98 protein-coding genes, 2 pseudogenes and 1 riboswitch (1 of these 101 running past the window's edge) are annotated in these 115,343 nt (G+C 55.4%); of the genes and pseudogenes, 48 read left to right on the top strand and 52 right to left on the bottom strand.

Annotated elements, in window-relative coordinates; translation table 11 throughout:
* The 3 genes in view from hrpA to MWC30_RS06265 are tightly spaced (at most 44 nt apart) and all read left to right on the top strand, a layout consistent with a single transcriptional unit that may run on beyond the window.
* Nucleotides 1-1,898, top strand: the 3' end of a protein-coding gene (hrpA, locus tag MWC30_RS06275) for an ATP-dependent RNA helicase HrpA (protein ID WP_244083302.1). It extends 1,915 nt beyond the left edge of the window; the window shows 1,898 of its 3,813 coding nt (coding positions 1,916-3,813); its start codon lies beyond the left edge, outside the window; the stop codon is at nucleotides 1,896-1,898.
* On the top strand, nucleotides 1,859-2,725 hold the full coding sequence (locus MWC30_RS06270) for a CoA pyrophosphatase (protein WP_244083301.1): 867 nt from the start codon (nucleotides 1,859-1,861) through the stop codon (nucleotides 2,723-2,725). The genes hrpA and MWC30_RS06270 overlap by 40 nt, the downstream gene beginning before the upstream one ends.
* A gap of 44 nt (nucleotides 2,726-2,769) precedes the next feature.
* A complete protein-coding gene (locus tag MWC30_RS06265; RefSeq protein ID WP_244083300.1) occupies nucleotides 2,770-3,171 on the top strand; it encodes a hypothetical protein in 402 nt (133 codons plus the stop codon).
* A gap of 3 nt (nucleotides 3,172-3,174) precedes the next feature.
* Here the strand turns inward: MWC30_RS06265 and MWC30_RS06260 are convergent, their stop codons facing one another.
* From MWC30_RS06260 to ilvN (MWC30_RS06250), 3 genes are read right to left on the bottom strand one after another with little or no spacing between them, the layout of a single operon-like run.
* A complete protein-coding gene (locus MWC30_RS06260) occupies nucleotides 3,175-3,825 on the bottom strand; it encodes an HD family hydrolase (protein WP_244083299.1) in 651 nt (216 codons plus the stop codon).
* Entirely contained in the window at nucleotides 3,806-5,473 is a 1,668-nt protein-coding gene (gene ilvB, locus MWC30_RS06255) for a biosynthetic-type acetolactate synthase large subunit (protein ID WP_368860809.1), read from the bottom strand. The genes MWC30_RS06260 and ilvB (MWC30_RS06255) overlap by 20 nt, the downstream gene beginning before the upstream one ends.
* 39 nt (nucleotides 5,474-5,512) lie before the next feature.
* Nucleotides 5,513-6,037, bottom strand: a complete 525-nt coding sequence (gene ilvN / locus MWC30_RS06250; RefSeq protein ID WP_244083298.1) for an acetolactate synthase small subunit — start codon at nucleotides 6,035-6,037, stop codon at nucleotides 5,513-5,515.
* 390 nt (nucleotides 6,038-6,427) lie between these two features.
* Between ilvN (MWC30_RS06250) and ilvB (MWC30_RS06245) the strand changes: the two genes are divergently transcribed.
* The 11 genes from ilvB (MWC30_RS06245) to coaD all read left to right on the top strand — a co-directional run bounded on the left by ilvB (MWC30_RS06245) (nucleotide 6,428) and on the right by coaD (nucleotide 16,576).
* Nucleotides 6,428-8,146 (top strand): biosynthetic-type acetolactate synthase large subunit, encoded by a 1,719-nt coding sequence (gene ilvB, locus MWC30_RS06245; RefSeq protein ID WP_256461224.1) that lies wholly within the window; start codon nucleotides 6,428-6,430, stop codon nucleotides 8,144-8,146.
* 14 nt (nucleotides 8,147-8,160) lie between these two features.
* A complete protein-coding gene (gene ilvN, locus MWC30_RS06240) occupies nucleotides 8,161-8,658 on the top strand; it encodes an acetolactate synthase small subunit (RefSeq protein WP_244083296.1) in 498 nt (165 codons plus the stop codon).
* A gap of 72 nt (nucleotides 8,659-8,730) precedes the next feature.
* Nucleotides 8,731-9,732, top strand: coding sequence for a ketol-acid reductoisomerase (gene ilvC, locus MWC30_RS06235; RefSeq protein WP_244083295.1), 1,002 nt, complete (start codon nucleotides 8,731-8,733; stop codon nucleotides 9,730-9,732).
* Between the two features lie 59 nt (nucleotides 9,733-9,791).
* Nucleotides 9,792-10,472: a phosphatidylserine decarboxylase family protein gene (locus tag MWC30_RS06230; protein WP_244083294.1), complete on the top strand. Its 681-nt coding sequence runs from the start codon at nucleotides 9,792-9,794 to the stop codon at nucleotides 10,470-10,472.
* Entirely contained in the window at nucleotides 10,457-11,317 is an 861-nt protein-coding gene (pssA, locus tag MWC30_RS06225) for a CDP-diacylglycerol--serine O-phosphatidyltransferase (RefSeq protein WP_244083293.1), read from the top strand. Before MWC30_RS06230 ends, pssA begins: the two co-directional genes overlap by 16 nt.
* A gap of 33 nt (nucleotides 11,318-11,350) precedes the next feature.
* Nucleotides 11,351-12,610, top strand: a complete 1,260-nt coding sequence (leuC, locus tag MWC30_RS06220) for a 3-isopropylmalate dehydratase large subunit (RefSeq protein WP_244083292.1) — start codon at nucleotides 11,351-11,353, stop codon at nucleotides 12,608-12,610.
* 78 nt (nucleotides 12,611-12,688) lie between these two features.
* On the top strand, nucleotides 12,689-13,198 hold the full coding sequence (gene leuD, locus MWC30_RS06215; protein ID WP_244083291.1) for a 3-isopropylmalate dehydratase small subunit: 510 nt from the start codon (nucleotides 12,689-12,691) through the stop codon (nucleotides 13,196-13,198).
* 36 nt (nucleotides 13,199-13,234) lie between these two features.
* Nucleotides 13,235-14,311 (top strand): 3-isopropylmalate dehydrogenase, encoded by a 1,077-nt coding sequence (locus MWC30_RS06210; RefSeq protein WP_244083290.1) that lies wholly within the window; start codon nucleotides 13,235-13,237, stop codon nucleotides 14,309-14,311.
* A 113-nt stretch (nucleotides 14,312-14,424) separates the two neighbouring features.
* On the top strand, nucleotides 14,425-15,444 hold the full coding sequence (locus MWC30_RS06205) for an aspartate-semialdehyde dehydrogenase (protein ID WP_244083289.1): 1,020 nt from the start codon (nucleotides 14,425-14,427) through the stop codon (nucleotides 15,442-15,444).
* Nucleotides 15,445-15,449: 5 nt separating this feature from the next.
* Nucleotides 15,450-16,004, top strand: coding sequence for a 16S rRNA (guanine(966)-N(2))-methyltransferase RsmD (gene rsmD / locus MWC30_RS06200; RefSeq protein WP_244083288.1), 555 nt, complete (start codon nucleotides 15,450-15,452; stop codon nucleotides 16,002-16,004).
* Between the two features lie 41 nt (nucleotides 16,005-16,045).
* Entirely contained in the window at nucleotides 16,046-16,576 is a 531-nt protein-coding gene (coaD, locus tag MWC30_RS06195; protein ID WP_244083287.1) for a pantetheine-phosphate adenylyltransferase, read from the top strand.
* 97 nt (nucleotides 16,577-16,673) lie between these two features.
* On the opposite strand, the gene MWC30_RS06190 is transcribed toward coaD, so the two are convergent.
* Nucleotides 16,674-17,561 carry a lytic murein transglycosylase gene (locus MWC30_RS06190; RefSeq protein ID WP_244083286.1) on the bottom strand — a complete coding sequence of 296 codons (888 nt, stop codon included), beginning with the start codon at nucleotides 17,559-17,561 and terminating at the stop codon, nucleotides 16,674-16,676.
* A gap of 227 nt (nucleotides 17,562-17,788) precedes the next feature.
* Between MWC30_RS06190 and MWC30_RS06185 the strand changes: the two genes are divergently transcribed.
* The 19 genes and pseudogenes from MWC30_RS06185 to MWC30_RS06095 all read left to right on the top strand — a co-directional run bounded on the left by MWC30_RS06185 (nucleotide 17,789) and on the right by MWC30_RS06095 (nucleotide 35,727).
* Nucleotides 17,789-19,639: a dynamin family protein gene (locus MWC30_RS06185; RefSeq protein WP_244083285.1), complete on the top strand. Its 1,851-nt coding sequence runs from the start codon at nucleotides 17,789-17,791 to the stop codon at nucleotides 19,637-19,639.
* A gap of 318 nt (nucleotides 19,640-19,957) precedes the next feature.
* On the top strand, nucleotides 19,958-20,140 hold the full coding sequence (locus tag MWC30_RS06180) for a hypothetical protein (protein ID WP_244083284.1): 183 nt from the start codon (nucleotides 19,958-19,960) through the stop codon (nucleotides 20,138-20,140).
* A complete protein-coding gene (locus tag MWC30_RS06175; protein ID WP_244083283.1) occupies nucleotides 20,137-22,182 on the top strand; it encodes a sodium-translocating pyrophosphatase in 2,046 nt (681 codons plus the stop codon). Before MWC30_RS06180 ends, MWC30_RS06175 begins: the two co-directional genes overlap by 4 nt.
* Nucleotides 22,183-22,477: 295 nt before the next feature.
* Nucleotides 22,478-23,833 carry a signal recognition particle protein gene (gene ffh / locus MWC30_RS06170; RefSeq protein ID WP_244083282.1) on the top strand — a complete coding sequence of 452 codons (1,356 nt, stop codon included), beginning with the start codon at nucleotides 22,478-22,480 and terminating at the stop codon, nucleotides 23,831-23,833.
* Between the two features lie 242 nt (nucleotides 23,834-24,075).
* Entirely contained in the window at nucleotides 24,076-24,336 is a 261-nt protein-coding gene (gene rpsP, locus MWC30_RS06165; protein ID WP_244083327.1) for a 30S ribosomal protein S16, read from the top strand.
* 38 nt (nucleotides 24,337-24,374) lie between these two features.
* Nucleotides 24,375-24,608 carry a KH domain-containing protein gene (locus tag MWC30_RS06160; protein ID WP_244083281.1) on the top strand — a complete coding sequence of 78 codons (234 nt, stop codon included), beginning with the start codon at nucleotides 24,375-24,377 and terminating at the stop codon, nucleotides 24,606-24,608.
* Nucleotides 24,601-25,137 (top strand): ribosome maturation factor RimM, encoded by a 537-nt coding sequence (gene rimM, locus MWC30_RS06155; RefSeq protein WP_244083280.1) that lies wholly within the window; start codon nucleotides 24,601-24,603, stop codon nucleotides 25,135-25,137. The genes MWC30_RS06160 and rimM overlap by 8 nt, the downstream gene beginning before the upstream one ends.
* Nucleotides 25,127-25,810 (top strand): annotated as a pseudogene (gene trmD / locus MWC30_RS06150) (tRNA (guanosine(37)-N1)-methyltransferase TrmD); the annotation flags it as partial. The gene rimM and the pseudogene trmD, both read left to right, overlap by 11 nt.
* Nucleotides 25,811-25,886: 76 nt before the next feature.
* The gene (locus MWC30_RS06145) at nucleotides 25,887-26,462 is read left to right on the top strand and encodes an RNA methyltransferase (protein WP_244083278.1); all 576 of its coding nucleotides are present in this window, start codon (nucleotides 25,887-25,889) and stop codon (nucleotides 26,460-26,462) included.
* 62 nt (nucleotides 26,463-26,524) lie between these two features.
* The gene (gene rplS / locus MWC30_RS06140) at nucleotides 26,525-26,866 is read left to right on the top strand and encodes a 50S ribosomal protein L19 (protein WP_244083326.1); all 342 of its coding nucleotides are present in this window, start codon (nucleotides 26,525-26,527) and stop codon (nucleotides 26,864-26,866) included.
* A gap of 14 nt (nucleotides 26,867-26,880) precedes the next feature.
* Nucleotides 26,881-27,549: a ribonuclease HII gene (locus MWC30_RS06135; protein WP_244083277.1), complete on the top strand. Its 669-nt coding sequence runs from the start codon at nucleotides 26,881-26,883 to the stop codon at nucleotides 27,547-27,549.
* A complete protein-coding gene (locus MWC30_RS06130; protein ID WP_244083276.1) occupies nucleotides 27,515-27,880 on the top strand; it encodes a YraN family protein in 366 nt (121 codons plus the stop codon). Before MWC30_RS06135 ends, MWC30_RS06130 begins: the two co-directional genes overlap by 35 nt.
* A 109-nt stretch (nucleotides 27,881-27,989) precedes the next feature.
* Nucleotides 27,990-28,814, top strand: coding sequence for a 16S rRNA (cytidine(1402)-2'-O)-methyltransferase (rsmI, locus tag MWC30_RS06125; protein ID WP_244083275.1), 825 nt, complete (start codon nucleotides 27,990-27,992; stop codon nucleotides 28,812-28,814).
* Between the two features lie 15 nt (nucleotides 28,815-28,829).
* A complete protein-coding gene (murI, locus tag MWC30_RS06120; RefSeq protein ID WP_244083274.1) occupies nucleotides 28,830-29,636 on the top strand; it encodes a glutamate racemase in 807 nt (268 codons plus the stop codon).
* Nucleotides 29,637-29,896: 260 nt separating this feature from the next.
* On the top strand, nucleotides 29,897-31,675 hold the full coding sequence (locus tag MWC30_RS06115; protein WP_244083273.1) for an AAA family ATPase: 1,779 nt from the start codon (nucleotides 29,897-29,899) through the stop codon (nucleotides 31,673-31,675).
* A gap of 22 nt (nucleotides 31,676-31,697) precedes the next feature.
* Nucleotides 31,698-32,885, top strand: a complete 1,188-nt coding sequence (gene ahbC / locus MWC30_RS06110; protein ID WP_244083272.1) for a 12,18-didecarboxysiroheme deacetylase — start codon at nucleotides 31,698-31,700, stop codon at nucleotides 32,883-32,885.
* Between the two features lie 80 nt (nucleotides 32,886-32,965).
* The gene (gene hemB, locus MWC30_RS06105; protein ID WP_244083271.1) at nucleotides 32,966-33,940 is read left to right on the top strand and encodes a porphobilinogen synthase; all 975 of its coding nucleotides are present in this window, start codon (nucleotides 32,966-32,968) and stop codon (nucleotides 33,938-33,940) included.
* Between the two features lie 201 nt (nucleotides 33,941-34,141).
* A complete protein-coding gene (gene ahbD, locus MWC30_RS06100; RefSeq protein ID WP_244083270.1) occupies nucleotides 34,142-35,194 on the top strand; it encodes a heme b synthase in 1,053 nt (350 codons plus the stop codon).
* Between the two features lie 23 nt (nucleotides 35,195-35,217).
* The gene (locus tag MWC30_RS06095) at nucleotides 35,218-35,727 is read left to right on the top strand and encodes a rhodanese-like domain-containing protein (RefSeq protein ID WP_244083269.1); all 510 of its coding nucleotides are present in this window, start codon (nucleotides 35,218-35,220) and stop codon (nucleotides 35,725-35,727) included.
* Between the two features lie 46 nt (nucleotides 35,728-35,773).
* Here MWC30_RS06095 and MWC30_RS06090 read toward each other — a convergent pair whose 3' ends face one another.
* From MWC30_RS06090 to MWC30_RS06040, 10 genes are all read right to left on the bottom strand, one after another.
* Entirely contained in the window at nucleotides 35,774-36,907 is a 1,134-nt protein-coding gene (locus tag MWC30_RS06090; protein ID WP_268815322.1) for a DUF1573 domain-containing protein, read from the bottom strand.
* Between the two features lie 166 nt (nucleotides 36,908-37,073).
* The gene (locus tag MWC30_RS06080) at nucleotides 37,074-38,168 is read right to left on the bottom strand and encodes a divergent polysaccharide deacetylase family protein (RefSeq protein ID WP_244083266.1); all 1,095 of its coding nucleotides are present in this window, start codon (nucleotides 38,166-38,168) and stop codon (nucleotides 37,074-37,076) included.
* Nucleotides 38,169-38,525: 357 nt separating this feature from the next.
* Nucleotides 38,526-39,845 carry a S41 family peptidase gene (locus MWC30_RS06075; protein WP_244083265.1) on the bottom strand — a complete coding sequence of 440 codons (1,320 nt, stop codon included), beginning with the start codon at nucleotides 39,843-39,845 and terminating at the stop codon, nucleotides 38,526-38,528.
* Between the two features lie 10 nt (nucleotides 39,846-39,855).
* Nucleotides 39,856-40,998: a murein hydrolase activator EnvC gene (locus MWC30_RS06070; RefSeq protein WP_244083264.1), complete on the bottom strand. Its 1,143-nt coding sequence runs from the start codon at nucleotides 40,996-40,998 to the stop codon at nucleotides 39,856-39,858.
* Between the two features lie 28 nt (nucleotides 40,999-41,026).
* Nucleotides 41,027-41,914, bottom strand: a complete 888-nt coding sequence (locus tag MWC30_RS06065; RefSeq protein WP_244083263.1) for an ABC transporter permease — start codon at nucleotides 41,912-41,914, stop codon at nucleotides 41,027-41,029.
* A 3-nt stretch (nucleotides 41,915-41,917) separates the two neighbouring features.
* Nucleotides 41,918-42,598: a cell division ATP-binding protein FtsE gene (locus tag MWC30_RS06060; RefSeq protein ID WP_244083262.1), complete on the bottom strand. Its 681-nt coding sequence runs from the start codon at nucleotides 42,596-42,598 to the stop codon at nucleotides 41,918-41,920.
* Between the two features lie 122 nt (nucleotides 42,599-42,720).
* Nucleotides 42,721-43,608: a hypothetical protein gene (locus tag MWC30_RS06055; RefSeq protein WP_244083261.1), complete on the bottom strand. Its 888-nt coding sequence runs from the start codon at nucleotides 43,606-43,608 to the stop codon at nucleotides 42,721-42,723.
* Between the two features lie 126 nt (nucleotides 43,609-43,734).
* Nucleotides 43,735-45,666: a bifunctional acetyl-CoA hydrolase/transferase family protein/GNAT family N-acetyltransferase gene (locus MWC30_RS06050; protein ID WP_244083260.1), complete on the bottom strand. Its 1,932-nt coding sequence runs from the start codon at nucleotides 45,664-45,666 to the stop codon at nucleotides 43,735-43,737.
* Between the two features lie 183 nt (nucleotides 45,667-45,849).
* Nucleotides 45,850-46,659: a prolipoprotein diacylglyceryl transferase gene (lgt, locus tag MWC30_RS06045; RefSeq protein ID WP_244083259.1), complete on the bottom strand. Its 810-nt coding sequence runs from the start codon at nucleotides 46,657-46,659 to the stop codon at nucleotides 45,850-45,852.
* A gap of 2 nt (nucleotides 46,660-46,661) precedes the next feature.
* The gene (locus MWC30_RS06040) at nucleotides 46,662-47,039 is read right to left on the bottom strand and encodes a hypothetical protein (RefSeq protein WP_244083258.1); all 378 of its coding nucleotides are present in this window, start codon (nucleotides 47,037-47,039) and stop codon (nucleotides 46,662-46,664) included.
* Between the two features lie 294 nt (nucleotides 47,040-47,333).
* On the opposite strand from MWC30_RS06040, the gene MWC30_RS06035 reads away from it, so the two are divergent.
* The 5 genes from MWC30_RS06035 to MWC30_RS06015 are packed head-to-tail and all read left to right on the top strand — an operon-like array spanning nucleotide 47,334 to nucleotide 51,993.
* Nucleotides 47,334-48,776, top strand: a complete 1,443-nt coding sequence (locus MWC30_RS06035) for an aldehyde dehydrogenase (RefSeq protein ID WP_244083257.1) — start codon at nucleotides 47,334-47,336, stop codon at nucleotides 48,774-48,776.
* A 36-nt stretch (nucleotides 48,777-48,812) separates the two neighbouring features.
* Nucleotides 48,813-49,469, top strand: a complete 657-nt coding sequence (gene mobB, locus MWC30_RS06030; protein ID WP_244083256.1) for a molybdopterin-guanine dinucleotide biosynthesis protein B — start codon at nucleotides 48,813-48,815, stop codon at nucleotides 49,467-49,469.
* Nucleotides 49,470-50,036 (top strand): molybdenum cofactor guanylyltransferase, encoded by a 567-nt coding sequence (locus MWC30_RS06025; RefSeq protein ID WP_244083255.1) that lies wholly within the window; start codon nucleotides 49,470-49,472, stop codon nucleotides 50,034-50,036.
* The gene (locus MWC30_RS06020) at nucleotides 50,036-51,316 is read left to right on the top strand and encodes a molybdopterin molybdotransferase MoeA (protein WP_244083254.1); all 1,281 of its coding nucleotides are present in this window, start codon (nucleotides 50,036-50,038) and stop codon (nucleotides 51,314-51,316) included. The genes MWC30_RS06025 and MWC30_RS06020 overlap by 1 nt, the downstream gene beginning before the upstream one ends.
* A gap of 35 nt (nucleotides 51,317-51,351) precedes the next feature.
* Nucleotides 51,352-51,993: a CDP-alcohol phosphatidyltransferase family protein gene (locus MWC30_RS06015; protein WP_244083253.1), complete on the top strand. Its 642-nt coding sequence runs from the start codon at nucleotides 51,352-51,354 to the stop codon at nucleotides 51,991-51,993.
* Between the two features lie 214 nt (nucleotides 51,994-52,207).
* Here MWC30_RS06015 and MWC30_RS06010 read toward each other — a convergent pair whose 3' ends face one another.
* On the bottom strand, nucleotides 52,208-52,684 hold the full coding sequence (locus tag MWC30_RS06010) for an AbrB/MazE/SpoVT family DNA-binding domain-containing protein (RefSeq protein WP_244083252.1): 477 nt from the start codon (nucleotides 52,682-52,684) through the stop codon (nucleotides 52,208-52,210).
* A 458-nt stretch (nucleotides 52,685-53,142) separates the two neighbouring features.
* Nucleotides 53,143-54,213: a hypothetical protein gene (locus MWC30_RS06005; RefSeq protein WP_244083251.1), complete on the bottom strand. Its 1,071-nt coding sequence runs from the start codon at nucleotides 54,211-54,213 to the stop codon at nucleotides 53,143-53,145.
* A gap of 603 nt (nucleotides 54,214-54,816) precedes the next feature.
* On the opposite strand from MWC30_RS06005, the gene MWC30_RS06000 reads away from it, so the two are divergent.
* Entirely contained in the window at nucleotides 54,817-56,103 is a 1,287-nt protein-coding gene (locus tag MWC30_RS06000; RefSeq protein ID WP_244083250.1) for an IMP cyclohydrolase, read from the top strand.
* Nucleotides 56,104-56,247: 144 nt separating this feature from the next.
* Here MWC30_RS06000 and MWC30_RS05995 read toward each other — a convergent pair whose 3' ends face one another.
* From MWC30_RS05995 to MWC30_RS05965, 7 genes are all read right to left on the bottom strand, one after another.
* On the bottom strand, nucleotides 56,248-56,829 hold the full coding sequence (locus MWC30_RS05995; protein ID WP_244083249.1) for a UbiX family flavin prenyltransferase: 582 nt from the start codon (nucleotides 56,827-56,829) through the stop codon (nucleotides 56,248-56,250).
* A gap of 63 nt (nucleotides 56,830-56,892) precedes the next feature.
* A complete protein-coding gene (locus tag MWC30_RS05990; RefSeq protein WP_244083248.1) occupies nucleotides 56,893-57,750 on the bottom strand; it encodes a 2-amino-3,7-dideoxy-D-threo-hept-6-ulosonate synthase in 858 nt (285 codons plus the stop codon).
* A gap of 33 nt (nucleotides 57,751-57,783) precedes the next feature.
* Nucleotides 57,784-58,701: a menaquinone biosynthetic enzyme MqnA/MqnD family protein gene (locus MWC30_RS05985; RefSeq protein WP_244083247.1), complete on the bottom strand. Its 918-nt coding sequence runs from the start codon at nucleotides 58,699-58,701 to the stop codon at nucleotides 57,784-57,786.
* A complete protein-coding gene (locus MWC30_RS05980; protein WP_244083246.1) occupies nucleotides 58,686-59,993 on the bottom strand; it encodes an amidohydrolase family protein in 1,308 nt (435 codons plus the stop codon). Before MWC30_RS05980 ends, MWC30_RS05985 begins: the two co-directional genes overlap by 16 nt.
* Nucleotides 59,971-61,038, bottom strand: a complete 1,068-nt coding sequence (gene mqnC, locus MWC30_RS05975; RefSeq protein WP_244083245.1) for a cyclic dehypoxanthinyl futalosine synthase — start codon at nucleotides 61,036-61,038, stop codon at nucleotides 59,971-59,973. The genes MWC30_RS05980 and mqnC overlap by 23 nt, the downstream gene beginning before the upstream one ends.
* 162 nt (nucleotides 61,039-61,200) lie before the next feature.
* Nucleotides 61,201-62,307 carry an aminofutalosine synthase MqnE gene (gene mqnE / locus MWC30_RS05970; RefSeq protein ID WP_244083244.1) on the bottom strand — a complete coding sequence of 369 codons (1,107 nt, stop codon included), beginning with the start codon at nucleotides 62,305-62,307 and terminating at the stop codon, nucleotides 61,201-61,203.
* A 212-nt stretch (nucleotides 62,308-62,519) separates the two neighbouring features.
* The gene (locus MWC30_RS05965; protein WP_244083325.1) at nucleotides 62,520-63,188 is read right to left on the bottom strand and encodes a TetR/AcrR family transcriptional regulator; all 669 of its coding nucleotides are present in this window, start codon (nucleotides 63,186-63,188) and stop codon (nucleotides 62,520-62,522) included.
* 96 nt (nucleotides 63,189-63,284) lie between these two features.
* Between MWC30_RS05965 and MWC30_RS05960 the strand changes: the two genes are divergently transcribed.
* Nucleotides 63,285-64,067, top strand: a complete 783-nt coding sequence (locus MWC30_RS05960; protein ID WP_244083243.1) for a RimK family alpha-L-glutamate ligase — start codon at nucleotides 63,285-63,287, stop codon at nucleotides 64,065-64,067.
* 13 nt (nucleotides 64,068-64,080) lie between these two features.
* On the opposite strand, the gene recN is transcribed toward MWC30_RS05960, so the two are convergent.
* Complete coding sequence (recN, locus tag MWC30_RS05955; RefSeq protein WP_244083242.1) at nucleotides 64,081-65,784, bottom strand: DNA repair protein RecN; 1,704 nt, start codon at nucleotides 65,782-65,784, stop codon at nucleotides 64,081-64,083.
* 608 nt (nucleotides 65,785-66,392) lie between these two features.
* Here recN and MWC30_RS05950 point away from each other — a divergent pair.
* Together MWC30_RS05950 and MWC30_RS05945 are read left to right on the top strand one after the other, a co-directional pair.
* Nucleotides 66,393-69,059 carry a 1-acyl-sn-glycerol-3-phosphate acyltransferase gene (locus tag MWC30_RS05950; RefSeq protein WP_244083241.1) on the top strand — a complete coding sequence of 889 codons (2,667 nt, stop codon included), beginning with the start codon at nucleotides 66,393-66,395 and terminating at the stop codon, nucleotides 69,057-69,059.
* A gap of 110 nt (nucleotides 69,060-69,169) precedes the next feature.
* Nucleotides 69,170-70,246, top strand: coding sequence for a branched-chain amino acid aminotransferase (locus MWC30_RS05945; RefSeq protein ID WP_244083240.1), 1,077 nt, complete (start codon nucleotides 69,170-69,172; stop codon nucleotides 70,244-70,246).
* 232 nt (nucleotides 70,247-70,478) lie between these two features.
* Here the strand turns inward: MWC30_RS05945 and MWC30_RS05940 are convergent, their stop codons facing one another.
* From MWC30_RS05940 to MWC30_RS05910, 7 genes are all read right to left on the bottom strand, one after another.
* Entirely contained in the window at nucleotides 70,479-70,982 is a 504-nt protein-coding gene (locus tag MWC30_RS05940) for a hypothetical protein (protein ID WP_244083239.1), read from the bottom strand.
* A gap of 20 nt (nucleotides 70,983-71,002) precedes the next feature.
* Entirely contained in the window at nucleotides 71,003-72,583 is a 1,581-nt protein-coding gene (serA, locus tag MWC30_RS05935) for a phosphoglycerate dehydrogenase (protein WP_244083238.1), read from the bottom strand.
* 175 nt (nucleotides 72,584-72,758) lie between these two features.
* Nucleotides 72,759-73,481: an ABC transporter ATP-binding protein gene (locus tag MWC30_RS05930; RefSeq protein ID WP_244083237.1), complete on the bottom strand. Its 723-nt coding sequence runs from the start codon at nucleotides 73,479-73,481 to the stop codon at nucleotides 72,759-72,761.
* On the bottom strand, nucleotides 73,471-74,250 hold the full coding sequence (locus MWC30_RS05925) for an ABC transporter ATP-binding protein (protein ID WP_244083236.1): 780 nt from the start codon (nucleotides 74,248-74,250) through the stop codon (nucleotides 73,471-73,473). The genes MWC30_RS05930 and MWC30_RS05925 overlap by 11 nt, the downstream gene beginning before the upstream one ends.
* Complete coding sequence (locus MWC30_RS05920) at nucleotides 74,251-75,276, bottom strand: branched-chain amino acid ABC transporter permease (RefSeq protein WP_244083235.1); 1,026 nt, start codon at nucleotides 75,274-75,276, stop codon at nucleotides 74,251-74,253.
* Nucleotides 75,277-75,292: 16 nt separating this feature from the next.
* The gene (locus tag MWC30_RS05915) at nucleotides 75,293-76,225 is read right to left on the bottom strand and encodes a branched-chain amino acid ABC transporter permease (RefSeq protein WP_244083234.1); all 933 of its coding nucleotides are present in this window, start codon (nucleotides 76,223-76,225) and stop codon (nucleotides 75,293-75,295) included.
* Nucleotides 76,226-76,550: 325 nt separating this feature from the next.
* A complete protein-coding gene (locus MWC30_RS05910; protein WP_368860810.1) occupies nucleotides 76,551-77,696 on the bottom strand; it encodes an ABC transporter substrate-binding protein in 1,146 nt (381 codons plus the stop codon).
* Between the two features lie 396 nt (nucleotides 77,697-78,092).
* On the opposite strand from MWC30_RS05910, the gene ald reads away from it, so the two are divergent.
* Nucleotides 78,093-79,214: an alanine dehydrogenase gene (ald, locus tag MWC30_RS05905; RefSeq protein WP_244083232.1), complete on the top strand. Its 1,122-nt coding sequence runs from the start codon at nucleotides 78,093-78,095 to the stop codon at nucleotides 79,212-79,214.
* 79 nt (nucleotides 79,215-79,293) lie between these two features.
* Here the strand turns inward: ald and MWC30_RS05900 are convergent, their stop codons facing one another.
* Nucleotides 79,294-80,292 (bottom strand): PAS domain-containing protein, encoded by a 999-nt coding sequence (locus tag MWC30_RS05900; RefSeq protein WP_244083231.1) that lies wholly within the window; start codon nucleotides 80,290-80,292, stop codon nucleotides 79,294-79,296.
* 780 nt (nucleotides 80,293-81,072) lie between these two features.
* On the opposite strand from MWC30_RS05900, the gene MWC30_RS05895 reads away from it, so the two are divergent.
* Complete coding sequence (locus MWC30_RS05895; RefSeq protein WP_244083230.1) at nucleotides 81,073-82,434, top strand: sigma-54 dependent transcriptional regulator; 1,362 nt, start codon at nucleotides 81,073-81,075, stop codon at nucleotides 82,432-82,434.
* Nucleotides 82,435-82,451: 17 nt separating this feature from the next.
* On the opposite strand, the gene MWC30_RS05890 is transcribed toward MWC30_RS05895, so the two are convergent.
* Complete coding sequence (locus tag MWC30_RS05890; RefSeq protein ID WP_244083229.1) at nucleotides 82,452-82,820, bottom strand: hypothetical protein; 369 nt, start codon at nucleotides 82,818-82,820, stop codon at nucleotides 82,452-82,454.
* A 1,000-nt stretch (nucleotides 82,821-83,820) separates the two neighbouring features.
* A riboswitch (cyclic di-GMP riboswitch) is annotated at nucleotides 83,821-83,920 on the top strand.
* A 55-nt stretch (nucleotides 83,921-83,975) separates the two neighbouring features.
* Between MWC30_RS05890 and MWC30_RS05885 the strand changes: the two genes are divergently transcribed.
* From MWC30_RS05885 to MWC30_RS05875, 3 genes and pseudogenes are all read left to right on the top strand, one after another.
* On the top strand, nucleotides 83,976-86,471 hold the full coding sequence (locus tag MWC30_RS05885; protein ID WP_244083228.1) for a PKD domain-containing protein: 2,496 nt from the start codon (nucleotides 83,976-83,978) through the stop codon (nucleotides 86,469-86,471).
* Nucleotides 86,472-87,212: 741 nt separating this feature from the next.
* Complete coding sequence (locus tag MWC30_RS05880; protein ID WP_244083227.1) at nucleotides 87,213-89,084, top strand: Ig-like domain-containing protein; 1,872 nt, start codon at nucleotides 87,213-87,215, stop codon at nucleotides 89,082-89,084.
* Between the two features lie 490 nt (nucleotides 89,085-89,574).
* Nucleotides 89,575-89,766: pseudogene (locus MWC30_RS05875) on the top strand (transposase); the annotation flags it as partial.
* Between the two features lie 355 nt (nucleotides 89,767-90,121).
* Here MWC30_RS05875 and MWC30_RS05870 read toward each other — a convergent pair.
* The 7 genes from MWC30_RS05870 to MWC30_RS05840 all read right to left on the bottom strand — a co-directional run bounded on the left by MWC30_RS05870 (nucleotide 90,122) and on the right by MWC30_RS05840 (nucleotide 98,174).
* Complete coding sequence (locus MWC30_RS05870) at nucleotides 90,122-90,844, bottom strand: PEP-CTERM sorting domain-containing protein (RefSeq protein WP_244083226.1); 723 nt, start codon at nucleotides 90,842-90,844, stop codon at nucleotides 90,122-90,124.
* A gap of 439 nt (nucleotides 90,845-91,283) precedes the next feature.
* Entirely contained in the window at nucleotides 91,284-92,663 is a 1,380-nt protein-coding gene (gene prsR / locus MWC30_RS05865) for a PEP-CTERM-box response regulator transcription factor (protein WP_244083225.1), read from the bottom strand.
* Nucleotides 92,664-92,804: 141 nt separating this feature from the next.
* The gene (locus tag MWC30_RS05860; protein ID WP_244083224.1) at nucleotides 92,805-93,248 is read right to left on the bottom strand and encodes a hypothetical protein; all 444 of its coding nucleotides are present in this window, start codon (nucleotides 93,246-93,248) and stop codon (nucleotides 92,805-92,807) included.
* Between the two features lie 44 nt (nucleotides 93,249-93,292).
* Nucleotides 93,293-95,410 (bottom strand): XrtA/PEP-CTERM system histidine kinase PrsK, encoded by a 2,118-nt coding sequence (gene prsK / locus MWC30_RS05855; protein WP_244083223.1) that lies wholly within the window; start codon nucleotides 95,408-95,410, stop codon nucleotides 93,293-93,295.
* Between the two features lie 168 nt (nucleotides 95,411-95,578).
* Nucleotides 95,579-96,937, bottom strand: coding sequence for an MBL fold metallo-hydrolase (locus tag MWC30_RS05850; protein WP_244083222.1), 1,359 nt, complete (start codon nucleotides 96,935-96,937; stop codon nucleotides 95,579-95,581).
* 230 nt (nucleotides 96,938-97,167) lie between these two features.
* Nucleotides 97,168-97,539: a GxxExxY protein gene (locus tag MWC30_RS05845; protein WP_244083221.1), complete on the bottom strand. Its 372-nt coding sequence runs from the start codon at nucleotides 97,537-97,539 to the stop codon at nucleotides 97,168-97,170.
* 59 nt (nucleotides 97,540-97,598) lie between these two features.
* A complete protein-coding gene (locus tag MWC30_RS05840) occupies nucleotides 97,599-98,174 on the bottom strand; it encodes a Uma2 family endonuclease (protein ID WP_244083220.1) in 576 nt (191 codons plus the stop codon).
* 264 nt (nucleotides 98,175-98,438) lie between these two features.
* Between MWC30_RS05840 and MWC30_RS05835 the strand changes: the two genes are divergently transcribed.
* A complete protein-coding gene (locus tag MWC30_RS05835) occupies nucleotides 98,439-100,013 on the top strand; it encodes a HEAT repeat domain-containing protein (protein WP_244083219.1) in 1,575 nt (524 codons plus the stop codon).
* Nucleotides 100,014-100,246: 233 nt separating this feature from the next.
* Here MWC30_RS05835 and MWC30_RS05830 read toward each other — a convergent pair whose 3' ends face one another.
* The 12 genes from MWC30_RS05830 to MWC30_RS05775 all read right to left on the bottom strand — a co-directional run bounded on the left by MWC30_RS05830 (nucleotide 100,247) and on the right by MWC30_RS05775 (nucleotide 114,776).
* On the bottom strand, nucleotides 100,247-102,421 hold the full coding sequence (locus tag MWC30_RS05830) for a tetratricopeptide repeat protein (RefSeq protein WP_244083218.1): 2,175 nt from the start codon (nucleotides 102,419-102,421) through the stop codon (nucleotides 100,247-100,249).
* A gap of 180 nt (nucleotides 102,422-102,601) precedes the next feature.
* Nucleotides 102,602-103,240 (bottom strand): exosortase C-terminal domain/associated protein EpsI, encoded by a 639-nt coding sequence (locus MWC30_RS05825; protein WP_244083217.1) that lies wholly within the window; start codon nucleotides 103,238-103,240, stop codon nucleotides 102,602-102,604.
* Nucleotides 103,240-104,142, bottom strand: coding sequence for an exosortase A (xrtA, locus tag MWC30_RS05820; protein ID WP_244083216.1), 903 nt, complete (start codon nucleotides 104,140-104,142; stop codon nucleotides 103,240-103,242). Before xrtA ends, MWC30_RS05825 begins: the two co-directional genes overlap by 1 nt.
* 89 nt (nucleotides 104,143-104,231) lie before the next feature.
* Nucleotides 104,232-106,901, bottom strand: coding sequence for a hypothetical protein (locus MWC30_RS05815; RefSeq protein ID WP_244083215.1), 2,670 nt, complete (start codon nucleotides 106,899-106,901; stop codon nucleotides 104,232-104,234).
* Between the two features lie 98 nt (nucleotides 106,902-106,999).
* Nucleotides 107,000-107,602: a DapH/DapD/GlmU-related protein gene (locus MWC30_RS05810; protein WP_244083214.1), complete on the bottom strand. Its 603-nt coding sequence runs from the start codon at nucleotides 107,600-107,602 to the stop codon at nucleotides 107,000-107,002.
* A 2-nt stretch (nucleotides 107,603-107,604) separates the two neighbouring features.
* Nucleotides 107,605-108,648 carry an acyltransferase gene (locus MWC30_RS05805; protein ID WP_244083213.1) on the bottom strand — a complete coding sequence of 348 codons (1,044 nt, stop codon included), beginning with the start codon at nucleotides 108,646-108,648 and terminating at the stop codon, nucleotides 107,605-107,607.
* Between the two features lie 132 nt (nucleotides 108,649-108,780).
* Entirely contained in the window at nucleotides 108,781-109,362 is a 582-nt protein-coding gene (locus MWC30_RS05800) for a DapH/DapD/GlmU-related protein (RefSeq protein ID WP_244083212.1), read from the bottom strand.
* Nucleotides 109,363-109,390: 28 nt separating this feature from the next.
* Nucleotides 109,391-110,878 (bottom strand): fatty acid--CoA ligase family protein, encoded by a 1,488-nt coding sequence (locus MWC30_RS05795; protein WP_244083211.1) that lies wholly within the window; start codon nucleotides 110,876-110,878, stop codon nucleotides 109,391-109,393.
* Nucleotides 110,875-111,579, bottom strand: coding sequence for an SDR family NAD(P)-dependent oxidoreductase (locus tag MWC30_RS05790; RefSeq protein WP_244083210.1), 705 nt, complete (start codon nucleotides 111,577-111,579; stop codon nucleotides 110,875-110,877). The genes MWC30_RS05795 and MWC30_RS05790 overlap by 4 nt, the downstream gene beginning before the upstream one ends.
* Nucleotides 111,576-111,872, bottom strand: coding sequence for a hypothetical protein (locus tag MWC30_RS05785; RefSeq protein ID WP_244083209.1), 297 nt, complete (start codon nucleotides 111,870-111,872; stop codon nucleotides 111,576-111,578). Before MWC30_RS05785 ends, MWC30_RS05790 begins: the two co-directional genes overlap by 4 nt.
* Nucleotides 111,873-111,895: 23 nt before the next feature.
* On the bottom strand, nucleotides 111,896-113,131 hold the full coding sequence (locus tag MWC30_RS05780; RefSeq protein ID WP_244083208.1) for a transglutaminase domain-containing protein: 1,236 nt from the start codon (nucleotides 113,129-113,131) through the stop codon (nucleotides 111,896-111,898).
* Nucleotides 113,132-113,141: 10 nt separating this feature from the next.
* Nucleotides 113,142-114,776 (bottom strand): hypothetical protein, encoded by a 1,635-nt coding sequence (locus MWC30_RS05775; RefSeq protein WP_244083207.1) that lies wholly within the window; start codon nucleotides 114,774-114,776, stop codon nucleotides 113,142-113,144.
* Nucleotides 114,777-115,343: the final 567 nt, after the last annotated feature.

Below are 115,343 nucleotides of genomic sequence, written 5' to 3'. Positions count from 1 at the left end.
CCCGTACGGCGGCCTGCATCGAGCCCGAATGGCTCGAGGAGCTTGGAAAGCACCTCTGCCGATCCAGCTTTTTCGAGCCCCACTGGGAAAAGAAACGGGGACAGGTCGTTGCCTTCGAAAAGGTGACGCTTTACGGGCTCACGGTGGTGGACCGGCGCAAAGTGGACTTTGGCCGTGTGCGTCCGGACGAGGCGAGGGAGATTTTTATCCGGTCGGCCCTGGTGGAGGGAGACGTTTTCGGCAGCTATGGATTCCTGGAGCACAATCGGAAGCTCATTCATGACATCGAAGAGCTGGAAAGCAAGACGCGACGGCGGGACCTCCTGGTGGACGAAGAAACCCTGTTCCGCTTCTACGACGAACGCCTGCCTCGATTGTCGGACATCCGCTCCTTCGATCGGTTACTGAAGGACCAGGGAAGCGACGCGTTCTTGCGCATGACGGAGGCGGACCTCCTGCAGACAGCCCCGGATTTCGAAATCCTGGAGCAGTTTCCCGATGCCCTCGTGTTGGACGACATGGAATTGCCCCTTCGATACACCTTCCATCCGGGGGAGAGTGACGACGGCGTCACCGTAACGGTTCCCGTGCACCTGCTCCCCCGCCTGGAGAAAGACTCTTTTGACTGGCTGGTTCCGGGGATGCTCCTGGAGAAGGTGACCCTGCTCCTCAAATCCCTTCCCAAAAACTTGCGCCGCCAATGTGTGCCCGTGGGAGAGACGGCGCAGCGTTTGGTGGAAGCACTTCCCTTCCGCCAGGGGCATTTGGGCTTCCAATTGAGCCGGTGTGCCAGGGATATGATGGGGGTGCGGGTGCCGCCCGAAGCTTGGGACTTGAAGGATCTTCCGCCTCATTTAAAGATGCGCTTCGAAGTGATGGGGCCTGACGGAACAGTTCTGGGATCGGGTCAGGACCTGCAGGATTTGATGGCCCTGGCGGTGGAACCCCGGGATGACAGCTCATGGGAGCAGGCCAAAAAGCGCTGGGAGCGTCCCGGATTTGTCTCCTGGGAATTCGGAGAGCTCCCCGAGAAAATTGAGCTGGGAAAAGGCACCCCGGGGCAGGTGCGATATGCCTATCCCGGACTGGCAGCGGAAGGGAGGACGGTGGCGCTCCGACTGTTCGACGATCCGCGTGGGGCACTCACAGCCAGCCAGGACGGTTTACTGCTGCTCTACGAACTGGCCTTTACCTCCGAACTGAAGCAATTGACGCGCTCCTGGGTTTTTCCGGAAAACATGGCCCCCATGCTTTTCTTCATGGGCAATCGCACCGAAGCCCTCCATCGGCTCCACAAGCATTTGCTGCGGGAGCTCTTTGGGCTGAGTGCCCCGCGGCAGCCGGATCGGAAGCAATTTATGGAAACCGTGGAGCGTCTGAAAGGCTCCCTGGGAGCTCTCGGCCGTACACTGCTGGACGAAATCCTCCAGGCCATCCAGGAACGCCATGCCGTGCGCTATTCCCTCGACCGTTTTCGCCGCATGGCGGCCGGCAATGGTGCCGTCATCCACCGCCTGGATCTCCTCATGGACGAACTGAATAAGCTTGTGCCCGGGGATTTTCTGGACCATTATGATCAGGAGCGTATCCGGGAGCTGCCCCGCTATCTGAAGGCCCTTCAGTTGCGTGGGGAAAGGGTTTACGTCAACCCTGAGAAAGATCGGATAAAAGGGGAGCCCCTGCTTCTCCACCAGAAGCGCCTGGAAGAGATGGTGCGTACGGTTTCCCTGCAGCAGGGGGCCGAAGGTTTTCGGCTCGCGAACGAATTCCGCTGGATGCTGGAGGAGCTCAAAATCAGCGTGTTCGCTCCGGAGATAAAAACCCGCTTGCGTATATCCCCAAAACGTCTGGATGAAAAATGGCAGGAATGGCTGTCCTGGATGGGACGCATAGGCTAGACGCCGCTTTGATTGACAATCCCGGGCTGCTGCAGTCGCATATTCTTCGGGTGCTGGGAAAGCACTGTGATGGAAATGCCCTGTTTCAGATGGATGACTGCCGTGGGGTGGCTTCATCCAGCGTGATGCTGCTGCTGGGGCGTCAGGCCGTGCGGGACGGAGAGACTCCCGAGGTCTGTATCATTCTCAACAAGCGGTCCTCGAAAGTACCGCAGCCCGGAGATCTATGCTGTCCCGGCGGGACGGTGGAGAAAAGTCTGGATCCCTACCTGGCCAAATTGTTGTGGCTTCCCGGCTCACCCCTCTCTCGCTGGCCCCACTGGGAGCACTACCGGTTGGAGCAGCCTCAGCATGCACGACTCATGTCTCTCCTGCTGGCAGCGGGATTGAGGGAAAGCTGGGAGGAAATGCGCCTCAATCCCTTTTTCACTCGTTTCCTGGGTCCTCTGCCGGCGCAGTGCCTGCTCCTCTTTCAACGCATCATCTATCCCATGGTGGGATGGGTTTCCTACCAGAAGAAATTCATCCCCAGCTGGGAGGTGGAGAAGGTCGTAGCCATTCCCCTCCGTTCCCTGTTGAACCCCTTCCAATATGCACGGTATCGACTCTATGTGCCTGCATCCCTGGAAAAGAAAATCCATTGGGATACCAAAGACTTTCCATGTTTCCTCTATCCCTGCCAGGGCCAGACGGAGATACTCTGGGGGGTCACCTTCAGGATCGTGGAGTATTTCCTGGAACAGCTTTTTGGATTCAACATGCCGCCTTTAAAAAGGCTGCCTCTAGTGCCGGCGGTGCTGGATGAAAATTACATGAACCGGAGATGACCTCCCCTTCTGTATCATCATCATTCGGGAAAGGACAAACGGACATGACCCAGGTAGGAGATCTCGTGCTGGTTTACATGGAAGGCTCTCCGGCCTTTTTTGCGCGCATCGAGGACATCGCGCCCGATATCAAGCCGGAATGGTTCCAGCTGAAGATGCTGGTGCTGCAGGTACCGCTCCTGGTGATCACCTGGATCCTGCGGGAAGCCTATATCAATGGTGAGGAATTCACTATGGGAGGCCGCCCCATGAGGATCGAAAAGGTCGTATCCCCCGAGGGCTCCAGCGGGGAAACCGACCTCGTGGAAGACTTTGCCGGACGGGGAGGGGAAGAGGCGTCCCGGGAGGCCCCGGGGGAAGCCAAGTCCCCGCCGGCTGCCCCGCCGGGAGTGGGAAAGGGAAAGGTCGTCTCCCTGCTGGATCGCAAAAAGAAGGATCCTTCCTGAGGATCAGGCCTCTTCGTGCGGATGCCACCAGTGGTCGTGCCCTTCGAACCACCAGGCGGTGGAATCCGTGCGAAGGATTTCATCGGCCAGTTCCCGTGCGATGTCCGTTCTCAGGCGCTTCTGAGCGAAGTGGATCCATTTGGGGGCATAGGCATTGCCCAGATCGCTCTGCTCCTTGAGCTCCAGGATGAGATCCAGCTGATCGGCGTCGTGCACGAGTCGGGCCTCTTCCGTTTCGTCCTTCCTGTACTCCTCCATGAGGGCTTCGAAATCGGCGCCGAAAGGCAGAGTCTGCGCCAGGTGATGGATGGCCTTCTTCTCGTCGACGTCCACATACCGCTTGTTGACGTAATTCATATCCCCGGTACGCGCTTCGGGGACATCGTGGAACAGGCAGAGGGTGACGATGCGGAAGGGGTCCACGTTCCCGGCCATGCGCGCAAGGGTGTAGCCGATGAGGGCGACGCGGAAAGAATGTTCCGCCACCGATTCCTTCCCCGATCCGAGAAACTGAAACCCGGATCGGGGGGTCTTTTTGAGCATTCCCAGTTCGAAGAAAAAATTCACGATGTTCTTGTAGCCAGGGGGTGGAAGGACCGGGCTCCCATCCTCGGCGGGGATATTTCTTTTTGCTTCAGCATTCAATGGCTTCATGAATTCCTTTGCCCGCCATCACCATGGGGGTGACGTTTTCATCCGCGGGAGTCAGGCAGTTGACGAGTGCCGGGCCGGGAGTCGCGAGAACCTCTGGAAGCACTTTCTGAAGCTCTTCCTCGGTCTGCACGGTGTAGCCGGGGATGCTGTAAGCCCTGGCCAACGCGGCGAAGTCCGGGTGGAATTTGAAATTGACCGCCATGTAGCGCGCCTGGTAGTAAAATTCCTGGATCTGCCGAACCATCCCCAGAACGGAGTTGTTCAAGATAAAGATTTTGATGGGCAAACCCTGCTCCATCATGGTGCCGAGCTCCTGCATGGTCATCTGAAAGCTCCCGTCGCCCGTCACCAGGATGGTCTGCTGCTGAGGACGGCCCATTTGGGAGCCCACGGCCGCGGGGAGCCCGAAGCCCATCGTGCCGAGCCCACCGGAGGAGACCAGGGTTCCCGGCCGTTGGAAGCGGTAATATTGGGCCACCCACATCTGGTGCTGGCCAACATCCGTCACCACCAGAGCTTCTCCGTGGGTTTGGGCGCAGAGCTGTTCGATGACGAACTGAGGTTTGAGCCTCCCATCCCTGATGTAGGTGAGGGGAAACTGCTCCTTCAGATCGGCGATGCGTGCGGCCCACTCGGAGCGGTCGGTGGGCTCGAGAAGGGGGAGCAGGGCCGCCAGGATGGTTTTCACGTCGCCCACCAGGGGAACGTGAGTGGCCACGATTTTACCGATCTCTGCAGGGTCGATATCGATGTGAATGACGGTGGCGTTGGGGGCGAAAGCGTTGATGTTCATGGTCACGCGGTCGTCGAAGCGTGCCCCGATACCGATGAGAAGATCGCATTCCGTCACCGCGAGGTTGGCGTAGCGCGTGCCGTGGAGCCCCAGCATTCCCAGGAAGAGCGGGTGGTTTCCGGGAAAGCTCGCCAGACCCATGAAGGTATTCGTCACGGGGGCCGAAATGGTTTCAGCCAGTTGCAGCAGTTCCTGCTCTGCATTGGAACTGAGGATCCCGCCTCCGGCATAAATCAAAGGCCTTTTGCTTTCCTTGATGAGCCGGGCGATTTCCTGGATCTTGTTGGGATGGCCGCGGTAGGTCGGCTTGTATCCCCTCAGGTGGACCGTTTTCGGGTATTTGAAGTCGATTTTGGCGTCGGCGATATCCCTGGGGATGTCGATGAGCACCGGTCCAGGGCGGCCCGTGGCGGCGATGTGGAAGGCGTTGCGCACGATGGCGGGGAATTTGTGCGGGTCCTTCACGAGGTAGTTGTGCTTGGTGATGGGCATGGTGATGCCCGTGATGTCGACTTCCTGAAAAGCGTCGGTCCCAATGAGGGCCGTGGCGACCTGGCCCGTGAAAATCACCACTGGAATGGAATCCATGTAGGCGTTGGCGATTCCCGTCACGAGATTCGTGGCTCCCGGGCCGGAGGTGGCCATGCAAACGCCGACCCTTTTGGTGACGCGGGCGTACCCGTCGGCGGCGTGGACAGCGCCTTGTTCGTGCCGCACGAGGACATGCTTGATCTTGGTAGAGTGATATAATGCATCATACACTGGAAGCATCGCTCCGCCGGGGTAGCCGAAGACCACTTCCACCTTTTCGTTTTCGAGACAACGGATCAAAGCTTCCGCAACTGTCATTTCCAAGGCAGGTTCCTCCGCTCAGATGGTGGGGTTCCAGAAGGGTCAGCCCTCTTTCGAGTCGGCCGTGTGGGCGCCGTTGGTACTGCTGAACTTCGAGCCGCGCAGCATGGCCACCTTGCCCGTGCGCACCAGCTCCTTGATGCCGTAGGGGCGCAGGGACTCCTCAAAGGCGTTGATTTTTCCTTCGTTGCCGGTGCATTCGAGGGTCATGGTCTTCCGCCCCAGGTCCACCACGCGTGCCCTGAAAACTCCGGCCATCTGCATGATCTCCACGCGCTGACTGGGATCCGCGGTGACCTTGATCATGACGAGGTCCCGATCCACGTATTCATCCTCGCTGATGTCACTGATCTTGATGATATCGATCAGTTTGTGCAACTGTTTGCTCACCTGCTCGATCAGCCGGTCATCTCCTTCTACGACGATGGTCATGCGGGAGACGTCATTGGATTCGGTTCTGCCCACTGTCAGACTCTCAATATTGAAGCCTCGTCGGCTGAAGAGTCCGGCGACACGGGCAAGAACGCCCGGGCTGTTTTCCACCAATACCGCAAGGGTGTGCTTCATCTTTTCACAACCTCCTCAACCGGCGTTTCTGAAAAATGCGATAGAGAGGCTATCGCGCTGAAAAAGGAAATTAGTTTAGCTCATTTGAAGCAAGAATGACAGTATAATTTGTATAAAAAATGATCAACTGGAGACCGGTTGAAAGATTAGGCTATCGGAAACGCTGAAAATGAGATAATGAGAAGCTCGGTTGGGGGCGCTGATTGTTCCGGATGGTTGACAGTTTGAGTTGATTATCTAAAATAAATATTTTATTCAACCATCTAAGGCCAGTTTCCGGCTTGAAGCTCCGCGATTTTCTTCACGGGATGGTGGAGCGGGGGTGCCGGGGACAAGAGCATTATTCATGAAACGCCGACAGGGACAGGGGCCGGCAACTCGAGGGTCGTTATGAAGTTGACAGGAGCACAAATTTTGTTTGAATGCCTCAAGCGGGAGGGCGTCGAAGTCATTTTCGGCTTTCCCGGAGGCTCGGTGCTGGATCTCTACCATGAGATGACCAACCATGACATTCGCCATATATTGGTGCGCCATGAGCAGGGGGCGGCCCATATGGCCGACGGCTATGCCCGCGCCACGGGGCGCGTCGGGGTGTGCCTGGTGACTTCCGGGCCGGGAGCGACCAATACCGTTACCGGCGTGGCCACCGCCTATGCCGATTCCGTCCCCATGGTGATCATCACGGGGCAGGTGCCCACCGCCATGATTGGGGACGACGCCTTCCAGGAAGTGGACATCATCGGCATCACAAGGCCCTGTACCAAGCACAGCTATCTGGTGCGCGATGTCAACGACCTGGCACGTGTCATCAAGGAGGCGTTTTACCTGGCTCGGACAGGCCGGCCAGGTCCTGTCCTGGTGGACCTGCCCAAAGACGTGCAGCAGGCTCAGGCGGATTTTCGCTATCCCAGGCGCATCGACCTGCCCGGATATCATCCCACGGTGGAAGCACACATGGGGCAGATCAAGCGGGCTTACCAGTTCATCAAAAAGGCCAGGCATCCGGTGCTTTACATTGGCGGCGGCGTGGTCCATTCCGGGGCTTATGATGAGCTCGTCCGCTTTGCCGAAATGACCCGGATCCCCGTTACGGGAACCCTCATGGGATTGGGCAGCTTCCCCGCCACGGTTACAGACGCCGCCGGGCGCAAGGAGCCCCACCCCCTGTGGCTGGGAATGCTGGGGATGCACGGTACCTTCCGGGCCAATATGGCTGTTTCCCATTCGGATCTCCTCATCGCCGTAGGGGCGCGGTTCGACGATCGGGTCACGGGAAAAATCAGCGGGTTTGCTCCCAAGGCGAAAATCGTTCACATCGATATCGATCCCACGAGCATCAGCAAGAATGTCGAAGTGGACATTCCCATCGTGGGGGACTGCAAGAATGCTTTGGAAAAATTGATCCAGATGGTGGAAGCGGAGCCCATCGAAGGGCTGGACGAACTGCGTGCCCCCTGGGCCGGACAGATTCATGAATGGCGGGAAACCTACCCCCTCGCATACACCCAGGACAGTGACGTCATCAAGCCTCAGTTCGTCGTGGATACCATCTACAGAGTTTCCAACGGGGATGCCGTCATCACGACGGAAGTCGGGCAAAACCAGATGTGGACCGCCCAGTACTACCTTTTCGATCGTCCCCGCCGGCTCCTTACGTCCGGAGGGTTGGGCACCATGGGTTATGGTCTTCCAGCAGCCATTGGCGCCCAGGTGGGAATGCCGGACCGTCTGGTCGTGGACATCGCAGGCGATGGCAGCATCCAGATGAACATTCAAGAGGTCATCACGGCGGTCTGCAACTGCCTGCCGGTGAAAGTGGCTATTTTGAACAATCGGTACCTGGGAATGGTGCGCCAGTGGCAGGAGCTTTTCTATCAAAAGAACTATTGCGGCACCTGCCTGGATGCTTCTCCGGATTTCGTGAAGCTTGCGGAAGCCTACGGGGCCGTAGGGCTCAGAGCCACAAAACCCGAAGAGGTGGAGCCGGTCCTTCGGGAAGCCTTTTCCATCAATAAACCGGTCCTCATGGATTTTGTCGTGTCTCCCGAGGAAGGGGTTTACCCCATGGTCCCCGCCGGAAAGAGCATCTCGGAAATGTTGCTGGTATGAGTTCTGGAGAAGGCATGGAAAACAACAAGCAAAGGTATACGATCGGGATATTGGTGCAAAACCGGCCGGGGGTTCTCGCCCGGGTGGTGGGGTTGCTGAGCGGCCGAGGCTTCAACATCGAAAACATCACCGCGGCGGAAACCAACGAACCGGGCATCACGCGCATCACGCTGGTGACGAGTGGAGACCGTCGCGTTCTCTCTCAAATCGTGAAGCAGATCAATAAGCTGGTGGATACACTGAAGGTCTTCGATTTCTCGGAAACGGAGTTCGTCGATCGGGAAATGGCCCTGATCAAAGTGCGGGCCGAGGAAGGGACCCGTGCGGAAGTGTTGCGCATTGTAGATATTTTTCGCGCAAAAGTGGTGGATGTGAGCCCCCATTTTTATACCCTCGAAGTCACGGGAAACGACAGCAAGATTGCAGCGGTAATGGAACTTTTGGGCCAGATCGGAATTGTGGAAATTGCGCGGACGGGTAAGGCTGCGCTGGCCCGAAGCAAAAAACACTGATTCCATTCAGGTGCGGCGGACTCCAGAGTGAGGCTCCGTCCATCATGAACCGGAACACAGAAGGAGATTTTGATGCGGATTTTTTATGAAGCGGACGCGGATTTGAACGTTCTTCGTGGGAAGAAAGTGGCGGTGATTGGTTACGGGAGTCAGGGACATGCCCAGGCGCAAAACCTCCGTGACAGCGGCGTGGAAGTGGTTGTGGGACAGCGTCCGGGCTCGGCCAATTACGACAAGGCCGTGGAGGACGGCTTCACGCCCGTTTCCGCAAAAGACGCGGCCGCAGAGTGTGATGTCATCCAGATTTTGACCCCGGATCATGCTCAGGCGGCTTTGTACCGCCAGGATGTGGCTCCCGCCATGAAGGCCGGTAAAACCCTCCTCTTCTCCCATGGGTTCAACATCCACTACGGTCAGATTGTGCCCCCGGCGGATGTGGATGCCGTCATGGTGGCTCCCAAGGGACCGGGCCATCTCGTGCGCAGTGAGTACGTGCGGGGAGCCGGCGTCCCGGCCCTTTATGCCGTTCATCAGGATGCCAGCGGGCAGGCGGTGCAGACGGCGCTGGCCTATGCCAGGGGAATTGGTGCTACCCGTGCGGGCGTTCTGGAGACGACTTTCAAGGAAGAAACGGAAACGGATCTCTTTGGCGAGCAGAGCGTCCTGTGCGGCGGAGTTTCCGAACTGATCAAGGCGGGGTTCGACACCCTTGTGGAAGCGGGATATCAGCCGGAGATCGCCTTTTTTGAATGCATGCATGAATTGAAGCTCATCGTGGACCTCATCTACCGCGGTGGATTGGCCTATATGCGCTATTCCATCAGCGACACGGCGGAATACGGAGACCTCACGCGCGGCAAGCGGGTGATCACCGAGGAAACCCGTAAGGAGATGAAAAAGATCCTGGAAGAAATCCAGTCGGGTCAATTTGCCCGGGATTGGATTCTGGAAAACCAGGCAGGCCGCCCCATGTTCCGGGCTACCCGGGAGAGAGAAAAACGGTTGCTCCTGGAGGAAGTCGGCAGCAGGCTCCGTGCCATGATGCCTTTTCTGGATGCGGTGAAAATGATTTAATTATTTTGGAGTCCACTGCCGGGGGCGTCGCACGGTAGATGAAAAAAGAGGGGGGAGCGTTGGATTCCAGGTCGATTGTTCCGGAAGATTTCAGAAAGAGGGCGACTCATATCCCCGTTGCAAGGGAAGGGGTGCCGTATCTGGCTGCCGCGGCATTCACCACGCTTGTTTCCGCGATCCTGGGCTGCCCATTTCTGACCTGGCCCCTTCTCCTTCTGACCCTGTTGATGGGGCACTTCTTTCGGGATCCGGAGAGGATTCTCACGGCGGAGCCCGGCGATGTGATTGCGCCCGCCGAAGGCAAGGTCATTGCCATCGAAAGATTGCCGTCCACCCGTTTCATGGACCGGCCGTGCTTGAAGATCAGCATCTTCATGAGCGTCTTCGACGTGCATGTGAATCGGATTCCCTGCTCGGGAACGGTCCAGGGAATATACTATCAAAAAGGCAGATTCCTGGCTGCGGGCTTGGAACGGGCCAGCAGGGAAAATGAGCAGAGCTGGGTGTGGATGCGCACGGAGGCCGGCCAGGATGTGGTGATGACTCAGGTGGCGGGGCTCATCGCTCGCCGTATCGTCTGTTGGCCGAAGGTGGGAGACCAGGTCGTTCGGGGTGAACGTTTCGGCATGATCCGTTTCGGTTCCCGCATGGATGTTTATGTGCCTGAAAACAGTGAGGTGCTGGTACCGAAGGGCGCTCATGTTTATGGAGGCGAAACCGCGATATGTCGGCTGAAATAAAAAAACGACGTCCCAGGAAACGCAGATGGCGCCAATTCAGCGATGACAGAGAGATTCATTTGGGGGCATACATTGTCCCCAATTTGTTCACTACGGCGAACCTCTTCAGTGGTTTTTTCGGAATCATAAGCTCCATCAATGGGAAATTCGAGATGGCCGGAGTGGCCATCCTGATTTCCGCCGTTTTCGATATCCTGGATGGAAAGGTCGCCCGTCTCACGCGTGCGACGAGCCGGTTCGGTGTGGAATACGATTCCCAGGCCGATCTGGTGGCCTTCGGTGTGGGACCGGGTATCCTCATGTATCTGTGGGCCCTGAAGCCTTTTGGGAGGCTCGGCTGGCTGGCGGCCTTCCTGTTCGTGGCCTGCGGGGCCCTGCGCCTGGCCCGCTTCAACGTTCAAACAGAGGAGACAGCCACCAAGAAATATTTCACGGGCCTGCCCATCCCGGGGGCTGCCATCATGGTGGGGACGACGGTGCTCTTTTGCTATGAGTGGAATGTTTCCTCATTTTATGCGGTGAATGTTGCATTCTTGCTGATGACCTATTTTCTGGGGTTTTTGATGGTCAGCACAGTCCCCTTCAACAGCTTCAAAGAGGTGGAAATGATGAAGGCAAAACCCCTGCCTGTCCTCTTTGGAGCCGTAACGCTCCTGTCGGTCATCGCGGTGAATCCGCACTCCATGCTTTTTCTGCTCAGTGTGATTTATGTTGCGTCGGGGCCTCTCGGCTATGTCTTTTTGCACCGTAGAATCAAGCGAAACGAGGTAAAGCCTGAAGCTGCCGCCCAGTCGTCCGAGGAGGCGGGCAGCACGGACGAAAATGTCCAAACACCTCAGCAATGAAATGGATAACAGCCTGTCAAGGAAGGTGAAAGAATGGCGATGACCATCAGCGAAAAGATCCTGGCGAAGCATGCGGGCAAACCGCAGGTGCAACCTGACGAGCTTGTGGAAGTCAGGGTGGACTTCGCTCTGGGTAATGATATTACCGCGCCTCTGGCTATCGAAGCGTTTCGGCTTGCTGGAGCGAAGCATGTGTTCGACCGGGAGCGTATTGCCCTCGTTCCCGATCATTTCACGCCGAACAAAGACATCGCTTCGGCGATGCAGGTCCAGGTCCTGAGGGAATTTGCCCGGGAGCAGAACCTCAAGTATTTTTTTGAAGTCGGCCGTGTGGGGGTGGAGCACGCGCTTCTCCCCGAAATGGGGCTTGTGCTGCCTGGGGATGTGATCATTGGGGCGGACAGCCATACGTGCACCTATGGGGCGCTGGGGGCTTTCGCCACCGGCGTCGGCAGCACGGATCTGGCTGCGGCCATGATGTCGGGCAGGGTCTGGTTCCGAGTCCCGCACACCATGAAATTTGTCTACCGGGGAAAGCTCAAGGCCTGGGTGGGGGGCAAGGACCTCATCCTTTACACCATCGGGCAGATCGGTGTCGACGGCGCACGTTATCAGGCCATGGAGCTCACGGGCGAGGTCATCGATGCCCTGCCCATGGCGGACCGCCTGACCATGTCCAACATGGCCATTGAAGCCGGGGCCAAGGTGGGGATCATACCGCCGGACAAGACTACGGAAGAGTACGTCAAAGGCAGAGCCCAGCGGCCCTACGAATTTTATCAGAGCGATGCCGATGCAACCTACGCAGCCGTTTACGATTGGGATGTATCGAGCTTTGAGCCCATGGTGGCTCTGCCTCATTCGCCGGGAAATGTTCGCCCCGTAACGGAGCTGCCCGACATCACCGTCCACCAGGTCGTGATCGGTTCCTGCACCAATGGACGCCTCGAGGATCTTCGGGATGCGGCCAGGGTCCTCAAAGGGAAGAAAGTCGCTCCCCATGTGCGCTGCCTGGTCATCCCGGCGACCCAGGACATCTATCGGAAGGCCATGGACGAAGGACTCTTTCAGATCTTCCTGGATGCCGAAGCCGCCATCAGCACACCCACGTGCGGACCCTGCCTCGGGGGGCACATGGGGATTCTGGCCGCGGGGGAACGGGCCGTGGCGACGACCAATCGAAACTTTGTCGGGCGCATGGGGCATCCCGAGAGCGAAGTGTATCTGAGCAATCCGGCGGTGGCGGCAGCTTCGGCCGTTGCCGGAAAAATAATTCATCCCGGAAACGTTTGAGGATGCTGCCGGTGGGAGGACCCGAAGGGGTATGCCTTCCCGCCGGGCGCCTTTGCCATGGAAGCGAGGTTGAGACACATGCAGATCAGAGGAAAAGCATGGAAATTCGGGGATGATGTCGATACGGATGCCATCATTCCCGCACGTTATCTGAATACATCGGATTCCAAAATCCTGGCGGCCCATTGTATGGAAGACGCCGATCCTGAATTTGCTTCCAAAGTCGGGACGGGGGATATCATCGTCGCCGGGAAAAATTTCGGGTGCGGGTCGTCCCGGGAGCACGCTCCCATCGCCATCAAGGCTGCCGGGGTGGGTTGCGTTATCGCTCAGAGCTTTGCGCGTATCTTTTATCGGAATGCATTCAACATGGGGCTTCCCATCCTGGAATGTTCCGAAGCCGTGGCAGCCATTGCCACTGGGGATGAGGTGGAAGTGAATCTGGATGAGGGACTGATCATCAACGTGACCAGCGGCCGGACCTATCAGGCTCAGGCCGTGCCTCCCTTCATGCAGAAGCTCCTCCAGGCGGGCGGGCTGATGCCCTACGTTCGGGAGCAAATGATACAGGGAGGCCACAAGTTTTAAGATATCCAATTCCCTATAGAAACGAGTGAGAGATCAATGGTTCGGAATAGAAATTATCGTATTGCCGTACTTCCTGGTGACGGGACCGGCCCCGAGGTCGTCCGGGAAGCCCTCAAGGCCCTCAACACCGTTGCGCAAAAAGAATCCTTCAAGGTGGAAGAGGTCCCTTTTGACCTCGGTGGGGATCGGTACCTGCGCACGGGAGAGATCCTTCCCGAGAGCGTCCTGGCGGAGCTGAAGACCTTCGACGCCATTCTCCTGGGGGCCATCGGGCATCCCGATGTGAAACCGGGCATCCTGGAAAAGGGCCTGCTCCTGGAGCTCCGCTTCCAGTTGGATCAGTACATCAACCTGCGTCCTGTCATCCTGTACCCCGGCGTGGATACCCCCTTGAAGGACAAGGGCCCCGAGGATATCGATTTCGTCGTCGTACGGGAAAATACCGAAGGACTTTATGCCGGTTCGGGCGGATTCCTCCGCAAGGGCACGCCCCATGAAGTGGCTATCCAGGAATCCGTCAATACACGCATGGGTGTGGAGCGTTGCCTCCGGTTTGCCTTTGACTTCTGCCGGAATCGCAATGCGCGCAAGAAGCTGACTCTTTGCGGCAAAACCAATGTGCTCACGTATGCCTTCGATCTCTGGCAGCGGGTCTTTCATCAGCTGGCCGAGGAATATCCCGACATCCAGACGGACTACGCTCACGTGGATGCCACATGCATGTGGATGGTCAAAAATCCCGAATGGTTCGATGTCATCGTCACCGACAACATGTTCGGGGACATCATCACCGACCTGGGTGCCATGATCCAGGGGGGAATGGGCATTGCCGCCGGAGGAAACATCAACCCTGAAGGCGTTTCCATGTTCGAGCCCATTGGCGGCTCGGCTCCCAAGTACACGGGCCAGAACATCATCAACCCCATGGCGGCCATTGCTGCCGCCCAAATGATGCTGGAGCACCTGGGCGAAAAGGTCGCCGCCGGCAGGATCGAGTCCGCCATCCGCAAAGTGGTCGTTCAAGACCTCAAGAATCTTTCAGCCGGCCAGATGGGATATTCCACCAGTGAAGTGGGTGACCTGGTCGCCGATCATATCATCCGGGGGGCCTGACAGGTTTTCCAACCCCTGCCGGCGGACGTGCGGCAGGAGTTGTCTTGAAGTCTATTATAACTGCGGGTGTGGGACGGGTTTGATGATCCCCGCCTGCTGAAAGGCAAGGTCAAATGGGAGAAAAATCCTTTCAAGTTGCGGTAGTGGGGGCCACGGGGGCGGTCGGCAATCTGATGGTGAAGGTCCTGGAAGAGCGGAATTTTCCCGTGAAGGGCCTGAAGCTCCTGGCATCGGCAAGGTCCGTGGGGAAAACCCTTCCCTTCCGGGGTGCGGACATTCCCGTGGAAGAGTTGAAGGAAGATTCCTTCCAGGGAGTGGAAATTGCCCTTTTTTCCGCGGGCGGGAGTGTCAGCAAGAAGTTCGCTCCCATCGCGGCTGCCGCGGGCTGTGTCGTCATCGACAACTCCAGTGCCTTCCGCATGGATCCGGCAGTGCCGCTGGTGGTTCCCGAAGTCAATCCCGATGCCCTTGTGGCAGGCCCCGGCATTATCGCCAATCCCAACTGCTCGACCATTCAAATGGTGGTGGCGCTCAAGCCTCTTTACGACGCGGTGGGCATCAGGCGCATCGTCGTAACGACCTTCCAGGCGGTTTCAGGTACGGGAAAGCGGGCTATCGAAGAGCTCCGCGGCCAGGTGGAAGCCTTGGTACAGGGAAAGGAAATCCCGAGGCAAATTTACCCTTACCAGATTGCCTTCAATTGTTTCCCCCATATTGGAGCCTTCCTGGACAACGGCTATACCGAAGAAGAAATGAAGATGGTCAACGAAACGCGCAAGATCTTCAATGATCCTTCCATCGGGGTCTGCGCCACGACCGTGCGCATACCGGTGTATTACGGCCATTCTGAAGCGGTGAACATCGAGACCCGGACTCCTCTTTCCGTGGAAAAAGCCCGTGAGCTGCTCGCTCACGCTCCGGGAGTCCGCCTGGTGGACGATCCGTCCCAACTCGCCTATCCCATGCCCCTGGATGCCGTTGGTAAGGATGAGACCCTCGTGGGGCGGATCCGCCTGGACCCCTCGGTGGAAAACGGGCTGGCCATGTGGGTGGTGGCGGACAATATCCGCAAAGGCGCCGCCAGCAATGCCGTGCAGATTGCTGAAGCCCTGATGGCCCGCAATCTGCTCTAACCGCCATGAGAATCGTGGCAGGCGCCTCCCGGGGGAGACGCCTGCAAACTCCAAAAGACGACAGGATTCGACCCACAACAGACCGGGTGCGCGAAGCCCTTTTCAGCATGATTGGCGGACTTCTGATGCATGCGCGTGTGTTGGACCTTTTTGCGGGGACGGGCGCTCTGGGGCTGGAGGCCCTGAGTCGGGGAGCCTCCCGTGCCGTCTTTGTGGATCAAAGCCCCAAGGCGGTGCGTCTCATCAAAGCCAACATTGTTTTGTGCCGCGTCCAGGACAGGGCCGAAGTCCTGTTGGGGGCGATGGAGCAGGTGACCCGAAGGCTGGCGCGGGAAGAGCGACGCTTCGATCTCATTTTTCTGGATCCTCCGTACGGCAAGGGGTATGTTCAAAAGGCCCTGGGCCATCTGGAGGAGCTGTGTGCCGGTGGCGCTCTGGTGATCGCGGAACATTCCGTCAAGGATGAGCTCCCTCCTGCCTGGGAGGGGTGGGTGCGGGTTCGGGAGCGGAGGTATGGCGATACGGTGATTTCCTTTTATGAGAGGGACCTTTCCTGTTGAACCTGTCAATGACCCAAGAGAGAGCGGAGATGGAACGGGGTATGGATAAACTGGCGGTCTATCCGGGATCATTCGATCCCATCACCAACGGACATTTGGATCTTCTCGAGCGCGCCCTTAAGATTTTCGACCGTGTCGTCATAGCCATTGCGGTTCACCAGGGGAAGAAGCCACTTTTCACTCTGGAAGAACGACAGAAGCTGATTAAGGATTCCCTGGTGGGACATCCTTCGGAACATCGCATCCAGGTGGATTCTTTTGAAGGACTTCTGGTCAACTATGTTCGGGAGATCCGGGCGGATGCCATTGTGAGGGGCCTGAGGGCGGTGAGCGATTTCGAATACGAGTTCCAGATGGCTCTCATGAATCGAAGGCTCAACAATGAGATCGAGACACTCTTTCTCATGACGGGGATGCGCTGGATCTATATCAGCTCGCGCATCATCAAGGAAGTGGTCGCCTCGGGAGGGTGCGTAAACGGGTTGGTGCCCGTTCCCGTGGAGGCTGCGCTGGTGGAAAGACTGCTGGGTAAGCCCTTCGTTTCACCATTAGCCGAGCCCGTCCCGCATTGAACGGAGCGCGCCGTCTCGTTCAGCGTTATACGGATTAAGGATTGAAAACAAGGAACCATCAAATCGAAAGTTTCATACCTTATCGAGTATATCAGTATCATTGGATGCGGGAGGCGATCTCTAGGACGGTATAAACGTACGGTTCACTCTTGTTGTACCGGTGAACAACCGCCTCCCTGGCCTGCCGGTCAGCCGCCTGGGGCCACCCATGACCCCTGAAGTAATTGGCTACGCTGAAGATGGCGTCTTCGGGCCGGAAGAGGTCGATGCGCCCATCGCCGTTGCCGTCGGCCCCGTAGTGAATCATGCTGGAAGGCAGGAATTGAGCCCAGCCAACAGCCCCCATGACGGAGCCGTAATAAGCTTCGGGGCGGTCTCTCTGCGACTCGGACCAACGGAGGAGGGAGCATAGCTCCGCATAGGCCCATCGGGACCTCTTGAGGAGGCGGGTGTCGAAGGCTTCTCGGCCCCAGCGAGCGCGATCCTTTTCGCTCAAAAGCTCCCAGACCGTATCGCGAGCACTCTCTTGATCCATGAGGGCAAAGGTCGAGAGTACGGCGAGGGTGGGGGTTTTGCCCGTGTATTGACCCAGGTGGGTTTCCACCAGAAGAATGGCGACGATGACTGTGCGGTCGACCGCGAAGCATTTTTCGGCGCGGATAAGGGTTTCTTCATGGTCTCGCAGGAACTGCTCGGCCTTGTTCAAACGGGAAGGTTCGAGAAACTGGTTGTAATTCAACTGGCTTTCCCGAATTTGCAGTGTTCTTGAGACTGTCTGGTAGAGAGGTGGGGTACCCAGGGTGGTGAGCGATGCAATCTGCTGCCGGCTGAAACCGTCCTGGCGCAGTTGACCCAGCAGCACATCCATGGGATCGCCTTGGGCAAGTGCGCTGAGAGGGGTAAGAAGGAAAATGGCCCAGCCAAAAAACAGGGACCTGGCTCCGGCAAATGGACGGCACGTCGTGTGGCACTTTGAAAAGCTCAATCTTTTTCCTCACTCTCGCTGATGGTCATAAGGTCTTTCGGACGGGGCGGTTTGCATTTTGCCTGCGAACGCAACGAGTGTTTCATTATACAAGAATGCCAACGAAATTCAATGAATGATGGGAAGAGCACTCCGCGGTTCCTCGTGACAGAGCATTCGACTCCTGCCTGAGATTTTTCCGGCGGGAGTTTTTGTTGCATGAAGAGAGTTTTCCCAAGGAGCAGGGTATGGATCTGGAGAGTGCGGCGGTGAATCCGTCGCTGGGGGCTGAAGAGGCCGCGTCCATGAAAGGCTATGTGCAGCTGAAAGAGCAGTTGCTGGAATATCTCGTCGCTGCGGCGTCCCTGATGCCCGAGGGAGAGGGGTTATGTTCCGAACTGCGTGAAAAGCTCACGTCGAACGTCTTCAATCTTGTGGTGGTGGGACAGTTCAAGCGAGGCAAGACCTATCTCATCAATGCATTGATGGGAGAGGAAATCCTGCCGGTGGCTGTCGTCCCGTTGACGTCCATTGTGACGATTCTCACCTACGGGGAGTCGCTGAAGGCTCGAGTCGTTTTCAATGACGAGAGCGTCCTGGAGATCGAGCCGGATCAAATTCAGGATTATGTGACTGAAACCGGGAATCCCAGGAATGCCAAAGGGGTGAGGGAAGTCCTTGTCACGTATCCCTCGGCATACCTGAAGGACGGCGTGCGGCTCATCGATACTCCGGGAGTCGGATCCATTTATCTGCACAATACGGACGTGGCCTATCAGTACCTGCCCAAGTCCGATGCAGCCCTCTTTCTGTTGTCCGTGGACCAGCCCGTCAGCAAGGCCGAGGTGGATTTCCTGGCTGATGTGAAAGAATATTCCAACAAAATTTTTTTCCTCCTCAACAAAATCGATTACCTTTCGGATGGAGAATTGAAGGAATCTCTGACCTTTACGCAGAATGCCCTCAGAGAGGTCATGGGGGAGGAAATGAAAATTTTCCCCGTCTCCGCAAAACTGGCTTTGAATGGGAAGCTGGCGTCCGATGACGCCTTGCTGCTTCAAAGCAACCTGCCCGGTTTTTCAGAAGTATTGAACCGGTTCCTGCTCATGGAAAAGGGAAAGGTTTTGTTGACGTCCGTGATCCGGAATGTCCTGCGGTTGCTTTCACAGACGCGATTGCAGTGGGAATTGGAGCAGAAATCCCTGGCGACTCCCCTGGAGGAGTTGCAGGAGAAGCTGTCGGCCTTCCAAACGAAAAAACAGGAAATCCTCAGGGAAAGACAAAACATCGAGATCCTGCTGGACGGGGAGGTGAACCGTTTTGTCAAGTCGGTTCTCGATGAGGACCTGCGGGTGTTCAAGAAGGAAATTCTCCCGGGCATGGAGCAGGAGCTCGATGAATTTTATGCGGCGCACAGCGATCTTTCCCTGAAGGAGCTCAACGATACCCTGGAGGGATTTGTCCTGGAAAGGGTGCGGGGGACGTTCAACGAGTGGCGCAGTGTGGAGGAAAGCAAAGTCGCCGAGGCCTTCCAGGTGATCTGCGACCGCTTCATGAGGAAAATAAGTGAAATCGTGGATGAGCTCCTGCTGTTTTCATCGGAGCTCTTTTCCATCCCGTTTGAAGTCATCAAGGTGGAATCCGTGTGGTCTACGGATTCGGATTTTTATTACAAGCTCAAGGACGAGCCCGTCGGGCTGGATCTGCTGACGGATTCATTGACGCAGGTGCTGCCCGGATACATCAGCAGTCGTTTCGAGAAGGTGAAAGCATATGTTTTCCGAGTGGCCAACCGGCTGATTTTCAACAAGAGGAAGCAGCACATGCTGGAAACCATCGATATGCAGGCCGGGCGCATGCGCGCTGATTTCCTCCGGCGGCTCACCCGGGGCAAACATGCCTTTCGCCGGCAGATCCTGGAAAGGATCGACGCCACGATGGAAGGGATATCCCTGGCCATCGAAAAGGGGATGGACGCAAGGACGCGCGGGGAGAGGGAGGCTGCCCTGCAGGGAAAGCTTCTGTCGGAGAAAATGGAGCACCTGGAAAAATTGAGGCACCAACTCGCCGGCATGGAAAAAATGGTGCATCGGATGTGATGATCCGAGGGTTTGAAATGGATTGGGCGGTGCCTCTAAATGGAGATTTCTACTTGACAAAAAATCTAGGCTAAAGTAGCTTGACCGCGTATGTGAAAAAAATATCTAGGAGTAGTGTTTTTTACGGCGCAATCCTTCGGATCTACAGGCTGAGATAGCGGTCGATGCCTCCTTGAAGGCATGGGTCATGAGGTCTTAAGCCCTTCTTTATGCCCCGGTACCAAATTTTCAGCATGCCCCGGCGGTGGGGTAAGACCATCGCCCAGGTGGGTGAGATGGGCGGTTTTTAGTATTCTTTGCCTCTTTGGAGTTTGCCGGATGGGAGTGGCTGTCGTTGTCACACCCCCGGGAAAAGGACTTGATGGTGGGAAATCAGTTGAACAAGGAGGATTTGAAAGAAAAAGTCTGAAGAAGGGTGTGTTCGAGGTGGTGGGGGCAAATGGCCCCGGGATAGGTCCCTTAGTGGTAAAACGCAAAAAATTTAACAGGAGGATTGAATGAACCCGAGTACAATTATGCTTGCCGCCCTTGCATGTGGCGCATTGGGAGTGGTTTACGCGCTGGTTACCGCAGCATGGGTATCGAAACAGAGTGCCGGCTCCGAAAAAATGCAGGAAATTTCCGACGCGATCAAGGAAGGCGCTGAAGCCTTTCTGGCTCGTGAGTACAAAACCGTCGCGGTTGTTGCCGTTATCCTTGCCGGTCTGTTGACCTACCTCGGCAAATGGACGGCCGTTGGTTTCGTGATCGGTACCTTTGGCTCCGCTCTTGCCGGTTACATCGGAATGGTTGTGACCGTTAAGGCCAACGTGAGGACCACCGAAGCCGCCAAAGACGGCGTTCAGGCTGCTCTGAATGTGGCTTTCAAGGGTGGCTCCGTAACAGGTATCATGGTGGTGGGGCTCGGTCTGCTGGGCATCACCGGCTACTACATGTTCGTCAAGTCCGTAGCTCCCGTTGACGATGCTTTCCATGCGCTCGTCGGCCTGGGCTTTGGCTGCTCCCTCATGAGCGTGTTCGCTCGTATCGCCGGTGGTATCTACACCAAGGCCGCTGACGTCGGCGCCGACCTCGTGGGTAAGGTGGAAGCCGGTATTCCCGAGGACGATCCCCGCAACGCCGCGGTTATCGCCGACAACGTCGGTGACAACGTGGGTGACTGCGCCGGTATGGCCGCCGACCTTTATGAAACCTACACGGTGACCCTGGTCGCCGCCATGCTCCTGGCCAAGACCGTGTTTGGCGCAGACAGCCTGTGGGTGGAATTTCCCCTCCTGATCGGTGCTATTTCCATCGTCGCCTCCATTGTGGGGACGTACTTCGTTCGCCTGGGCAAGAGCCAGTACATCATGGGCGCCCTTTATAAAGGCTTGGCCGTTGCCGGTATCCTGGCCGCTGTCGCCTTCTATTTCGCTTCCCAGTGGTTCCTCGCCCTCCCCGGCGTGCAGCCCGCATTTACTCCGATGGGTGTGTTCATGACCGCCGTGATCGGTCTCCTTCTGACCGGCACCATCGTGGTGATCACCGAATACTTTACCTCCAAGAGCTTCGCCCCTGTGAAGCACATTGCTGAAGCAAGCCAGACGGGTCATGGCACCAACGTGATCGCCGGCCTCGCCGTCAGCATGAAGTCTACCGCGGCTCCCGCACTGGTGATCTGTGCCGCCATCGTTTGGGCCTATTCTCTGGGCGGCGGTTTCGCCGGTAATACCGGCGGCGGTCTGTTTGCAATCGCCCTTTCCGCAGTGGCCATGCTCTCCATGACCGGTATCGTTGTGGCCATCGACTCTTACGGCCCCATCACGGACAACGCCGGTGGTATCGCTGAAATGGCGGAACTGCCCGAATCCGTCCGCGCAGTCACCGATCCTCTGGATGCAGTGGGCAACACCACCAAGGCTGTAACCAAGGGTTATGCCATCGGTTCCGCCGGTCTGGCTGCTCTGGTTCTCTTTGCTGAGTATTCACGTTCCTTCGATACAGCCGTTCTGTTCGATCTTTCCAACCCCCTGGTCATCGTCGGTCTCTTCATCGGCGGTCTGCTGCCCTACTTCTTCGGCTCCCTCCTGATGGAAGCTGTGGGCAAGGCAGCGGGTGGCGTTGTGGAAGAAGTTCGCCGTCAGTTCCGCGAAATCCCCGGCATCATGGAAGGTACCGCCAAGCCCGAATACGGCAAGTGCGTGGACATCGTGACCAAGAGCGCCATCAAGCAAATGATGCTTCCTGCTTTGATCCCCGTTGTCGCTCCCGTCCTGGTTGGCTTCCTGCTGGGTAAAGAAGCGTTGGGCGGCGTGCTCATCGGGAGTATCGTTACCGGTCTCTTCCAGGCCATTGCCATGACCAGCGGTGGTGGTGCATGGGATAACGCCAAGAAGTTCATCGAAGACGGTATGTACGGTGGAAAGGGTTCTGAGGCTCACAAGGCAGCAGTAACCGGCGACACCGTAGGCGACCCGTACAAAGATACGGCCGGTCCTGCCATCAACCCGATGATCAAGGTTATCAACATCGTGGCCCTGCTCATCGTTCCTCTCATCAAGTAGTCTGGTTTTAAAGCAACCGGCGGGCTCTCTCCCGCCGGTTGCTGTTCTATGCCTTCCGGTCCACTCCCCTTATTATCCTCAGCCTTTTCTCCTACATTCCCATAACTCTTTGCCCGCTGGAACGATGGGTGTCGTTGCCGGAGCTCCGCTACTCCTCTGTTCCCCTGAATGCAGTCTCCCGAGAGTCTACCTTTCCGTTGCCGCACCTTGACTTGCGGGTCCATAATCTATACGATGCAAGGGCTGAAAATGGGAGAGGTATGTCCTTTGAAAACCCTTCACTGTGGTGAAACTCATGTTTGATAATCTTTCGGAAAAATTACAAAAAATTTTCAAGAATCTCCGAGGCCAGGGCAAGCTGACCGAAGACAACATCAAGGACGCCCTTCGGGAAGTGCGGATGGCGCTGCTGGAAGCGGATGTTCATTTCAAGGTAGCCAAGGACTTTGTGGCGGGGATTGCAGCGCGGGCGGTCGGACAGGATGTCATGCAGAGTCTCACTCCCGGCCAGCAGGTCATCAAGATTGTCAATGAAGCCCTGACAGACCTCATGGGCGGGAGCGCCCAGCCCCTGAAGCTCATCGGGTCCCCCCCCATCTCTCTGATGATGGTGGGGCTCCAGGGCTCCGGTAAAACCACCACAACAGGGAAGCTGGCCCGCAGGCTCATGAAGGAAGGAAGGCGTCCATGCCTCGTCTCCGCCGACGTGTATCGGCCTGCGGCCATCGAGCAACTGGTGACCCTGGCGGGGCAGCTGAAATTGCCGGTATATGCCTCCACGGTCCAGCAGCGCCCTGAAGAAATTGTCCGGGAGGCTCTTGGTTACGCCAAACAGCAGAATTGCGATACCCTGCTGGTGGATACAGCCGGACGCCTCCATGTGGATGAGGAACTGATGGCTGAACTGGGTCGCCTCAAGGAAATCCTGCATCCCAACGAAATCCTGCTGGTGGCCGATTCCATGACGGGTCAGGATGCCGTACAGGTCGCAGGGAAATTCCATGAGACCCTGGGAATCACTGGCGTCATATTGACCAAGCTGGACGGTGATGCCCGGGGCGGGGCCGCCCTGTCCATTCGCGCCGTGACCGAGTGTCCCATCAAGTTCATAGGGACCGGCGAGAAGCTGGACGCTCTCGAGGTTTTTCATCCGGATCGCATGAGCTCCCGCATCCTGGGCATGGGAGATGTCCTGTCCATGATCGAGAAGGCTCAGGAAGCCTTCGACGAAAAACAGGCGTTGGAACTGGCTCAGAAGTTTCGTGAAAACACTTTCACGCTGGAGGATTTTCGAGGCCAGCTGAAGCAGATCAAGAAACTCGGGTCTCTGGAGCAAATATTGGGAATGCTCCCCGGCATGGGGATCCTCAAAGAGCTCAAGAAGATGCAGGTGGACGAAAAAGAATTCGTGCGCATGGAAGCCATCATCAACTCCATGACCAAGGAGGAGCGCAGAAATGCGGATATCATCAATGCCGGGAGGCGACGGCGCATCGCCGACGGGAGTGGTACGTCCGTGCAGGAAGTCAACCAGCTCCTCAAGAGCTACAATGAGTCGCGAAAAATGATGCGGCAGATGATGGGCGGGGGGGGCACAGGCAAAAAGAAGAAAGGCAAATCACGCCGAAAACGAGCATTTTTCCCTTTTTAATTTCCGAGGAATACGCTATATCACATATTTTGCAGTCAAGAGCCCGCATGAGGGAAAGGTGCGCTTGCCTTTGGGAAACGGTGGAGTGCCCTGCTGGCGCGGCAGACCTCGAGGGGAATGCTTGGGCAAGGTTTGAACGGATGTATCATGCGAGAGGAATGATACCGCCGGGAGCGGTCTCCAGGAAATTCCTTGTGATGGAAATGATAGTTCAATCTCAATGGGGAGGTAACACACAGATCATGGCAGTACGCATTCGATTGGCCCGTGGTGGAAGAAAGAAAAGACCTTTTTATCGGATCGTGGTGTGCTCTTCTGAATCGCCGCGTGATGGTCGCTTCATCGAAAAGATCGGCACTTACAACCCTTTGATGGAGATCGCCGAGGTCAAGATCAATGCCGAGAGATTACAGTACTGGATTCAACAGGGTGCGAAGCCCACAGATACAGTGGCGAGTCTGATTCGGAAGAATGGTCTTCAGAGTGTTGAGAAGGCTTCCTAAAATCGAAGCCCAGCGGCGCAGAGAATCCGGAGGTCCCCATGTTGAAGGAATTGGTCGATTTTATGGCGCGTGCTTTGGTGGATAATCCCGAAAAAGTTAATGTGTCGGAAATTGAAGGTGAACAGACTTCTGTGATCGAATTGCGGGTGGCGAAAGAGGACCTCGGCAAAGTGATCGGTAAACAGGGGCGCACCGCTCGTGCCATGCGGACCATTTTGAGCGCCGCTTCAACAAAGATTCGTAAACGGGCCGTTCTGGAAATCATTGAATAGAGAAAATAAAAGACCTCGCCACGTTGCCATTGGAAAAATCACGCGAACCCACGGAGTGCGCGGAGCCCTCAAGATTTACACTTACGGAGAAACCTTGGGGGAGCAGGCAGCTGGGGATACCCTGTTTCTGAATCCCGAAACCGGTGGGGAAAATGTGGCGTTGACTCTGACGACACTGAGGCCGCAGGGGAAATTCTGGATTGTCCAGTTTCGGGAATGCAGCAGCATGGAAGATGCTCAAACGCTGCTGGGGGAAGAGGTCTTTATCCCCGAGGATCGACTGCCGCCCGTGGAGGAAGGGGAATATTATCACTTTCAACTGCTGGGGCTGGAGGTCGAGACCCTTGACGGAAAATCCGTGGGGATTCTGACCGCCATCATGGAGACCGCCGCCAACGATGTTTATGTGGTGGACAACCGGGGCAGGGAAGTACTGGTGCCCGCTGTACAGGAGATCGTTTGCAGCGTGGACCTGGAACTGGGGAAGATGGTGATTGATCCACCGGAAGGCCTCCTGGATGATCTTTGATATTTTGACCCTTTTTCCCGCCATGTTTGCCGCACCCATGGGGCAGAGCATCCTGGGAAAGGCGCAGGCGCGGGGATTGGTTGAGGTTCGGGTACACAACATTCGAGACTACGCGACGGACAAGCATCAGATGACCGATGACCGCCCTTTTGGTGGTGGTGAAGGGATGGTCATGAAACCCGAGCCTCTCGTGAGTGCCATCGAATCGTTGCAGCAGGAGACTCCTCGGCCCTGGGTGGTTTTACTGACGCCCCAGGGGCGGCTGTTCAGCCAGGCAATTGCCTGGGAGCTTAGCCACAAAACCCGGGTGCTCTTCATTTGCGGCCGTTATGAGGGGGTCGACGAACGGGTTGCGGAATACTATACGGACGACCAGATCTCCATTGGGGATTATGTGCTGACAGGGGGCGAATTGGCCGCCATGGTGTTGACGGATGCGGTGGCACGCTTGATACCCGGGGTTTTGGGCAACGAGGCTTCCACGGCAACGGAATCATTCAATGAGCCCATTCTGGAGCACCCCCAATATACGCGCCCTCGAGACTTCCGGGGCCAGGGAATTCCCGAAATATTGCTTTCCGGCAACCACGAAGCCATTGAGAGCTGGCGCCGTGGCCAGGCGCTCTACAGGACAAGGCAGCGCAGGCCCGATTTGTTTGCAAAACTGATTCTGTCCCGCCGGGATGAGGAGCTTTTGCGGCGGGCGGAAGAAGAGAATGAGATCCACTCCAGAAAGTCGGTTCCCACGGATGACCAGGAAAACGGGTTCGCTTTATGTCGCATTGGTGCACTATCCGGTTCTGAATCGCAACGGTGAAGTCATTGCTTCCGCTGTCACCAATCTGGATCTTCACGATTTGGCCCGAGCCTCCTGCACCTATGATGTTCCGGCATGTTACATCGTGTCGCCCCTGGAAGACCAGCAACGGCTTGCCGCTCGGCTGATCGGTCACTGGCGTGAGAGGGTCGGCAAAGATCTGCATCCGGATCGGGACCTTGCTTTGAGACGCCTGCACCTCGTGGAGGATGTTGCGGCAGCCCGGGACGATATCGAAGCGGCATGCGGTCGGAGCCCGCTCCTTTGGGCGACGACGGCGAGGACCGACGCGCAGAGTATGGGACACGCAGAGGCGCGCAGGATCCTGGCGGAGAGTTCACGGCCGATCCTGCTGCTGCTGGGCACGGGGTGGGGGCTGGCCCCTTCAGTCATGGGTGAAGTGGATTCCATCTTGGAGGCCATCCGAGGCATTGACGGTTACAACCATCTTTCGGTGCGTTGTGCTGCGGCCATTTTGCTGGATCGCCTTCTAGCGGCGGAAAGATGAAGAGAAAGCGAGAGGCGCTGCTTGCCTCTCTGACAACGTAGAATGGAGGACGACAAATGGGGATGAGAGCGGTTGAGGCGTTACAGCGTGAGCAGATGAGGGGAGATCTTCCTCCCTTTCGCATCGGCGATACGGTGAAGGTGCACGTGAGGATTCGTGAAGGTGAAAAAGAGCGTATCCAGGTGTTCGAGGGTGTAGTGATTCGCCACCACAAGGGACTGATGGGTGCCACCTTTACGGTTCGCAAAGTTTCTTACGGGGTTGGAGTGGAGCGTATTTTTCCTCTGCATTCTCCTCGTATTGACAAAGTGGAAGTGCTGCGCCGCGGACGCATTCGCCGCGCCAGACTCTACTATCTGAGGAATCGAGTGGGCAAGGCTGCTCGTATCCGCGAGAAGCGTTAGTGGTTGGAAAAGCCATGAAAGCTCCGGCGGAGGGAATGCTCTTTTTTGAAGAGCGGGTTTACTGCCGGGGCTTCCATCGGGTCGCAGGGATCGATGAGGTGGGTCGAGGTCCTTTGGCAGGGCCGGTGGTTGCAGCTGCAGTCGTGCTCCCTCCGGGGGCGGCTCCGGCTGGAGTTCGGGATTCCAAGGCGCTTACCCCTCGCCGGCGTGAGGCCTGCTGCGACACGATTCTTTCCTGTGCCGAAGATGTGGGTATCGGCGTTGTGGAAGCCGAGACCATCGACCGCATCAACATTCTCCAGGCTACCTTCCGCGCCATGCTCTCTGCCGTGGAGCAGTTGAAGCACCCTCCCCAATACCTTCTCATCGACGGTCCCTATCGCCTGCCTACAGACCTTCCCCAGGAAGGGATTCCCAAAGGGGACAGGCTTTGCCTGTCCATCGCCGCAGCTTCGATCGTAGCCAAGGTCCACCGTGACCGGCTCCTTCATGAATACCATCAGCTTTATCCCATGTATGGATTTGATCGCAACAAGGGATACGGAACCGCTGAACACCTGGCGGCGCTGCGGAAGTATGGGCCATGCCCGCTGCACCGCATGAGCTTCCGAGGGGTGCCGGCGCCGCGTGGGGATGGGAGGACAGAGCATGGAGACGCGTCAGGAGAAGGGCAAGCGCAGTGAAGACCTTGCCGCGGAATTTCTTGCACGGAAAGGACTGAAAATTCTGGGCAGGAACGTTCGCTGCGCCCTGGGAGAGCTGGATTTGATCTGCCGAGCGGGGGAGACGACGGTCTTTGTGGAAGTCAAATCCCGCTACGCAGGGGGCTATGGATTGCCCCAGGAATCTGTTTCGGGCGGAAAGCAAAGGAAGCTCACCCGCCTGGCCCAATGGTATTTGAAAAGTCATGGACTGGAGCGGCAGCCCGCGCGCTTCGATGTCGTCGCCATCCTCTGGAAGCAGGATGAGCCGGAACTGACCTGGATCGTCAATGCCTTCGAAGCCAGAGAATAAGCGCCGTTCCGAAAAGCGCCAACCCTTTCCCCAAAAGGGTGAGGGAGGTTTCAGGTCAGGCTCTGAGCCGCCCGAAGGGGCTGGGAAGAAACGAGGAGTCCTCTATGCCGTGGCGACGCCCATTGGAAACCTCGGGGATATCACTCTGCGTGCCCTGGAGACTCTGCGCGCTGTCGATGTGATCGCGGCAGAGGACACCCGGCATACTCGAAAGCTTCTCAGCCACTATGACATCCACAAGCCTCTGACGAGTTATCACTCCCACAATGCGGCCCAGCGCGGCCCTGAATTGTTGGGAAGACTGCTTCAGGGGCAGGACGTGGCCCTGGTGACCGATGCCGGGACCCCGGCCATTTCAGACCCCGGTGCCTTGCTGGTGGCCGAGGCTCTGGAGCTGGACCTGGAAGTCACTATCCTCCCCGGTCCCACTGCGCTTGTCGCTGCCTTGGTGGTTTCGGGTCTTTCCACCCACCCGTTTGTCTTTCTGGGTTTTCCTCCCCCACGGGGCAAGGAGCGGCGTAATTTTTTCGAATCCGCTGCCGCCTTCCGCATGACACGGATCCTGTATGAATCCCCTCAGCGTACCAGGCGCACCCTGGAGGATATTTTTCAATTTTGGGGAGATCTTCGCATCGCTGTTGCCCGGGAAATGACCAAGATTCACGAGGAGGTCTTTCGCGGACGGGTTTCGGCTGCCTTGGAGCACTTCTCGGAAGGCGTAAGGGGTGAGCTGGTGCTCGTGGTCGAAGGTGCGGGGCCGGCGTCAGGAATCGATGCAGAGGGTGAAAACTGGAAGGAGGAGTTGGGCACCCTCATGGCTGCTTCAGGCCTTTCGGTGAAAGAAGCCTCAGACGACATTGCAGGCCGATTTGGTCTGTCCCGAAGAGTGGTCTACCAGGAAGCTCTGAGAATAAAAGGGAGCTCATCCCCATAACCTTTTCGAGATCATATGCAAAATCAGCTCAGCAATCCCATTGGAGTATTCGATTCGGGCGTTGGAGGGCTCACGGTGGTGCGTGCCCTCATGGAACGTCTGCCGTTCGAGAACATCATCTATTTCGGAGACACGGCGCGCGTTCCCTACGGCGTCAAGTCCATCGAGACCATAGCCCACTATTCCCGACAGATCACCGAGTTTCTCCTGCAGCAGCAGGTCAAGCTCCTCATCGTGGCCTGCAACACCATGGCGGCTGTTGCCTGGCCCACCATCCAGGACCTTTCGCCGGTACCTGTCCTGGATGTCATCAATGCGGGGGCGCGTACGGCGGTGAATGTCACACGCGCCCGTTATGTCGGAGTCATCGGAACGCCGGCCACCATCAACAGCAATGCCTACGCCCGGGCCATTCATGGGTATGATTCCGAGATCCGCATTTTTTCACAGGCGTGCCCTCTTTTTGTTCCACTGGTGGAAGAAGGATGGCTGGATCATCCGGTCACGCGCCTCACGGCCCAGGAATATCTGAAGCCGGTTCTCTGCCACCCCATCGACACGCTGGTCCTGGGCTGCACACACTATCCCCTGTTGAAGCCCCTCTTGCAGGACGTTGTCGGCAGCGGCATTCAACTGGTGGATTCCGCCGAGGCCATGGCAGAGCAGACGTCCGTCGTCCTGCACGGGCAGAACCAGGAGAACCCGGCGCGCACCTTGCCCGAATACCGTTTCTTCGTGACGGATGTGCCGTTGCGGTTTCAGTCCATTGGCGAGCGTTTCCTGGGCCGAACGCTTCCCAATGTGAGAGTGGTCAAGTGGTAGGGGGGACTCGTACTGTCCCGTGGAACGAAAACTTTCGCCAATGCGACCCTGCGAAGCTTCCCGCTGACGATGCCTTTCGGTTTTGAAACTCCGCGTCCTTCCTTTCTTCCCGTTCTTTTTCCTCCCCGAGCCAAGGTGATCTCGAATCGTGCCTGGGAGGCGCCCGTTGAAACTGGGGGTGTAAGGGTTTATATTTAGCTCATGTCAAAAGAGGGAGATAGATTTTTTTATACAGAATAGAGAGTTGGAAGGACATTCCCATGTCTGAGGAATTCCCGAAATTTCCAGATCAGGAAGAGCTGGAAAAGGAATTGAGTGAATATCTTTCGAAGAAATACGGTTACCGTATCAAGGTGATTTCGCCCATGATGATGCCTCAATCCAAAGATGCTCCGGACAAGCCCGCTGCGCCGGGCGGGGTGGACAAGATCAAGTTTGACCTGAAGCCTGAAGAGCTCGAAGGTTATCTCAATCAGTATGTTATCGAGCAGAACGAAGCAAAGGCCGTCCTGGCGACCAAGATTTGCACACACTACAACCGCATCAGATTCCAGCGCCGCAAGAGAGGTTCCGCGGGCGAAACGATGGTGGGGCGCATCAAGAACAACATCCTCCTCATTGGCCCCACGGGGGTGGGAAAAACCTACCTGGTGAAATTGATCGCCCAAAAACTCGGTGTTCCCTTCGTCAAAGGAGATGCCACCAAGTTCAGTGAAACGGGATACGTCGGCGGCGATGTGGAGGACCTAGTGCGCGAACTGGTCCTGGATGCCGGGGAGGACATCGAACTGGCCGAGCACGGGATCATCTACATCGACGAAGTCGACAAAATTGCCTCGTCGCACCAGATCCTCGGCCCCGATGTCTCCAGGACCGGAGTCCAGCGTGCCTTGCTCAAGCCCATGGAAGAAACGGAAGTCGATCTCAAGGTGCCCCACGACCCGATTTCCCAGATGCAGGCCATCGAGCATTTTAGAAAAACGGGGAAGCGGGAACGCCAGGCGGTGAACACCCGGAATATTCTTTTCATCATGAGCGGGGCTTTCAACGGACTGTCGGAAATCATCAGGAAGCGGCTCCAGCGCCAGGGAATCGGTTTTGGAGCCACGCTGCAAAGCAAGGAAGAGGACAGCAGGCTGACGCGCTTTGTGAAAGCTGAAGACCTCATTGCCTATGGATTTGAAAGCGAGTTCGTAGGGCGCCTTCCGGTGACCGCTGTATTGGATCCCCTGGAAGTGGAGCATCTCTACCAGATCCTCAAAAATCCCAACAATCCCATTATTCTGGGAAAAAAGGAGGATTTCCGCAGCTACGGCATAGACATCAAATTCGAAGACGAGGCCTTGCATCTGTTCGCGCAAAAGGCATGGGAGGAAAAAACCGGTGCGCGGGGGCTTGTGAGCGTCATGGAAAGGGTCCTGCTGCACTTCGAGAAGAGCCTGCCGACGTCCAAAGTGAGGTCCTTTGTCGTGACCGAGCGGGTGGTGAAGGATCCGGACGGTGAGCTGAAGGCCATCTTGACGCATCCAGACGATCCCGAAAGGCTTAAAGCCTGCCAGCTGATCCTCGAAGAGGAAAAACGGGGTATCCGCGAGATGATGCTGAAGCGCCAGAAGCACTACATCGAGAATTATCCCCTGGTGTTCAATGCCGGGCGCCTGGACCTGGTGGTGGATCAGCACTTGAGGACGGGGCTTTCCATCGAGGGTGTTTTCGATGAAACCATTTTGCATTACAATCAGATCAAGGTCTTTGAAACCGATTTTTATGAAAATCATGGCTTCAAGATTCATTTCAATGAAGAGGCGATCAACGAGATCATCCGCGAAGCCCTGCTGCGGGACACTTCCGCCACAGCGGTGTGCCTGGAAATTTCCAGGGACTACAGCCACGGTTTCAAGTTGATTGCCGACCGAAGCGGGCAAACGGAATACATCCTGCCCAAGGGCGCCGTCTTACATGCCGACACGTACATGGATGGACTGATTCGGGAGAGCTATCGGATGCATCCGCTGAGTGCCGGCGTCACGGATAAATGATCCACGAGAGGAAAAGAGCGTAATGATTGGTATTTCAAAATTATATTGTGGAACGGTGGAGCCTTCCGATGCACTGCGATATGGACGGCACAGCGGTGCGTTGCCTTCTCACCTCCTGCAGTTCTCTGCAGACAAGAAACCGGTGGTGGTCTGGAATGTCACGCGCCGCTGCAATCTGAAATGTGTCCACTGTTATGCCCATGCACGAAACGAGCACTTTCCCGATGAGCTTTCCACGGCCGAGGGAAAAGTCGTTTTGGATGACCTGGCACAGTTTGGCGTTCCCGTCGTCCTGTTCTCGGGGGGGGAGCCCCTCATGCGGCCTGATCTTGTCGAGCTGGCGGACTATGCGGTGGGCAGGGGAATGCGCGCTGTCATCTCCACCAACGGGACCCTCATCACGCCGGAAGTGGCTGAGCAGTTGAAGCGGGTCGGACTTTCCTATGTGGGCATCAGCCTGGATGGGCTCGAGGAGGTGAATGACCGCTTCCGAGGGGTGAAGGGTGCCTTTCGAAAGGCCCTGGACGGGATCCATGCCTGTCAGGCAGCCGGCATCAAAGTGGGACTCCGGTTCACCATGAATCGCTTGAATGTTCAGGAAATTCCAGCCATATTCGATCTCCTGGAAGAGCACGATATCCCCAGAGTCTGCTTTTATCATTTGGTCTACGCCGGTCGGGGAAGCAAGTTGATCGAGGAAGATCTCTCCCATGAAGAAACGCGAAAGGCCGTGGACCTGATCATCGATCGGACCTCGGACCTTCACCGGCGTGGAAAGGTGAAAGAGGTTCTGACGGTGGATAACCACGCCGACGGGCCCTATGTCTACCAGCGCCTGGTGAAGGAGGGCTCTTCGAGGGCGGCCGATGTGCTGGAGCTCCTGAAAATGAACGAAGGGAACAGCTCGGGCCGGGGCATCGGATGCATCAGCTGGGATGGGACCGTGCATGCCGATCAGTTCTGGCGTCATGAGTCTTTCGGCAATGTGCGGGAGCGCCCTTTCAGCCAGATTTGGAGCGACGTCTCCCATCCCCTGATGGGGAAGCTCAAAGACAAGAAGCAATATGTGACGGGGCGTTGTGCAGCCTGTCGCTGGCTCGATATCTGCGCCGGCAACTTCCGGGTGCGCGCCGAGGCTGCGATGGGAGACCTCTGGGCCCCGGACCCTGCCTGTTATCTTACGGATGAAGAGATCTCCCAGACATTATAGACTCGCCTGTGATCCGGTGAACCGGCACGCCATATTTCACCCCATCCCGGCACCCCGTGCTGACGGAGGAAAGAAAATTTATGTATTTTCCTGAATATCGTCTGAGACGTTTTCGACGGACGGAAAATCTGCGCCGCATGATTCGTGAAACGGTGCTCACCGTGGATAATCTTGTCTACCCCCTGTTCGTTATGCCGGGAGAAGATATCAAAAACCCCGTCCGGTCCATGCCCGGAATTTTTCAGTTTTCGGTGGACCAACTCCTGGAAGAGCTGAAAAGCGTGGTGCGGCTGAAAATCCCGGGGATCATTCTCTTTGGGTTGCCCCAGGAAAAGGATGAACGGGGGAGTGAGGCACATTCACAAACCGGGGTCGTTCAGGAGGCGGTTCGGGCCATAAAGGACAAATATCCCGAACTGGTGGTTATCACCGATGTCTGTCTCTGCGAATACACAAGCCATGGCCACTGCGGCATACTCCACGGCCAGGAGGTGGACAACGACTCCACGCTGGATGTTCTGGCAAAGGTCGCGGTTTCTCACGCGCGGGCCGGCGCAGATATTGTGGCTCCGTCCGATATGATGGATGGGCGCGTCGGAGCCATACGTCATGCCCTCGATGAGAACGGCTTCGATCAGGTGGCGATCCTGGCCTATTCGGCCAAGTACTGTTCCGCTTTCTACGGTCCCTTTCGCGATGCGGCGGATTCGGCTCCCCAATTCGGTGACCGCCGGGCTTATCAGATGGATATGGCCAATACGGACGAAGCCCTGCGCGAGGTGGATCTCGACATCGACGAGGGCGCCGATATGGTCATGGTGAAGCCTGCATTGGCCTACCTGGACGTGATTTACCGGGTCAAGACCGAGTTTGAGCGGCCGGTGGCGGCGTACAACGTCAGTGGGGAATACTCCATGATCAAGGCGGCTGCGGCTCAAGGGTGGCTGGACGAAAAGCGTGTCATGATGGAAACTCTCACGGCTATTCGCCGGGCCGGGGCCAGTCTTATCCTGACTTATTTTGCCAAGGATGCGGCCGAAATACTTCAGGGCTAATACAGATTGGCGAAAGTTTGCGCCCTGTGGGACAGTGCGATTCCCCTACATCCAATAGCCTCGGCTCCCTGGTTTCTCCTCCGGGCAGCGTAATTTTATGAAAGCAAAATTTCCATGACATCCAATGCTGTATCACATCCTTCCCGGCCTCAACCCTCGGCATCCAGCCCCTCTTCACCGGGAAAAGGACATCCGGGCGGGGTGGGCAACCTGAGATTGGTGGCCTGGGAAGTGACTCGCTCCTGCAACCTGGCCTGTCTCCATTGCCGTGCTGCGGCCCAGGACCGTCCCTACGAAAATGAACTGAAAACCGAGGAATGCTTCCAACTCCTCGACAACATCGCAACCTTTGCCCAACCCATCATCATTCTCACGGGAGGTGAACCGCTCCTGCGCCCCGATATCTTTGATATCGCGGCATACGGCCATGAAAAGGGCTTCCGTATGACCATGGCCGTGAACGGTACCCTCGTGACTCCGGAGACGATCCTGAAAATGCTCGATTCGGGGATTCAGAGGATCAGCATCAGCCTGGACGGAGCTTCGGCGGCTTCGCATGATGCGTTTCGGCAGGTGCGGGGTGCTTTCGATGGTGCTCTTCGGGGGATGGCACACGCCCGCGAAGGAGGACTGGATTTCCAGGTCAATACCACCATTACGCAAAGGAATCTTCATGAACTGGGGGCCATCCAGGATTTGGTGGTTTCCCTGGGAGCGGTGGCGCACCATATTTTTCTCCTCGTGCCCATGGGGCGTGGAAAGGATCTGGCGGAGCAGGGCATCAACGCCCGTCAGTACGAGGAAACGCTGCACTGGTTTTACGATCAGAAGAGCAAAGTCCCCATGCAGCTCAAAGCCACCTGCGCGCCGCACTATTACCGCATCTTGAGGCAGCGGGCAAAATCCGAAGGGGTCAACGTGGATTTCCAGACCTTTGGATTGGATGCGGTTTCGAGGGGATGCTTGGGAGGGACGGGCTTCGCTTTCATCTCTCATGTGGGGATCGTTCAGCCCTGTGGTTACCTGGAGCTGGATTGCGGGAATATCCGTGAGAAGCCCTTTCGAGAAATCTGGGAAACCTCACGGATTTTTCAGGATTTGAGGGACTTCAAGAAATACGAAGGAAAGTGCGGCAGGTGTGAATATGTGCGCGTGTGCGGTGGGTGCCGGGCGAGGGCATACGAAAGCACCGGCAATTATCTTGCCTCGGAGCCTCTCTGCATGTATCAGCCCGCTGAAAAATCTCCATCATGAGCGCTAGAGGCAGAGTGGAAGTGATGATACAGAAAAACCGGGCGTCGGGTGGGAAGGGTTTTGCCGCCCTATGGCAGGGGAGTGCCATTGTGCTGCTGGGTGCGGGCCTGGGACTCCTGGTGAACCAGTGGCGCCCTGATGCGCTGCCCCTGATCGCCGACTGGTCTCTGAAGTCTCAGCTTGCCGCGGTTGGACAGGACGAGAGCCTGCTGGTCTCTTTGGAGGAGGCTAAAGCCCTTTTTGACACCCGGGCGGCAGTCTTCGTCGATGCCCGGGCCCAGGAATTTCATGCCCTGGAGCATATAGCCGGTGCGCTCAATTTGCCCTGGGAGGATTTTGAAGCCCATTTCCAGCAGGTCATGGCGGATGTTCCTCCGGATACTTTGATCATCACCTATTGCGACGGCGAAAGCTGTGCTCTCAGCAAAGATTTGGCCTTAGCCCTGCAGGGAAAAGGCTATCCCCATGTGCGAGTCCTCCCGAACGGTTTGTCCCTGTGGAAGGATGCGGGCTTGCCCCTGGAATCCCGGTAGGGCAGGGTTTGCGCGACCCTGCCGTACCGGAGACGGTTCCGATATTCTATTGGGAGGGAGCCTGGGGCTGGGGAGCCTGCTGATCCCGGGGCGGAGCATTGCCGCCGGTGCCTCCCACTCCCAGGGGGGAGGCCTGTGAAGAGTTGATCACATGAACCTGAACATCCTGCGGTGAACCTGGAGCTGCGTCCGTCTCTACGGAGAGAACGGTGAGCTTTTGGTTTCCCGGCGGCACGGTTTCCATCTTGGGCTTGAGCTCCAGGTAGTACCCGTTTTGACCTGGGATGGACTGTTGAGTGACTTGAAGGAGAGATGCATCGTAAGTCAATTTGGAAATCTGGAAAGGTTTGTTCCCCCAACTTGCCACGATCACCTTTCCCATGCGAGTCGGCTGCTGGGCAGCAAGGTTGCCCAGTAAAATCGTTTTGGGCTTGACGTCGATGTCCCCCTGGATGGCGCCGTTCACGCGGATGAGAATCTCTGGTTTTTGCTCCAGGTCCGTCGTGCATCTGATGTAGCCGGCATAATTCCCCTGCTGCAGCAGGTTCGTCACCTTCAGGCGGTAATGCCTGCCCGCTTCTACCGTCTCCATGTCATACCGGATCTTGCCCTCCAGGTTGGTTTCCGTTTTGGTGATCTGGAAGGGATGAGATACGGACGTGAGCTCGACGACGCTCTCGGACATCTTCTCACTCGGTCCACGAAAGGCAATGCTGTCCGTCGGACGAACATCCACGAAGGATTTGACGGTTCCCTGCACGGTCAGCGCCAGGCGAGCCCCCTGGGGATCGTTGCTGACAATCTTTGCGTCTTTCTTGATTTTGCCGTGGTAACCTCTGAGTTTCACTTTCAGGGTAATTTTTCCCTCGCCACCGGGAGGGATTGCCTGGTCAAACCGGGCAACGGCGCAACCTCAGCCGGGGTTGACTTTTTCGATTTGAAGCACCGCCTTTCCTGTGTTTTTGACAATAAAATCATGTGAAATTTCGGCATCTTCCATAGCCTCGCCGAAGTCATGGGTGGGTTCGGCGATCTCGATGACGGGCCCGTCCTGCAGAGCTTGAGCCTGTGCCGATGGCGTATCAGCGCCCCTGGTTGAAGGTGCATCCCCGGCGGAAACGCCGCCCGGTATCAGAAAAGTCAGTAGAAAAAGAAAAAAAATCTTCAACGGTCCGCACATATGGCAGAGGATCCTCCCTATTCAGATACTCGGTTTATAATGAAAAGGCCTTATTTACAAATTATGACCTTGCACAGCCCATGCCGGATGGATAGCTTTTCCCTTTTCAAAGGTCAAGAGCAAATCATTTGCCAGGTATCGAAGGAAACAGCCCCGCCCCATCGCTTCATTTCCTGGTCCCTGTAGGTGAAGGGTCCGTAACGAGCTGCCCGGCGGGGACGACGGCGATGCCTGCCTCCCGAAACTTGCCGGCACTCTCTCGAAGGACTCGGAGCGTGCTGTCGTGGGGATGCCCTATGGCGATGGCGGTGCCCTGGATTTTGGCTTTTCGAATGAGCCGTTGGATCTGTGCGCGCGTGAACTCTTCCTTCACCTCGTGGTCCAGAAATATATCCCTGCGCCCCACAGGCATCCGAAAATTCCGTGCCGCAGCCAATCCCGTGCTCTTGGGGCTCGTATAACTGTCAAGAAAATAGAGATTCCTCTCCTGTAATTCTTTCAGGAGAGTCTTCATGGAACGGGTGTCTTCGGTAAACCGGGACCCCATGTGGTTATTCACTCCCGATGCAAACGGGCTGGAATCCAAGGCGGATTCCAGAGTCCGCTGCATCTGGTCCTGAGTCATGCTGAGGAGCAGAGCGCCGTCGCCGGGATTGGTCTTGGGGTATCCGTGGGGCTCCATGGGGAGATGGAGAAGAACTTCACGATGGCGATCGTGGGCAAGTTGAGCGATTTCCTTGCTATGGCTCTGATAGGGAAGTACCGAAAACGTGACGGGAAGGGGGATTTCCAGGAATTTCCTGGCCATTTCCAGGTCCTGTCCAAAGTCATCGATGACAATGGCCACTCGGGCTACCGTGGGCGGCGGCGCCGGTGGAGGAACAGGATGCTTCACTGAGGGCTCAGCTAAAGGTTCAGGACGGTTCAGGGCAAGGGAGAGCTTCTCCTTATGCACTGGGGCTTCCGCCCTCTCGGGCTTGCCGGCGGCTGCCGAAGGCGTGGACCGCTGGGCGGGAGTGATCTCCTTGAAAGGGGGCAAGGGGCTGTCGGCGTGGGGAGCAGGTGTACTGCGCTCCTCCCTGACCGTTGTGGGCTTTGAAGACTGCTGTTCGCTTGCCGCTTCGGAAAGAGCGATTTGAGGGGGCGGATGCGTCTCCTGGTCCCTGTCGCCGCCTTTGGGCTTCGGGTGCCTGGCGATTTGGGCCGTATCATCCCTGGAGGAAGCGGCCTGGGACTGTGCGGAAGGCGGTTCCGAAGGCATGGACTCCGTTCGGTTTGTGTCCTGCTGGGGTTCCTCCCTGGAAGAGGGTCGTTTTTCAGGGGTGGCCGACGAGGTCGCAATGCGGGCTGCCGGGGAGGAAGAACGTTTGATGGAGTTTTCTCCCCAATAGATGAGGCCACCTAAAACGACAATGGCCAGCACCCATAAGGTAAGGAGCGGCAGGAAGGAAAATTTGCGGGATCCAAAGGCGAAGAGCTTTGCAGCTCCACGCCTGGATCTTCGAGCGGTTTTTCCGGGGGGGCGTTTTCCGCCCGTGTTGGAAGAATTCCGCCCCGCCGGAGTTTCGTCTGTTCTCTTGGGAGCTCCCGATGAAGACATAACGAATCGAAAACAGACCTACTGATTGGCAATGGATTGATTCATGATTTTATAGCCCTTCAACAGGTCCAGGGCTCGCCGCAGCTGATTGTCCTGAGCCAGCATTTTTTGAGTTTCCGCCTGCATGCTATTCACTTCCGATTCAGGGTTTTCCGTCTTCTTGTTTTCCATATGACGGGGAAGGTCCTTTTCGCGGATGCGGCGCATCTCTTCGGTGTTGTCCTCATCTTCCTTGGGAGGCAGCTCCCGTTTCACCAGGATATCCGGTTCGATGCCCTTTGCCTGGATGGATCGCCCGGAAGGGGTGTAGTAGAGAGAAGTGGTCAGGCGCAGGGCGGACCCGTCATTCAGAGGGATGACCGTCTGGACCGATCCCTTTCCAAAGGTGGGCTCTCCCAGAACAAGCGCCCTTTTATGGTCTTGCAGAGCGCCCGCCACGATTTCAGAAGCGCTGGCGCTGCCGGAGTTGACCAGAACGACGATGGGATAGTCCCGGGGCTTGGAGTTCTTGTGCGCTTCGAAGCGCATTTTCTGACTCTCAAGGCGTCCCCCCGTGTAAACGATCAATCCCTTGTCCAAGAATTCGTCGCTGACCTCCACCGCCTGGTCCAACAACCCACCGGGATCGTTTCTCAGGTCGAGGACCAAACCGTTCAGCGGGTGGTTTTGTTCCTCCAGGGCATCCAAGGCTTTGCGCAGATCGGTGGATGTGCCGCTCTGGAAGCTGGAAATGCGCACATAGCCGTAACCGGTATCGAGCGTCCTGTACTTGATGCTCTGGATAGCAATAATGTCCCGTACCAGTTCGAACTCCAGCGGTTTGCGCTCTCCCTTGCGGATAATGGTCAACTTCACCTTGGTGCCTTTGGGGCCGCGCATTTTCTGAACGGCATCCATGAGGGACATGTCCTGGGTCGGCTGATCGTCGATTTTCACGATCTGATCATTGGCCTGAATGCCGGCCTTGTCTGCGGGCGTATCTTCCAGGGGAGAGACGACCGTCAAAACACCGTCTCGAATGGAAATCTCGATCCCCAGCCCTCCAAATTTCCCCTTGGTTTCGATCTGCAGTTCCTTGTAGTCTTCAGGCTTCAGAAATGAGGAATGGGGGTCCAGTTCGCGCAGCATTCCCGTCACTGCTCCGTAGATGAGCTTCTTGGAATCCGCTTTTTCCACATAGTTGTCCTGGACGATATTCAGGACATCACTGAAAAGCTTCAGGTATTGGTAGATGTCCGAATTTTCCTGGTTTGTCTTGGCCTTCAGCCCGGACCAACCCAGCAGCAGGAAAGAGATACCGACAATCAGCACTATCGTCCGTTTTCTGTTTTTTAACATGGGGACTTCCTCACTCTGTCAAAATAGTATGAACCGCCAACCATTCCATGGGATCGACTGCTTTTCCATAATGTCTCAACTCAAAATAAATCCCGGCTCCACTTGAAGAGCCGGAATTTCCAACCGTGGCTATCTGTTCGCCCGATTCCACGCTGTCGCCCACGCTGCGCAGAAGCTCCTCGGCATGAGCGATCAAGCTGTAGTAGTGGTCGCCGTGATCGATGATCATCACCTTGCCGTATTCCTTGAACCAGTCGGCGTAAACCACCAGGCCGCCGTAAACGGCCTGCACCGGCTGCCCCACGGGAGCCTGGATGACGATCCCGTTTTGATACAGGGACGGCGTGCCGGCCCCTCCCTCTGTTGTGTAAGTGTTGATGACCTTCCCGGCTGTGGGGAGGGGCAGAGCACCTCGAAGCTCGGAAAAGGTCCCGGATCGAAAGTCAAAAATGGGCTTTCGATAAAGGGCGCTGTCCCCCTGTTTTTGCCGGTTCTCCATGAACGCTGCATGATACTGAGCGTAGAGGCTTTCATCCTGACGGACCTGGTCCAGGAGCTCTGCTTTCTTGCGTTGAACAGAAAGGATCTCTTGCTCCCGAGCCTCTTTTTGAAGCCTGATGGCGCTGGTGCGATCACTGATCTGAGAAAGGATCATTTCGAGGTTCCGGAGGGCGGTCTGTCGGTCCTCCAGATCACGCAGGATGCGGTGGTCCTCCTCCAAAAGTCTCTTTGTGATGCGCTCCATCCATGGGGCCTCTCGAAGATCATGGGTAGAAAGCAAAGAAATTGCATAGCCCATTTGTTGAAACTTGTAAAGAGCGACCAAGCGGGCTTTTGCCATCTCGGCGCGCTGTACCAGCTCGATGCGGAGAGCCTGGAGAGTTTGAGTCATTTCAGACTGTTCTGCTTCCAGCTTCTGCAGCTGTTGGAGCAGTTCCTCTTTCTGAGCCACCAACCGGGGCAGCTTTAGATCCAACTGTTCCAGGATGGAAACTTTCAATTCCCGCGACCGAAACGGCCCTGCATCCCGGAATTCCGATTCGCCCCTCATGGGGTTGGATGCGGCGGGACGAACCTGCGCCGCGCATTGTCCTCCCATGAAAAGGAGGCACGGCCACAGGATGGCAAGGCAGACTAGAGTGGAAGCCACCATTGCTGCGCGGGAAAACCTCCATGTAGAGTCACGCACTTTTCTTCAAGGCCAGCCAGGTGCCTGCCGATCCGAGCACAGCCCCGCATGACAGCAGCCCCACGGCGAGGAAGAGCTGCTGCCATGCCTTCAAAGAGACCACTGGAATCAATAAGGGGGGGAGGACCGTCTGAAATTGAGCCGTCGAGAAGACTGAAAGCCCAACCGCCAAAAGCGCCCCGACACATCCTTGCATGATTCCCGCCAGGTAGAAGGGCGCCTGGCTATAGAAATCCGTTGCTCCTGCAAGGCTGTAGATTTCCAGTGCATCCCGACCGGACAAAATCAGGGCACGACTGGAGAGGAAAAGCATCAGAAGCGCGACAGCACCCGCAAAGCCCATCCCTCCCCACCACAGGTATTCCACGGCGGTGGTTCCTTCCACCATCGGCCTGGATTGCCCCCTTCCGTACAGGATGTCTTCGACCTCCGGAGATTGCCTGATCTTTGTTATGAGGGCATCCAGATTTTTGGAGCCCAGCGTTTCGGGTTGGAATTGAACCTCCAGGGAAGGGGGGAAGAAGGTGTCGCCCAAGCCTGTCAACACCCCTTTCCACTGGCCCAGAAGCGCCTCGGTTCTTCTCCGCGCGTCCTCCTGTGAAATCAAGGAAACGTGGCGGATCTCGGGCCGGGATCTCAGCTCTTCCGCAAGGCCTTCCTGCACCTGACGGCAAATGTCCGGGTGCATGTAGACGGTGGCTCGATCCTCTGCCGTCCAGGAAGGCCTGGAGAGGCGGTAGGTGGCGGCAAGGCAGGATAGGATCGCAAGAAGATAAAAACAGAGGCTTACGGCAATGACAGTGCTCAGCCAGGGGATGAGATGGAAACGCAGTGCATCCCGGGTGCGATCGATAAGGCGCGAAAGGGTATCATTGAGCATAAATCATTCCGCTGCGGTTTGTTCGGTGATTTTCCCCTGGTGCAGGACAAGAACCCGGCTCCCCGGGACTGCCGTGGGAAGGGAGGCATTGTGTGTGGCCAGGATCACGGTGGTTCCCATCACTCTCACATCCTCCAGGAGCTTCATGACCCGGCGCGCTTCCTGCGCATCCAATCCCCCTGTCGGCTCATCCGCAAACAGGATGACCGGATCGTTCACCACGGCACGCGCGATCGCCACACGTTGTCTTTCGGATGCCGAAAGGCACTTGCACGACAGGGCACCCTTTTCCTCCAGTCCCAGCATGCGGAGCAGGGCAAAAGCTCTCTTTTGTGCGAAAGCTTCCCCACTGCCGGCAACCTCCAGGGGCAGCGCCACATTTCTGAAGACACTGCGGTGCATCAGGAGCTTGGAATCCTGTAAGACAATCCCCAACTGCCTTCTGAAAAAAGGAATTTCCCGAGGGGGAATTTCCGCGATGTCCCGTTCCTCGATGAGGACGTGACCCTGGTCAGGAGGCTCAAGACCCAGCAAAACCTTGAGAAATGTGCTTTTCCCCGAGCCGCCTTTCCCCAGCAAAAAGGCGAAATCGCCTTGAAAGATGTCCAGGTTGATATCCTGCAGGACTGGATCAGCCGGTGGATATCCCTTGGAGATGTGGAGGCACTGAATCAGACGCGTCATAAGCAGATAGAAACCGCTTGGGATCGAGATCAATCGAAATCGAATGAGCTGCCTGAAAGCTTCAAACAGTCACAGGCCATGAAAACATTGCAGGATAGCTCGGTTTTTCTGCAACAAAGCCGTCATATCTTTTTATGATGGCTCAGAAAATCTCTAAAACACCGCCGTAGATTGCTATATATCCCTTTTTGGCTGTTGATCAAATAAATAGCATGCCGGATATGAAATATTTCATGGACGAGTCGCTCCACGCTCCAATCTTCCGGATTGCGCTCCTCTTTTGCCAAGGATTCCATGAAAAGAGGAACCATCTTGTCCCGCATGCGGAGCTCGGTGTCCACCAGGAAGATGGACATGTGGGGCTGCAGATCGCCGATGCGCTGAAGGAATGCTGAAACGGCAGGCCTTTCCACGCCGCGTGGGGGAGAAGATTTGACCTCCACATAAACGAGATATCCTGCCACCATCCCGATGACATCGTAATCGCCGCCGGAGCGTGTTTGCTTCAACCGCAGGTTGAAGAGTGCGGGGGCAAGGAATTCCCGGCGGAAAATTTCACAGACATACCATTCCAGGGTGGGGCCGAAACTTGAGATTCCCCTCCGCTTCAACCTGTAACCTCCCTCCGCCTGGATCTCCACCAGCTCGAGCTGTTCCATGCTTTGCAAGTAGGATCGGACGGTCGGCAAAGAGCAATAGCGGCTGAGGGGCTCCAGGCTTTCCCCTTCAGGAAACTGGATGAGATCGCGCAGAAAGAGGCGGAAGGAATACCGTCGCAGGAGCCCGTAAAAACGCTCCAGCTGTGTGAGACTGAAATGAGGGGGAAAGAGTATCTGCGATTGATCCCCGTGGGAGAGGATGGGGAGTCCTCTTTGCCCCAGGATCGCTTCAACCGGGTGGACCTGCCGGCCCAGTTCCTGGCGCAATACCCGCATTTCCTCCCTGACCTGGGATAGCCCGGCCTTGAGACGTTCCACTTCCTCTTCCAGGTGTCGGAGTCGATCCGTCATGGCCATCCGTCAGCTGAGCTTGCGGGGACTCGACAACAATGGGCTGGGATCCCTGCTTTGGTCTCCTCAGGAGGTCCCGCCGCCCCAGGCTGTCGTCTCCCCCCTCGTGCCTCTGGGGAGCAACTGTCAATCCAGGAGGCAGATTTCGGCAGCGCGGTCGAAATGCAGCGTGATTTCGTAGGTTCCGTCCACGTAGGAGCTTTCCACGACGTAGCCCAGCTTCTGGAACACGCCGAAAACCCTTTCATTTCCAGCAGTGATATAGGCAGAGAGTGTCTGGATCCCTTTCTTTCGGGCGATCTCCACGATGTGTTGAATGAGGAAACTGGCAATCCCCTTACGGCCGTAGTCCGGATGAACGGCAAAATCGATCTCAGCGTGTTTGCTCTCATCGATCAGCGTATAGCGCGCCAGGGCGATGATGCGTTCGGCATCCATCTCACCGGCCAGTGCCATGATGGTCATCTCTCGATCGTAGTCGATGTTGACCATACGCTGCAGGTCATAGTGAGGAAATACCTTCATGGTGGAAAGGAAGCGGATGTAGGATTCGTCGTTGGGAAGGGAATAGAAGAACTCTTTCAGGGCACGTTCGTCGGTGGGCTTGGCGGGCCTGAAAAAGATCTGCGTGGTGCTGTCGAAAATCTGGGTCATCTCCCATTCTGAGGGATAGAGAGCCTTGGGAGTCGCCATATAGACCAGCTCCCTCCGCAGATAGTTCAGCCTCTGAGCCTCCTGCATCAACTCCTCCCGGAAGTCCGGGTGCGCGATGCCTATCAGTGCCAGGGCCCGTTCGCGTATGCTCTTCCCGTGGAGGTTGGCGATTCCATATTCCGTCACCACGTATTGCACGCCGCCCCGAGTGGTCACCACGCCCGCGCCCTCGGAGAGAATGGGAACAATGCGGGATTTCTGTCCGTCAAAGGTCGTGGCGGGAAGGACGATAATCGCTTTCCCCTTCTTGGAATACCGTGCTCCGCGCATGAAATCGACGGCACCTCCCACCCCACTGTATATTTCATAACCCAGGGAATCGGAGCAGACCTGCCCCGTCAAATCGACCTCCAGGCCCGAGTTGATGGTGATCATCTTTTCATTTTCAGAAATGACCAGGTAGTTGTTCGTGTAGTCGATGGGGAAGAATGCCACCATGGGGTTATTGTTGACAAAGTCGTAAAGCTCCTGCGTGCCCAGGCAAAAGCTGCTCACGATTTTTCCCGTGTGGAGGGTTTTTCGAGCGTTGGTGATGACACCCTTCTTTACGAGATAAAGATAGGCGTCTGTCAGCATATCCGCATGGACACCCAGGTCCTTCTTTTCTTCCAGGGCATAGAGAACAGCCGTGGAGACACTCCCCACCCCGACGCGAATGGTGGAGCCGTCATCGATGAGCTTGGCCACGTTTTTGCCGATCTCCTGGGCGATGGGATTCTGCACGGGGATCCCCACCTGGAGAAGAGGCTCCTCATATTCCACCAGGGCGTCGATGTCCTTCACATGGATGAAAGTGTCCCCAAGGATCATGGGCATCCGGGGGTTCACCTGGGCGATGACGTACTGTGCGCTTTCGGCCGCGGCCTTGACGATGTCGACGGCGATACCGTAGCTGCAAAAGCCGTGCTCGTCGGGGGGCGAAACCTGGATGAGCGCCACGTCGATGGGCAGTGCCCCGCTTCGGAAAAGTCCCGGAATGTCGCCCAGGTTGATGGGAGTGTAGTCTGCGCGTCCTTCGGCGATGGCCTCACGCGTGGCCGCCGCCACAAAAAAGGATTTCAGCCGGCATTTGTCGAAGAACTGCTCCTCGGTGTAGCGGGTCTGGCCGACACTCAGGATGTGGAGGATTTCCAGGTCCGAAAGCTGTGGGATGACTTCCTCCAGGCACTGAGCCAGATGCTGGGGTTCGCCGCAACCCGATCCTATGAATACGCGATGACCTCGCCGGATAGCCTTCAGGGCTTCACTTGCGGGAACCAGCTTCTCTTGGTAGAGAGAATGCCATGGGCGTGGAGACAGATCCTTCAGCTTCAGCAGGGTTCCTTCAATCTGTGGCTGTGCCATCAAATTCCTCCCGGGATATATACTCCAAACGGATGAGATCCTGACTTGTTGATGATCCCGTAGGAGCGGCTTCCAGCCGCGATCGCACCAGCCTGCACCCCCATAGAATCGCGGCTGGAAGCCGCTCCTACAAAAAACAAGATTTTAACCGTTCGCAGTCAGTATACTTTTCTCAAGGTCATGCTACCTTTGGGCGACGTTCTCTCCAGTCTGCCCGGCGCGCAGCAAAAAATACAGCAGGATGCCGGCAAGGATCATCGCCAGGCACAGGAGTTGCCCCATCGTAAAAAATGTCGCCAGAAAGCCCAGCTGAACGTCGGGCTCTCGAAAAAACTCTATGATGAATCGTATGATTCCGTAAAATACGAGAAAGAAGACCACCATCATGCCATCGCGGAATCGTCTTTGACGGAGCCTCCACAAAAGGATAAAAAGTAAAAGCCCTTCCCCCAGGGATTCATAAAGTTGAGAAGGATGACGGGGCAGAGGACCTCCATCCGGAAAAATCATGGCCCAGGGGACGTTGGTCGTCCGGCCCCAGAGCTCTCCGTTGATGAAATTGCCAAGCCTTCCCAACCCCAGCCCGATGGGGACAGTGACAAAGACGGAGTCGGCCACAGCCGGGAAAGGGAGCTTCCTGCGGCGGCAGAAAATCCATCCGGCGAGGGCGGCGCCCAACAATCCGCCGTGGAAAGACATGCCTCCATGCCAGGTGGCGATGATTTCCACTGGATTTTTCAGATAAGCGGCGTAATTGTTGTACTGATAAAAGAGTACATAGCCCAGTCGGGCTCCCACAATGAGTCCAATGGCCAAATAGAAGATGAGATCCTGGGCCACGACGCCCACGAGTCCTATTTCTCTCGCCCGCTCCTGCTTCTGGATGAGCAGGTAGGCTGCCAGGAAGCCGAGGACATACATGACGCCGTACCATCGAACATGGATGGGGCCGATGGAGATCAAGTTTGGATCGATATTGGGAAAAGGAATCATTTTTAAGGCACCTCTTGAAGAGGGAAGCTAACATAGGCGGACCATCGGGTCAATGAACAACCAGAGAGGAGAAATGCATGAGCCATCACCATCACGAGCACGATCATGACCATCCCCATGAGCATGAACATGTCCATGAACATTCCCACAGCCACCCGCACACGCACGATGGCGCCCATGAGCACGAGCATGAGCACCATCATGAGCATTCTCACAGCCATGATCATCATGATCATGAGCATCAACCTCACGACCATGAGCACCACGATCATCACCATCATCCCCCGGGACACGAGCACGAAAAGGCGTCGCCCGTTCTTTCCGAGCAGGATAAGCTGGGCAAAATGGTTGCGCACTGGATCCAGCACAACGAAGAGCACGCCCGTTCCTATAGAGAATGGGCCTCGAGGGCACAGGAGATGGAATTGGCCGAGGTGCGAGGGCTCCTCGAAGAGGTTGCGGACGAAACGCATCGACAGAACGAAGGATTGGGAAAAATCCTATCGGCGCTGGGCAAGAAAACGTCATCAGATTGACAGCTTGAAGAGCGTGTGCCATAGTCCTGCTGCTGAAATTCCCCTGACAATGGTTTCGTACGTCTCGGAAGGGTAGTCGCCGGGGCTCATACGACGGTGCCTCCAGCAGGCTTGCTGTCGATTCGGGAGAGGGAGAGAGTGGAAAATCATCCGTTGGCTTCTCATATGAGCTGGGTGCACGGCCGAGAGCGTGAGGGAAGGGGTTGGTACGCCCTCATCGACCCTTCGACGGGAGAGGAGTTCGCTCGAGCTTCCATTGCAGATCAGCGGTTGGTGGAGGCGGCGTTGGCCAGTGCACACGATGCGCTGGGAGGGTGGCGGTCCATGCCGTCGCCCCAGCGCTCTTCCCTTCTGCACACCCTGGCGGAGAAGGTGCGTGAGGAACAAGATGCTCTCGCGGCCCTCCTCAGCCGTGAAGCGGGCAAACCCCTGCAGGCCGCTCTGGATGAAGTTCTGAGCTCCGCGTTTCTCGTCGACTATTTCGCCGAGGAAAATCTCCGTCTTTGTGGTCAGATTCCTCTGCTGGGCTATCCCCGCGAGCAGGTCCTCATTGTGCGGGAGCCTGTGGGTGTTGTTGTCGCCATCACGCCTTTCAACTATCCCCTCAGTACACTTGCCGCTAAAATGGCTCCAGCCCTGGCTGTCGGATGCACCGTCGTTGCAAAGCCCGACGAGCATACTCCCCTCAGCACGCTGAAACTGGCTCAGTTGGCCGTGGAGGCGGGAATGCCCCCCGGGGTCTTCAACGTAGTGACAGGTTCCGGAGCGGCAACAGGCCGGCTCCTTGTGGATCACCCCCTCCCCCGACTCATCACCTTTACGGGGAGCACCGAAGTCGGCAAGGAAATCCAGGCGGTGAGTGCCCGCTGGGTGCGCAAGGTCATTTTGGAGCTGGGAGGCCATTGTCCCGCCATCATATGCCGGGATGCTCCCTGGCGCGACCTCCTGCCTCAGATCGTTTCCCAGAGTCTCAAAAACTGTGGTCAGTATTGTTATCGCATCAGCCGGATTTACGTCGCACGTGAGATCTACGAAGATTTTCTCAGGGCTCTCGTAGAAAAGGTGGCAACCCTGCGGGTTGGGCCTCCGGGCGATCCGTTTGTGGACCTGGGGCCCCTCAATAATGCGGAAATCCTCACCAAAGTGGAGAGCCAGGTCCGGACTGCCCTTGAGGAGGGAGCTGTTTTGGCCTTCGGGGGCGGGGACTCTGCTTTACCCGCCAAAGGTTTCTATTTCTCGCCGACAGTTCTCACAAACGTTCGCGCGAACATGTCCATCATGCAGGAAGAAGTTTTTGGGCCGGTGGTGATGGTCACCCCCTTTGAAGAGATCTCCCAGGCTGTTGATGAGGCCAATGCCACCTCCTACGGTTTGGCGGCTTACCTTTTTTCCGCGGATCTGGCCGGAGCCCTGGAGTGGGCGGGGCGCCTGGAAGTCGGCAGTGTCTGGGTCAACCGGGTGCACCAGGCGTATCCGCAAGCACCTTTCGGGGGGATGAAAGAGAGCGGGCTGGGGCGGGAAAAGTCCCGTTTCGGAATGGAGGAATATACGGAATTGAAAACGGTATATCTTTCATATTGATTTTAGATAGTGTTTATCAAGAGGGAGAGACAGGACATGATTCCCATTTTATGCCTTGTGGGGGCTTCTGATTCGGGTAAAACCACTTTTCTGGAAAAGCTCATTCCCGAGCTGTCCCGGAGGGGGTATCGGATAGGTACCGTCAAGCACGATGCCCATGGGTTCGAAATGGATCGCGAGGGGAAGGATACCTGGAAACATCGGAAAGCCGGGGCTCACACCATCGCCATATCGTCCCCCACCCAGATCGCCTCCATTCGCACCCAGGACCGGGAAATGGAGCTGGAGGAGATCGCGGGGCGCTACTTCTGGCAGGAAGATATCTTGATTACCGAGGGTTACAAGCGCTCTCATTACCCCAAGATCGAAGTCTTCCGCAAAACCATTGAGCCGCAGCCCATCTGTGGCCCTTCGGACAATTGCCGTGCCCTCATCACCGACGACGAAGTCACGACGGACCTGCCCCGGTTTGGCTTTGCGGAAGTCGCCAAGGTTGCAGATTTCATCGAGAATCTCTTTCTCAAGGAACGCAGCAAACGCCGTGTTGTGGTGAACCTCGATGGCAAAAGGCTCCCCATGAAGGACTTCGTGGAAGATTTTGTGGCGGGAGGCGTCGTGGGAATGCTTTCTACCCTCCGAGGCTGGAAGATGCCCCAAAAGATCGATATTCACATCCGCATTCAGGAGGACTGAGTGCTCACGGGCGCCATACTGGCCGGAGGCAAGAGCTCCCGGTATGGGAAGAACAAAGCGCTGGAGACCTTCCGGGGGCAAAGATTCATCGATCGAGCGGTCGATTCACTGCGGCCTCACTGCTCGCCCGTTTTCGTCGTCGCCAGGGAGCTTCATCTCTACTTTGATGTTCAGGCCACCCTCCTGCAGGATGTTCTGGCAGAGCAGGGGCCTCTTGGAGGGATCTATACCGCATTGCTCTTCAGCCCTCACGACTGGGTCTTTGCGAGAGCTACGGACATGCCTTTTCTCGCCCCCGAGCTCCTGGCCCTGATGCGAGGGATGCAGGAAGGCTGCGACGTGGTCGTGCCCCTTTGGGACGGGTGGTATGAGCCCCTGGTTGCCCTCTACCATCGCCGGTGTTATCCCGTTATCGCCGATATGCTGGAAAGGGGGGAGCACCAGATTGTCGCCCTGTACAAAAAGATGAAGGTGCGGGAGGTCTCGGAAAAAATGTGGCGCACTGTCGATCCCGAGGGGATGAGCTTCAAGAATGTCAACAGGCCTGAAGATTTGGACATCCTTTGATGCAACTGCAAGAAGCAAAAGCGCTGGCCCTCCAGTTGGCCTCTCCCGGGAAATCCGAAGCCATTGCACTGAGGGATGCTCTGGGACGCGTACTGGCTGAATCGGTGGAATCCGACCGCTCCATTCCCGGTGAGGCGCGTTCGCGGTGGGACGGTTTTGCCCTGCGAAGCTCCGATACCCTCGATGCATCCCCCGCGAACCCCATTTCCCTGAAAATCCTGCCGGGAATGCTTGCCGCCGGGCATTCCACGGAAGAGGATGTGCTGCCGGGATACTGCCTCCGTATCTTCACCGGGGCACCCCTTCCCGCCGGTGCAGATGCAGTCGTGCGTCAGGAGGACGTTGTGGAGACGGGCAATCAATTGGTCTTGAAGCATCCCTGTGACGCCGGAAGTGGGGTGACAGCCCCCGGGGTGGAGATCCTGAAGGGTCAATGCCTGCTTCCCATGGGAGCCATCCTCACGCCTACCCGCTGCGCCCTCCTCGCCGGACTGGGGAAGGGGACGGTCCTGGTGTATCGTCGCCCGCGCGTGGCTCTCCTTGCTACGGGGGATGAAGTGCGGGAACTGGGGGAGCCCTCGGAGGGGCCTTTCACTTTCTGCAACAATCGCTATCTTCTGGAATGGCTGGTGATGTCCCATGGAGGAGTCCCCCTCGTCCTGGGGTGTGTCGAAGATCACCCCGGGCATATAGCCGGAAGGTTGCGCGACGTGGACGCCGATATGGTGATCACGACGGGAGGGATGGGGCGTGGACGGAGGGACTTTATCCTGGAGGTCTGGCAGGAACTGGGGGTTCACCTGCATTTTTCCCGGATCGCCCTTTCACCCGGAAAAAACAGTGCTCTGGGCTCCTCACAGAACCGTCTTTTCTGGGGTCTTCCCGGCAATCCCTGGGGCGCTCAGCTGGTGTTTCAGGAACTGGTGGCTCCGGTCCTCCTGAGAATGGGTGGGCATGTCGAGGGGAAAGCTCCGGGTCTTCGAGCCATTCTGCAGGCGCCCGTCAAAAGGAAACAGGAGGGAACCCTGGCAATCCGGGGAATGCTGAATCTGGAAACGCTTCCCCCTGCCTTTTTACCACAATCGAAAAAATCGGGACCTCTGTACGAGGAACTGCGGAACAGCTTTGCGTATATACTTTTAGAGGCCCATGTGCAGGAATTGGCCAAAGGGAGCGAGGTGCAGACGTACCTGCATGATCTTCCCTTATCGGCTCATCCTATTCTGGGCAGAAATGTCTCCGTAGCGTTATGCATCTCTCCTGCTCACCCTATCCCGTAAGTCCGTCCACTGCCTATCGATCGAAAGGTTTCTATATGCTGAAAGGGACACCCATTGAAACGGGCTATTACAGATTTCTGGAGCGCTATCTTGTTCCTGCTCTGATCCTGATGAAGCTCACCCCCAACCACATTTCCATGGCGGGTTTGGTCGCTAGCATCATGGCCGGCGCGGCCTTTGTTGTTTCTCCGGTCTGGGGAGGCCTCCTGACACTTCTGACGGGGCTCCTGGATACCCTGGACGGTTCGCTTGCGAGGTCTTTGGGGCAGACGAGAAAATTTGGCGCCTTCCTGGATTCGGTCCTAGATCGTTATACCGAGTTGATCATTTATATCGGGATCTGGTGCTATTTCTATCGGCAGGGCGAAACCACCCCGTTCTTTTCCCTCACCATCCTGCTCATTCTCTTCGGTTCCCTGATGGTCAGCTATACCCGCGCACGGGCGGAAGGCCTCGGTGTCCGTTGCCTGGTGGGATTCTTTCAAAGAGGCGAGCGTATTATTTTGATTGGACTTTCAGGGATTTTCAATTCGGTCTTCAATGGACTTTTTCATCCTGCCGCCAGCCACTGGAGCAGGGACATCGTCCTCAGTATTGCGCTTCTTCTCCTGGCCGTCGGCACAAATCTCACCGCCTTGTGGCGCTTCCTCCATGTTCTCAACAGCCTTCGCCGCTGAGCTTCTCTCGACTCCAGGCAGGAAGGGACGGATTTGTGTCGGACACAGCAGCAGGAATTTTGCCTGCGAATGTGTTGCGCAAAACAGGCCCACGGGGGTCCCGTGACGCATGCCCGGGCTCAAGATATGGTCTGAAAAGGGGAGAGAAACAGATACTCATTGCGATCTGAACACTGATTTCTCAGTCGATTCCGCGTATTCCAGTCTTCCAGGACTAGGCGGGATTGGCTGTCTTCTTCAGGACCACACGATCATCCTCCCGGTAGATTTCAAAGGAATCCCCCACGCCAAATCCCAACTGCTCGATCAAAAGCGCCTTGTTCAAGGTGATGCTGCCGCTCTGACCGATGGTGCGGAAATTCTCTGTTTTGATGACAGTAGAAGGGGCCGGCTTTGCGGCAGGCTTTTCGCGTCGCCTCACCACGACGGGACGGTCGGGAACAGTCGCCGCGGGTGCGGGTCTATCCGGGACGGCTGCTACCGGCGGCTTGTATTTAACGGGTGCCGGCTTATGAAATTCGACCTGGGGAATTTCTCCCAATTCCATGAGTCCCTGCAGATAAAGGTCCTGCACTTCACTCTTGAATTTTATTCCGAAGAGCTTTTGAACCGATTCCAGGGACCGGCCATTGCGTATCTCGTTGACAACGAGCTTGGCATCGATGTTCTTATACTCCACTTGCATTGCCATGAAACTTTCTCCTTTGGGCATTTCCTGTCGAACAGAATACTAAGATTTTTTTTGGAATTTAAGACTGTTATGTGTGACCTCGTCTCCTGCCGCCGTCTCCGCCGGCATATCACGAAAGTGTGCACGACCTCGCCAATTCTGACATAGCGGGTATGCAAGGAGAGTAGGCAAACCCCGAGTACTACTTTCGCGACTCTTCTTTCCTGAAACGGGGATGGGAAAAAAGAAACTGACTGCCTAAGTCCGAATTTGAAATCACCTTCAAGGGAGTGAATCTAAACTCGTTGGAGATATTTTTAGGCTTGGTGAAATGCCTTAAATCACGATCTTAATTAAAGAATGATCTCAATCTTGTCAAGAGAGGAATCAGCCTAAAACAGAATTCTCTTTTTATGAATTACTGCGCCGGCTGCATCAACTTGTGCGGGCTCGCATTGGCACGCTGTGGAGCATCCGGATCACAAGCGATTCTTCATGATTTTCGACAGACTCCCCGTGAGCTGAATGACCTTTTCGGCCAGGGGTTCGGGGAGACTTCCGCAGCCGCAACTGGGAGTGAAGAGTGACTGCGAGAGTATCTTCTGTAAAGGCAGGCCCGGGGCGACAAGGGGCTGAATCTCCCTCAGCCAGCGCTCGGAAAGGCTCTCGGCTGTTTCCTGCAGAATCGCTTCAGGCTCCGAGGTGGGAACCATCCCCCAGGCCACAATGCCTCCCCCCTCCATGAATTTAAGAAAATCATTCCGGTAGAGCGCGAATTTGTCAAAATAATTGTAAGCGTCTAAATTTATAATGTTCACGTGGGATTGGAACATTAGGAGCCAGTCTGTGTTGGCGCACACATGAATCCCCACCAGAGCCCCGGCCTCATGAATGGCGTCCACGATCTCTTTGAGGAGCTGCTGGATGAGCTCCCGCGAAACGCTGATGAAAGCGGAAGAGCCGAATCCTGCCAGGGCCGGTTCGTCCAGAAAAACGATGATCGGAAGTCCCAGAGATTTCAGCTGCTGAATCTGCCACCTGGCCTTCATGGCCAAATGTTTAGGGACGGCATCCTGCAGGCGTTCATCATAGAGAGCAGGCCGATCCCGCGGATCTTTCAGAGAAGTCAGCAGGGTGAAAGGTCCCACCACCTGCCCCTTGACCGCCCGTGGTGCCGGTGTTTTGCTCCTGAGGGCTCCCAGGAACTGGAAAAAAGTCTTTCCCGTTTCCTCTCCGAATTTGAAACGGGAATCATCCAGGTTCTTGCTCCCACCTTCCACTTCCATATATTCTTCGTAGAAGGCGTATAGCTCGTCATCGAATGCCGGTGCATCTGTATTCACGTAGATGCTGTCGTTACGAATCGAAAGGCCTGGCAACCCTTCAATGTACTGGACAAGCATCTGCTCGGGTTGAAAGTTTGGAAGTTGCGGCCATACGGGAATCTCGGGAACTCCATCGAGAATCAGTTCAATGACTTTGGATCGGTCCTTGTGGGGCATACTTCCCACCAAGGTTGCAGAAGCGTTCGATAGCCAGCCTTGCTTCACTCTTGAGCTCCTCGATATATGCTTTCTGAGAATACCTTGAGGGCATCGCCTGCCGGCGCAGGATCCATTGAGGGAGGCTCGCATCACTCGGAGCTCCCCGCTTGTCGCCCCTCTATTGAAATTCTATGTAACGAATTGATTATACATGTTAAAGAAGCAGCTCTGCTTCTCTCGACTGCGACTGAATCTTTGACTGGGTCCCCCTATTAACATAGCCGGGGGATGAGGTCAATTGCTCAGTAGCGACAGGGCAATCGCACGAAACCGATGTTGACATGAGGCAAAAGGCAATCCATCGGCCCGGACAATGGGAGTGATGCATTTCATGCCCATGCTTCCACTGTAGTGTTGATGAGTGGCAACCTGGCTTTTGTAGGAGCGGCTTCCAGCCGCGACAAAAATAAGTCGCGGCTGGAAGCCGCTCCTACAAAGAAAACGAGTCGTCCAGATCTCAGGTCTGCGGAGGTGCCAGGATTTGATGCGATTGCCCTGCTCAGTAGCGATGGACGGCGCATAGAAATTTTGATTTGATTTCCTGCGGGATACTGCCCTACAAGAAACATGGAAATGAAGCAGGCTTTTTTCATTGACGGAGGAGACCCTATGGCTGACGATCTCAAGAAAATGTACCGTACGGTTATGGAAGACCATTTCCCGGACTCTCTCAGCATCCGTTTCGGGGATCAGGAACTGAAGTACAGGAAGCGCACCTGGAAATTCCCCGATGCCAAAGGGGAGCTCATAGAAAAGGGACTGCGCTATGGGGAGAACCCGGGGCAGGAAGCCGCTTTGTACGAATTGATCGGCGGAAATCTCAGCCTGGGGGGATGCAGGTTCATCGATCCGGGCAACGGACTCGTGAGCGCAATCCGCGAGGAAGACATGCTCCAGGAAGGCAAACACCCCGGTAAAACGAATCTGACAGACCTGGATAATGGACTGAATATTCTAAAGTATCTCATGGGGAAGCCCGCAGCGGTCATCCTGAAGCATAACAATCCCTGCGGAGCTGCCTACGGCAGCACGCTGTCGGACGCTTACTTCCGAGCCAACCGAGCCGACCGTATTGCAGCCTTCGGCGGCTGCCTGGTACTCAACAGGCCCATGGACAAGGAAACGGCGGCCCTGGTTTCTCAAAATTACCTCGAGGTGGTTGCTGCGCCGGACTACGAAGAAGGTGCGCTGGATTTTTTGAAACAGCGGGCCAATCTTCGCATCATCCAGATCAGCAAAATTCATCAATTGACGGATTTTGTCTCACGCCGTTTCGTGGACTTCAAGTCCCTCATGGATGGCGGATTGATTGTGCAGCAGTCCCCCCTCAATAAGGTGCTGAAAGCCGGGGATCTCAAGCGGGCAGAGGTTGTCCACGAGGGAAAAACCTATCGAATTCAACGCGAGCCCACTCCGCGTGAAATGGAGGATCTCCTGTTCGGATGGTTTGTGGAGCAGGGGGTGACATCCAATTCAGTGCTTTATGTGAAAGACGGCTGCACCGTGGGAATCGGCACCGGGGAGCAGGACCGTGTGGGAGTGGCGGAAATAGCCGTTTACAAGGCGTATCAGAAGTTTGCCGATGCCCTCTGTCATGACCGCTACCAGATGTCCTACAAAGAGCTGGAACTGGCGATTGAAAAGGGAGGGCGTCCCCTGGATCAAAAACAGGAGATCGATGAGGAAACCAGGGCAGCCAACGGCGGGCTGACGGGGGCGGCCATGGTTTCGGATGCCTTCTTTCCCTTCCGGGACGGCATCGATGTGGGCATCCGGCAGGGAATTTCCGCCGTCGTGCAGCCGGGTGGCTCCATGCGGGATTGGGAAGTCATCGAAGCCTGCAACGAATCCGACGTGACCATGATGTTGACCGGGCAGAGGGCCTTCAAGCACTAAGGCAACTCCAAAGAAATAACCTACCAAAGGGTGGTTTGCTTTGTAGGAGCGGCTTCCAGCCGCGACCAAGCGCATGGCGGCTTCTCCGATGTCGCGGCTGGAAGCCGCTCCTACAGTTCTGGTACTCTATTATTTGTGAGCTGCCTAAGGCATCTGTACGGTTTCCGGGCTCCAGGGTGGAACGAGATCCTGGGGGATGTGGAACTGCTCCAGGATGCGAGCGACGACGAAATGAACCAGCTCGTCGATGGTCTTGGGGCGGTGGTAAAAGCCGGGCATGGGCGGTAGAATGATCCCGCCGCTCTCGACAATGCGAAGCATGTTGGTCAGGTGTATGCGGCTGAGAGGGGTCTCGCGGGGCACGATGACCATGCGACGCCCTTCTTTCAGACACACATCGGCTGCGCGATGAATCAGGTTCTGCGAAATGCCGTTGGCGATGCCCGCCACTGTCCCCATGGTGCAGGGAACGATGACCATGCCTTCCGTGGGGTAAGAGCCGCTGGCAATGGGAGCGGTGAAATCTTTTTCGTCGTAGATGCGGATACCCGGGGGAAGGTCTTCTTCCAGCGGTGTTCCGATTTCAATGCCATAGACCAGTTTCCCTGCGCTTGAAGCCACCAGGTGGATCTGCAGGTCTTCGGTGGGGAGAGCGCGAAGAAGGGCCCGGGCGTAGGGGGCGCCGCTCGCTCCGGTAATGGCTACCACCAGGTTCTTTCGTTTCAACGCGTCGTTCCTCTCCAGGCCAGTGCTCTGTCAGTTATGTTTCGCGGGGTAGGGGGTGTTGTCTTACCCGGCAGAAGTTCTTTGACGTACTGCCAGGTTCGAATTTGCAGACAGGCCTTCGCAGGGATCGCGGGAAAACTCCTCCCACGCCCGGGCGGCACTGAAGCCGCGATGGACGATACGGTGAACGGCCCTGAGGAGCGCCTCCGGCTGGTCATGCTGAAAGACATTCCGCCCGATGGCCACACCCCGGGCTCCCGCCTCCAGGGTCTTCTCCAGGTGTTGGAGAAATGGGAATGTTTCCCGCGCCTTGCTTCCGCCTGCCACCACAATGGGAACGGGCAGGCTCTCGGTGATTTCCCTCAGTATACTGCCCTCCGAAGGTGCCGGGATCTTGATGATGTCGGCACCCAGTTCAGCCGCAACCCTTGCCGCATGGGCAATGGCCGTGTCGGGGGCCGGTGAAGGGATCTTCTCTCCCCGTACATAAACCATTACCAGAAGAGGAAGCTGCCAAGCGGCGCAGGCCTCTCCCACCCTGCCCAGGTCGCGGAGCATATCGGGCTCCCGCGTGCCCCCGAGATTGACATGGACGGACACTCCGTCTGCGCCCCGCCGCAAGGCTTCCTCCACCGTTCCCACCAGGACCTTCCAGTGAGGATCCTCCCCCAGTTGTGTGCTGCCCGAAAGGTGCATGAAGATTCCGGGGAGTGGAGGTGAAACGGAGTCCAGAAAGCCCATCATGCCCTTATGCAGGACCACTCCGTCTACACGCCCCTGGACCCCCATGCGGATTACGCGGTCCATCTGCTGCAGTCCCTGCATGGGGCCGCAGGTCACCCCGTGGTCCAGGGGAAAGAGGACGACCCGGCCATCGCGAGATGTAAAAAAACGTTTCAAACGAAGAGTCTTTCCAGTCATGATTTTCGTTTTCCTGCCAAAGGTCTCGTTATCTCACCACTCCGCCCTCAGTTCAGTCGGCCGGACGGCAGGCTCCTCCCGTACCGGAGAGACTGTCGGCGAATAAAGATGGAGCTCCGGAACCGCATCCACTTCTCCCACCCGGTGCAGGCAGCTGTAGAAGAGCTCAAGGGACCTTTGCTCCTCTCCCTGGAGATCGTAGCCGAGATGATCGTAATAGTCGTGAAGCTTGCGGATTCCGAGAATGCCCTCGCCCGCAGCCTGATTGCAGATCTCATCCAGGTGCGCAAGTCCCCACTCCTTGGCGGAAAGGAGGCCGCGGACGGCGGGGTCCAGGCGACCGTTCCATCTTTCGACAGCCTTCCTTTGAATCACCCAGAGGGCGAAAACGAAGGGCAGCCCGGTCCAGTCGAACCAGGCTTTTCCCAGGTCCCAGTGGTAAGGGTAGAGGGGATGCTGCCTCAATTGCAGCGCTTCATTGCCGATGGCCAGAAAGGCTGCCGGGTGGTCGCCTCCCTCGATGGCCTGACTGCAGGCTGCAGGTTTGAAATGGACCTGCTTCTCGAGGTAAAGAGCAAAAAGAGCTTTCAGGAGGGCGACGGAGGTGTGGGACTGGGTGCTCACCCAGATCGTCTCCCCGTCCAGGCTGTCGATGGGTTGCCGGCTCAGGAGGAGCACGCTTTGAACCTCGCCCTCATGCTTGCTTCGGGAACTGATGGAGAGATGGGGGAGGATGAAGTACCGTTCGGGATGACGGGCATATTCGATGGAGGAGACGGGACTGAGGTCCAGTTCCCCCTGAGCCATGAGCTCATTCAAATGGGATGGAATCCCGGAAACGATCTCGAAAGAATGAGGGACCTTTCCCGTTTCCAGGGGGTAATAAACGGGCAGGACATTGAGATAGCCGATCCTTCCCAACCGCAGCGCTTCCCTCAACTGTGAGTCCATTGCCATGCTCCTTTTCTGCCTTCATCGATGATGGTCTCGGCGAGCTTCAACGGGGAAGAGTCTTCAGGGAGTGTCACCGCGAGAAGCGCCGCATGTTTTCCGGCTTCAATGGTTCCGAAGATCGTGTCGTGGTGGAGCGCCTTAGCCCCTCCCCACGTCATCATTTTCAGTACGTCATGGGGGGAGAGGTCGGGATATGCATCCAGGACGAAAGCGGCCTCGGCGAAAAGATTCAAATCCGTGTTGCTGGCCAGACTGTCCGTACCCAGGGCCGCCACCAGCCCCATGCGGAGAGCCGTGGAAATATCGGCCTGCCCCGCGTTCAAATAATGGTTGCTCCTGGGGCAGAAACAGACGGAACAGTGTTCTTGAGCCAGGATTTCCCAGTCGGGTGCCGTCATGTGCACCAGGTGCACCAGCAGGGTCCCGGCATCCAGGGCTCCCAGTTGATGCAGGTACTGAACCGGGGTGGTGCCGGGGGGCTGCCACCCGGGGACCCAGCGCCCCAGGGATTCCAGGAGGCTCCGGCAATACCCGCTGCCCGTGCGCAGGAATTCCATTTCTTCAGGGTGCTCGGCTGCATGGATGCTGAAAGGCCGTGCATGAAGGCGGGACCAGCCCTTAGCCTGGCGGATCAGCTCCCCTGACGTCGAATAGCAGGCGTGCGCCGCAAGACTCAGGCAGGGGTTGTCTTCAGCCGCCCATAAAAAGGCCGGAATCAACCGCGGGTCTCGACACGACGCAACATCGGTCAACTCCTGCCGATCGAACCCCAGGATTTCCAGGAACAGGCGGCCGTGCGGGAGCTTTAGGCTCGGGTCTTTCATGGATCCGGCCGGATTCGTGGGGGAATCCATTTCAAAAACAGGACTGTTGGCGATGTCTCCGTAAAGCCCTGTCCCGCCGGCCAGTAGCTCCTCTTCCCCTGCGCGGACGTCTGCGTCCAAGGGAGTCGATGGTGCGGAGGCGCGCTGGGAAAAAAGCTCCTGCAGCCAGGCGCCGAAGCTCTTCTGAGGCAGGGGGATGCGGTTCCGAAGCCCCGAGAGCTCCAGGTGCGTGTGTGCATTCACGAGAGCGGGAATGAGGGCGGCATGGCCGTGATCCCGAAGCTCCGTGCCGTGGGGGGCCGGACCCTTCAGCTCACCATAGCCCCCAACCGCCAGGATCGTATCCCCCTGCACCAGGACCGCGCCATTGGCAATGGGCGGGGTGCCCACGGGGACTACCCAGGCCGCCCGGTGCAGCGTGACATCTGTGCCTGTCGTGTTTTCAGGAGCGTACGACGCGCTCATAAGCCATGGTCCTCTGGCGGGGCTCGAATCCCGCAGCCTCGATGATGCGCCGGATTTCTTCGATGGAGAGGCGGAAAGAGACTCCCGCTGCCGCCACCACGTTCTCTTCGATCATGGTGGAGCCGAAATCGTTGGCTCCGAAATGGAGCGCAAGCTGCGCCACTTTGGGGCCCATGGTGACCCAGGAGGCCTGGATGTTGTCGAAGTTGTCGAGAACGAGGCGGGACACGGCGAGGAGGCGGAGGTAGGCCACGGGCGCTTCCGCCGAAGCCCTCTGGATGGCGGTGTTCCCCGGCTGAAAGGCCCAGGGAATGAACGCCGTAAAGCCCCCCGTGCGATCCTGAAGATCCCGCAGGGCGAAGAGATGCTCCAGTCGCTGGCGTGGCGTCTCTTCATGCCCGAACATCATGGTGGCCGTGGTGCGGAGCCCCTGTCGATGTGCTTCCTCCATCACGTCCAGCCATTCTACGGAGCTGCACTTGTTGGGGCTTACCCTCCGGCGCACTTCGTCCACCAGAATTTCAGCCCCGCCTCCGGGGATGGAATCGAGACCCGCGGCTCGAAGCCGTTGGATGACTGTTGAAACCCCCACCCCTTCCAGCCTGCTGAAATAGACGATCTCGGGCGGAGAGAACGCATGGATGTGAATGGGATAATGGGTCTTGATGAAGCGCAGCATCTCTTCATAAAACGCCAGGGGAAGGTCCGGGTGATGGCCCCCCTGCATGAGAATCTGCGTGCCTCCAAGGCTGAGGGTTTCTTCTATTTTTTGGCCCAGCTCCTCCCGGGAAAGCACATACCCTTCCGGGTGGCCCGGCGGGCGGAAGAAGGCGCAAAAGCGGCAGCCGCAGGCGCAAATATTGGAATAGTTGATATTCCGGTCCACCACGTAGGTGACTTCAGGCTCCGGATGCTTTTCCAAGCGCTTTTCATGGGCCAGATGCCCCAGCACATGGAAATCGGCTTCCTGGTACAGCCCCCAGGCTTTGTCCACCTGGAGACGCTGCCGGGAAGGGGTTTTTGCAAGGGTGTTGGCGAGTGTCATGACGATCTTTCTGCAGGCAGCAAGACAGCCCCCGGGTTATACTGCGAACGGTTATAATCTTGACTTTCGTAGGAGCGGCTTCCAGCCGCGATTCTATTGGGAGTCGGGCATTTTTATCGCGGCTGGAAGCCGCTCCTACAGGATTGTCAATAATTTAGGATGTTATCCGTTTGCAATATGTACTCTTTCAAAAAAGCAGTTGCGCTCCACCGGCTGGAAGCCTCCTTCGCGGATGATCCGCTCCAACCCCGCACGTGTGAGGGCCTGTTCGGATTCGGCTCCGGCCATATGCCCGATCTTTTCCTCCACGATGGTCCCGTCGAAATCGTCGGCGCCGAAATAGAGGGCCACCTGGGCCAGCTTCACCGTGAGCATGACCCAGTAGGCTTTGAGGTGCGGAATATTGTCGAGCATGAGTCGGCTGACCGCCATGTTTTTGAGATCTTCCACACCCGTGGAGCCTGCGACACCCTGGACCTGGTTGTTGGACTTCTGAAAGGGAAGAGGGATGAAGCAGACAAACCCTCCGGTTTCGTCCTGCAGCTCGCGCAGGGCCATGAGATGCTCCAGGCGCTCGCCCACGGTTTCAACGTGCCCGTAGAGCATGGTGGCATTGGTCTTGATTCCCATCCGGTGAGCTTCCCGCATGATGTTCAACCAGCTTTCGCCGCTCAGCTTTTCAGGGCAGAGCAGGCTTCGGATGCGCGGGCTGAAGATTTCGGCGCCTCCCCCCGGCATCATGTCCAGGCCTGCGGCCTTCAGGCGGAGCAGGACCTCCTGTGTGGAGATCCCTTCGTTTCGTGCAAAATGAGCGATTTCCACAGCCGTGAAGGCTTTCAGGTAAGCTTGGGGTCGAAACTCCTTGACCTTGCCGAGGATCCCTTCAAAATAGGAAAAAGGCAGATCGGGATGGCAGCCCCCCACAATATGCACTTCCGTGAGGGGAAGGTGCTCACGCTCCTTGAGCTTTTGCACGACGTCGGCTTCGGAAAGCTGGAAGGCCCCTTCCTCGTCCTTTTTGCGGTGGAAGGCGCAGAACCGGCATCCATTGACGCAGATGTTGGAATAGTTGATATGCTGGTTGATGACATAATAGGCGGTATCCCCGTGGAGGCGGGTGCGGACCTGGTGTGCCAGGGATCCCACCGCGACGACATCGGGGCAGGCGAAAAGGCGCTCGCCGTCTTCCCGGTCCAGGCGCCGGCCTTCCAGCACCTTCTGGCAGATCGCCCCCAGACCCAGCCTTTCATAACTTTTGGAATCCAACATCTTGATCGTGTGCTCCTTGGTGGTAAGCAATCAGCGGCCGGGCATCCGGCGCCGGCGAGGACAGAAGTGAAGAAGACGGCATCTATACGCATTAAGGATTGAAAACTTCATTTTTGTAGGAGCGGCATCCTGCCGCGGCGCTAAGTCAGTCGCGGCAGGATGCCGCTCCTACAAAAAACACGGAAACATCAAAGTGAAAGTCTTGCACCTCATCAAGTATAAAAGGATGGGCGCTGGCCGTGTGCTCCCATGCCTTGCTGGAGGATTTCAATGAGCGCCAGCACTTTTGCTTCCAGTACTTCCTCGGGGGCCTGGTAGAGCCCCGCCCCCGCATCGAGGAACGAGACGCAGTGGGCTTGGAGGAAACGGTCCATGAGGGCATCCAGGAAGAAGACGGCCAGGTCGACGTTCAGCTCCGGTCGAAGCTCCCCGCGGGCCACTCCCCTTTCCACAAGGGGTTTGAGGTATTCCGCTGAAAAGAGATGCACCTGCTGGAGAAATTCCGTCCGCAGGGGGAAATCTTCCTGGAAAATCATTTTGAGGTAGATGCGGTAAATTTTGGGATGCTTCCGGATGAAGCGAACGCCCGCCATGACGCTCTCTTCGATGCGCTCGAAAAAATCCGCTTCCGCCGTCTCCTGCTTCACCTGGCGGAGGGACTGCCGCACCAGTTCGACAGCATGGTTGAAGATGAAATTGAAAAGTCCTTCTTTGGTGCCAAAGTATTGAAAGATGGATCCCTTGGCAATGCCGAGCTTCTGCACGATGCGGTTCACGCTGGCCTGCTTGAATCCGTGGTCGGCAAATTCATCCACGGCCGTGTCCAGAATGCGCTGCTGTTTTTCATCTTCCAGTTTAATGAATGTGCTGCGAGGAGCCATCTCCACCCATATCTCCTGTAATGAAATGACCACGTGGTCATTATAGGAAAGCGAAGCAGAAAGTCAACAGACGAAAGGCGGGAGGATCTTGAAGTCATGGAAAGGAAAAAACTTCGAGTGTCTTTGGGGAAAAGGCTCCGGTCCTGCGCGTCCTTTGATTGTCCGGGGGTCCTGCCCAACTGGGAAGACTATCCCGAGCGGGTGCAGGAGGTTCTGAGGGAGGCGGGGGAGGTTTTCTACCCCAGCCTTTTGTATGACGATCTGTTTCGTTCCCTGGGCAAGAAGATCTTTCCCCGCAACTACTATCATTTCCTGGGCAACAAGATCCGTCAGACGGATTTGTTCCAACTCCTGGAAATTTCCCACCCCCGCACACGTATCTACTCTGGCCGTCATCGAGCAGCCCGGATTCTGGCGGATTTTTCCTTTCCCTTCGTGGGCAAGACCCCTGTGGGGTCATCCCAGGGAGCGGGTGTCTATCTCATCGAGGACGCACAGGGGCTGGACCTCTATCTCGAAGGACACCGCCCGGCCTATATCCAGGAGTTTCTTCCCATCGATCGTGACCTGCGGGTGGTCCTGGTGGGAGGCCGGGTGATCCATGCCTATTGGCGGGTGCACCCTCCGGGGGAGTTTCGGAACAATGTTTCGCTGGGGGGGCGCATTTCCTTCGAGGAAATTCCCGCAGACGCCCTGGAGTTCGCCCAGGACGTGGCCGCCCGCTGCGGCTTCGACGATGTGGGGCTGGATGTGTGCCATGCACAGGGACGGTACTACGTCCTCGAGGCGAACATGGTCTTCGGCTTCGAGGGATTTCGTGCGGCGGGCCTGGATTTTTACGAACTGCTGGCGCGGTTGGACGACGAGGGGTTTCTATGAAACCTTGCTGGCCTCACATGTTTTCCAATGCTTGCTGGCGCAGCTCCAGGGCGTGGGCCCGGGTTTTTTCAGAAATGGAAATCCCCCCCAACATGCGGGCCAATTCCTCGATGCGGTCTTCGGGTGAGAGAAGGTCGATGTGGGTGGCCGTTTCTTCGCCCTGCGTCTCTTTCATCACCTTGTAATGGTGCTCGCCGTAGCAGGCGATTTGCGGGAGATGGGTGATGCAGACCACCTGGTGCTTGGTGGCCAGCCGTTTGAGCTGAAGCCCCACCAGCTCGGCCGTACGGCCGCCGATCCCCGTGTCCACCTCGTCGAAAATGAGGGTTTCCGCTTCTCCCCTCCGGCTGAGGAGGCTTTTGAGTGCCAGCAGGATGCGCGAGAGCTCCCCGCCGGAAGCAACGCGGGCGAGGGGCTTCAAATCCTCCCCGGGGTTGGCGGAAAGGAGAAATTCCACACGGTCGATACCCGTGGGCGTAAAGGGATGCTCATGGGGTTTTGCGCCCGTGTCATCGCTCTCCTCGCCGGAGAATCCCACGGCAAAACGGGCTTTGGGCATGTCCAGGGCCGCCAGCGTCTTTTCCACTTCTTCGGCGAGGACCCGGGCCGCCTCATGCCGCCGGCCCGAAAGCTCCACGGCCTGTGCCAGGTAGCTCCCCTGCAGTGCTTCCATCTCCTTCACCAGTTGATCCTCCCTGAAGTCCGCATCCTCTTCCTGGGACAGGGAACGCTTCAGCTCGTCCCGGCGCTCCAGCATGGCTTCCAGGGTCCCGCCGTATTTCTTGCCGAGCTTCTGCAGAAGGGCGAGGCGCTCCTCCACGGTGGACAGGCGCTGGGGATCGAAAGAGATGCCGTGAGCGTACTGCTGCAGGGAGTGGGAGAGCTCTTCGAGGTGAATGCGCACCTGCTCCAGGTGGTTCATGAGGGGCGCCTGGCCGGGGTCGATGGCCTTAAGAGTCAGAATGCTTTTCTCCACCCCTGCCAGTTGCTCCAGGATTGAGCCGCGTCCCGAATAAATGGCCTGGTGAGCACTCTGTGCCGCCTCACGGATGGTGGCGGCGTGCTTCAGGAGATTCCTTTCCTGCTCCAGGGATTGGTCTTCCCCCGGCTGGAGGTTGGCAGATTCCAGCTCCTGGAGCTGAAAGCGCATCCAATCCATTTGGGACGCCTGGTCCTGCTTGGCTTTCCGGAGCCGATTGAGATCGTCCCGGGTTTTGGACCATCGGGCGTATAGCTCTCCAACGGCGACACAGGGCTCCTCCAGGTTGCCGAAGGCATCCAGGAGCCCCAGGTGGACCTCGGCATCCATGAGCAGCTGGTGCTCGTGCTGCCCGGAGACGGAGATCAACCCCCTGGCCAGCTGCTGCAGTTGCTGGAGTGTGACCATCTGGTTGTTCACAAAAACCCGGTTGCGGCCGCTGCGGCTGATGGCACGGCGGATCAGGACTTCATGGGAAGCCTCCATACCCCATTCCTGGAGTCTGTGGTGGATTGCTGCGTCGGGTGAGAGCTGAAACAGGGCCTCCACCGTGGCTTCGTTGGTCCCCGTGCGGATCATTTCCTGGGAAGCACGGCCTCCCAGGATGAGGTTGACGGCTCCCACCAGGATGGATTTTCCGGCTCCTGTCTCTCCTGAAAGGATATTCAGACCCGGTTGAAAGGAAACATCCAGGTGTCGGATGATGGCAAAATTGTTTACGACCAGCTCACTCAGCACGTCGACTCTCCTGCAGATGACTTTGTGTTGAACGGAGGATACGGAAAGGCCCGCCGTTCACATCCCTTTCCCTTGAGCAAGTTCCCGAAATGGCAGGTTTCCTTTTCATCCTGATAGCATTGTTTCAACAAAAAATGAACCCCGGGGATTCCTTCCCCCCCCTTTGCCCCATTTCGGATGGAGCAAGTAGGGTGCGTTTCACGCACCGGCTGATATTCGTGCGTAAAACGCACCCTACAGAATGCAGATTCCTGTCCTTAACGAGTATACAACCGCTTGGCCTTGGTTCAGAGCGAGAGGAACACACCATGATGATTTCTCTTTTTCAAGATCGGTGCTGCTCCATGGAAAATAAAAAGTTTGTTTTCGGTCGGAATTTTTTGATAAGTTAAGAACCTTTGATCCATCGCCATTGACCTGCTCAGAAGTTAGAGGCTGTCTAAAAAATGAGTCAATCACTCTGAGCATGCACCTTGTTTCGTCATTCCGGCGGTCTTTAAGCCGGAATCCAGGTTTTTCGCTGGGGTGGATTCCGGCTAAGAGACTGCCGGAATGACGAGGAAACGAATTTTTAGACAGCCTCTTAGACGAGGAAGGTAAAGAAAGCCATGAAACAGTGGTGGCAAAAAATCAGGAAACACCTGAGCTTGACCGTCGATGAAGATCGGTATGGGTATAGTATCCGGCAAAAGCCCCGCGTCCTGGCCCAGGGGTGGTTTGAGCATCTCGTCTCCAGGGTTTCCATGCCCGAGGACCAGCAGCGCCAGCTGGAAGAACTGGCCGGCCGTGGAACGGTTGTCTACGCGATGAAATATCGTTCCCAGTTCGATTTTGTCTCTGCAGGGCTCCGCCTGCACCAGTTGGGGCTGAATCCCCCCTCCTTTCTTTTCGACGTCCACCCTTATCTCTGGCAACCCCGCTGGTATACAGTAAAAATTCTTGTCTATCATTTCTGGCACCTGATCCGGAGAGGCTGCCTCCCGAATCCCTATGAAGAGGGGCACTACCGGGATAAAGTCAACGAAGGCCATTCGGGCCTGTTTTTCCTGGTGGGGAAAAGGGGCTATTACAAACGGACGGTGCTCGTGGGAAACGATCCCCTGGAGCACTTGTTCGATATTCAGCGGGAGAGCGGGCGCCCTGTTTTCGTGGTCCCTTTGATGCTCCTGTACACGCGATCTCCGGGGCGCGAGCGTCGTGGCCTCCTGGAGATCTTTCATGGCCGGAGGGATAATCCCGGGCCTTTGCGCAAGATCATTTCTTTCCTGCGTGGTTATTCCAACGCGGTGCTCGAGGTTGGGGAAGCGCTGAACCTCCAGGAGATTCTTCCGGAGCTTTCTGAAGATCTTTCCGAGCGTCGGAAGCAGATTTACCAGGTGCGGCGGAACGTCATTGATTCCCTGGATGAAATGCGCCGGGCCATCGTCGGTCCCACCATGAAGAGCAACCTCGAGCTGAAGGAAATCATACTGCATCACCCCCGCCTGGATGCCTTCATGCAACGGCGCGCCCGTTCCAGCAATCGAGAGGTCTGGAAGGTGCGCATGGAAGCGGACGGCTATCTCAATGAAATCGCCGCCAGTTACAATTATCCCCTGGTGGAGCTTGGCGCGAATGTCCTCACGTGGGTCTGGAACAATCTCTTCGACGGCATCGATCTGGATGTGGACAGCCTGCAGAAGGTCAAGCGCGCGGCACGGCACAAGACCCTCGTGTATATCCCCTGCCACAAGAGCCACATCGATTACCTCATCCTTTCATATATCCTCTTCAAGAACAACCTCTTCGCACCCTTTGTGGCGGCGGGCAAGAACCTGGCTTTCTGGCCCCTCGGTCCGATTTTCAGAAACTGCGGGGCGTTCTTCATTCGCCGCAGCTTCAAGGGACTGAGGTTTTACGCGGAGGTCTTTTCTCTCTATGTAAAAACCATGGTGCAGCTCGGTCACAATATGGAATTCTTCATCGAAGGTGGGAGAAGCCGCACGGGGAAAATGATCCTGCCCAAGATGGGCCTCCTGGCGATTCTTATCCAGGCGGTGGAGGAAGGGTTCTGCGAGGACCTCGTCTTTGTGCCCACCTCCATCTGTTACGACCGCATTCCCGAGGAAGAATCCTACATGAAGGAGATCACCGGAGGGGCCAAGGTCCAGGAAAACATCGGCCAGCTGATGCGGGCAAGGCGCTTCCTGAAGAAGCGCTATGGGCGGGTGTATGTCCAGTTTGCCGAGCCCCTCTCGCTCCAGCGGCACCTGGAACGGTATCGGGCGGGGACCAAGGCCATGCGGCCCAAAGAGCGCCACGCCATGTACAGGGATTTCGCCTATCGCATCATCAACAGCATCAACAAGGCGTCCCTGGTGACTCCCCACGCCCTGGCCGCTTCAGCCCTGCTGGCCTCCTCCCGACACGGCGTGTCCATGGCCGAAGTGCAGGAAACCGCGCAAATTTTTTACGACTATCTCAGCCACTGCGGGGTGCGGTTTTCCAAGACACTCCGCAGTTATGACAAGTGCCTGGAAGAGACGCTCTGGGACCTTGAGCGCAACAAGCTCGTGGGCAAGCTGAAGGATGAGGACGACGACCTGGAGGAAGAAGTCTTCACCATGGAAGACAGCAAGCGTTTGACCCTGGAATATTACAAAAACAATATCATCCATTTCCTCCTTCCCGCAGCCTACATTTCCACTTCCATCCTGGCCCAGGAAAGCTTCCGCTTCAGTATGGCTCAGACCTTGGAAGACTATGATTTCATGAATAATTTCTTCAAATTTGAATTCGTTTACGACAACGAGGTCCGCAGTGAAAAGCTGGTGGAAGAGGTGCTCTCCGCCTTCGAAGCGAAGGGCTGGGTCCACCGCGTGGGGGATGCAGACCAGCCCTTTTTGCTGACGCATGCGGGGCTCCGCACGGCCCACTGCTTTCATGGGTTGCTGAGAAACTATTTCGAGGGCTACTGGCTTGTGCTCCGGGCCTTCCGGTATCTTCAGAAGAATCCCTACACGGAGAAGGACTTCATTAAGAAGGTCCTGAGCCTCGGTCAGAAGGCTCTCAAGCTGGAACTGGTGGAGCGCCCCGAATCCATTTCGAAGATCCTCTTCAACAATGCCCTGAAATTTTACGTGGAAAAGGGCGTTATCGAAAAGCGCATGGAAGAGGAAGACGGCGACGCGAAAGGAGGCGAGATGTATTCCGACACGGGCAACCGGCTGCTGGTGCAGCATTACAGCAAACAGATCAGTCGATTCCTGAGATCGCCACATTTTGCCTTGCAGTAACGGGAGGAGAAGTCTAGAGTTTTTTTACCAAAGAATGTTCATTCAAGCATTCATATGTTGAGGAGTCTGTCCATCCTCTTAGGGAAAGTCAGGGAAAGGGAGGTGCTTAGATGAAAATTAGGATTCAACCCGTGGAGCCTGCCAAACGGCGTCCTAAACCGGCTGATGAGAGCAAGCTCGTCTTTGGCAAGACATTCAGCGATCATATGTTCATGATGGATTACAAAGGCGAGAAGGGTTGGCAGGATCCCCGTGTCGTTCCCCACCAGGTCCTTCAGATGGACCCTGCGGCCATGGTCCTGCATTATGGCCAGGGGATTTTCGAGGGAATGAAAGCTTATCGCTGTTCGGATGGGAGACTCCACCTGTTTCGTCCCGAGAAGAACTTCGAAAGGTACAATCGATCCGCCGCCAAGCTGTGCATGCCCCAAATCGAGGTGCCCTTTCAGTTCGAGGCCCTCTATGAACTGCTGAAGCTCGATAAAGACTGGATCCCTCACAGCATGGGATCTTCCCTTTACATCCGCCCCACGATGATCGCCAGCGAGCCTCACCTGGGGGTCCGCCCGGCCAATGAATACCTGCATTTCATCATCACGGGCCCCGTTGCCGCCTACTATCCCGAGGGCTTCAATCCCGTCTCCATCTATGTCTCGGACCAGTTCGTCCGTACCGTGCGGGGTGGCCTCGGGGAAGCCAAAACCATGGCCAACTACGCTTCCAGCCTCTATGCGGCGGAATACGCCAAGAAGAAGGGATTCACCCAGGTGCTCTGGCTGGACGCGGTGGAGCTGCGGTTTGTGGAAGAAGTGGGCACCATGAACATCTTTTTCCGCATCAAGGATGAACTGGTGACTCCTCCCCTGGGCGGCTCCATACTCGCCGGCATCACGAGAGATTCCGTCATTCAACTGGCGGAGCACTGGGGAATCACTGTGCACCAGCGTCCCATTGAAATCGGGGAAGTCATCGATGCCGTCCGGTCCGGGGACATGAAAGAAATTTTTGGAACGGGAACGGCTGCGGTCGTTTCCCCTGTCGGTTCCATCTCCTACAAGGACCAGTCTTTCAAAATCCAGAACGGCGCGGCCGGAGAATGGTCTCAGAAGCTGTACGACGAGATCGTGGGCATTCAGTACGGTGAGAAAGAGGACCCCTTCGGCTGGGTGCATGAACTGAAGGTCTAAGCCTCACTGGGTCGGACAAGGGGGTACTTGAAGAATTAAAATCGCATGGTTACTCTTTAGGCGAGGTTGACAGTATGTCGCCTTCTCCTAACCCCTCCTGGCCCCGTTCGGCCTCCCCCCTCCGGCTGAATGGGGCTTTCTTATGCAGCTCTTGACTCACGCAGAGACGCGGAGAAAAGCGAGTGGCAACAGGGTCCGCGCCCTCTGCGGCTCCGCGTGAAAATGAAGTTTTTCAGCCTGATGTATCAACGCCCTTCGACCCTTTGATTTTTTCCTCTTTCCTGAACTGCAGGTAGTTGTTCAGGGCCGTCTCCCACTGGACCATGAATTCCTTGTAGAAGTCCTCCGTGTAGCCGTGTACGAAGGCTTCACCCACCTCGCTCAAGGCTGTGTACATGTACGTGACCTCGGCGTCCGTGGTTTCCTCTCCGGTGGCTTGCAGTGCAAGAGAGATCTTTGCCACCGTCATGCCCGGGGTGACCTTGATCATTTTCATGTGGAAATGCTTCATGTCCCGTTCGGTGATCACCCAGTAAGATTCGGGCTCCTCCTCTCCCGTCAGAAAGATGCAGTCTTCCTCGGCCATGCCCGAATGAGAGACGACAAGGAGAGGATTCCAGCCCTCCACCCATTCAAGTTCCCGCACCGGACAGAGGAGGGGAAAGATGTCCTCCGGGCGTGCTTTCAGTTTTTGAACATACGTTCGTTCGACGCGTACCGGTTCGATCACATCCATGGCTCTCGACCTCCTCGTCCTTACAGTTTGACCTGCTGCACGGAAATGATGTTCGGATGGCTTCGAAGCTCATCCAGGGCTGCCGGTGGGGCTTCCTCGTCGATGCGGATGATGGCGATGGCTGATTCCCGGTCCGGAGTGCGGCTCAGGTGCATGTTGGCGATATTGACCTGGTGCCGGCCCAGTGTTGTCCCGATGAAGCCGATGGTGCCGGGTTTGTCCCTGTTCTGAATGAGAAGGTTGATCCCCTCCAGTTCAGCTTCCAAGCGATAATTGTTGAGGTGGACCAGGCGGATTTCATCCCCGGAGAACACCGTTCCCGCCATGGACCATTCCCCTTGTTTGCCTTTGGCCTTGACGGTGATCTTGCCCGTGTAGCCGCGTGATTCCGAGGTGGTGGAGGCGACGAGGTCGATCTGACGTTCCTTGAGCAGCAGGGGTGCGTTCACCAGGTTGACCTTTTCGGCCAGGATGGGGTCCAGCAGTCCCTTGATGACGGTTTGCGTCAGAGGCTCCAGTCCGACTTCCTGGAGCTCCGATCCGCTGTATTCGATCTCCAACCGCTGGATGGGGGATGCGATCTGGCCCTGGAGGCGCCCGAGCTTTTCGGCGAGCACCAGGTAGGGGCGGATTTTTTCATAATCTTTCGGGCTGATGGATGGGAAATTCACCGCGTTCCGGATGATGCCCGCCTGAAGGTAATCCAGGATCTGGGAAGCGATGGCGCGTGCCACATTGGCCTGCGCCTGAAAGCTGGAAGCCCCCAGGTGGGGTGTGGAGATGAAGTTGGGCAGGTGCAGCAGGGGATTGCCCGTGGGCGGCTCCTGGTTGAAGACGTCCAGTGCCGCTCCCGCCACGCGGCCGCTTTCCAGTGCGTCGTAGAGGGCCTCTTCGTCCACGAGATCCCCGCGCGCACAATTGAGGATGCGGACGCCGGGCTTCGTCTTGGCGAGGGTCTGGCGGTTGATGATGCGTCGCGTTTCAGGAGTCGAAGGTGTGTGCAGGGTGATGAAATCCGAGCGGGCGAGCAGCTCTTCGAGAGAGACGGCTTCCACCCCCAGGATGGCGGCCGCTTCGGGAAGAATGTGGGGATCGTAGCCCAGCACGTCCATCTTGAGGCCGATGGCGCGATCGGCCACAAGGGACCCGATTCTTCCCAGCCCGATGATGCCCAGGGTCTGGTGGTAGAGCTCCGTTCCCATGAAGCGTTTCTTCTCCCAGCGCCCCTCGCGCATGGACTGGCAGGCCTGGGGCACATGGCGGGCAAGAGAGAACATGAGGGCCAGAGTATGCTCCGCGGCAGCCATGGCATTGGCTCCCGGCGTGTTCATCACCAGGATCCCGCGCTCGATGGCGGCCTTCACATCGATGTTGTCCACTCCCGTACCGGCCCGGCCGATGACCTTCAGGCGTGCTGCAGCTTCTAACAGGTCGGCCGTCACCTTGGTGCGGCTCCGAACCACCATGGCATCGTATTCGTGGAGCCGCGCCTTGATTTCCTCCGCGCTCAACCCCTCGGGGGCATCCACCTGGATCCCCTCGGCTCCCCGCAGCAGGGACAGGCCGCTCTCGTGCATTCCGTCGCAAATGAGAATTTTCATGGGATATTCTTAGCCTCCTCCAAGAAGAAGTCGTCTTGGTTTCGAATGGACGGGGATGGGACGCTGAGGACGCTGACGGAGCGCTGACTTTCGCTGTTTATTTTAAAAGGGATTTTTATCAGCGTTTTTCAGCGCCCCGTCAGCGTCCTCAGCGTCCCTCCCTCCAGAGATCGATCTACCCCAGGTACGCCTTGCGGATCTCGGGGTTGTGAGCCAGCTCCGCCCCGGAGCCCTCCAGGACGATGCGGCCCGCTTCGAGGACATAGGCCCGGTGAGCGTACTTCAGGGCGATGTGTGCATTCTGTTCCACCACCAGGATGGTGGTTCCGGCGTCGTTCAGTTCCTTCAGCACGCGGAAGAGCTCCTGCATGAGGAGGGGAGCCAGCCCCATGGACGGTTCGTCCAGGAGGATGAACCGGATGCCGCTCATGAAGGCCCGACCCATGGCGAGCATCTGCTGCTCACCGCCGCTCAGGGTGTCGCCCCGCTGATTCCTGCGGTCGGCCAGGCGCGGAAAGAGGGAAAAAACCCGCTCATAATCCCAGGCGATGCGCTCCGTGTCCGTCCGCGCATAGGTGGCGAGCTTGAGGTTCTCCTGCACCGTGAGATTCCCGAAGATGTGACGCCCTTCGGGGACCAGGCCGATGCCGTGCCTGGCCACGACCGTGTGGGAGGCAACGGGCAGGAGATTCGTGTCGCCGTAGCGGATGCTCCCTTCCGTGACGACAGGGCCTTCGGGGGGAGGCAGTCGCATGATGCTCATGAGGGTGGTGGTTTTTCCCGCTCCGTTGGCTCCCAGGAGAGCCACCATTTCCCCCTCCTTCACCTGGAAGGAAATGCCATGCAGGGCTTCAATGCTTCCATAACGAACATGCAGATTATCGACTTCAAGCATCATGGATGGGTTCTTCGTCTCCCAGGTAGGCTTGTATGACACGCCTGTTTTTCTTGATCTGCTCCGGGGTCCCCTCACCGATGGTTTCCCCGAAATCGAGGACCTTGATCTGCTCGCATACGCTCATCACTACCCGCATGTGGTGCTCGATGAGCCAGATGGTCACTTTGAATTCCTTGCGAATCCAGCGAATGAGCTCGATCAGGTCCTCCACCTCACCGGGATTCATGCCTGCCGCGGGTTCGTCGAGAAGGAGCAGTTTGGGCTGGAGGGAAAGGGCACGCCCGATTTCCAGCCTTCTTTGCAGGCCGTAGGGAAGGTTCTTGGGATATTCCCTGGCATAGTGGCTCAATCCCAGGGTTTCCAGGAGCCGATCCGCCGTCTTTTTCACCCTCTGCTCGCTCTGCCGGTAGGCGTGTGTCTTGAGCACCGTGTCCCAGAGGCCGTAGCCCAGGTGGTAGTGCTGAGAGATGCAGAGGTTGTCGAAAACCGTCAGGCTGTTCCACAAGCGGATATTTTGAAAGGTCCGCGCCATCCCGAGGCCCGTCACCTGGTGGGGGCGGAGTCCCGCCGTGTTTTTGCCTTCAAAGAGGATTTCCCCGTCCGATGGTTCGTAAAAGCCCGACACCAGGTTGAAGACCGTCGTCTTGCCTGCGCCGTTGGGGCCGATGAGCCCCAGGAGCTCACCGCCCTCCAGCCTGAGGTTGAAATCGTAAACAGCCCGGAGCCCCCCGAAAAATCGGGTCATATTCCGAATTTCCAGAAGTGACATTTATGATTGCCTTTCTTGCGGTGAAAACCATCGGCGCAGCCGGGGGAAAACGTCGCTGAGCTCCCGGTGCCCCAGAAAGCCTTCGGGGCGGAAGAGCATGAGGAGGATGAGCAGCAGGGGAACCACCACCCATTTGGCCACCTGGAGCGGCCGAAAGAGCTCCAGGACCAGGGTGAGGGCGATGGCGCTTAGGACGGAGCCGCTGAGGGAGCCCATGCCGCCGAGATAGACCATCACCAGGACTTCGGTGGATTTCATGATGGTGAAGGTGCCGGGGTTGATGTAGCCGAGCACGTGGGCGAAGAGCCCCCCGGCAATGCCGGCGAGTCCTGAGGAGAGCATGAAGGCCACCAGCTTCATCCTCTGGGTGTCGACGCTCATGATTTCCGCGGCGATCTCGTCGTCCCGGACGGCGATGATGCCCTTGCCATAGGTGGAGTTGACAAAGCGGTAAATCGTCCAGATCGTGGCTCCCACCATGACCAGTACCCAGACGAGCGCCCAGGGGAGATTCCAGGACTCCTTCATGGAATTGACGGTGTTCTGCATGCCCATGAAGCCGCGTGCCCCGCCGATGGCCTGGATGTTTTCGATGGAGCTCTTGACGATGTAGTTCACGGCCAGGGTGATGATGGCCAGGTAATCCCCCCGTGTCCGAAAGGACGGAACGGCCACCAGGAGCCCCACGAGGGCGGCTCCCACGCCTCCCAGGAGCAGCGTGACGGGAAACAGATAGACGGCGCTCGACGGGGTGAGCAGGGGAGGGCCGAACACCTTGCTGGAGGTGAAGAACCAGACGTTCAGCACCGAAGTGATATAGGCGCCCACAGCCATGAAGCCGGCGTGGCCCACGGAAAATTCCCCCATGTAGCCGTTGATGAGGTTGAGGGAGGTGGACAGGATGATATTGATGCCGATGAACATGATGATGATCTGCACATAGGCGTCGATCCATTGGCCCTGGGCGGCCGCAATCAGCAGCACGCAAAGGAGGCCGTAGAGACTGACCGAGGTGAATCTGCGCATGGGTTTGTCCTGGTCCTCAGATTTTGGTGGTGCGCGCCACTCCGAAAATGCCGGTGGGCTTGACGCTCAAGAAGATGAGAAGAATGCTGAAGGCGATGAGATCTCTCAGGGTGGAGGGGAAGAACGCCGCGACGAAGATTTCCACAAAACCCAGCAGGAATCCGCCCACGAAGGCTCCACGAATCTCCCCGATTCCCCCCAGTACGGCGGCGATGAAGGCTTTCCAACCCACCAGGGCTCCCATGTAAGGCTCCAGCACGGGATAGGCCGTGGCGAAGAGCACTCCCGCCAGGGCGGCCATGGAAGAACCGAGGGCAAAAGTGAAGACGATGACCGTGTCCACGGGGATGCCCATGAGAGGGACTGCCATGCGGTCGTAGGAAATGGCCCGCATGGCCATGCCGAGCTTTGTCTTGCGAACGATGGTTTCCAGGAGCAGAAAGACGACAATAGTGGTGATGATGACGAGGATTTTTACACTGCTGACGGAAACGCCGCCGATGACATGGACGGTGTTGTTCAGCAGTTCCGGAAAGCTGCGGCGGTTGGCTCCCAGGAGCGCCAGGTTGCCGTTTTCCAGGATGAGGCCGCACATGAGGGCCGTGATGACGACGTAAAGCCGGGATGCTCCTTTTCTTCGGAGAGGGCGGTAGGCCACGCGCTCGAGGGTGACTCCGAACCCCGCCGTGATCATCATGGTGAGCACCAGGGTGATGGCGAAAATGGCGGTGTTGGGGAGAGCCATGGGAAGGGCGAAGGCATATTGCCCCAGAAAAAAAGTGGCGATAAAAAAGCTGATGTAGGCTCCCACCATGAAAATGTCGCCGTGAGCGAAATTGATGAGCAGAAGGACCCCGTAGACCAGCGTATAACCGAGGGCGATGAGGGCGTAGAAGCTCCCCCATTGGAGCGCATTGAGTAGGTTTTGGAAAAAGCTCTGGAGATCCAAGGATCCGTGCTCCTTTCGGGGACAGGACGTGAGCGTTCGAACAAAAGCGCTTTGACAAATCAACCACGAAGAGCACGAAGACCACAGAGACGTGAAGCACTAGCTTTCATCTCACTTCTCACTTCGTGATCTTCGTGTCCTTCGTGGTGAATTTGCTAGTTAAAAAACTTCCGAGCGGAAGGTGCATAAAATGCGTCCTACCCGGAGTGAAGGATGCCGATTAATCGCCTCTTTTCTCAATAAAGGCGGGAATCGCTTCCCGCCTTTATTTGTCTTTATGTCACCGTATCAAGAATCGAAATGAACGCGCCCTTCCGGACTGGGATCATGGGCAGGCTGATTTGAAGAACTCGAAGGCGCCCTGATCGCTGATCTTGACCACCACGGCGCACTTGATGGGGTTGCCGCCGGGGGTGAAGGTCATCTTGCCGGTGATGCCCTCGAAGTCTTTGATCTTGGCCAGCTGGTCTTTGATGGCGTCGCGGTCTTTGTCCAAATTCCCCGTCATGCCTCCGGTATTCTGCATGGCCTGGAGGAGGAGGCGGACGGCATCCCAGGTGAGGGCGGCCACGTCGTCGGGCACATACCCGTACTTGGCGTTGTACTTGTCGATGAACTCCTTGGTGGCGCCTTTAGCTCCTGCCGCGGCATAGTGAGTGCTGAAATAGTAGCCCTTGCAGGCATCGCCGCAGAGGGTCATGAGCTCGGCGGAGCCCCAGCTGTCGCTTCCCATGATGGGCTTTTTCCATCCCAGTTCCTTGGCCTGTTTCACAATGAGGGGAACTTCGTCATAATACTGGGGGGTGAAGAGGACGTCTGCTCCGGAATTCACGATTTTGGTCAGCTGAGCGCTGAAGTCCTTGTCTTTGGTCGTGAAGGTTTCGAAGGCCACAACGGAACCGGGGCCGTGAATCTTCTCGAAGGCTTCCTTGAAATACTCAGCCAGCCCCTTGGGATAGTCGCTGGCGATGTCATAAAGAACCGCCGCTTTCTTGGCTCCAAACTCGTCCGTCACGAATTTTGCGGCCACGGGGCCCTGGAAGGGGTCCAGGAAGCAGGCGCGGAAAACATAGGGACGGTCCAGGGTGGTTTGCGGGTTTGTGGACCAGGGGGAGATCATGGGAGTCTTGTTGGCGTTGCAGACTTCGCCCGCGGGAATGGCCTGCTTGCTGGACTGAGGGCCGATGATGGCCAGGACCTGGTTTTGAGTGATGAGCTTCAAAGCCGTGGCGGTGGCGGATTCAGCCTTTGTTTCGTTGTCTTCGTAGATGAATTCCAGTTTGTAGGTCTTGTCGCCGATCTTGAGTCCGCCAGCCCCGTTGATTCCATCCTTGAGCATTTCCGCTGCGAACTTGGAGCTTTCGCCGACCTTGGGGAGATCGCCTGTCAGGGGAATGTTGAAGCCGATCTTGAGTGTATCCGAGGCTCCCCAGGAGCACGGGGAAACCACCAAGGCAGCCATGAGTACCATTGCCATCGGTGTGAACATTCTACGCATGCAGGTTCTCCTCCTAAATTTTTGCAGGGTAAAATAATGCTAAGGGGTTCAAACAATTTTAAAAAGGGGATGGCATATTCTTACAGCATAAAATAGAATCCCTGTCAATCGCCATTCATCTTCAGATGACGGCCCGGGGCCGTCATCTGGCGCTGCCATTAGCTATACTCGTTGAGGTTCGGATTTTATGATTTGGTGGCCATCTGTTCGTTGTAGGAGCGGCTTCCAGCCGCGACTGTCTCATCGTCGCGGCTGGAAGCCGCTCCTACAACGAACGAAGCTTTGAACCCTTAATGATTATATATCATGGCGGTGGGCGGGAATCGGGGGCGGTTCTTTCAATGCATACTTCAAAGGAGGTTTCTCTGCATGAAGATAGGATGTCCGAAGGAAATCAAGAACCATGAATATCGTGTGGGGCTGACTCCCGCCGCCGTGAAGGCTTACGTGGGGGCGGGGCATGAGGTGTTCCTGGAAAAAGACGCGGGTCTGGGCTCGGGCATCAGCGATGCGGAATACCTGGCCGTGGGTGCGCGCATCCTGGACAGGGCCGAAGATGTCTGGAGTGAGGCCCAGATGGTCGTGAAGGTCAAGGAGCCCCTTTCCAGGGAATACGATTTCCTGAAGCCGGGGCAGATCCTGTACACTTACTTTCACTTTGCCGCCAGTGAAAAGCTCACCCGGGCCTGTCTTGAAAAACAAATCATTGCCGTGGCCTATGAAACGGTGCAGGAAGAAGACGGGTCCCTGCCGCTCCTGAAGCCCATGAGCGAAGTGGCCGGCCGCATGGCGCCCCTGGTGGCGTCCTATTACCTCATGAAGGTGCAGGGAGGCCGCGGGCTGCTTCCCACGGGCGTTCCTGGAGTCGCACCCGCCAACGTGCTGATTCTCGGAGGTGGGACGGTGGGGAGCAACGCAGCGCGTGTCGCGGCGGGGTTGGGAGCCAAAGTGACGGTCCTGGATATCAACTTCAACACCCTGGAGCACCTGGGCAACATCATGCCTCCCAATGTGTTCCCCGTTTACGGGGACTGCTCCGCCATCGAAACGGGCCTGGCCAAGGCCGTCATCGTCATCGGAGCGGTCCTGGTTACGGGGGCCAGGGCCCCCAAGCTCATTCTCCGACGGCACTTGAAGGACATGAAGCCCGGCAGTGTTTTTGTGGATGTCTCCATCGATCAGGGGGGATGCGCCGAAAGCTCGCGCCCCACCACCCACGACGATCCCGTCTATGTGGAAGAGGGAGTCATCCACTACTGCGTGACCAATATGCCCGGCGCCTATGCCCGCACCTCGACTTTCGCCCTGAACAACCGCACGATCCAATACGGGCTCAAGCTGGCCAGGGATGGCGTCGAAGAGGCCGTCAGAAAAAATAAGCCCCTTCAGCGGGGCTTGAACCTCTACAAGGGGAATATTCTCTTCCATCCGGTGGCGCAGGCTTTCGGGTTGGAAGACCTCTACGTGCCTGCCGAGCAGGCGATCGGTTGACAGCTGAAGTGTGGGGAAGGATCTTGAATTTTCCGCTGCGCGGCAGCACGAGTTTTCGGCCCCTCTGAAGTCGGGTGCGTCAACGCACCCGCCGCGCCTTGCATTCATCCTTCAGAATGGTCATGATGCGGTTGAGCTCGTGCCGCGTGATTTCAATGTATTCGGCACTGCAGCCCTCCTGGGGATCGAGGCTCATCATGTCGGCGATGAGGGAAAGGACGGTCAGGGGCTGGCTCAGGAGGTCGTAAAGCCGCGCAAACTCAGGGTCGCCCACCGTTTCGCTGCTTTCCTCCAGGGCACTCTTCACTTTGAATATTTCGAGGTTCTTGAAAATCCCGTCATGTGAGGCGAAGGGCAGAAAGGAAATGTGAAGGCTGCGTCCGTTGGTCATTTCCAGGAACATTTCCTCGCCTGTGGCCAATGCGTCCTGAAGCTTGCATTGGCCATCGGGCTCCGCCTGTCGGTGCACAATTTCAAAACACTTTTTACCCGCTATGCGGTCGATGGGGATATTGAATGTCTCTGAAAAGGCTCGATTGGCACGATCGATGGTGAAATCCGGGTTGATGACGCTTACGGGAAACGGTAGGTGGTCGAAAATGGCCTGCAGGTGGCGCTTGGAAGAGGCGATCTGCAGCATGATGTGTTCCCAGGAAAGGTATTTCCCGAGTTTTTCGCAAAACAGGGACAGGATGGATTCGTCCCGGATCCACGCGGGAGGCACACTTTGCTGCCAGGACAGGCATAGATGGATGAGGGGCGCTTGGAATTGCTCCAGGGGCAAAATGAGGTCGGTCGACCGAGGTGAACCCGTGAGGACAGGCTTGAGGGGAGGGCACTCGACAGATTCCATCCCCATGTACACCATGGGCAGCTTCTCGCTCGGCATTTCCTGGGGAAAACGGGCTATCTCATTCCAGAACCCGGTCTCCTTCTCCTGTAGGAGCAGTTGAGTTTCGTCCGCGGCGAAAGCCTTGTGGATTTCCGGGAGAACGGCCTGGAAGAATTCATGTTTCTTCTCGATACCGCAGCTCAGAGTCATGATACGAACCAGCAGTTCCGTCAGTTCCTGCCGCATGATGTCTCCCCTTGATGGTCATCGTTCAAGCATCTAATTGCCCGATCACACAGTTTTTTTCAAAATTTATTTTACCATGATACACCACGAAGAACACGAAGGGCACGAAGTGAAATACTAAACAACTGTCTGAAAATTCGTTTGCTCGTCATTCCGGCAGTCTTTAAGCCGGAATCCAGCCCTGCGAAAAAGCCAGATTCCGGCTTAAAGACTGCCGGAATGACGAAACAAAGCGCATGCCAAGAGCGCTTGACTCGTTTCTTACACAGCCTCTAAAACTCTAATAAAAACAATTCATTCCATCTTCGTGGACTTCGTGTTCTTCGTGGTGCATTTGTCAAAAGCCCTTCGCTTCGCTACATGAGTCGGCATATTCTCGGACGCTCAACAGCATAGCTTACGCAATACAAGTTGTATATCAGGAAATTCCTGATTTTACGAAGCACCATCCCCACAGAGCCTAAATCTCCAAATGTCTGTAAACTATAGGTTTATACTTTAAACGGATGAGATCCTGACTTATTAACGATCCCGTAGGAGCGGCTTCCAGCCGCGATTGCACCAGTTGGCTCCCAATAGAATCGCGGCTGGAAGCCGCTCCTACAAAAGTCAAGATTTTACCCGTTCGCAGTATACACTTTGAAATCGCATCGGTTTGGGTTTTAATTTCAACAATTTCCTCCATTCATCCGATAGGTGGCATGAAAGCGTTGGCAAACGTGCAGTCGGATATGGAAACCCGCAAATAAATCATTTTTGAACATGAACTGAGAAAGCAGGATGGCGCGACTACTCGTTGTGGAACAACGTCAGGAAATCAGGAAAATTTACTCCGATGAGACCTTTTCCGGTCATGAGGTGACTTTCTCACCGGATTACCGGTCGGCTCATGCCGTTTTGAACAAGGAAGCCTTCGACGCCGTGGTCCTGGACCTTCCTCCGGCATCGGAGGGGCTGGACTTCCTTCCGAAATTCCTCGAGGCCGCAGCCAATGCTCCAGTCATTGCCACAAGCGAGACGGGCGAGCCCAAAAGGATCGTTCAGGCGATCAAGCTGGGAGTGTTCGATTTCATCGTGAAGCCTTATGAGGCCGGCAAGATGAAGGTGGCTGTGGATCATGCCATGGAAAACCTGAGCCTCAAGAATGAAATCGATTATCACCGAAGGCAGCAGGATGTTGTTTACGACATGGACCGGATTGTCGCAGCCAGCCCCGTCATGCAAAATACCATCAGCATGATCCGCAAGCTTGCCCTTACGGATTCGACGATCCTCATGACGGGCGAAACGGGAACGGGAAAAAGCTTTCTGTCGGGGTGCATTCATTTCAACAGCCAGAGGAAGAGCAAGGCGTTTGTCACCATCAATTGCGCCAACATTCCTGAAGCCCTGCTGGAAAGCGAGCTTTTCGGGCATGAGGCCGGTGCCTTTACGGGGGCCTACAAGGCTCGGGCGGGGAGGCTGGAGCAGGCCAACGGCGGGACGGTTTTCCTGGATGAAATCGGGGAGCTGAGCCCCGCTTTGCAGGCAAAGCTGCTGCGCGTCCTGGAAGAAAAGGCCTTCGAACGGCTGGGAGGCAACCGGACGATCCATTCGGATATTCGCATCATCGCCGCCACCAATCGAAACCTGGAGGAACAGGTGGCGGACGGGAGCTTTCGCCAGGACCTCTATTACCGCATCAACGTCCTCCGGATCCAACTGCCCGCCTTGCGGGAGCGATTGGAGTGCATCGAGCCCCTGGCGGCCTACCTCCTGGACAAGGTCTGCCGCAGCGTCCGCAAGCGGGTCAAGGCATTTTCCCCTGCCGTCCTGGATATTTTCAAGCGGTACTCGTGGCCGGGAAATATCCGCGAATTTTCCAATACCATCGAAAGAGCGGTCCTCCTGGAGGACGGGCCTGTCGTCCGGGCGGAAAACGTGATGATCAACGAGCCGATCCTCCCGCGATCCCGAAATGGGGACCACCAAATTAGCCAGAACCTCAGCGACCAGGAGCTCAATCTCATTCTGGAAGCCCTGGAAAAGAGCCTCTGGATCCAGAAGGATGCCGCCCGCCTCCTGGGGGTGACTCCGAGGGTGCTGCATTACAAGATCAAGAAGTACGGCATCACGCACGCCAGGTGGTATAAAAATAAGTAGCAGCGAAGCGACCATCATCAGGGGGCTTCATCCCTTCTTTCCATCGATCCGCGTTCCTGTATGCCGGCTTCCCAAAGCGCTCCATTGAAGCGCACCGACACCCCTGGGGGGAATCGATCTTCCCAGCGACTTGAAACCATCTTCAAAACGAGCTCCGGGAGCGTTCGGCTGAATTCCTGCGGCGCTTCTTTCCAGACCATCCAGGAACCGAGGTCCAACCGGACCTCAATTTCCATCGGGGTGTTCGGATGCCTGGATGCCGACAAAGCGGGAAAGCAGACGTCGAGGGTGCCGAAAGGCGTGAGGATATGCTCCGACACGTCTCCCGCGAGCGTGTGCTCAGTGGATAAGACCAGGTAGGGAATGGAGAGAAATACTTTTTCCACCCTGTGCTCCTTGTGTGGCTGCCATATGTGGCTGGCATACCATGAGTTTCTCAATAAGGTTGTCATACTCACAGCAATTTTAATACCAGCAGAGAATCAGGCTGTCGGAAAGGTGGGGCGATCGTACGAAGTAGCCGTTGACAAGAGGCAAAAGGCAGCAAATCGTTATCAGACAACGGGGGAGGTCCATTCACGCACTTGGCTCCACTGTGTGGTTCCGTCTGATAGCTTGGCTTTTGTAGGAGCGGCTTCCAGCCGCGACTTTTTCAATCGAACTCTTTTGTCGCGGCTGGAAGCCGCTCCTGCAAGGAAATCAATCAGTCCAGATCTCATCCTTGCGGAGGTGACAGCATTTGATGCGATTGCCCTGCTCGGAAGGGTGGGAAGATGACTTGTGGAAAGGGTGTGGATCTACAAATTTGAATTTAGAAGTTCGTTTACATTCCGCCGCTCATGCCCATTCAAACGGTGTGCTTTTAATGTCTTGGTTACCTGGTTTCGAAAATCCCTCCCCATCATTCTTTATTTCTATACATAAAGATCCATAAAATCCAACCATTACAATGAAATCCCCGTATGATTCCTAGCCTCTCATGGGGATTGCCCTCCTCCGCTAAACCAATTTGGAGAAAGGCTTCCATTTGGCGTTGATTTTGCTCTTTACAGGTCCGCGATGGGAGGATCGTATCCCCCACTTATACTCCAAACGGATGAGACCCCTGACTTATTGATGCTCCCGTAGGAGCGGCTTCCAGCCGCGATTGTACCAGCCGGCTCCCAATAGAATCGCGGCTGGAAGCCGCTCCTACAAAAGTCAAGATTTTACCCGTTTGCAGTATAACGGTCATGAGCGCCACCGCATTTATGACCGTTAGGTACAGGAAGTATAGGCACTACTCAAAAAAGGAGGAACAGCCCACCATAAGCCGGAGGAGCTTTGTCCTCTGCGTTCTCCGCGCTCTCTGCGGTGAACGCCGACGGCACTTCAACCATTTAGAAACGCTGAAAAAGGCAAACCACTCTAAAGGGTGGGACGCAAAGCCACTGGCCTAAGTTTCCCATGGACGACCATGAGGGAATACGGCAGCAGGGTTGCCGGCAGATCAGTACCCCCTCGGGGCTGGATCCTGTCAGGCCCCAATGGGAGGTACTAAAATGAAACGCTTGTTCCGTCTTTCGAAAGTCCAAACCCGCTCTCAAATTTTCCTGCTTGCAAGCCTCCTTCTGATCGGTCTGGTCTCGCTTGCATCTCCTTCAAAACTCTACGCAGCCCAGGTTACCCTGGCCTGGAACGCCAACACGGAGCCAGAGCTTGCCGGCTACAAAATTTATTACGGCGGTTCCAGCCGCACCACGCAAGCCACCCCATCCTATCCCACTTTCGTGGATGTGGGCAATCAAACCACCTATACCGTCACCGGCCTGCCCGACGGAGCTCCCTGCTATTTTGCCGCAACCGCCTACGATGCCAACGGGAATGAAAGCGACTTCTCCGAGGAGCTCGTCTGCTATGCCATCTCTGCCACGGCGGGACCCGGCGGGAGCATCAGCCCCGGCGGCGTGTTTCTCGCCGAAAAGGGGGGCTCTCAGACCTTCACCATCACTCCGGCAGCGGGCTACCATATCGCCGACGTCCTGGTGAACGGTGCTTCCGTCGGCCCCGTCTCTACGTACACCTTCACCACCATCGCGGCGACCCAGAGCATCTCCGCCTCCTTTGCAGCAGATGTGAAAACGTACACCATCACGTCATCAGCCGGAGCCAACGGAACGATTTCGCCCTTGGGGACAGCGTTGGTGAACCAGGGAGCAAACCAGACGTTCACCATCACGCCGGCAACGAATTACATGGTTTTGGATGTGGTCGTAGACGGTAAGAGCGTGGGTCCCGTGACAAGCTATACCCTGAGCTCCGTCACGGCCAACCATACCATCAGCGCCACCTTCGCCTTGAAGACGTACACGATCACGGCGTCAGCCGGAGCCAACGGGACGATCACGCCTTCGGGTACGGCAACGGTGAACCACGGCGCGAGCCAGACATTCACCATCACACCGGCGACAAATTACAATGTAGCGGATGTGATCGTGGACGGGAAGAGCGTCGGTCCCCTACCAAGCTATACCCTGAGCGCCATCACGGCCGATCATACGATCAGCGCCACGTTTGTCTTGAAGACGTACACGATCAAGGCGTCAGCGGGAGCCAACGGGACGATCTCACCCTCGGGCACGGTGACGGTGAACCACGGAGCGAGCCAGACCTTCACCATCACGCCGGAGACGAATTACAAAGTGGCGGATGTGGTCGTGGACGGAACGAGCGTCGGTCCCGTAACGAGCCACACGCTCAGCGCTGTCACGGCCGATCACACGGTGAGCGCAACGTTCAGTGCGGAGAATCAGCCTCCCGTGGCTGCGGCCGGGCCTGAGCAAACTGTGAAGGAAGGGGAAGTCGTCAAGCTGAGTGGCTCGAACTCCACGGATCCCGACGACGGCATCGCTTCCTATCTTTGGGTGCAGCTGTCTGGGACGCCGGTGATTCCTGTGGAAGGCGTAAAGTCCGCTGAAACCTCCTTCACGGCTCCCGCGGTGGGAATGGAAGGGGAATCCCTCTCCTTCCGGCTGACTGTCACCGATAAGGCCGGACAGGCAAAAACCGATGACTGCATTGTCAACGTGGTCTGGGTGAATGTTCCCCCCGTCGCCAATGCCGGACCGCAGCAGACCGTACCCGAATGGGAAAACGTCATGCTGGATGGCTCCCAATCCAGCGACCCCGACGGTGGAGCTCTGACCTACCTCTGGGAACAGACGGGTGGCCCCGGCGTCGAGCTTTCCAATCCCAATGATGCGCGGCCGACCTTCACGGCACCGGAAGTGGGTGCTGAAGGTGGATCGCTGACTTTCAACCTGACGGTAACGGACAACGGCGGTTTGAAATCTTCCGCTGCCTGCATCGTCAATGTCACCTGGGTCAACCAGGTCCCCGCCGCCCACGCCGGTGCGGATCAGAGCGCCATTGTCGGGCAGGTGGTGGTTTTGGATGGGTCGCAGTCCAGCGATCCCGACGGTGAAACGCTGACCTACGCGTGGAGGCAGACCGCGGGCGTTCCCGTTACCCTCTCCAACCCGGCAGCCATGAGTCCGACCTTTACGGTTCCCACTGAAGCGGCCAACGGAACGCCTCTCACCTTCTCCCTCACCGTGAAGGACAACGGGGGACTCACGGCGGAGGACAGCTGCTCCGTGACCGTAACCGCTCCAACCGGCCCGGATCTGACCGGCGCATGGGAGAGCTTTTCTATCAGCAGCTATTATCTGACAGGATCGTTCAGAGTGAAGAACATCGGTACGCAAAAGTCTGTAAAGTTCAAGACGACGTTCTACCTCTCCAGTGACGGGGTCAAGCTGGACAAGCTTCTCAGCACCCTTTCCATTACCGCCCTGTACGCTGGTCAGACATATCCCGTCACTTTGAGTGTCAGACTGACTTCCGACATGGCGGGCAAAACCATTCTTGTAGTAGTGGATTCGGCGAACCAGGTCAAAGAAACGAATGAAGGCAACAACAAAATCGCCTCTTCCGTCATCACCGCTAATTCTTCAATCACGAAACGGAGTATTTATACTCGACTGACCTCGAGGTAGGAGGCAAAGAATATCGTGCAGCCAAAAACGGGGTAAAATCGTAGGGCTCCAGTAAAAGTCCTTTGACAAATCAACCACGAAGAGCACGAAGGCCACAGAGTAAAGATCCAAACGATATCATCAGCCTTCGTGCTCTTCGTGTCCTTCGTGGTGAAATGGATTGCGCAAAAACTACTGATCGGCTCTTTAAGGCTCCAGATTTTGGTCTGCTTTTTACGCCGAATTCATTCTGGTGCTCTTCTATCATGTATATCCGTTTCGTCTCTACGCTCGTTTCGGTTAAGAAGTTACATTTTCAGGTCACTCCATGCTCTTTGTAGGAGCGGCTTCCAGCCGCGACGTGGTGAGTCGCGGCTGGAAGCCGCTCCTACAAAAACGAAGCTTTTCATCCTCCACAAGTACACATGCTTCCCTATCAAGAGTGTCACTCAAAAGCATATCAATGTATATACCTAATAACTACATAAATTTATTTATAAATTTATGTTTTCATTCAGGCAAAAAATCTGGTAGGTATCTGGCGTTTCTGGCGTCTGTTTTTCTCATGACTTTTTAGAACCCATCGACCGAAGGCCTTGGGCGCGAACCACCATTATGCTTCTTGCGTCCGATGCTTTTTGCATTTTAACCGAAAACGGGTTGGCCTTGAGCTCCTGTCGACGGACAGGTTTGTTTTCAACGCTGCTATGTGCCGGCGTTGTGTTTTAAAGGAGGTAGCGTTCATGAAAGGTGTATGGCTGTATGGATTTTAAGAGATTCCGCCCTCTGTCTGTATTGGTATTTTGCCTCATCATTGCGGAATGTTTTCTCTCTCAAGCCGTTTTGGCGGCGGAAGTGACTCTGGCGTGGGATCGAAATCCAGAGCCCCAAGTCACGGAATACTGGGTCTTCTATGGCCTATCGAGCAGATATGATCCATCGAGTGATGTCTATCCATTGAGTGTCAACGCAAAAAACGAGACGCAGTGCACCATCTCCAACCTGGAGCCGGGGAAGACCTATTATTTTGCAGCCAAAGCCTTCGACGCTGCGGGTAATTCGAGTGAATATTCCGCCGAATTAGTCGTGACCATTCCGGACAAGCCTTCAACGCCCGTGCAGTCCCCCCCGACCAATTCCCCACCCGTTGCCTTCGACGATTCCATGGCCACCCTGGAAGACACAGCCAAAAGTGGGAATTTGAAGGCGACAGACGCCGATAAAGACCCTCTGATCTTCTGTATAGTCGCAAATCCCTCGAAGGGTACTGTATCAGTAACCGATCCCTCGCGAGGGGCTTACGTTTACACACCCAACACCGATGCAACAGGGACGGACTCCTTCACTTTCAAGGCGACTGACGCACGCAGTGCTGATTCCAATGTGGCCAGGGTTCTGGTGAACATCACTCCTGTGAATGATGCGCCCACTGCACAGAACGACAGCCTCGCAACCCTGCAAGGGACTGCGAAGGAGGCTACGCTGCGCGCCACGGATGTGGAAGGCGACAGGCTTAAGTACAGCCTCGTGAGCAACGGTGTGCTGGGCAAGGTAACCATTACCGATGCCTCCACTGGGAGCTACAAGTACGTTCCAAACCCCAACGCCACGGGAACCGATACTTTTACCTTCAAGGCCAATGACGGCAAGGCCGATTCCAACATTGCCACGGTCACCGTCACCATCAACCCCATAGTGGAAATCAGGCTGGAGGCTGAGAAAGGCCTGCTCGCCCTGCCGATGCAGTCCACGACGGACGCCAAAGCCTCCGGAGGCAGCTATATCTCGGTTCCCAATGGCTATGGCGATGTTTTGGATCCAAGGCAAGAGGGCGCCGGCTATGCCGAGTATACTTTTACCGTTCCTTTGGCCGGCGAATATGTTCTTTATGCTCGTGTGCAGTCGGGAAGTTCAGCGGATAACTCCTTTTTCATTTCTTATGATTCAGGGGATTTCATCCAGTGGGACACGGCTCTTGGCGGAACGGGTGCGTGGATTTGGGACATGGCGAGTCAACGAAGCGGAGCAAAACCCGTGGTTTTGCACCTGGAGGCGGGCGAACACACCCTTACCCTCAAACAGAGGGAAGACGGCACCAGGTTGGATCAAATTCTCATCACGAACCAGTTGAATTACTTTAGGGAGGCCATCTATGAGGATGCGGAGGACGGGGTGATCAATGGCTTGTATGTAGATGATGCGCATCCTGCCGGCACAGAGGTTCCTGTCGTATTTGATGACGCTCGGCAGAGCAATGTCCTTGACCTTGAGAAATCTTTAGAGTCCAAGGGCTATTTCCTGCTCTTCGATACGTTCCGGGCTTGGACGCAGACAGATCAAAAGCTGCTTCGATGGAGCGGCAAATTCTCCGGAGATTTTATCATTCAGGTGGGAGTAACGACTGCCGCCGGTCGACGGTATTTGCAATACAGTCCCGGCAGTTTCGGAAGCTTCAAATTGAGTGGCTTTGTATTTTTTGGCTTGGGTGAAACTGCCTCTGGTGGGGGGTGGCAGACCTTCGTGCGAGATCTGCAATCGGACCTGACGGCAATTGAGCCAGGAGGGGTGATCATTCGTCTAGACCAGATCATGATTTATGGGGATGGGAGAGTCGATGATTTTCAGTTGAGGTGAGAGCCATTCATGCCTGAACGAGTTGCCCGATCAGGCACGGTGCGTGTTGGTGCCGTTCTGGGCAGAGTCCAATCAAGGATTGACAGCTTCGCTCTTGTAGGCGTGGCTTCTTGCAGCAAAGAAACATATTTGGGGCTGGTTTGTTGCAGGGCGGTAATGACCAAGGAATGGTTGGTTGAGGATTATGTGCTTATCAGATAGGTTAGGATTAATGGATCATTGCAGATTAACGTGAAACTGCTTTCTGTCATTCCGAGGTATGCCCCTGAGGAATCCTCGTCTTTTGAGGCAGAATCATAGGATTCTTCACTTCGTGCGGGATAACATCTTTATCACGCAAATCTGCGGTGAACCGGATTAATTGCCCTTGGGTAAACCCCCGGCTTTGCCGGGGGACTCCCAGAGTTTGACATTTGCGGGAGTATGCGAAAGCCTGCCTCTTGTGAACCGTTCAAAGCTTGCAAAAGGAAAGGCTTTCGCATGGATGGAACTCAAAGGAAAGAGCGCCATCCACATCGCCAGAACCTTCCTCGGGAGGAAGAAAAACTTCACTGGCCAGAACTTTTGGGCCAGGGGCTACTTTGTGTCCAAGGTTGGAAGGGACGAGCAGATGATCCGTGAGTACATCAAAAAGCAGGAAACCGAGGATCGCCGACTCGATCAACTGAATATGTTTGAGTAGTAGCCACCTTGTAAGGTGGCCAAAGGTTTACAACCGCTTTGAGCGGTCCATGGTTTTACAAGCCTCCGGCTTTGCCGGAGGTATTTGCCTTGCGGAGGCACATTGCTTGAGCCGATGTTGGGTTGGAGTTGGGCTGACAGATCGTTGCCGGTGTCTAAACATAAAAAGGCCCCAAATCACCTTTCCCAGTTTTTGGCTCCCGAGAAATTTCAGTATGCAAGATGCGACGGTTTTCTAACCGGGAAACTTGGAGTACCAAGAGCCGGGACATTTTTCAGGGCCACTTTATACGCTACAGTGCAAGCATAAGAGTAAAGGGAAAAACGTTTCCTTTTACTCTTATGCTTGGGAGAACTTAGAATTTCGCCTTGCTTATTTTCTTGCGGCCATAGAAAAACACACCTGCCAATCCCGAGCCCAGAAGAAGCATTGATGTTGGTTCAGGTACTGGCGTATTGACAATGTCGCCACTAAGAACTGTCGTACTTGTAAAGGGGGAACCTGGAGAAACAACTGAAGATGTAAAGGAAATATTGAAAGCTCCCTCGTACGGAACGCCTTTAGGCAGACCAAAGAGGTCAAGCAAATCATCGTTTTTCGTATCCGAGAAACCTGCACCGGCAATATTAAATTGAGTACCAGCTACGGTATTCGATATGGATACGCTAGCATGGCCAAACACCCCCGACAACAAGGTGGTATTTGCGATATCGCCGACGTCATTCAAGTCACCATCCCCGTTTATGTCGACACCACCAATGACGCTGATAGTTGAGGACGCACCTCCTCCGAAATCCCAAGGTTGACCAGTGGGGTTACCAGTTTTGAAATCTAAGCGACCACCCACAATATTGAAAGCGACGCCGTCGTTGATAAGCGTTCCGAGTCCCACGACGTTATCAACCTGTATGTTGGTCCCTTCAAGTGGATTAGCTCCTCCCAAATAAGAGATGCTACCTGTTGTCGGAGCTATGACTCCAAGATCAAGTATCGGTGCCGCATGCGCTGGTACTATAAAGAGCGTGCCGACCAATATTAGTATAGAAGCCACCGTAAAAATTTTTTTGAAAACTCGCATGTCATTCTCCTTTTTGTTGATTCACACTCTGTGATTGCACCTGTTTGCCTCCAACCTTGCTGAATTGATCTCTCATGTTCATGTTTGCTTAAAGCACATTTCTGTTCAAAAGTTACGCAATTAGAATGCCACGTTAAAAATAATTGCGAGAAGTATTCTTGATATGTTTTCAATTGTTCAAATTAACATGACTAATTAAATAAAAAATTGTGCTTCCCTAATGAGTTACGCTGGTTACCCTTTCTAACTCGAGGTTATAAATTGTAAGAGATTTCGACAAGATCAAAAACAGTCTGAGTCTTTTATTGACATTATTAATTAAATTAGTTGCTTATAATGGATCATCCAGTAATGAAAAATTGTAAATAATACCGACAAAACAGGGGGAACGAGCTTGCCTCGTTCCCCCTGTTGTAGAATCTTTGGTTTGGGACGTTGTTTAGGCTTTTGATTCATGCAGCAGTGATTTCTTGTCAATCCCCAGCTTTCCCATCAATTCATAAAGGGTAGGGCGGCTGATGCCGAGCTCTGCGGCCACACGGGTGATGTTGCCTTGATGTTTGGTCATCGCGTTCAGTATGAAATCCTTCTCCAGAGCATTGCGCGCCTCTTTAAGTCCTTTGCCGGCGTATTGGCTGTACGTGGAATCCAATTCCAGGTCTGCGGGCGTGAGCATGGCTCCACCCGTCATGATCACGGCACGTCTGATACGATTCTCGAGCTCCCGTACGTTTCCCGGCCAACTGTAACTTTCGATCATTCGAAGGGCCTGTGCGGTAAACCCCTTGATTTTTTTCTTATTGTCACCGATACATTTTTCGAGAAAGCCTTGGGCCAGAAAAACAACATCTCCTTCACGCTCCCTGAGCGGAGGCAAGGAGATAACAACGACACCCAAGCGGTAATAGAGGTCCTCTCGAAAACGCCCCTCCTGCATGGCCTGCTTGAGATCCATGTTGGTGGCTGCCAAAACACGTGCATCGGTGCTGATTTCCTGCCTTCCGCCGATCCTCACCACCTTTTGCTCCTGCAGGAACCGAAGCAGCTTCACCTGGAGGGGAAGGGGGAGGTCGCCGATTTCATCGAGAAAAAGCGTTCCACCCTGTGCCGATTCGATGCGTCCTTTCTTGAGGGCATGGGCCCCGGTGAAAGCGCCTTTTTCGTGACCGAAAAGCTCACTTTCCAGGAGATTCTCGGGAATGGCACCGCAGTTGATGGCCACGAAGGGGCCATTTCGCCTGCCGCTCAACCGGTGGATGGCGCGCGCAGCCAGCTCCTTTCCCGTGCCGCTCTCCCCTTGAATGAGCACGGACGCATCCGTGGGGGCTACTTTACGAATGGAGGCGAAAACCTCCTGGATTTGGCGGCTGTTCCCCAGCATGTCTTCGAAGGATTCGCTGCACACCTGCTGCTGAAGCATTCGGTTTTCGTGCTCCAGTTGGTAGACATGAAGTGCCCTCCGCAGGACGACCTTGAGCTCGTCTATCTCGACCGGTTTGAGGAAAAAATCGTAGGCTCCCTGCCCAACGGCTTGGAGTGCATTTTCCTTTTCGGTACGCCCCGTAAGGATAACGACTTTAGCCAGGGGGTTCTGTTCGAGGATGGCGGAGAGTGCCCAAAAGCCCTCTTCCGCGCCGTTGGGGTCCGGTGGAAGCCCGAGATCCAGGGTGACCACCGCTACCTGCTCCCGGCCGAGAACCGTGAGCGCACTTGGGCGGTCTTCGGCCAAAAACACCTCGTAGTCCTGGGCCAGGGCCCATTTCATCTGGGTGCGGATGCTTTCGTCGTCGTCGATGATGAGAAGTTTGGGTTTGGACATGGTTTTTTTGAGTAGCGTACCTATGTAGTTTTTGTCAAACCACGAAGGACACGAAGAGCACGAAGGAGAGTTCCGGCGACTGACTGTTTTTCTTCGTGCTCTTCGTGTCCTTCGTGGTTCAAAAAATAAACAGCGTGCAGCTTATGCAGCCAGTTTAGCTTTGATCGCGGCCAACTCCTGCTCAATCTTCAGGACTCGACTTTCCAGTTTCTCATGCTCATCACGTCTCACAATGACTTCGTAGAGTCGGTCGAGACGAAGGTTTGTCTTGGCAATCTCGTCCCTCAGCTCTGCACGCAGGAGGTCGATACGGGTATTGGTCTTGGATATCTCATCGCGCAGCTCCACCCGGAGGTCGTCGATCCGTTTGTTCGTGTCGTCTATTCTCTGGTTCGTAGCGTCAATGCGCTGATTGAGCTCATCGATCCGCCTGCCCTGGTCAATGAGGTGCGCGGACATATCGTCAAGTCTTTTATTGGTAAGCTGTAGCGCTACTTTGATCTCCCGATTGTCCGCTTTCATGATGTCGAGCTCGGGAAGGATGAGCTCTTGTATCGCTTTCTTTATGGCATCGGCTATTTCCATGCTGTTCTCCTTTCCCGGGATTATACAGATTGTATCGTACCCTCTCAACCCTCATCGACTCCCACCGGCAGCACGACACGAAATGTGGTCCCCTTGCCCTTTTCGCTTTCTACCTCAATCTTGCCTTGGTGGGCTTCGACGATCATCCTGGACTGGTAGAGGCCGATGCCCAAGCCGCGGCTTTTGGTGGTTTTGAAGGGATGGAAAAGCGAACGTTCCATAAATTCCCGCGTCATACCGCACCCCGTGTCGCTCACCGACAGAACGACACAGTTCTTTTCCTTTTTGGTCTCCAGGTGGATTTCACCTCCGTTGACCATGGCCTCGGAGGCGTTCAACAGCAGATTGATCAGGACTTTTTGAACCTGTTCGGGATCCATGAAGACTTTGGGCAGGACACCCAGGTCCTGGGTCAATGGGGCCTTCATGCTGCCGCTGAGTTCCGCGAGGGTGTCCGCCACCAACTGGTTGAGGTCGGCTTCCGTCCGGTGGAGCTCGATCTCCTGCTTCAGTGACGAGAGGCGGCTGCACATGCTGTTGATCTTTTCCACACTTCGCGACATGACCTTCAAGGCATCCTCGCGAAATTCGGGGTTGTCGAAATGAACCGGCAGATTTTGGAGGGTCAGAGAAAGGGTGGATGCCAGGTTCTTGAGGTCGTGAACGAAAAAAGCGGACAGGGTCTGGAAGGTTTCCATCTCTTTGGCCTGTCCCAACTGATCGAACAGCCTGCGGTTGAGAATCATCCCGGCCGTTTGGTCGCCAAGGGTTTTGAGGAGATCCAGGTCCTCTATGGTAAAGGCTTCTCCTGTCAGCCGTTCGTTCAGTGTCATGAGCCCCAGGAAATCCTTGCCGGCGGATAAGGGAACACAATAGCGGATTTCGGCATTCCCTGTCGCTGAAACGGCCGATGAAGATCCAAACCCCATGGGGCGTTCGAATTCCGAGCGACGCAGATCCAGGGGCATGGACTCCCCCCGCAGAGTGAGCATGAGGAAATCCACTTCATTTGCCGTCGCGGGGAGTGTTTCCGTTTCCGCGGGCGAGAGGGATGTCGAGCCGTAAAGCAGGGGCTTTTGCCTCGGTCCATCCAGGAGCCAGATACTGACGGAAGAGACGCCGAACGTGTCGGATACGACTTTGGCGACAGCGGTGCAGAGGTCTCTCAGGTCTCTGCGGAACATGGTTTGCTGAGTGAAATCCGTCCAGACCTTTCGGTAATCATAGAGGGGCTGGCGGAAATGACGGCTGATGAATCGCCTGGTTTCCTGGCGCAGTTGGTTGGAAAGCAAAATCACCGCTATGCCCAACAACGCCAGGAATACGAAAAAAACGTTCTGAAGAAGGGTTTCGCCCGCACCAAAGTACCTCGCGACTTTGGCCAGCACTCCGACGACCAGCAGGTAGGTTCCCACCCCCAGGAATGTTATGGAATTGTACAGAACCTCCTGGGAAATATAGACTTGGACATTTTGCATGCGGGAGCGGAGGAGTGAGAGAAGGATCAAGAGATCTGCCACAAGGAGCGCACCTGCATTGACGGGAAGGAGCAGCGGGTCCAAAATTGAATAGAGCAGTACCTGACTGCATGAAAAAATGCGAACGGCAAATAAAACACCCAGGCCCAGCAGGAGGAACTTAATCCGCCATCGCATGGTGCCGGCGGAGGCGCGCAGCGTCTTCTCCAGATTCGCCAGGATCAGTACGGACGAAAGGAGAAAGAAGACGTGAAAGCTGTACCCGGCCCAGCCGAGAGGGAAGCCTGTACTCCAGGAGATTTCGCGATCGACGTTGTGGAGAAAAATCGCCTCGGGAAAGAGGGATACCAGCACCAGCGGGAGAGCGAAAGAGGCAAGAATCAGCCATTTCCAGCGGGCGACAAAGACTTGATGGTTGTCCCGTGCAAAGCTCAAACTGAACAGCAGCCAGCTGCTCGGGACCAGAGCGGAGATGAGCAGCTTCCAATGCAGCCAGAATGCTGCCTGTTCCAGCAGTTCCGACTGAAAGGCAAAAAAGAAAAAAAGCTGCTCCAGCGCCAGGGCAAACATGCCCGTGACGAAAGCTCCCTTCATCATGGAGCGACTGTCGCGCAGCATTTCCCATACGGCCAGGCAGGCGCTGAGAAAAATTGCTGCAATGATGATGGCGTCAATAAATGTCATGGACATCATGGGGCTGATACAAAGCTCTTGGGCTGTTTTGCAGCGTTAGTTTTTTTATTTTTAAACCACGAAGAGCACGAAGGACACGAAGAAAATAGGGGGGTGCGAAAAAAACAGTTCTTACTCTTCGTGTCCTTCGTGCTCTTCGTGGTTTAAAAAAGCTTTAGGTTAAAACTCCACTCGATAACCAGAAAACACCAAAAGCCGGGCCAATGCCTCCCGTGCCGGTGCATCACCGTGGACAATTTTGATCCTCGCCGGTTTCCGCGGCATGGATTTTACCCAGTCCATCAAACCTTTCTGGTCGGCATGGGCGGAATAGCCGGAGAGGGCATGTGCCCTGGCCCTGATGTCGAAGCGCTCTCCATCGAGACAGACATATCCGCCGGGTTTGGCGGCATAGCGAACGATGTCTCTTCCGGGAGTGCCCTCCGCCTGGTATCCCACAAAAAAGATATCGTTTCGTGGGTCATCTATCCCGGCTTTGAGATGATCGATGATCCTGCCGCCCGTGCACATGCCGCTCCCGGCGATGATGACGGCTGGACCGGACATTTCCAGCAGTTTGTTGTGGTCTTCGTGCCTGGCCACTGCGTAGAGTTGATCGAAGTCAATGGGATGATCCCCTCTGTGGAGGAGGGACCTGGATTCCCTGTCCCAATACTGGCTGAGCTTCGAGTAAATCCGGGTGATCTCCAGACCGAGGGGTGAATCCAGGAAAACAGGGATGCGATTTTTTCCGGCCAGGAGGGGAAATCGCTGTTTTAGCTCAGGATTGGAAAACAGCCGGTCCATATCGTAAAGGATCTCCTGGACACGCCCGAGGGCAAAGGCGGGAATGAACACCTTTCCCCTGTCCGCCAAGGCCTGCGACAACACGGCCCCCAAGCGTTGCACCCGGTCTCCCGCAGCTTGATGGAGCGTGTCTCCGTAAGTCGATTCCAGGATCAGCACATCGCAGGCGTCCGGTGGATCGGGGTCGGGAAGGAGAGGGCGGCCTGCCGCTCCGAGGTCCCCCGAAAACAGGACGGACCAGGGAGGTTCGGCCGACTCGAAGCGGACGAAGCACGACCCGAGAATGTGTCCGGCGTTTTGCAGCTTGAATCGAACACCCTGCTTGAGGTCGAAGGTTTCACCGTATTCGAACCCCCAGGAAAGCTCGTCGATGACGCCGTTCAGCCGGTCAATTTGTGACTCCCTCAGGTGAGTAAAGCTCATGGCATCTTCCAGCATGGGCACGATGAGCAATTTCGTGGCCTCCGTCGTGATGATTTCTCCCTTGAAGCCTTTCTCCACCAGCTCCGGGATACGCCCGATGTGATCGATATGCGCATGCGTCAGAAAGAGAAAATCCACTTCAGAGGGCTTCACAGGCCATGTAGCCATATCCCGGGCGGCGTCGCCTCCCTGTACCGAGCCGCAATCCACCAGGATATTGAGGCCGTTCGCCTGCAGGAGATGACACGACCCCGTCACGCCGTATTCGGCACCGAGGTGGGTTATTTTTGGGATCTTCGAATCTTGCATTCAATGCCCTCATATGAGAGTTTGGTTCTTTAGAAAACATTTATAAACCACGAAGAGCACGAAGGAACACGAAGAAAAAGAACAAGGCATGGAAAGTTCTGATGAGCCATGTTTTCAAATGTCCCATCTATAATTTGTCAGGGCTTTTTTTCTCTTCGTGCTCTTCGTGTCCTTCGTGGTTCCAAAAATCCTGTTTTTAAACCACGAAGGACACGAAGAGCACGAAGGAGTTACAGAACATAGCGCTTGATGCCGTCTCGGAGCCTCTGGACATTGAAGTTGATGAGCAGCCCTGTCTTTATCCGGGCAAGCTTCATGTAGGTAAGAATCTGCGCTTCGTGAATGGCCTTGATGTGCTCCACGCATTTCAGTTCCAGGATGAGTGCGTCTTCGACCAGAACGTCCACCCTGTATCCGCAATCGATGTGGGCCTCTTTGTATTGGACGGGAAGGGGCCACTGAAGTTTGAACGCAATGCGATTCAGCTTGAGCTCATGGGCCAGGCACTGTTCATAAGTCGATTCGAGCAGGCCGGGGCCCAAAGCACGGTGAACCTCGATGGAGCAGCCAATCACTCGGCTTGAAAGCGCATCGAATTCCATCTTCGTGTCCTTCGTGCTCTTCGTGGTTTAAAAGAATCGCGCAGGATACGCACAAAGAATCAAGCGTCTTCCGTTTTTCCCACTTGAAACACTTCCCAAAGGTTGATGGTCACTTCCGGGATTGCATGAAGCACAAGCCCGTCCCGGGGAGAAAAGATCTCTCCTTTGCCGAACAGTCCGTCCTCTTGACGGATAAAACGTTCTACATATTCTCCGTCGGGGTCGATCAAAAGGTATTCCCGCACGCCGAATCTCTCATAGAGCGCCTTCTTTTCCCTGCGGTCCTTCAACGCTGTAGCCGGTGACATAACTTCCACAACGACATCCGGCACTCCCTGGATATTTGCCTTCGTAATCTTTGTTCCATCGCAGACAACGAAGAGGTCCGGCTGGACCACATCATGCTGAGACAAAACCACATCCGTTGGAGCGATGAAAGGAACGCACGATTTCCCCTCGAGACAGGCTTCCAGGCGGGTATAAAAGCGGGCGGCGATCTGTTGATGCCTCGTTGTCGGCGCCGGCGTCATGTCGTAGGGGCGGCCGTCGATGAGCTCCCAACGCTCTTTATTCGGCCAGGAAAGGGTGTCTGCATAAGTATATTTTTGCCCTTCATCTTTTTGAAGGAGAGGCATAAGATCCTCCTGGAAAGAAGAAAAAATCGATCGAGATGCTTGTTGATTTTCCTTCGTGTCTTTCGTGCTCATCGTGGTTTATGAAAGAATCGTAAAGGTAGAACTGACCTATGTAAAAGACTGAACCGCGAAGGGCACGAAGAGAAATTTAAAATTGAATCAAATACAGTCTTTTCCCTTGATCCGTTCGTGGTTTATAAAGAATACCATCGCTCCCCAGAATACTTACCAGAAATCATCCCTCGGAAGGAGATTCCGCATTCCATGAATAAGTCGTTCCTGGCTCTATCGATTGCCATACTATCGTTCATTTCCCATTTCTCATGCCTGGGAGGAACGCTACATGCTCAGACTGGCAGAAGCGTAGATCCCCAGACACAGAGAGTCATCGCAGCGCTGAAGCATGAGAACTGGGATATCCGCGGACGTGCTGCGTGGGCGCTTGGAAACATGAGAAGCGAAGCTGCCGTCGAGCCCTTGATTGTTACGGCGAAGTCCGATGAAAACGAGAGCGTGCGGGAACAGGCCATAGTAGCCTTGGCCAGGATAGAGGATTCCCGTGCTGTCGAACCTCTGATAGGACTCCTGGCGGACCCCAGTGGAGTGATCCGCATGCGAGCAGCGGATGCTCTCAAGAGATTCAAAGACCCGCGAGCCGTGAAGCCTCTCGTGTCCACTGCCCTTCGGGACGGGGAGGAGCCGGTCCGGGACCAGGCGATCGAGGCCTTGAAGGTTGTCAGCGACCGGGCCGAGTGTGCGGCCCTCCTGATGGCCGGCCTCAAGGAGGAAGCCCCGGCGGTTCGGAGCAATGCCCTCCAGGCACTCGCCGAAATCCACGATACGTCCATCGTGGAACCGTTGATCGCCTTCGCCTCATCAAGCCGGGATGACGCACTGCGGCGGCGGGCAACCAGCGTGCTGGGAGCCATCGATGATGCTCGGACGACGCATTATTTGCTTGCCGCGCTGGGAGACCAAAATCGGGAAGTACGGCGGAGTGCGACCGAGGCTTTGGGAAGAAGGACCGGTCCAAAGGTGGCATCGGCCCTTGTGAATGGTTTGAAAGACGAGGATTGGGAGGTGAGGATGAAGTGCGCGACTGCCTTGGGCAACATGGGGGAGAACAAGGCTGTTCCCTCGCTGATTGGGTTGCTCAAGGATGAGGAGACACTGGTTCGCATCAGTGCAGCTGAGGCCTTGGGCAAGCTGAAAAATCCGGTAGCCGCCCAGCCCCTCATGGATGCGGCCGTGGGGGATGGGCAGGAGAGTGTCCGCCGAGAGGCATGGAACGCCGTGCAGTCGATGAAGTCGGAGAGCGAGCTTATGACTGCACTGCTATCCTTTCTCGGGGAGCCGAATCCCGCCGTAAATCTCAATACCCTGACCCTGCTGGAAAAGCTGAATGATCCTCAGGCAGTGGATGGGGTCATGCGTCTTGCCTTGATGGACGAGGATGGGGAGGTGCGCCGTTATGCCGCACTGGCGCTGGCCTCCATCGCGCGCTCCGATGCTCCCAGGCTGTTGATTCCCAAGCTGCAGGACTCGGATGCGCGCGTTCGAAAACATGCGGTAGAGGCCTTGGTCAAATGCCAAGGTGAAGGAGTGGCCCAAGCCGTGATCGGAGCCCTGAACGACGAGAGCCCCGAGGTCAGGGCCTGCGCAGCACGCGTATTGGGTGTAATCAAAACACTCCAGGCCTTGAAGCCTCTCATAGAAACCCTCAAGGACGACAATGCCGCAGTGCGTGTCAGCGCTGCAAAGGCTCTTACATCAATCACTGGTGAGGATTTCGGAGCCGACTACCCGTCATGGGCCCAATGGATGGCGGAACAGCATTGAGCGTATACTGCGAACGGTTCGAATCTTGAGATTTGTAGGAGCGGCTTCCAGCCGCGATTTTATGGGGAGCCGGCTTTTTCCGTCGCGGCTGGAAGCCGCTCCTACAGGATGATCAATAAGTCAAGATCTCACCCGTTTGGTGTATATTTCCTGTCTCCAGCTCTTATTTGCCCTTGTCAGCGTCAGTCTGCGCCTGCCAGCGTTTTCAGCGTCCTATAATAGTTATTCGATCTTTACTTGATCGTTTCCAGGACACGCTTGGCCTCATCCTTACCGGTAAACTGTGCCTCCCCCTTCATTGCGCGGGTCAGCGCCTGCTTCGCCTCGTTATTACGCTGGAGCTTGTAGTAGATCATCCCGAGATGATACTGCACTTCCTGATTGTCCTGCAATTTGTCCGCGCTCTCTTTGGCATATTCCAAGGCTCGTTGGTAGTCGCCCTTGTGATAGAGCGTCCATGCCAGCGTGTCTGAAATACTGGCGTCTTCGGGGGCGGCTTCATGGGCCTTTGTTGCCAGGGCAACCGCCTTGTCCATGTCTCCACCAGTCATGGTGTAGAGGTAAGCCAGGTTGTTGGCGGCAGGCACAAAATCGGGGTTGATGGAAAGAATCTTTTCGTATGCTTCCTGAGCCTTCGCCAGGTTTTCCCTGCGCTGATGAATGATGCCGGTGATCATGAGGGCACTGACGTTCTTGGGGTTTTTGGCAAACGCTTCCTCAAAGCGTGCGATGGCTTCGTCGTCTCTGCCCGTGGCTGCATAGATCTGTCCCAGGGCGAAGTAGGCGTCGGCCAGGTTTGGGTCCATTTCGATAGTTTTCATGAAGGTCGCTTCGGCATTGGCCGTGTCGCCCTTCATCATATACACCCGGCCCAAAATGAAATGGAGAGGGGCGGAGCTGGGAGCGAGCGAAAGCTGGAACTTGACGCGCTCCAGCGCGGCGTCGGGCTTCTTGTCCGCGAAGTCCATGGCGATCAGTTCTGTCAGCGGGTCGACGAATGCCGGCGCCATCACCACCGCAGCCTCGAACTGTTTTTTTGCTTCGGCCTTCTTTCCCTGTCGATTCAGAACCCGGCCCAGAAACAGCAGCATCTTCGGATCCTTGGGTGCCGCTGCAACGGCCTCGCGCAGAGCCGCTTCCGCCTTGTCCAGATCTTCCTGTCCGACATAGGCTGCGCCCAGGAGCATATGGGCGGCCGCCAGTTTGGGCTGCTTGGCGAGGACTTTGTTGAGAGCTTCAATGGCGGCGGGGTAGGAGCCCGTCTGGATATCGAGCTCTGCAAGGCGCAGGGTGGCTTCCGTAAAGTTGGGATCTGCGTTGAGGGCCTCTTTGAGCTCCGCTTTGGCCCTGAGCACGTCGCCGGCCTGGAGCTGTGCCTGGGCGAGGAGAGTGCGGGCTTGAGGAACACCGGGATTCAGCTTGACGATGTCCTGAAACGTCTGCACAGCCTCCGCCGTCTGGTTTTTGGCCAGATAGACCCTTCCCTGGAGCAGCCTGGCGTCGATATCATTGGCCTCCTTCTTGAGTATCGGGTCAAGATATTTCATGACCTCATCGTAGTTGCCCTGTGCAAAGGCGATCTGAGCCATTCGGCGCCATGCCGGGAGAAAGTCTGGTGCTTTTTCCGTGGATTCGGTGAGTATCTGTTTTGCTTCAGCGGGCTTGTTGACGAGCAGGTAGAAGTCGGCCAGGCGTATCCGCTCGGGGGAGCCAACGGCGGCGAGCTCGGCAGCAGTTTTGAATTCCGCCTCAGCCTGCTCGGCATCCCGTTTCGCGATATACAGGTTCCCTAGGGCCGTGTGGGCTTCGGCCGATTTGGGGTCCTGTGAGGCGGCCTGTTTGAAGTACTTTTCGGCATTGCCGAGGTCGCCTTTGCGTACGTAGAGCATGCCCAGCCCCAGGTTGAACTTCGGGCTGTCGCCGTGGTCCTTCATGGCGGCTTGAAGCTTCTCGATCGAGGCGTCCAGCTCTTCGGGAGTGTTGGACGCTCCGGCAAACAGGAGCAGCGCATCGAGACTCTTCGGGTCCTTTTCCAGGACGAACTCGGCTTCCTGGCGTGCTTCGTCGGGCTTGCGCCCCAGGAGATCGATCATTCCCAGCTTGAGTCTTACGTCTCCATTTGCCGGGTCAAGCTCCTTGGCCTGGGTGAGGAGCCTGTAGGCCTGCTCCATTTCACCGAGTGCGAAGTGCGACAGTCCGAGCCGTGCCGTGGCATGAGCGTTCTTCGGATCGATTCTGAGCACGTTCTTGTACTCGATGACGGCTTCCTTGTACTTCTGCTCGGTGAAATAACTGTCTCCGCTCTTGAGATACCGGGCCTTCTTGGCTTCGCTCGACCAACCGCAGCCGGAGACGGCAACGCCGACAAGAACGAAAAAAAGAATAAGGCGACAGATACGTTGTTGCATGAGGTATGATCTCCTTTCTGTCAGGGAGTGTGAGACTCCAATGAAATCTTTTGATAAACCACGAAGAGCACGAAGGACACGAAGAAAAAGGATCCGTATGAATGTATCGTTTTTCTTCGTGTCCTTCGTGCTCTTCGTGGTTAAAAAAAATCAATTAATAAAAAAAATCAATTGCAGCACCTACTGCGGGAGAAATTCCAAAAGCACCGGATAAAGCCCTTGCACGTAGCGCACCAGCATTTCCTTCGTCTCGGCAACGCTTCCATGTACCGGGCTGATGACGCGAACGATGGCCCCGTCGCTGCGGTTGTAGAGAAGGGAGTTTTTCACCATTTGGATTTTCGCCGAGAGCTCCGCTGCGTTGACGATTCCTCGAGACTGGTACCAATACAGGGCGAGCTGCTGTTCACGATCCTTTTGGAGGAGGTAGCTGTTGATGGTAATGGGCGAGTAGGGTGGAGCGAGCGGCACCGTGATCTTCGAATCCTCGACCGGTTCCCACCCACTGCCGGGCAGGCAGTTTTTCGGCGAGTGGATTTGGGCGCCCTTGCGTTGGGAATTCCAGTAGCCGATGTACAGCCAGAGACTTTGGCCCTGCGGCCCCACAAAGTGCAGATTGGTGTAGTCGTTCAACTTAAGGATATCGAGAGACTTGTAGTCGAAGGGAGAAAACTCACGCGCCTGCCACCCGGCAATGGTTGAGGGAAAATCGCGGAGTGGCTTGTTGGCAGGCGCAAGATCGCCATGAGACCTGGCCTGAAGGAAGAGAAACGTGGCCAGGAGGAGACCGCAGGATACCATCAGACGATATTTCTGCATCAGCCCGCCTCCCTTTGCCTGAAACGCTGCCCCAACGCAATCAGCGCATGAACGCATGCCAATCCAATGAAAGCCACCAGAAAGATCAGCCAGCCTAAAAGGGTGTGGTAAAAGCCTTCGGCGTATTGAAGCCCGAGATACTGCACGATGAGTCCCGTGACGATCACCCGAACGGAATTGGCGGCTATGGTGATGGGAACGGCGGCGATGGCCAGAAGCAGGCGGGGGCCTATGGATTTGAAGGCAAAGTATCCCCAGACGACGGCGATCATCAAGAGGGACACCAGAGATCGGATGCCGCTGCAGGCTTCCGTTACTCCCAGGCTGTAGTGGCTCAGGTGCAGCACATTGCCGTCGAGCAGGACGGGAACCCCCAGCAGGTCCAATGCCCAGGCGGCGTTCTGCGCGGCCAGGTTCTGGAGGGGGAAAGTGATGGCGTTGAAAAGAATGACCGGCAGTGGGATCATGAACACCAGGAAGAACAGGGGGAAGGACCAGAGCTTGAAAGCTTGAACGCCGAGGTTGAACAGCACGAGCCCGCTCAGCATAACAATCAGCGAGGTTCGTGTTGTAAGGTATTCAGCCCCTATTTCGCCAAGAATCAGCATGCCTATCCCCAAGAGCAGGACAGGTAATCCGAGCCAGGAGCCATGGAAGTTCATGGATTTCAATCGGCTCCGTTGCTCCCATACCAGATAAGCCGAAAAGAGGGGAACTAAGAACCCGTGGGAATAGTTGGGGTCGTTGGACCAATCCTCCACCATCTCGGCAACAACCCTGAAGTACAGGCAGACACCGAGTGCCGTGAGAATGAGCACAACAACAAACAGCGACCAGTCTATTCCATGATCTTTTTCCTGCTCCACCTGGAGCAACTTTCCGTTTTCTACCTTGCTTTCCATAGATGATCATACCCCAGGGGTTTCAAGATGCCCAAAAAACTCCAAAGTAGGGCTGGTAAGATTTCAATGAATAAATTCAAAATATTAAATTATATTTGTAGCCGCAGCTTGGCGGAATGCAGCTCTTTCTTTAAAGACGTGTTACCCAAAACTTTTGCCAGATGGGCCAGGGGAGTGATCCGTGTACGCCTTTCCGTGTGAGTTTCCATCCCAGCCGGCCCATAGTTCAGGTCTCTGGATGCCACGGCTTCCGGAAAATCCAGGGAACTGATGATATCCATATGAACCATGCCGTTTGACATGAGTATGGCGATCGGTCGAGTGAGCTCCCGCGATGGGAAATCTTTCACCTGATCGATGCTGATCCTGAAAAAGAATCGGCTCTTGCTGAGCAGCTTGCTGCGCAGCGGCTCGGGCGAGTACAGCGCTGCATGGGCCAGCACATCGGCCTTTCGGATGTCCTGGGCTGCCCAGGTTTCGTTGGGGAATTCCAGGATCTCGGGTTTTTCCAGGTAGGGATACTCGTGTTCGAGCATCCATGCAGCGTATTTCAGCAGCACCGATCGTCCATACCAAAAGGATCTATCCAGGCGTCCCGATGACCTCTTGATATCCAGGTAACGCCCCAGGGCTTGCAAAAAGATGTTGTACATCCAGCGGTACTCGGCATTCAGGAGATCCCTGGCTTCGATGTCGTCTTCCGGAGAGACGCAGTCCTTGATGAGCCGCTCAGCCCAGTCCATGTAGCGACGATCCTCAGAGACCAGAAACCCATCCAGCAGCGTATTCAAAGCGTTCCCCGTGGCTCGCCCCGGCCCCTCGAAGCCATAGGGCGTGAGCCCCCCCTCCGAAACCCTATTCAATATCGCTTTGAGTGCCCGTCTCAGCTCCTTGGCTGCCAGGAGACCCGCTTCAACCAGAGTATCCGGTCCTTCCAGTCCTCGAACAACGTAATCCGCCAGCTCCAGAACGCCTTCTTTGAACCGCGCTTCGCCGGTCAACCAGTATAGGTAAAGCAATCCGGTGGCGTAATTGTGCTCATAGGCCGGGCCTCCGCCGACGAACCTGGGGTCTTTCCATTCGCGGTGCTTGCGTGACGACGACCGGTGAGAGCTCGTTGCGGCATCCAGATAGTGATCCGTGTGCCAGAACATCCCGTGATTGAACTGGTACCTGTCTTCGCCTGTGTGGTAGATGTCGATATCCAGGACGTGGTCCGCAAGCTCCACAGCGAGCTGATGCCAGGATGCTTCACCTGTTCTCATGAATTGAACCAGTGCGCCTTTGACGACATCATACTGGTTGTTGTAATGGGACACAAACTCATTGGGGCCCTCGTGAAAGGCAGCTTCATGGTCCGCATAGAGATCGCCGAAATTCCGCCATCCGTACTCGTCGATGACCTCCCTGCGGGCAAAAAAGGATCGTTCCCCCTTCACTGCTACATCGATGAGTTGCTGATAGGCTTGAAAGCCTTCATCCTCCTCAGCAGCCCGGTTCCAAGAAACAAGCTTTGGACATGCGCCCGATTTGAAGTACCATTCAGGATCTATCGACGGCAGCAACGGTTCATGAATCCAGTCCAGACACCCGACATCCGCAGCCCCATGCCCCACATGCAGATAAAGAGTGTGAGTCTTCTGTTCCCCGCCCTGCAGCTCGAACAGGTCGTTAAAGCGTTCGGGGAAGAGACCTATTTTGATACGGTTCTGAGACGCTTCAAAAGCTTTTGGAAAGTTTTGCCAGAAACCCTTGACGCTCGCCGCCGCGAAGACCTCATCTCCCTGCAAGGCCACAGAAGGCGTGGCGCGCAGCCCTTGCTGCAGCACACGCTCTCCATTCAGCACCCTGTAGCCTCTGAAAGTGACAGGAATCTTTTCATCCTTGTTGATATGGTTGTGGGATCGCCAGTTTTCTCCACCGCTGGAATCCTGGTAGATGGAGAGATTCCCGACTACGCTTTGCTTCTGCCCCCCCACATCGAGAGCGTAACAGCCGACGTGATCAGAACCGGCTGCAACTCCTAACTCCAGCCTCAAATTACGGAAGAGAATGGAGTTCGGGTCGCCGAGGTCCCAAACTCCTCCCGCATGGCGGCCAGCCCTGGGGTTCCACGCGGTGAAATCCACGCGGACTGTTCCCTTTCCCGCATAAAAATGCAGCCGGGATTTGAATCGCAGCGGATGAACAACTGATCCACTGGCAAAGGCCCCTTCAAACGCCACTACCATTCTCAACGGATTGCGCTGTTCTACACGCCAGTCCAGCACCTGCGGATGCCACCCCTTACCCTCTGCGTCGAGGAGCGTAATGCGGGACGACTCAATGATCTGTGATCCGCCGACGTGGACTCGACTGAAGGGCATGAACGAAGTCGGATCAAGGTGAAGCTCCGCTTCACCGCAGTGAATGGAGATATTTCCTGCCTCTCCTTCTATATCGAGTCTTCCGATCTGCGACTCCTCACCCGACTCTTGAAATTTCGACCCTGGCGAATGGACCAGAATTTCGATGCGCTTCTTCTCATTGGCCGCCAACGAAACCTGCATATCGATGAGCAGCCATTTGATGCTGCCGTCCTCCCACCTGGCGAGGGGAGTCGCTGCCGTGGCAATGGGCTGGCCTCCGTCTGTGACGGCAACAGAAGACGGCGACTGAAGAACGCCGTGGGGAAAAGGTACCCCAAAGGTGACAGGCTCACGCTCCCGTGCAAACCCCGCATGCTCCAAAAATTCTATGACCAACCTCTCGTCCTTCATACTTGACTCACCACAGTCATCTTTTAGACAGGATCAACAGGATGGACAGGATAAAAGACTTTTTTTGTTTTCTATCCTGTCCATCCCGTTAATCCTGTCTAATATCTTTTAGTCTCTTCCCCACGACCGGCTCGGTACCTTACGATGCGAGCGGGGTTGCCGACGGCGATGGCATAATCAGGTAGAGGCTTCACCACCACCGCTCCTGCCCCTATGATACATTTCCGGCCTACATCCGTAGCGATGATCGCCCCGTTCCCGATCCAGGTATCCTCTCCGATGGTGACCTTCGAAAACTCACGCGGCTGATCTTTTATGGGCGTGTCCAGGTCGTCGAAGCTGTGCTGTTTGAGACCGCTCAAGATATGGACGGAGCTCCCAATCATGCAATTTTCGCCGATTTCGGCGTATCCAATGTCACAGCTTCTGCCCATGTAGACCCCGTTCCCGATAACGACCCTAGGGTCCGAAAAGGTTGTTCCGAAGCTGATGCAGCAGTCTTCCAGTCTCAGGCCCGTGTGCCACTGTAGAAACGCTCTCCGAAACCATTCGCCTGTCAAACCCGGGACCAGCGACACCCACTGGGTCACCATGCCGAAGGCCTTCATTTCCCCCACACAGAGGGCCTCGAGCCTGTAAATCAGCAGCACCGGCAGGGACAGCACCCGCATGACCACCGAGACGATGCGTTTAATCGTCATCTTCATTGTTCGAAAAGCGCACTCCCTTTCTCCCACACCCTCTCTCTCAAACGATTCGGTTTCACAATGCGCAAAACAACCTCGGAAAAAAGTCCAATTCCCCCATACATGAGAAGAATCATCACGCTCTTCTTGAGCCACACCATGGGGATGACCCTGTAAACCCAGGAATGGAAGGCATACAAAAAAGGCATGTGTAGAATAAAAATCAGTAGAGTGTTTCTTGAAAAAAACCTGACCACCCCATTCGCTTGGATACGCCGAAAGATCTGAAAAAGAAGCAGGACATGAAACAGGTACAAGAAGGAGATCATTCCGGAACGAGCCAACAGGCTGAAGACCGTCGCTTCCCCGGGAAAATCACGAAATGGAAACGACTTGTCGAGGTTGTACGGGTTGAAGACCGTCGCCCATACAAACAGCGACAAAAACCAAAGCGGCGCCAGGAGAGATAACGCCGCCTTGCCATCGAGATCCCCTCGATCCCTCAAATACATGCCCAGCAGAAAGACCGTGGCCCAGTTGGGCAGAATCATGTAGGCAGTGTAGTTGTACCCCGTGTACATGATGGCGGCCCGCAGCCCTATCTCCACGACCAGAGCCAGGCCCAACCCACAGAAAGGTACGTTCCTGCCCTGCAAAAAGAAGCACCAAATCAGAATGACATGTACATAAGTCCCGATATACCAGGTTGTGGGATTGGCGGGAAAATAGTTGAGAAAAACGTTTATTCCCATCATGAACGGCAAATAATTGCTTGGATTCAAATCCCTCTGTGCCAGGAACACTATCCCACTCAGCAAGACTGCAGAACCGATCCCGAACAAATAGACCGGGAAGAGCCGATTGAACGCAACCCGCCAACGCGGTCTTTCCTCGTTGGCAAGACTCCAGCCCATGACGAAAATAAAAAGCGCCACCCCTAGCTGTTTGGGATAGATCGGCTGGGTGAACTGATTGAAGGGAGGGCCAACAACGTGACCGAACACGATGAGAAACATCCCCACGCTTTTCAGCCAGTCTACAAAATTGATTCTTTGAGGCATTCTTTTTTCTCGACAGGATTAACAGGATCTACAGGATTCGATTCTTGATTATTCCACAGGTGAGTTGGTTTATCTTCCTTTTCAAAAATATTCAGCTCTCATCCTGTCTATCCTGTTAATCCTGTCTAATTTCTAAAGATTTCTAACGAAGCGTGCAGGGTTGCCGGCAACGACAATATTGGCCTTTATGTTGGATGAAACGACACTTCCGGCCGCAACCATGCTCCCGTCCCCCACATCGGCCATCACGACGGCGCCTTCGCCGATCCAAGCATCTCGACCGATCTTGATCTGGATCATTTGTGACGGATCAAAGGGTGCCCAGCTGCCGTCCTCCCTGCGGCTATGGAGATACCCGCCGCTGAGCAAGCTTGCCCGGCTCCCGATGAGGCACCTTTCCCCCAAGTGCGCTGAGCCGATCAGAGCATAGAGCCCGACATAGGCATTTTTTTCCACTATAGTCGCTCGATGTGTGAAAATAGCCCCGAATCCTATGTAGCATTCCGGAGAGCATCGTTCGAGGGTGAGGGTATAAAAGGCGCGGCGGATGAAGAGGCCGGGAGTGCCGGGCAGGATTGAAAACAGGTGGGACCAGAAGAGAAAGAAGGCTTCGGAATGATCGCACAAGCTCCCTTCGGCCCAGCAGATAGCGGCACAGGGGAGGACTAGAAGCTGGGAAATTCGGATGAAGAAGAGTTTGAGAAGACGCTTCATGTCTTTGAATCCAACCCAGAGATGCTTCTTAATCTTCCGCGCTCTTCCGCATTCTTTTGAACCGCTCGCTGTGCAGAGGGCCTTCCGCCAGCAGCACCTTACTCGGCACCTTGTAGGCCTGCAGACGCGATTTGCAAAACTGCCGCATCTGCGACTTGAATTCCTTCAGTGGCATGGGCTCTTTGAGGCTAACCTTTGCCGCCACGATTTTTCCCGTGATGGCATGATCCATCCCGAAAACCACGGCATCCTTTACCGCATCCATTTCCAACAGCACACTTTCCACCTCTGCAGGAAAGACCTTGTAGCCTCCGACGTTGATGATTTCGCTGTCTCTCCCGAGGATCCTGATCCAGACGCCATCCTGCAGGACTTGGTCGCCTGTATCGAAGTAGCCTTCTGCATCGAAAGGGCAGGGGGCGTTCAGATACCCGAGCATGGCGTACCTGGACTTGATGCAGAGTCGGCCATCGACAATTTTGGTTTGAAAGCCTTCCCCTCCCACCTTGACCCAGAGGGATTGGGAATCTCTGGATTTAGACTGTAAGATGCCCAGTTCGGAAAGCCCATAAGTCTGCTGCAGCCTCGCATGGGGCAATTCTGCCGCCAAACGCTGAAGAGTGCTTTCGGGCATGGGTTCGGTTCCGTAGGTGATCAGTTTGAGGGAAGAAAGGTCCCAGTTGCGCTGTTCGCCAGAAAGGAGCAGCAGATTCAGGAAGGTGGGGGAGGTGGGGAGCAGTTCGGCTCGATGCTGCTGAATCGCACGGCATACAGTTGCTGGGCTGCGGTCGGCGGGAACGATGATGGTTCCCCCGTTGGATAAAGTGTAAATCAAGGTATTTATCCCGCCTATATGATCAAGTTGAAGAAAGACGATGGTTCGCCATGCCTGCCGCGAGGCCTTGAACTTTTCGAAAAGTGAGCCCAGGTCGTGGACGGCAGCCTTGCTCTTTCCCGTAGAACCCGAGGAGAACAAGACCAGTCCTGGAGACTGCCTCTTCCGGATCTCTGCATACAGCGGGTGATCTGCGGCATCACCGGCCTCCGGTACTGTCATGATCTCGTAAGATGTTGTAAGTCTCCCCCTCTCGTCATTCCGGCGGAAGCCGGAATCCAGTTTTTTTAACGGGGCCTGCCGTTCCTCTTTCACTGGACTGTTGGAGCCGGAACCTTTTCCAAAATCTTCCACCCTCAGTCCTTCGATAGCCAATCGAACATGACACCCGCTCGCCGCCAGCTTCCGAAATTCCTCATGATGTGCCGTAGAGTCGGCCGAAAGGGGAACGATGATATTTTTGTTTTCCGCCAAAGCTAAAAAGAGTGCTATGGACTCTGCGGAATAATCCCCGTCGAAAGAGACCACTGCCCCTCGCTCAATTTGCTCCTCCCGAAGTCGCTTGCGCCAGATTTCTATTTGTTCCAGCAAGTGCCGATAGTTCGTCACGGAAGAACCGGATGCGACCGCTTCCCGGTCTTTGAAACTTTCCAGCTTATCCAGAAGGAATTCCATTGTCATGATATTCCTCCGAGGTAAATCGTCTGGCCTGTAATCATCCCGCTTTCCGGCCTCAGAAAGAATTCGACGACATTGATAACATCCTGAGGAGTTGCCATGCGTTTGATGGCTTGCGCCTGAATCAGCTTCTGGATCTTCTCTTCCCCAACGCCTTTGATGAGGTCCGTTGCGATGGGAGAAGGACCGACTGCGTTGCAGGTAATGCCAAACCCTCCCAGTTCCTTAGCCATGATGCGTGTGAGGGTTTCAACCGCGCTCTTGGATGCTGCATAGGCCGCCTCGCCTTCCAAATTGAGGGGAACGGCTACTGTAGACAGGTTGATGATCCGTGGTGCCTTGGACTTTCTCAGGAGACCGATAGCCCTCTGGCTGCAGGAAAAGGTGCCGAAATAATTGACTTCCATGATCTTTCTTGCAGTCTCCAGGGGAGTCAGTGCGAACGCGTTCATGCTTGCAATCCCGACGTTATTGATCAACGCATCGAGTCGGCCGAAATCTTGCCTTATCCTGAAGAAAACCTCTTTGATACCTTTAGCGTCAGTCACATCCAGGCAAAAATGGTGGTAGTTGTCGTGGGTAAGATCGGTGGGCGAACGAGCACAGCCAAAAACGATATCCCCCTCGTCAAGGAAATGACGAGCGAGTTTATCGCCCAGTCCTTTGGTTGTGCCTGTTATGAGTATCTGACGTTTTTGAGTCATTGCATGGTCTTAATCAGTAGGTCGATATAATTAACCAGAGAAGGAACATCTTTAAAGGGGCTCCTTGCTACGGAAACTGCATGTTCATCAGTTAGGGAAATTTCTACTCCCTGGTCCTGCAGAGTTTCTTCGACTTGTATCAGTAGCGCAACTAGATTCATGGAGTCTAATTGGCCATCTTTTCCAAACAGCTTGGCATCGTGTGAGATAATTATTTTCTTATCGTCATCAAGGGTATAATTTGAAATTTCTATTGATTCTAAAACAATCCGTTCAATTAATTCTATTTCCACTATTAAGCTCCTGGTAGAGTATATTAATTAAGTTGTACTTGAAAACACATTGTACTTATTGGGCCTTTATTTTGATACTCAGTAATGGTTCGTGCATGTATATAATGAATTCCATTAGAAATATTGAAAGAAAATCGTCCATACTTATTTGTAAACCATGGATTAAGGTCTAATGAAATTTCGAAGTCGATAAAATATGGACTATATGCTGATAAATTAATATCTAAAATAATGTCATGAAGATTTTGATAAGCTTTGACTATATGAATTTCGACCACGTTGACTGGCCAATTAAAGATATTTTCATCGTCAATTTTGATTGCGGAAGTTAGAATTTTGTTGATATGCTTATTCGTTGTGTACCATGTCGCTATATCACCACTAGTTGGGCTGCCACGTCTGATATTCCGTGTACACCAATCATTACGCATATCGATATGGATATATTTGTAAAATGGGATAAGATTCGTAGGTCTCAAACTCGGTTTAATAGGCGCAAAAGACTTTATTCTAATCAAACCTTTACTATCGAGCTCTAGGCCTTGATGACAAATTTCGAACGCAGATAGAGGTATACCATTGTGCTCATAAACAATATTGAAATCGGGATCAATCACAAACCACTTTTTGTGTACGTTAGACCAAAGTTCTGCGACTGCATGCTCCCACGCGTAGCCGTTACGAGAACAAGTGACCAAGCGAGCAGGCCATCCTAAAGCAGTAGCTGCGTGGACCATTAGTCTTGCAGCAATCTCACACCAGAACTTGGCGCCCCTTTGGCCTGACTGGACGACTTGAATCGGATTGCAGACTTTGGTACCTCCAGGCACACTAGAGGTACCATGATCCCATTGCGTTCCAACCCAAGCAGCTAATCGCTGCATAGCGACGTATTCATTATCGGAATCTTTTATTGTATCTTCTAAATGATAATAATCTCGAAATTCAACTAGATATTGGGCATTTGTTCTCTCATAGACAAAAGGAATATCGTACCTATTCCTATTTTGAGTGGATGCTCTTAATACCTTGATTCCAGCAAATTGCTTTTCGACAGCTTTCCAACTTTCAATAAAATTGGAAGATTGAAAATATGTATTTCCAACGCAGTAACGTTTAGTTATGGTCGTCACAGATTGCTGATCAGAACAGTATAATTTTGCCAATGCACGAGTGATTATAACCCTTAAAAGCTGTTTAAGTAGGCTAAAAAATGAAAGTTGGTATTGTTCTAAACGCAAATATTTACGCAACGACATATAATCTGTTTTACTTATTTAACGGGGGTGCTGTTAAATTTGTTGGTGCTGAAATGAACACTTGTGGTTTAGAAGGGATTGTTATTTGGTAAACGTATATTATTGGAAGAGGATCCAACCCATTTTTGTCACCGCTATCCTGAGATATAAATAACGTTTGCGTACTTGAATCATATGCGACCCCTAGAACGCGACCATTTGGGTTGGCAAATGGAAAGTCAAAAACCCATCTGCTATAAGGTTTTAGATCCCATGGTTGATAAGGTTGACCAGTGCTTGGGTTTGTTATCGCATTTTGTACCTTTGCCAAATCGTTCGCATCATAAGCAACTGCCTGATAAATATATGGATATGCGTGTGGTCCCTTTGTGTTGTATACCAAGTCATAACAGTAAGGAACGGAGCCTTCACCAGTTGTACCGGCAATATGTATTTGCCAATTATTATAAAATCCGGTGCCTTCGCCTAAAACTTTATCCCAAGCTACATTAATTACTAAAGATGTTCCTGAATAAGATGTTACAGTTCCTGATACATGATAATTTAAATTAGCAGTTGGTTTTGCGGTTACTCCGACGCCAGCCAATATATTAAGACCGGAAGGAATTGTAAATGTAAGTTGAGCTACCTTTAATTCATTAGGTGTTACTGAAGTAACAACCTGTTCATTTGGAAATGTGTAATGTTTTGAAGCATCTGCGATATTGGAACCATAGCAAGAATCACCTTCCCCGGTAACTCCCAAACCAATTCTTCCAAAAAAAAGAATACTGCTACTTCCTGATGGAAAAACCATTCCGTTATATTCAGCGGTGCGATTGTAATATAAATTGGAGACGTCAGTATATGCTCCTAATGTTGTATGGCCGGACGGATATCCTAATAATATTTTCGCAGGGCAAGTTGTGTTTTCGGCTATAGCATCAGGGTTAAATACCCAGGCGCATGGGCCTGTAGATGATCTGCCAATGACAGAGATGGCTCCTTTTCCCGTCAATGCAGGTCCACCAAATGTTGCTTGCCATTCCTGTGGGATAGCACACATATAGCCGCCAACGAAGCCGCCGTTTACGGATGTGGGATTAATGGGATTTACGCCAACTTTTTGTAAGCCCTTAAATTGTTTCCCATCAGCTATCCAATTCGGCGAGGCCGTGAAATGCGAGTAAGTCCCTTGATAAGCACCATCGTAATAAGCATATGCTGATCCCACTAACTTATTATTATAAAGTAAAAAGCCGCCAGGAACACCTCCGTTTGTTATCGGAGTTCTATCCTCTTTTAAATTATCATAGTTCCCGCTCGTGAGATCCACAGGATATTGTAATAAAGTTGCAGTATTTAAATCTGATATGTTATTGCTTATAATAGGTTTTGGTATAGATAGCTCAAGTATAAGTCGTTCATAAGTGGAAATATATAATGAGTTTCTAGTTTTATTATAGGTTAAGCAGCCTCCTCCAAAGCCAAGAGTATTGGATCTTTTTGATTCACCGCCAAGATTACCAGCTGGAACTCTAAATGCACCTTTGTATACTAGATTTTCTTTCTGAAGTAATGGTCCTATTTCGGCAGAATGTGAATAATTGTCTGTATAAGTGAATGCGCACACTACTAAAACCAAAAAGAATAATCTTCTATACATTTTTAATCTCCCCCTCTGAAGTAATTTGTTCGTGATTGGTCTGAAATGAATAAAATTGAAGAGGATTTTATGCATGATGTATGCCTTTTGGGATAAAGCTAATCTCATGTTATTTAATTTACCTTGATTATTATATTTTATACTGTTTTGAATTAAGAAGATTTTCAATTTCTGACTTACAACTTTGTCATTCTGTACACATTTTTAGATTTAGAACTTTTAGAATCGCTCAAATTTGTGACCGTTCAGGGGTAAAGTTGTTGAAATCTAAGTATATTGTTTCAGACTTAAATGAGGGTTGGTCATAATTAGAAAAACCGCGCCAGGACTTGCTTGAGCGCGGTTACCCAATGTTGTTGAGTTAAGTACCCAAGCAAATGTTTTCAAACAAAGTTGATATGATGAACGAAATCGGATAAGTGATATTACGATGTTAATAACAAAGCCTCTACGAGGAGCCTGCGTGAAGTACGTAAAGCCATTATCCGAAGCCGAATTGATCACACTTCGAGAAATGTGTGAGCACCACTCATCTCGTCGAGCCCGCATGCGGGCATTTGCACTGAT

Source organism: Desulforhabdus sp. TSK (genome assembly GCF_022836495.1).
GTDB lineage: Bacteria > Desulfobacterota > Syntrophobacteria > Syntrophobacterales > Syntrophobacteraceae > Desulforhabdus.
Note: the sequence above shows the minus strand (reverse complement) of the source record. Positions and strands in the feature narration are given on the sequence as shown.

Coding starts and splice junctions, on each gene's coding strand:
- MWC30_RS06270 (WP_244083301.1), top strand. CDS start 1,859: ATGGCAGGAATGGCTGTCCTGGATGGGACGCATAGGCTAGACGCCGCT.
- MWC30_RS06265 (WP_244083300.1), top strand. CDS start 2,770: ATGACCCAGGTAGGAGATCTCGTGCTGGTTTACATGGAAGGCTCTCCG.
- MWC30_RS06260 (WP_244083299.1), bottom strand. CDS start 3,825: ATGAAGCCATTGAATGCTGAAGCAAAAAGAAATATCCCCGCCGAGGAT.
- ilvN (WP_244083298.1), bottom strand. CDS start 6,037: ATGAAGCACACCCTTGCGGTATTGGTGGAAAACAGCCCGGGCGTTCTT.
- ilvB (WP_256461224.1), top strand. CDS start 6,428: ATGAAGTTGACAGGAGCACAAATTTTGTTTGAATGCCTCAAGCGGGAG.
- ilvN (WP_244083296.1), top strand. CDS start 8,161: ATGGAAAACAACAAGCAAAGGTATACGATCGGGATATTGGTGCAAAAC.
- ilvC (WP_244083295.1), top strand. CDS start 8,731: ATGCGGATTTTTTATGAAGCGGACGCGGATTTGAACGTTCTTCGTGGG.
- pssA (WP_244083293.1), top strand. CDS start 10,457: ATGTCGGCTGAAATAAAAAAACGACGTCCCAGGAAACGCAGATGGCGC.
- leuC (WP_244083292.1), top strand. CDS start 11,351: ATGGCGATGACCATCAGCGAAAAGATCCTGGCGAAGCATGCGGGCAAA.
- leuD (WP_244083291.1), top strand. CDS start 12,689: ATGCAGATCAGAGGAAAAGCATGGAAATTCGGGGATGATGTCGATACG.
- MWC30_RS06210 (WP_244083290.1), top strand. CDS start 13,235: ATGGTTCGGAATAGAAATTATCGTATTGCCGTACTTCCTGGTGACGGG.
- MWC30_RS06205 (WP_244083289.1), top strand. CDS start 14,425: ATGGGAGAAAAATCCTTTCAAGTTGCGGTAGTGGGGGCCACGGGGGCG.
- rsmD (WP_244083288.1), top strand. CDS start 15,450: ATGAGAATCGTGGCAGGCGCCTCCCGGGGGAGACGCCTGCAAACTCCA.
- coaD (WP_244083287.1), top strand. CDS start 16,046: ATGGATAAACTGGCGGTCTATCCGGGATCATTCGATCCCATCACCAAC.
- MWC30_RS06185 (WP_244083285.1), top strand. CDS start 17,789: ATGGATCTGGAGAGTGCGGCGGTGAATCCGTCGCTGGGGGCTGAAGAG.
- MWC30_RS06180 (WP_244083284.1), top strand. CDS start 19,958: ATGGGAGTGGCTGTCGTTGTCACACCCCCGGGAAAAGGACTTGATGGT.
- MWC30_RS06175 (WP_244083283.1), top strand. CDS start 20,137: ATGAACCCGAGTACAATTATGCTTGCCGCCCTTGCATGTGGCGCATTG.
- ffh (WP_244083282.1), top strand. CDS start 22,478: ATGTTTGATAATCTTTCGGAAAAATTACAAAAAATTTTCAAGAATCTC.
- rpsP (WP_244083327.1), top strand. CDS start 24,076: ATGGCAGTACGCATTCGATTGGCCCGTGGTGGAAGAAAGAAAAGACCT.
- MWC30_RS06160 (WP_244083281.1), top strand. CDS start 24,375: ATGTTGAAGGAATTGGTCGATTTTATGGCGCGTGCTTTGGTGGATAAT.
- MWC30_RS06145 (WP_244083278.1), top strand. CDS start 25,887: ATGACCAGGAAAACGGGTTCGCTTTATGTCGCATTGGTGCACTATCCG.
- rplS (WP_244083326.1), top strand. CDS start 26,525: ATGAGAGCGGTTGAGGCGTTACAGCGTGAGCAGATGAGGGGAGATCTT.
- MWC30_RS06135 (WP_244083277.1), top strand. CDS start 26,881: ATGAAAGCTCCGGCGGAGGGAATGCTCTTTTTTGAAGAGCGGGTTTAC.
- MWC30_RS06130 (WP_244083276.1), top strand. CDS start 27,515: ATGGAGACGCGTCAGGAGAAGGGCAAGCGCAGTGAAGACCTTGCCGCG.
- murI (WP_244083274.1), top strand. CDS start 28,830: ATGCAAAATCAGCTCAGCAATCCCATTGGAGTATTCGATTCGGGCGTT.
- MWC30_RS06115 (WP_244083273.1), top strand. CDS start 29,897: ATGTCTGAGGAATTCCCGAAATTTCCAGATCAGGAAGAGCTGGAAAAG.
- ahbC (WP_244083272.1), top strand. CDS start 31,698: ATGATTGGTATTTCAAAATTATATTGTGGAACGGTGGAGCCTTCCGAT.
- hemB (WP_244083271.1), top strand. CDS start 32,966: ATGTATTTTCCTGAATATCGTCTGAGACGTTTTCGACGGACGGAAAAT.
- MWC30_RS06095 (WP_244083269.1), top strand. CDS start 35,218: ATGATACAGAAAAACCGGGCGTCGGGTGGGAAGGGTTTTGCCGCCCTA.
- MWC30_RS06080 (WP_244083266.1), bottom strand. CDS start 38,168: ATGCCTTCGGAACCGCCTTCCGCACAGTCCCAGGCCGCTTCCTCCAGG.
- MWC30_RS06075 (WP_244083265.1), bottom strand. CDS start 39,845: ATGTTAAAAAACAGAAAACGGACGATAGTGCTGATTGTCGGTATCTCT.
- MWC30_RS06070 (WP_244083264.1), bottom strand. CDS start 40,998: ATGGTGGCTTCCACTCTAGTCTGCCTTGCCATCCTGTGGCCGTGCCTC.
- MWC30_RS06065 (WP_244083263.1), bottom strand. CDS start 41,914: ATGCTCAATGATACCCTTTCGCGCCTTATCGATCGCACCCGGGATGCA.
- MWC30_RS06060 (WP_244083262.1), bottom strand. CDS start 42,598: ATGACGCGTCTGATTCAGTGCCTCCACATCTCCAAGGGATATCCACCG.
- MWC30_RS06055 (WP_244083261.1), bottom strand. CDS start 43,608: ATGACGGATCGACTCCGACACCTGGAAGAGGAAGTGGAACGTCTCAAG.
- MWC30_RS06050 (WP_244083260.1), bottom strand. CDS start 45,666: ATGGCACAGCCACAGATTGAAGGAACCCTGCTGAAGCTGAAGGATCTG.
- lgt (WP_244083259.1), bottom strand. CDS start 46,659: ATGATTCCTTTTCCCAATATCGATCCAAACTTGATCTCCATCGGCCCC.
- mobB (WP_244083256.1), top strand. CDS start 48,813: ATGATTCCCATTTTATGCCTTGTGGGGGCTTCTGATTCGGGTAAAACC.
- MWC30_RS06020 (WP_244083254.1), top strand. CDS start 50,036: ATGCAACTGCAAGAAGCAAAAGCGCTGGCCCTCCAGTTGGCCTCTCCC.
- MWC30_RS06015 (WP_244083253.1), top strand. CDS start 51,352: ATGCTGAAAGGGACACCCATTGAAACGGGCTATTACAGATTTCTGGAG.
- MWC30_RS06010 (WP_244083252.1), bottom strand. CDS start 52,684: ATGGCAATGCAAGTGGAGTATAAGAACATCGATGCCAAGCTCGTTGTC.
- MWC30_RS06000 (WP_244083250.1), top strand. CDS start 54,817: ATGGCTGACGATCTCAAGAAAATGTACCGTACGGTTATGGAAGACCAT.
- MWC30_RS05990 (WP_244083248.1), bottom strand. CDS start 57,750: ATGACTGGAAAGACTCTTCGTTTGAAACGTTTTTTTACATCTCGCGAT.
- MWC30_RS05985 (WP_244083247.1), bottom strand. CDS start 58,701: ATGGACTCACAGTTGAGGGAAGCGCTGCGGTTGGGAAGGATCGGCTAT.
- MWC30_RS05980 (WP_244083246.1), bottom strand. CDS start 59,993: ATGAGCGCGTCGTACGCTCCTGAAAACACGACAGGCACAGATGTCACG.
- mqnC (WP_244083245.1), bottom strand. CDS start 61,038: ATGACACTCGCCAACACCCTTGCAAAAACCCCTTCCCGGCAGCGTCTC.
- mqnE (WP_244083244.1), bottom strand. CDS start 62,307: ATGTTGGATTCCAAAAGTTATGAAAGGCTGGGTCTGGGGGCGATCTGC.
- MWC30_RS05965 (WP_244083325.1), bottom strand. CDS start 63,188: ATGGCTCCTCGCAGCACATTCATTAAACTGGAAGATGAAAAACAGCAG.
- MWC30_RS05960 (WP_244083243.1), top strand. CDS start 63,285: ATGGAAAGGAAAAAACTTCGAGTGTCTTTGGGGAAAAGGCTCCGGTCC.
- MWC30_RS05950 (WP_244083241.1), top strand. CDS start 66,393: ATGAAACAGTGGTGGCAAAAAATCAGGAAACACCTGAGCTTGACCGTC.
- MWC30_RS05945 (WP_244083240.1), top strand. CDS start 69,170: ATGAAAATTAGGATTCAACCCGTGGAGCCTGCCAAACGGCGTCCTAAA.
- MWC30_RS05940 (WP_244083239.1), bottom strand. CDS start 70,982: ATGGATGTGATCGAACCGGTACGCGTCGAACGAACGTATGTTCAAAAA.
- serA (WP_244083238.1), bottom strand. CDS start 72,583: ATGAAAATTCTCATTTGCGACGGAATGCACGAGAGCGGCCTGTCCCTG.
- MWC30_RS05930 (WP_244083237.1), bottom strand. CDS start 73,481: ATGATGCTTGAAGTCGATAATCTGCATGTTCGTTATGGAAGCATTGAA.
- MWC30_RS05925 (WP_244083236.1), bottom strand. CDS start 74,250: ATGTCACTTCTGGAAATTCGGAATATGACCCGATTTTTCGGGGGGCTC.
- MWC30_RS05920 (WP_244083235.1), bottom strand. CDS start 75,276: ATGCGCAGATTCACCTCGGTCAGTCTCTACGGCCTCCTTTGCGTGCTG.
- MWC30_RS05910 (WP_368860810.1), bottom strand. CDS start 77,696: ATGGTACTCATGGCTGCCTTGGTGGTTTCCCCGTGCTCCTGGGGAGCC.
- ald (WP_244083232.1), top strand. CDS start 78,093: ATGAAGATAGGATGTCCGAAGGAAATCAAGAACCATGAATATCGTGTG.
- MWC30_RS05900 (WP_244083231.1), bottom strand. CDS start 80,292: ATGCGGCAGGAACTGACGGAACTGCTGGTTCGTATCATGACTCTGAGC.
- MWC30_RS05895 (WP_244083230.1), top strand. CDS start 81,073: ATGGCGCGACTACTCGTTGTGGAACAACGTCAGGAAATCAGGAAAATT.
- MWC30_RS05885 (WP_244083228.1), top strand. CDS start 83,976: ATGAAACGCTTGTTCCGTCTTTCGAAAGTCCAAACCCGCTCTCAAATT.
- MWC30_RS05880 (WP_244083227.1), top strand. CDS start 87,213: ATGGATTTTAAGAGATTCCGCCCTCTGTCTGTATTGGTATTTTGCCTC.
- MWC30_RS05870 (WP_244083226.1), bottom strand. CDS start 90,844: ATGCGAGTTTTCAAAAAAATTTTTACGGTGGCTTCTATACTAATATTG.
- prsR (WP_244083225.1), bottom strand. CDS start 92,663: ATGTCCAAACCCAAACTTCTCATCATCGACGACGACGAAAGCATCCGC.
- MWC30_RS05860 (WP_244083224.1), bottom strand. CDS start 93,248: ATGGAAATAGCCGATGCCATAAAGAAAGCGATACAAGAGCTCATCCTT.
- prsK (WP_244083223.1), bottom strand. CDS start 95,410: ATGACATTTATTGACGCCATCATCATTGCAGCAATTTTTCTCAGCGCC.
- MWC30_RS05850 (WP_244083222.1), bottom strand. CDS start 96,937: ATGCAAGATTCGAAGATCCCAAAAATAACCCACCTCGGTGCCGAATAC.
- MWC30_RS05845 (WP_244083221.1), bottom strand. CDS start 97,539: ATGGAATTCGATGCGCTTTCAAGCCGAGTGATTGGCTGCTCCATCGAG.
- MWC30_RS05840 (WP_244083220.1), bottom strand. CDS start 98,174: ATGCCTCTCCTTCAAAAAGATGAAGGGCAAAAATATACTTATGCAGAC.
- MWC30_RS05835 (WP_244083219.1), top strand. CDS start 98,439: ATGAATAAGTCGTTCCTGGCTCTATCGATTGCCATACTATCGTTCATT.
- MWC30_RS05830 (WP_244083218.1), bottom strand. CDS start 102,421: ATGCAACAACGTATCTGTCGCCTTATTCTTTTTTTCGTTCTTGTCGGC.
- MWC30_RS05825 (WP_244083217.1), bottom strand. CDS start 103,240: ATGCAGAAATATCGTCTGATGGTATCCTGCGGTCTCCTCCTGGCCACG.
- xrtA (WP_244083216.1), bottom strand. CDS start 104,142: ATGGAAAGCAAGGTAGAAAACGGAAAGTTGCTCCAGGTGGAGCAGGAA.
- MWC30_RS05815 (WP_244083215.1), bottom strand. CDS start 106,901: ATGAAGGACGAGAGGTTGGTCATAGAATTTTTGGAGCATGCGGGGTTT.
- MWC30_RS05810 (WP_244083214.1), bottom strand. CDS start 107,602: ATGACGATTAAACGCATCGTCTCGGTGGTCATGCGGGTGCTGTCCCTG.
- MWC30_RS05805 (WP_244083213.1), bottom strand. CDS start 108,648: ATGCCTCAAAGAATCAATTTTGTAGACTGGCTGAAAAGCGTGGGGATG.
- MWC30_RS05800 (WP_244083212.1), bottom strand. CDS start 109,362: ATGAAGCGTCTTCTCAAACTCTTCTTCATCCGAATTTCCCAGCTTCTA.
- MWC30_RS05795 (WP_244083211.1), bottom strand. CDS start 110,878: ATGACAATGGAATTCCTTCTGGATAAGCTGGAAAGTTTCAAAGACCGG.
- MWC30_RS05790 (WP_244083210.1), bottom strand. CDS start 111,579: ATGACTCAAAAACGTCAGATACTCATAACAGGCACAACCAAAGGACTG.
- MWC30_RS05780 (WP_244083208.1), bottom strand. CDS start 113,131: ATGTCGTTGCGTAAATATTTGCGTTTAGAACAATACCAACTTTCATTT.
- MWC30_RS05775 (WP_244083207.1), bottom strand. CDS start 114,776: ATGTATAGAAGATTATTCTTTTTGGTTTTAGTAGTGTGCGCATTCACT.